Origin of the sequence: Cellulomonas sp. URHD0024 (genome assembly GCF_000426185.1) — a bacterium.
Taxonomy (GTDB): Bacteria; Actinomycetota; Actinomycetes; order Actinomycetales; family Cellulomonadaceae; genus Cellulomonas.
This window is the reverse complement of sequence record NZ_AUEW01000001.1, coordinates 1,029,200-1,115,686: the sequence shown is the minus strand read 5'-3', so window position 1 is coordinate 1,115,686 and position 86,487 is coordinate 1,029,200. Positions and strand designations below refer to the sequence as shown.

68 protein-coding genes (1 of these 68 running past the window's edge) are annotated in these 86,487 nt (G+C 70.5%); 33 read left to right on the top strand and 35 right to left on the bottom strand.

From position 1 onward, the window contains the following. On the top strand, positions 1 to 271 hold a 271-nt coding region (locus tag I847_RS22025), incomplete at its 5' end, for a hypothetical protein (RefSeq protein WP_034608860.1). 174 nt (positions 272 to 445) lie between these two features. Here the strand turns inward: I847_RS22025 and I847_RS22020 are convergent. The 19 genes from I847_RS22020 to I847_RS0105010 all read right to left on the bottom strand — a co-directional run bounded on the left by I847_RS22020 (position 446) and on the right by I847_RS0105010 (position 21,040). Beyond that, the gene (locus I847_RS22020) at positions 446 to 868 is read right to left on the bottom strand and encodes a hypothetical protein (RefSeq protein WP_196804471.1); all 423 of its coding nucleotides are present in this window, start codon (positions 866 to 868) and stop codon (positions 446 to 448) included. Between the two features lie 75 nt (positions 869 to 943). After that, a complete protein-coding gene (locus I847_RS22015) occupies positions 944 to 1,360 on the bottom strand; it encodes a hypothetical protein (protein WP_155856000.1) in 417 nt (138 codons plus the stop codon). A 176-nt stretch (positions 1,361 to 1,536) separates the two neighbouring features. Continuing rightward, the gene (locus I847_RS0105090; RefSeq protein ID WP_196804470.1) at positions 1,537 to 4,215 is read right to left on the bottom strand and encodes a LysM peptidoglycan-binding domain-containing protein; all 2,679 of its coding nucleotides are present in this window, start codon (positions 4,213 to 4,215) and stop codon (positions 1,537 to 1,539) included. A gap of 248 nt (positions 4,216 to 4,463) precedes the next feature. Beyond that, positions 4,464 to 4,913 carry a pilus assembly protein TadG-related protein gene (locus tag I847_RS0105085; RefSeq protein ID WP_028048829.1) on the bottom strand — a complete coding sequence of 150 codons (450 nt, stop codon included), beginning with the start codon at positions 4,911 to 4,913 and terminating at the stop codon, positions 4,464 to 4,466. After that, positions 4,910 to 5,341 carry a TadE/TadG family type IV pilus assembly protein gene (locus tag I847_RS0105080; RefSeq protein ID WP_028048828.1) on the bottom strand — a complete coding sequence of 144 codons (432 nt, stop codon included), beginning with the start codon at positions 5,339 to 5,341 and terminating at the stop codon, positions 4,910 to 4,912. The genes I847_RS0105085 and I847_RS0105080 overlap by 4 nt, the downstream gene beginning before the upstream one ends. A gap of 3 nt (positions 5,342 to 5,344) precedes the next feature. Continuing rightward, complete coding sequence (locus tag I847_RS0105075; protein WP_028048827.1) at positions 5,345 to 5,752, bottom strand: TadE/TadG family type IV pilus assembly protein; 408 nt, start codon at positions 5,750 to 5,752, stop codon at positions 5,345 to 5,347. A 1-nt stretch (position 5,753) separates the two neighbouring features. Beyond that, on the bottom strand, positions 5,754 to 5,954 hold the full coding sequence (locus tag I847_RS0105070) for a hypothetical protein (protein WP_028048826.1): 201 nt from the start codon (positions 5,952 to 5,954) through the stop codon (positions 5,754 to 5,756). A 29-nt stretch (positions 5,955 to 5,983) separates the two neighbouring features. Then, positions 5,984 to 6,874 carry a type II secretion system F family protein gene (locus I847_RS0105065; protein ID WP_028048825.1) on the bottom strand — a complete coding sequence of 297 codons (891 nt, stop codon included), beginning with the start codon at positions 6,872 to 6,874 and terminating at the stop codon, positions 5,984 to 5,986. After that, positions 6,871 to 7,731: a type II secretion system F family protein gene (locus tag I847_RS0105060; protein ID WP_028048824.1), complete on the bottom strand. Its 861-nt coding sequence runs from the start codon at positions 7,729 to 7,731 to the stop codon at positions 6,871 to 6,873. The genes I847_RS0105065 and I847_RS0105060 overlap by 4 nt, the downstream gene beginning before the upstream one ends. Next, positions 7,728 to 9,161 carry a CpaF family protein gene (locus I847_RS22010; protein WP_081680432.1) on the bottom strand — a complete coding sequence of 478 codons (1,434 nt, stop codon included), beginning with the start codon at positions 9,159 to 9,161 and terminating at the stop codon, positions 7,728 to 7,730. The genes I847_RS0105060 and I847_RS22010 overlap by 4 nt, the downstream gene beginning before the upstream one ends. After that, on the bottom strand, positions 9,158 to 9,922 hold the full coding sequence (locus I847_RS0105050) for a hypothetical protein (protein WP_028048823.1): 765 nt from the start codon (positions 9,920 to 9,922) through the stop codon (positions 9,158 to 9,160). The genes I847_RS22010 and I847_RS0105050 overlap by 4 nt, the downstream gene beginning before the upstream one ends. Beyond that, positions 9,919 to 10,599 (bottom strand): SAF domain-containing protein, encoded by a 681-nt coding sequence (locus tag I847_RS22005; protein WP_081680430.1) that lies wholly within the window; start codon positions 10,597 to 10,599, stop codon positions 9,919 to 9,921. The genes I847_RS0105050 and I847_RS22005 overlap by 4 nt, the downstream gene beginning before the upstream one ends. 36 nt (positions 10,600 to 10,635) lie before the next feature. Further along, entirely contained in the window at positions 10,636 to 11,538 is a 903-nt protein-coding gene (locus I847_RS26605) for a hypothetical protein (RefSeq protein WP_155855999.1), read from the bottom strand. After that, a complete protein-coding gene (locus I847_RS26600) occupies positions 11,532 to 12,113 on the bottom strand; it encodes a hypothetical protein (protein WP_155855998.1) in 582 nt (193 codons plus the stop codon). Before I847_RS26600 ends, I847_RS26605 begins: the two co-directional genes overlap by 7 nt. A 195-nt stretch (positions 12,114 to 12,308) precedes the next feature. Then, positions 12,309 to 13,100, bottom strand: a complete 792-nt coding sequence (locus tag I847_RS0105030; RefSeq protein WP_155855997.1) for a hypothetical protein — start codon at positions 13,098 to 13,100, stop codon at positions 12,309 to 12,311. Positions 13,101 to 14,216: 1,116 nt separating this feature from the next. Further along, positions 14,217 to 15,467 (bottom strand): DUF3322 and DUF2220 domain-containing protein, encoded by a 1,251-nt coding sequence (locus I847_RS0105025; RefSeq protein WP_028048820.1) that lies wholly within the window; start codon positions 15,465 to 15,467, stop codon positions 14,217 to 14,219. Beyond that, positions 15,464 to 18,841, bottom strand: coding sequence for an ATP-binding protein (locus I847_RS0105020; RefSeq protein ID WP_028048819.1), 3,378 nt, complete (start codon positions 18,839 to 18,841; stop codon positions 15,464 to 15,466). The genes I847_RS0105025 and I847_RS0105020 overlap by 4 nt, the downstream gene beginning before the upstream one ends. Then, complete coding sequence (locus I847_RS21995; RefSeq protein ID WP_196804469.1) at positions 18,838 to 19,575, bottom strand: DUF4194 domain-containing protein; 738 nt, start codon at positions 19,573 to 19,575, stop codon at positions 18,838 to 18,840. Before I847_RS21995 ends, I847_RS0105020 begins: the two co-directional genes overlap by 4 nt. Further along, positions 19,568 to 21,040 carry a DUF3375 domain-containing protein gene (locus tag I847_RS0105010; protein ID WP_028048818.1) on the bottom strand — a complete coding sequence of 491 codons (1,473 nt, stop codon included), beginning with the start codon at positions 21,038 to 21,040 and terminating at the stop codon, positions 19,568 to 19,570. The genes I847_RS21995 and I847_RS0105010 overlap by 8 nt, the downstream gene beginning before the upstream one ends. A 331-nt stretch (positions 21,041 to 21,371) precedes the next feature. Between I847_RS0105010 and I847_RS0105005 the strand changes: the two genes are divergently transcribed. From I847_RS0105005 to I847_RS25375, 5 genes are all read left to right on the top strand, one after another. After that, positions 21,372 to 22,319, top strand: coding sequence for a serine protease (locus tag I847_RS0105005; RefSeq protein WP_028048817.1), 948 nt, complete (start codon positions 21,372 to 21,374; stop codon positions 22,317 to 22,319). Positions 22,320 to 22,452: 133 nt separating this feature from the next. Further along, the gene (locus tag I847_RS26595) at positions 22,453 to 22,620 is read left to right on the top strand and encodes a hypothetical protein (protein ID WP_155855996.1); all 168 of its coding nucleotides are present in this window, start codon (positions 22,453 to 22,455) and stop codon (positions 22,618 to 22,620) included. Positions 22,621 to 22,840: 220 nt separating this feature from the next. Continuing rightward, positions 22,841 to 27,397 (top strand): helix-turn-helix domain-containing protein, encoded by a 4,557-nt coding sequence (locus I847_RS0104995; protein WP_028048816.1) that lies wholly within the window; start codon positions 22,841 to 22,843, stop codon positions 27,395 to 27,397. A 172-nt stretch (positions 27,398 to 27,569) separates the two neighbouring features. Beyond that, positions 27,570 to 27,959: a hypothetical protein gene (locus I847_RS26590; RefSeq protein ID WP_155855995.1), complete on the top strand. Its 390-nt coding sequence runs from the start codon at positions 27,570 to 27,572 to the stop codon at positions 27,957 to 27,959. A 163-nt stretch (positions 27,960 to 28,122) separates the two neighbouring features. After that, positions 28,123 to 28,542 carry a tyrosine-type recombinase/integrase gene (locus I847_RS25375; protein ID WP_051274444.1) on the top strand — a complete coding sequence of 140 codons (420 nt, stop codon included), beginning with the start codon at positions 28,123 to 28,125 and terminating at the stop codon, positions 28,540 to 28,542. 113 nt (positions 28,543 to 28,655) lie between these two features. On the opposite strand, the gene I847_RS0104985 is transcribed toward I847_RS25375, so the two are convergent. Then, positions 28,656 to 29,660 (bottom strand): Abi family protein, encoded by a 1,005-nt coding sequence (locus I847_RS0104985; RefSeq protein ID WP_028048815.1) that lies wholly within the window; start codon positions 29,658 to 29,660, stop codon positions 28,656 to 28,658. Between the two features lie 399 nt (positions 29,661 to 30,059). Between I847_RS0104985 and I847_RS0104980 the strand changes: the two genes are divergently transcribed. Both I847_RS0104980 and I847_RS26585 read left to right on the top strand, forming a co-directional pair. Next, positions 30,060 to 31,055: an HNH endonuclease gene (locus I847_RS0104980; protein WP_034608850.1), complete on the top strand. Its 996-nt coding sequence runs from the start codon at positions 30,060 to 30,062 to the stop codon at positions 31,053 to 31,055. A 1,167-nt stretch (positions 31,056 to 32,222) separates the two neighbouring features. Further along, entirely contained in the window at positions 32,223 to 32,396 is a 174-nt protein-coding gene (locus I847_RS26585; protein ID WP_155855994.1) for a hypothetical protein, read from the top strand. A 442-nt stretch (positions 32,397 to 32,838) separates the two neighbouring features. Here the strand turns inward: I847_RS26585 and I847_RS21980 are convergent, their stop codons facing one another. The 3 genes from I847_RS21980 to I847_RS26580 form a co-directional block, all read right to left on the bottom strand. Beyond that, complete coding sequence (locus I847_RS21980; RefSeq protein WP_231384076.1) at positions 32,839 to 33,549, bottom strand: response regulator transcription factor; 711 nt, start codon at positions 33,547 to 33,549, stop codon at positions 32,839 to 32,841. Then, entirely contained in the window at positions 33,546 to 35,306 is a 1,761-nt protein-coding gene (locus I847_RS25370) for a sensor histidine kinase (protein WP_051274443.1), read from the bottom strand. Before I847_RS25370 ends, I847_RS21980 begins: the two co-directional genes overlap by 4 nt. Before the next feature lie 184 nt (positions 35,307 to 35,490). Beyond that, complete coding sequence (locus I847_RS26580) at positions 35,491 to 35,745, bottom strand: hypothetical protein (protein ID WP_155855993.1); 255 nt, start codon at positions 35,743 to 35,745, stop codon at positions 35,491 to 35,493. Between the two features lie 281 nt (positions 35,746 to 36,026). Here I847_RS26580 and I847_RS26575 point away from each other — a divergent pair, with 281 nt between their 5' ends. Beyond that, complete coding sequence (locus tag I847_RS26575) at positions 36,027 to 36,179, top strand: hypothetical protein (protein ID WP_155855992.1); 153 nt, start codon at positions 36,027 to 36,029, stop codon at positions 36,177 to 36,179. A 29-nt stretch (positions 36,180 to 36,208) separates the two neighbouring features. Here the strand turns inward: I847_RS26575 and I847_RS21970 are convergent, their stop codons facing one another. Together I847_RS21970 and I847_RS0104940 are read right to left on the bottom strand one after the other, a co-directional pair. Further along, positions 36,209 to 37,630: a glycoside hydrolase family 30 beta sandwich domain-containing protein gene (locus tag I847_RS21970; RefSeq protein WP_155855991.1), complete on the bottom strand. Its 1,422-nt coding sequence runs from the start codon at positions 37,628 to 37,630 to the stop codon at positions 36,209 to 36,211. A gap of 52 nt (positions 37,631 to 37,682) precedes the next feature. Continuing rightward, positions 37,683 to 38,582 carry a hypothetical protein gene (locus I847_RS0104940; RefSeq protein WP_034608848.1) on the bottom strand — a complete coding sequence of 300 codons (900 nt, stop codon included), beginning with the start codon at positions 38,580 to 38,582 and terminating at the stop codon, positions 37,683 to 37,685. Between the two features lie 330 nt (positions 38,583 to 38,912). Here I847_RS0104940 and I847_RS0104935 point away from each other — a divergent pair, with 330 nt between their 5' ends. Genes I847_RS0104935 through I847_RS21965 form a run of 6 tightly spaced genes read left to right on the top strand, consistent with a single transcriptional unit; the run spans position 38,913 to position 55,937 of the window. Then, complete coding sequence (locus tag I847_RS0104935) at positions 38,913 to 41,249, top strand: hypothetical protein (RefSeq protein ID WP_028048811.1); 2,337 nt, start codon at positions 38,913 to 38,915, stop codon at positions 41,247 to 41,249. Beyond that, entirely contained in the window at positions 41,246 to 44,674 is a 3,429-nt protein-coding gene (locus I847_RS0104930) for a DUF6603 domain-containing protein (protein WP_028048810.1), read from the top strand. Before I847_RS0104935 ends, I847_RS0104930 begins: the two co-directional genes overlap by 4 nt. Continuing rightward, positions 44,671 to 47,313 (top strand): hypothetical protein, encoded by a 2,643-nt coding sequence (locus I847_RS0104925; RefSeq protein WP_028048809.1) that lies wholly within the window; start codon positions 44,671 to 44,673, stop codon positions 47,311 to 47,313. Before I847_RS0104930 ends, I847_RS0104925 begins: the two co-directional genes overlap by 4 nt. Next, entirely contained in the window at positions 47,310 to 52,964 is a 5,655-nt protein-coding gene (locus tag I847_RS26570) for a hypothetical protein (RefSeq protein WP_028048808.1), read from the top strand. The genes I847_RS0104925 and I847_RS26570 overlap by 4 nt, the downstream gene beginning before the upstream one ends. Positions 52,965 to 52,983: 19 nt before the next feature. Then, positions 52,984 to 54,630 carry a hypothetical protein gene (locus I847_RS0104915; RefSeq protein WP_231384075.1) on the top strand — a complete coding sequence of 549 codons (1,647 nt, stop codon included), beginning with the start codon at positions 52,984 to 52,986 and terminating at the stop codon, positions 54,628 to 54,630. After that, complete coding sequence (locus I847_RS21965) at positions 54,627 to 55,937, top strand: endo-1,4-beta-xylanase (protein ID WP_051274442.1); 1,311 nt, start codon at positions 54,627 to 54,629, stop codon at positions 55,935 to 55,937. The genes I847_RS0104915 and I847_RS21965 overlap by 4 nt, the downstream gene beginning before the upstream one ends. Before the next feature lie 37 nt (positions 55,938 to 55,974). Here I847_RS21965 and I847_RS0104905 read toward each other — a convergent pair whose 3' ends face one another. Continuing rightward, positions 55,975 to 56,949, bottom strand: coding sequence for a LacI family DNA-binding transcriptional regulator (locus I847_RS0104905; protein ID WP_196804485.1), 975 nt, complete (start codon positions 56,947 to 56,949; stop codon positions 55,975 to 55,977). 158 nt (positions 56,950 to 57,107) lie between these two features. Between I847_RS0104905 and I847_RS0104900 the strand changes: the two genes are divergently transcribed. From I847_RS0104900 to I847_RS0104870, 7 genes are all read left to right on the top strand, one after another. Further along, entirely contained in the window at positions 57,108 to 58,421 is a 1,314-nt protein-coding gene (locus I847_RS0104900; protein ID WP_231384074.1) for an ABC transporter substrate-binding protein, read from the top strand. A gap of 10 nt (positions 58,422 to 58,431) precedes the next feature. After that, a complete protein-coding gene (locus tag I847_RS0104895) occupies positions 58,432 to 59,451 on the top strand; it encodes a carbohydrate ABC transporter permease (RefSeq protein ID WP_155855989.1) in 1,020 nt (339 codons plus the stop codon). Beyond that, positions 59,448 to 60,335: a carbohydrate ABC transporter permease gene (locus I847_RS0104890; protein WP_028048803.1), complete on the top strand. Its 888-nt coding sequence runs from the start codon at positions 59,448 to 59,450 to the stop codon at positions 60,333 to 60,335. Before I847_RS0104895 ends, I847_RS0104890 begins: the two co-directional genes overlap by 4 nt. Before the next feature lie 12 nt (positions 60,336 to 60,347). Beyond that, positions 60,348 to 62,654, top strand: coding sequence for a glycoside hydrolase family 3 N-terminal domain-containing protein (locus I847_RS0104885; protein WP_028048802.1), 2,307 nt, complete (start codon positions 60,348 to 60,350; stop codon positions 62,652 to 62,654). 77 nt (positions 62,655 to 62,731) lie between these two features. Further along, entirely contained in the window at positions 62,732 to 64,240 is a 1,509-nt protein-coding gene (locus I847_RS0104880; protein WP_028048801.1) for an alpha-N-arabinofuranosidase, read from the top strand. Positions 64,241 to 64,256: 16 nt separating this feature from the next. Continuing rightward, a complete protein-coding gene (locus I847_RS0104875) occupies positions 64,257 to 65,240 on the top strand; it encodes an acetylxylan esterase (protein WP_028048800.1) in 984 nt (327 codons plus the stop codon). Then, a complete protein-coding gene (locus I847_RS0104870; protein WP_028048799.1) occupies positions 65,237 to 66,787 on the top strand; it encodes a xylan 1,4-beta-xylosidase in 1,551 nt (516 codons plus the stop codon). Before I847_RS0104875 ends, I847_RS0104870 begins: the two co-directional genes overlap by 4 nt. Positions 66,788 to 66,858: 71 nt before the next feature. Here I847_RS0104870 and I847_RS0104865 read toward each other — a convergent pair whose 3' ends face one another. Next, positions 66,859 to 68,187, bottom strand: coding sequence for a nitrate/nitrite transporter (locus I847_RS0104865; protein WP_051274441.1), 1,329 nt, complete (start codon positions 68,185 to 68,187; stop codon positions 66,859 to 66,861). Positions 68,188 to 68,479: 292 nt separating this feature from the next. On the opposite strand from I847_RS0104865, the gene I847_RS27015 reads away from it, so the two are divergent. Continuing rightward, on the top strand, positions 68,480 to 68,635 hold the full coding sequence (locus I847_RS27015) for a hypothetical protein (RefSeq protein ID WP_196804468.1): 156 nt from the start codon (positions 68,480 to 68,482) through the stop codon (positions 68,633 to 68,635). Positions 68,636 to 68,798: 163 nt separating this feature from the next. Next, the gene (locus I847_RS0104850; RefSeq protein ID WP_028048797.1) at positions 68,799 to 69,164 is read left to right on the top strand and encodes a hypothetical protein; all 366 of its coding nucleotides are present in this window, start codon (positions 68,799 to 68,801) and stop codon (positions 69,162 to 69,164) included. Between the two features lie 54 nt (positions 69,165 to 69,218). Here the strand turns inward: I847_RS0104850 and I847_RS21960 are convergent, their stop codons facing one another. The 3 genes from I847_RS21960 to I847_RS0104835 form a co-directional block, all read right to left on the bottom strand. Continuing rightward, the gene (locus I847_RS21960) at positions 69,219 to 69,653 is read right to left on the bottom strand and encodes a hypothetical protein (protein ID WP_051274440.1); all 435 of its coding nucleotides are present in this window, start codon (positions 69,651 to 69,653) and stop codon (positions 69,219 to 69,221) included. A gap of 109 nt (positions 69,654 to 69,762) precedes the next feature. Further along, on the bottom strand, positions 69,763 to 70,074 hold the full coding sequence (locus I847_RS0104840; protein ID WP_155855988.1) for a hypothetical protein: 312 nt from the start codon (positions 70,072 to 70,074) through the stop codon (positions 69,763 to 69,765). Positions 70,075 to 70,177: 103 nt separating this feature from the next. Next, a complete protein-coding gene (locus I847_RS0104835; protein ID WP_028048795.1) occupies positions 70,178 to 70,561 on the bottom strand; it encodes a helix-turn-helix domain-containing protein in 384 nt (127 codons plus the stop codon). An 85-nt stretch (positions 70,562 to 70,646) separates the two neighbouring features. On the opposite strand from I847_RS0104835, the gene I847_RS0104830 reads away from it, so the two are divergent. From I847_RS0104830 to I847_RS0104820, 3 genes are all read left to right on the top strand, one after another. Further along, complete coding sequence (locus I847_RS0104830) at positions 70,647 to 71,498, top strand: NAD-dependent epimerase/dehydratase family protein (RefSeq protein WP_028048794.1); 852 nt, start codon at positions 70,647 to 70,649, stop codon at positions 71,496 to 71,498. A 75-nt stretch (positions 71,499 to 71,573) separates the two neighbouring features. After that, positions 71,574 to 74,240, top strand: a complete 2,667-nt coding sequence (locus I847_RS0104825; RefSeq protein WP_028048793.1) for a phosphoenolpyruvate carboxylase — start codon at positions 71,574 to 71,576, stop codon at positions 74,238 to 74,240. 65 nt (positions 74,241 to 74,305) lie between these two features. Beyond that, positions 74,306 to 74,902: a DUF664 domain-containing protein gene (locus I847_RS0104820; RefSeq protein ID WP_028048792.1), complete on the top strand. Its 597-nt coding sequence runs from the start codon at positions 74,306 to 74,308 to the stop codon at positions 74,900 to 74,902. On the opposite strand, the gene I847_RS0104815 is transcribed toward I847_RS0104820, so the two are convergent. The 3 genes from I847_RS0104815 to I847_RS0104805 all read right to left on the bottom strand — a co-directional run bounded on the left by I847_RS0104815 (position 74,903) and on the right by I847_RS0104805 (position 77,807). Beyond that, positions 74,903 to 75,664 (bottom strand): ferredoxin reductase, encoded by a 762-nt coding sequence (locus tag I847_RS0104815; RefSeq protein ID WP_028048791.1) that lies wholly within the window; start codon positions 75,662 to 75,664, stop codon positions 74,903 to 74,905. It lies immediately after the preceding gene. Continuing rightward, entirely contained in the window at positions 75,657 to 76,259 is a 603-nt protein-coding gene (locus tag I847_RS0104810) for a sulfite oxidase-like oxidoreductase (protein WP_028048790.1), read from the bottom strand. The genes I847_RS0104815 and I847_RS0104810 overlap by 8 nt, the downstream gene beginning before the upstream one ends. 99 nt (positions 76,260 to 76,358) lie before the next feature. Next, entirely contained in the window at positions 76,359 to 77,807 is a 1,449-nt protein-coding gene (locus tag I847_RS0104805; RefSeq protein ID WP_028048789.1) for a DEAD/DEAH box helicase, read from the bottom strand. 215 nt (positions 77,808 to 78,022) lie between these two features. Here I847_RS0104805 and I847_RS0104800 point away from each other — a divergent pair, with 215 nt between their 5' ends. The 4 genes from I847_RS0104800 to I847_RS0104785 are packed head-to-tail and all read left to right on the top strand — an operon-like array spanning position 78,023 to position 82,926. Then, positions 78,023 to 78,760 (top strand): ABC transporter ATP-binding protein, encoded by a 738-nt coding sequence (locus tag I847_RS0104800; RefSeq protein ID WP_028048788.1) that lies wholly within the window; start codon positions 78,023 to 78,025, stop codon positions 78,758 to 78,760. Beyond that, complete coding sequence (locus I847_RS0104795) at positions 78,760 to 81,306, top strand: ABC transporter permease (protein WP_028048787.1); 2,547 nt, start codon at positions 78,760 to 78,762, stop codon at positions 81,304 to 81,306. Before I847_RS0104800 ends, I847_RS0104795 begins: the two co-directional genes overlap by 1 nt. A 16-nt stretch (positions 81,307 to 81,322) precedes the next feature. Beyond that, on the top strand, positions 81,323 to 81,958 hold the full coding sequence (locus I847_RS0104790) for a hypothetical protein (RefSeq protein ID WP_028048786.1): 636 nt from the start codon (positions 81,323 to 81,325) through the stop codon (positions 81,956 to 81,958). Between the two features lie 29 nt (positions 81,959 to 81,987). After that, positions 81,988 to 82,926 (top strand): VOC family protein, encoded by a 939-nt coding sequence (locus I847_RS0104785; protein WP_081680490.1) that lies wholly within the window; start codon positions 81,988 to 81,990, stop codon positions 82,924 to 82,926. Positions 82,927 to 82,929: 3 nt separating this feature from the next. Here the strand turns inward: I847_RS0104785 and I847_RS21955 are convergent, their stop codons facing one another. Continuing rightward, positions 82,930 to 83,778, bottom strand: a complete 849-nt coding sequence (locus I847_RS21955) for a CHAD domain-containing protein (RefSeq protein ID WP_051274439.1) — start codon at positions 83,776 to 83,778, stop codon at positions 82,930 to 82,932. Between the two features lie 89 nt (positions 83,779 to 83,867). Then, the gene (locus I847_RS0104775; protein WP_028048784.1) at positions 83,868 to 84,236 is read right to left on the bottom strand and encodes a VOC family protein; all 369 of its coding nucleotides are present in this window, start codon (positions 84,234 to 84,236) and stop codon (positions 83,868 to 83,870) included. Between the two features lie 77 nt (positions 84,237 to 84,313). Here I847_RS0104775 and I847_RS0104770 point away from each other — a divergent pair, with 77 nt between their 5' ends. Continuing rightward, positions 84,314 to 85,090 (top strand): LLM class F420-dependent oxidoreductase, encoded by a 777-nt coding sequence (locus I847_RS0104770; protein WP_028048783.1) that lies wholly within the window; start codon positions 84,314 to 84,316, stop codon positions 85,088 to 85,090. 42 nt (positions 85,091 to 85,132) lie between these two features. Continuing rightward, positions 85,133 to 86,487, top strand: partial view of a metallophosphoesterase gene (locus tag I847_RS27335; RefSeq protein WP_028048782.1) — the 5' portion only. 379 nt of this gene lie beyond the right edge of the window; 1,355 of the gene's 1,734 nt are visible here — the first part of the coding sequence; it begins with the start codon at positions 85,133 to 85,135; its stop codon lies beyond the right edge, outside the window.

Below are 86,487 nucleotides of genomic sequence, written 5' to 3'. Positions count from 1 at the left end.
AATGTCATCCCCCGATAGTCACTCACGCAAGGATGAGCAGCTCAGCGCCAGGGAGTCGTTCCTCGCCATGTCGGAGTTCATCTGGCGTTTCGGGCATCGGGCCGGCGACGACTTGATTACACTCATCGGTGACACTGATCTGGAACGTGACGGTTGGCCGACGGATCCGGCGGCTTGGGAGGACTGGCTCGAATGCGTGGATTGGGTGCGATCCGGCGAGCCGCTACGTGGCGGACAGGAGCGTGACGCCCCTTTCGAGACCGAACCGTGAGGCCGGCCTGAGGGCTACGGCTTCCGCGTTGGTGGAACGACCTCGCCGCCGCCTCTGACCCAGTAGGCGGAGCCGGCGAAAAACGGTTGCCCGCCAGCGTACTGGCACCCCTGCGTATCAAGTTGCGTCGCATTCACCGGCAGGCCTGCAACGACGCAACGGTATAGGCGAAAGTCAGGGCGCCCGGCGCTCCGGGTTCAGAATCTCTACGCTTCCGCTCTTGGTAGAGAACTGAATGCTTCCACGCCACCGAGGCAACTTGCGTTGAAGTTCTCGGAGCACCCGGATCGACTCCTCGTCGGACATCCCGGACGTGACCCGCCAATCGAGGCCAGAGCCGACGACGTCGCTCGCGAACACGATCTCGACCGCCAAGAGGACTTGCCGCCAGTCATTCGTCGTGAGCTTCTCGCCCGCTTCGATGCGTGTCCAAAGCGCCCAGGCCTCGCGGGGGAGGGTCTCAGCGTTGCTGAATCCCATCGCGGCGGCCAGCTCGTCCGTGGGGCTAGCCGGGCCGCTCCAGTCCAAGAGCGCGGCTCGGAGGAACCGCCTCTGCGGCTCATCAATTTCGACCGGCGTAGCCGACGTCTCATCCATGACGACGAGGATGCCAGCACCGGCGTCCCTGCTCCCCACCGAATCAGCGAACAGGCCCTTTGATGGCGGGTGTAGTCATCGTCTCTCGCCTCGGCCGCGCCCACTCGGGGTGGGTGTCGAGACGTACCGGGCCCAGGTGCCACCGGCGGCCTGCTGGTGGTTGAACGCGGTGACGTGGCTGTAGCCGAGCGCATCGGCGACAACGGGCGGCGGGATCTCGTTCACGAGGTCGTCGAGGGCTCGGTTGCGTCCGCCCCGCAGGTCGACTCCGAGGTTGCGAAGGCGGACCATGACGGTGTTCGGGTGCAGGTGACGGCCGGCGCGTGGGCTGGGGAACAGCCAGGCGCTGCTGTGGTTGCCGGTGTTGAGGTTGGGGCGGGCGTCCAGGTGTGCACGCAGGAGCGCGGCAAACGGTTCGGGTAGCGGAGTGGGATGTTTGCCGAGAATGAGCGCCATGTCACCGGAGGAGTCGTGGACCGCGTCGACGCGCAAAGCGGAGACCTTCACGAGCGGCTGAGCAAGAAGCAGTAGGAGCATCCCGGCGGTCCGATAGGGGAGCGATTCGCTGTCACCCGTGAGCATTTCGCGGATCCAGGTCAGCCGTTGGTCCTGGGTGAGTGTCGGTCGGCTGCGGGCGAGCCGGTGGGGCCGCGGCCGTACGAGCGAACTCACAAGATCGCGTCGGGATCCAGCTCGGCCAGGCGGGCTGCGAATCGTTCCCGGAGCCGGCGTGATTCTTGCTCGCCACCGCGGGCGTTGGCAGCATCGAGAGCGTCGCACTGCAGGAGGTCCGAGAACGGTTCGATCATCAGGCCGTGTGTTGCCGCCTGCAGTGCCTCGGCGAACCGCCCCTCTTCGAAGTGGATTCGGGCGAGCAGGTGGGCTGCATCAGCGATGGCGCTGATCATGCGTTGGATGTCGGCTTCTGCCCAGGCGTAGCGCGCATCGTCGATGCCCAGGAAGGGGCGGTCACGGACGAGCGCCAGCGCCGCGGTCAGGTCCTCCGTGCGACTTACCTCGTTCTCGATGGCGCGCGTCATGAGGCGGTGGAACTCCGCCCAGTCCGTTGAGATCTGTTCGGTGACACGCAAGGGCGCGCCGCGGGTGCTCGGGGGGAGTGCGTCGTCTCCGACGTACCGGCGGGTTCGGTAGACGAAGGTGTTCCTGGTTCCTGAGTCGACGCGCTTGCCGGGCCAGAAGACTTCGTCGATCTCGTGGCCGGTGGCTTGTCTGTGCAGGGCCAGGTAGACGAGCAGTTCGGTAATGCGCTCGGGCGGGGGCGAGTCCGGCCTGGGCAGCCCGTCGATCTGGATCGGGCCCAGGACGTTGACGCGGATCCTCGCGGTGTCGCCGCTGTCGGCCGTCGCCGGCCGCTCCAGCATGGCTTTCTTGATCGCTTCGAGGTCGTCGTGGATGCCGACCTCGGCGCTGCTTCGTGCCGCTGTGATGGTGCTGGAGTACGGCGGTTGCGCAGTTTGGAGAAGCGAACGCACCTGAGCGAGGTCGTGGGCGGATAGTCGCTGGGCGCGGACCGCGATGCCGAGAGGCTCGATCGTCGCCTCGCCATCCTGGGCGACGGTGAGCGACCACCCTTCGGTCTGGGTGCGGGTCAGGAGGATTGATCCGCTCCACGGTTCGCTCACCTGCGGGCCCTGTGGTTGGCGCTCGACGAAGACGACCGGCAGCCACGTGTCGTCGAGGACCCGGTCAGAGCGTGCCTCGAGGGTGTCGTCCAGGCCGCTGTCTTTGAGCGCTCTCGCGATCGCGGACGTGCGTGAAGCTCGGCTTGTGGAATTCGCGGGTGTGGTCTGGAAGCGCGCAGGCTCGAAGGCCTCGGCGAAGTCCTGGAGCCAGGGTTCGGCAACCAGTCCGATCCGCCCGGTGAGGTCACTCGTGACCAGCTCGACCGCAAGCGCTCGAAGGACCTCGTCAGCGGCGTCGTCGTCGCCGACGATGCTCAGCGTTCCGGCCGCCTCGAGATTGAGAAGGATGGTTCCGGCGTCGTTGTGGCCGAGGGTCACGAGAGCGGGGTACGGCTCCGAGCGCTCGCCATCGTCGTCGAGGACCTCATTGGCAATCTGTTCGGTGGACGCCGTCCAGGTCCGGGCGTCCTGTGCTGCGAACGGCGGGACGGGGTCCTGGTCGTCGGATTCGAGGTGCAAGGTCAGGGTGTGTTCGTCGAGGGTGAGTGCGGCGAGCCGCGGCAGGTCCCGTTCTGCTGTGTAGCAGCGGGAGTCGAGGTTCAGCAGGGTCGTCTTGAGCTGTTGCAGGCTCACCGGTGTGGGTGCCGAGCGGAGGGTGAGTTCGACGGTTGCCGCGGGGGTGTGCTCGTCGGGCATGGGGATGGATTCGCCGACCTTGCGCGCCCGGTGCTGCAGGTGGCGCCGACGGCCGACCTCTCCGATAACGCCGGCCGCCGCCAGTGCGGTCAGTCCGATGTAGAACGGCACCTCGGTGCTGCTGACCGCGTCGGAGTTCGCCGACGGGGCGTCTTGGTCGGGAGCGAGGTGCGCCGGCGCCCGCTGCTCCCTCGTCGTCGGTTCGGTCGGTGCCGGTTCGCTGTAATGGCCGACGGACTCCGGGCCCGATGGCTGGGGAGCCGGCGTCGCGACATGAGCCTCAGCGGGCGAGAACGCAACCGGCGCGTTGGCGGTCGGGAGGGTGAGTGTCCAGCCTGGGCGGATCAGGTTGGGATCGCTCAGGGTGTGTCCGTCGGGCTGGGGCAGGCCGGCGTTCAGGTCGAAGATCTCGCTGTAGGCCGTGGCATGGCCGAGGTGGGCTTCGGCGATGCTTTCGAGGGTGTCGCCCGGCTGAACCACAATGCTGTTGGTGCCGGCTGGCGGGGTTGAGCTCGTTGGGGGAGGCGGCGTCGAGAGTCCGGTGGCATCCGGTGGGAGGAGCAGGGTCCAGCCCGGGTAGACCCAGTGAGCGTCGGTCAGGGATTGTCCGTCGCTCTGCGGGCGGCCGAGGTTGAGGTCGCGGATCTCGGTGAAGCGAGTCCCGTCTCCGAGGTGCCGCTCGGCCAGGTCCCACAGCGTGTCGCCGCGGACCACGGTGATCGTCGGGAGTTGCGCGACCGCCGTGGTCGGCGGTGCCTGCGGTTCGCTTGCCGATTCCTCGGGTGCCGGGACGTCGGGTGCGGAGGCGTGCGGCGGGTCGATCAGGTGGTTTGCGGCGGCAGCCGGGACAGCTGCTGATGGGCTCGCCGAGGCGGCGATGCTCGTAGTCACGGCGAAAAGCACCGCGGTGGTCGCGACGAGGCGAGCGGCGACGAGCTGGACAGAGCCGAGCATCGGCAGGGACGGGGTGGGGATCCGTCGGGCGCCTGCGACCACCTCGACGAGCACGCTGAGCGCGAAGGTTGCCCACGCGGTCCATGCGACGAGCGCGAGGGCAGCGAACAACAGTGAGCCGTCGTCGGGGGCTGTCAACGCGTGCAGGGCGTCAGCCAGCGAGTGAATGTCCGCCGGCAGGTAGACGGGTGCGAGAGCGATCAGCGCTGCCGGTGCGCCGAGGATGAAGAGGATGAGGGTGAGCACTGCCCCGAGACCCTGCCCGATCTCCGAGCTCCTCGGTGTGCGGTGTGAGGTCGTGGTCATGTGCCACCTCCAGTGATTCCCTGGACGAGTGCGACCCGTGCATGGCCCGTCACGCTCGTCGATGAGATTCCGATGAGGTTCAGGAAGACGGTCGGTTGGGTGATCGTCACGGCCACGACGAGGTGGGTGCGGTCGTCACTGACGGTCACCGTGCCGTCGTAGCCCGCTCGGCGCAGGAACGCGCTGGCGGCATTGAGTGCGGCCGTTCGATCGACTTGGGTCCCGTTACCGCTGACCGCTGCGGGCACGTCCAGTGCCTGCCCGCCGGCGCGCGCTGCCTCGGCGGCTACGCCGTCGGCGTGTTGGGTCGCGCGCAGCTTGGCGCCGCCGTCGGCCACGAGGCCGATGAGCAGGAGAAGGCCGAGCATGCTGATCGCGAAGAAGACGGTGACGGATCCGGTGTCGTCGCCGACGTGTCTCCGGTCGTGGTCGTCGTGGGTGCTCATCGGCTTCGATATCTGTCGAGCGGTGAGGATGCGTGGGCGGTGAGGGTGCGGGCTCCGGGAAGTCCGGGGATGGCGAGGTCGTCCATGCTGACCGTGCAGGCGACCGACGTGGTGACTGTGCCGTCCTGGCCGGTGGGCGCTGCGAACCCGGTTGTGTTGACTTGCACGACGATGGAGAGGCAGGCCGTCTGGGCCAGTTCGCGCTGGGCGGCTTGGGTGGCAACGGCTCGGGCCGAGTTGGCGTCGCGCGCGAGTGAGGCGTCGCGGGCGGCTGCGCGTGCTGCTTGGTCGATCGCGCTGGATGTGGTTTGCACGCGCCCGGCCAGGACCAGCGCTCCGAGGAGAAGGATCAAAGCAGGGGCCAGCACCGCGAGCTCGATCGTGTACGACCCATTGTCGCCGTGGAGTTGGGTGCGAGTGAGTCGCATGGTTCAGCCGTTTCTCGTGAAGCGCTCGACAGGCCCGGCCGCAGTTTGAGTCACCGCTATACCGGGTACTCCGGGCATGACCGACAGCGACCGGCCGGTGACGGTGACCTGCACGAACAGCGGGTCGGGTGTGCTCGCCGTGGCCGCGGCTTCGGTAAGGGTGTCGGCTCCGTGGTCCCGGATGAACACCAAGGCCGTGTCTTGTCCGGCAGCCGGGGTCGAGCCGTAGGACCGGCCAACTGCGACGCCCTCTTGAGCTGCGGCCAGGGCTAGGGAGCGGGCGTGGAACCACAGCCCGTACTGGATGAGTGCGGTCACGAACAGCAGCAGGGCTGGGAACAGGATGATCAGCTCGAGGCTGGCCGACCCCTGGTCCCGGGCATGCGTTGTGCGTGCCGCGGGCGTGGCCATGTCAGGTGATCTGGTTGGTGCGGCGCTGGATCGCGGCGGTGAGCGCCAACCCGAAGGCTGTGGCGACGGCGATCAGGACGAGGGTGATGATGACCGTCTCGAGGGTCGTCATCCCGGAGTCGTCCTCAGCGCGTTCGCGCCAGGCGCGGCGGGTCGCCGCCAGGTAGCCGTTGAACAAGGTCAGCAGGACGAGGGTGTTCATGGAGGTGTCTCCGTCCGTGTGCTGGTGGGTTAGCCGAACAGGATCCGCATGAAAGCGGGGTAGCCGAGCAGGGCCATGAAGCACAGGCCGAGCAGGGAAACAGGGACGACCATGTGTTCGGAGGCGGCATTTGCCTTCGCGGTCGAGGTCGCCAGCAGTTGCGTGCGCAAAGACGCTGCCCGTGCGCGCAGCGTCGAGTAGATGGCCCCGCCGTCCTGGCCCGCGATCCGCATGATGTCGGCGGCGTCGGCGAGCTCGGTCACCCCGGTCGCGGCCGCCAGGTCGGAGAGCCCGGACCACGACGGCTGCCCAGCGAGCTCGGCATGAAGCAGTGCGTCGCGGATCCTCGCGAACTCGCGGGAGCCGCCGATCGAGGCCGCGCGATCGAGGGCCTCGCTGGGGCCGGCGTCGGCGAGCCGTTCCATCGCGACCAGCTCGAGGTAGACGCACGTCGCGTGCCGCATCGAGGCCCGGGCCGTCGCCGCCTCGGTGCGCAGGGTCAGATCCGGCAGCAGGAAGAAGACCGCACCGAGGGCGAGGCCGGCCGCCGTGGGTACGGCGAACGGCAGCGGGATGCCCAGGGCCAGCAGGAGTACCGACAGCAACGTCGGGAACACCAGACCGAGTGCCGCGTAGCCGAGCTTTCGTCCCGCCAGTTCTTCGGCGCTCTGGTCGACCATTCCCAGGTCCGCCGCATATCGGCTCAGGCCGAAGGTGTGCACGGCGCGAGGCAGCACGACGTCGCGGATCCCGTCGAATCGCCGCGCCGGTCGAGACTCGATCGGGACACCGTCGGCCTCGGGTAGGAAACGCTCGATAGTCAACGCCAGGTCAGGGCGGGCCGGTGACAGGCCGGCCACGGCGACGACCACACCAGCGCCGACGAGGCCGCCGCCGAGCAACACGATCCACGGACTCACCGCAGGTCACCGCCTTCGCGAGCGATCAGGAACCGCGGTTCAGGCTGCGTCAAGGTCAGAGCCCGCACCCACAGGAGGCAGCCGGCGAACGCGGCGGCGATCGCGGCCAGGACGAGCTGTCCGAGAGCATCGCCGTAGGGGGCCAGGTATTCGCCGTTGATCATCAGGACGCCCGCCGCACCGAGCGTGATGAGTGTGACCATGCGTGCGGTTGAGCGAGGTTTGGCGCGTTCGGCCTCGACCTTGCGACGCATCGCGACCTCGTCGCCGACCGATCCAGCGACCGCGGTCAGGACCCCGGACAGTCCGGGCCCGCGACGCCGGGACGCGAGTAGCAGTGAGGCGACGACGAAGTCGCCCGACGCATCGTCGACCTCCTCGGCGAATGCACGCAGCGCCTGGTCGGTCGGCCACCGGGCCGCGATCCGGGCGACGAGCCCGGTGACCTCACGGGTCAACGCCGGAGGGCAGGTCTTGGCTGAGGCAAGGAGGGCCTGCTCGAGCCCGACCCCCGTAGCCAGGACGTCTGCGAGGCGCCGAGTCCACTCCTCGATCGCCTCGACCCGGTCGATCTCGCGCGCCGCGACCGTGGCCGACCCCATCAGGTACGGCAGCCCGATGACGGCGGCGATCACGATCAGCCCAGTGACCGGCCACCCGGTGATCGCCCACCCGAGTGCCCCGGTGGCACCGGCAACCAGCCACCGTGCACGTCGCCACCCTCCCTGCTTGGCGCGGCGGCTTCGTGCGCGTCGCGGCTTGGCCGGTCGCGGTTCGGTGCGTCGGGCGCCCGCCGCCGCGACGAGCAAGCCCAGAATGACCAAGGCTCCCGCCGCTCCCGCCAGCAGCGCGTTCACCGTGCCCCACCGATCAGCGGCCCGTCCCACATCCCGGCTCGGTGATCGAGCAGGCTGGCGTCGAATCCCGCGCGGATCAGGTCCGGCAGGCATTGTGGCCGGTGCAGGGGAATCGCGCGCCCGTCATGGCCGGGACCGAACACCGAGGTCGTCGCGGGGCGGTTCGACTCGCCCAGCCCCGCGATCTCGATGATCTGGGAGACGTACCGGTGGCGCCGTCCGCCGCGGGTGGTGTCGTCGAATATCTCGACGTGCACGAGCAGGTCGACCGATCCGGCGAGCAGCCGGTAGGCGAACGCATCGGTCATGGGCGCGCCCGTTGACATGCACAGCGTGACGATCCGGTCGACCGCGTGCTGGGCCGAGCGTGCGTGCAGGGTGCACAACGACCCGTCGCCCGTGGACATCGCCTCGAGCATCGGCAAGACCTCCGGACCGAGGACCTCCCCGACGATGATCCGGCGAAGGTTGAGCCGCAACGCGGACTGCAGCAGATCTGTCAGGGTGACCTCACCCGCTCGCCGACCGGTTGCGTCCAGCTCGGCCGAGCCCTCGCGAGCCTCCATCGCGACGACACGGGGATGGCGCGCGGGCAGCTCGTGCAGATGGAGCTCGTACGCCTTCTCGATCGTCGCGAACCGCTCCATGGGATCGAACTCGTTGGCCAGTGCCCGCACGAGCGTGGTCTTGCCAGCGTTCTGCAACCCGGTCACGACGACGTTCTTGCCGGCGCGGATCGCCGAGCGCAGGAACGCGGCCAGGACCGTGTCGATCGTGCCGAGGCGGACCAGGTCGTCCAGATCCACGTCACGGACTCGGTGCCGTCGGATCACCACGTGCGGCTTTGGCGTCGTCCAGGCGACTGCGGAAAGCCGGGAACCGTCCTCGAGGCGCACGTGCAGAGCAGGGTGTGCTGAGGAGAACGTGCGCTCCGAAGTGCCCGTCCGGGCCGCGAGCAGCTGGAGGATCTCGATCAGCTCGGCATCGGAGTCCGCCACCGGCGCGTGCCGTTCGTCGCGACCATCTGCGTAGGAGACCCACACGTTCTCGTGCCCGTCGACCTCGACGTTCTCCACCGCAGGGTCATCGATCAACGGTTGCAGACGACCCATCCCGAACAGGGCCGCCATCACCGCCCGCGAGGTCACCATCTCCAGCTCGACCGACCACGGGTCCTGGCCGCGACGGACGCGCTCGCGCCCCCGTTCGGCCAGTTCGGCCGAGACCAGGGATCGGGCGAGCTCGCGGCGGGCATCGAGCCGCTCGACCGGTTGGGCTTGTAGGCGTTGCGCGAGCCGATCGGCAACGATCCGCCGGACCTCCCGCACGATCGCGATGTCCGGCGCCGGCAGTACCGGACCGACGGGGTGCGGCAAGTTCAGCGCCGTAGGGCTGTACCCGTTGGACGTGACCTCCTCGAGGCTTGTCATGACGACACCGCCATGCTCAGCTTCGGCACGAGCGCGGAGAGGTCGCGCACCAGGCTCTGGGCCGCGCGCAGCAATGGCGCGCGCTCCAGGTGAGGACCCTCGACGCCGTCGAGTAACGCCTGCGCCGACCGCTCATCTCGTGGCAAGCGATGCGCAGCCGCCACGCCCACCGCCGTCTCGATCTCGCTCGACGAGTAGCCATCACCAACCAGCAGAGCCACAGGCACGGTTCGGTGGGGGCGTAGGCGCTGAAGCGAACGCACGGCGGCCGCGGCCGGGACCGAAGAGGCCAGATCCGCTCTCATGACGAGCGCGACGACGTCCGCCTCGGCCAGCAACGGTGTCGGTTCAAAACGGTGCCCGAGCCGACCCACATCCACGAGCACATCCACACCGAGCCGACCTAGCTCGACCGACGCCGATGCCAGAGCGGACCACGTCGGAGCCAGTGTCCGTGCCTGTACGGGGTCCGCCACCCCGGGCAAGACCATGCCCGACGAGCTTGCATCCAGGGCCATCGCACAGTCCACGGCGTCCTCAGCGCCAAACGGTGGCCGTCGCGCCGCCAGCGCCAAGACACCCGACGCCCGCGGAAGGCCAGTCCGGAAGATGCCGCCGAGCAGACCCGACCCGGCCGCATCGGCATCCACGAGCAGCGCGCGTCGCCCGTGTTCCGTGCGTGACCATGTCCGGGTCAGCGCCATCGCGGCCGTCGTAACTCCCGGCGCACCGTGCGCCGAGCACACCACGATCACGCTCACTTCGACGCCCCCATCGGCAAGACGACGAGCGCGAAGCGAGCGGTGGCCGCTCGAGTCGCCAGGGCCGGACCCTCTTTCGACTTGGTTGCGACATCGACGACGACCAGACCGTTGATGTCTGGAGCGCCCACACGCACAACCCGGGCGGCGAACGTGCGCGGTGCAACCGCGACCGGGTCGGCGCCAGCAGCCGGGGTGTCAACGATCAATAGCTGCTCGCCAGCACTGAGGCCGCCGGCCGGAACCCGCTCGGGTGGCAGCGGCATCGGGACGCTGACTTCGTCGACCGCCACCACCCCAGTTGAGGTCACCTCACCGCGCGTGAGAAGCGATCCGCGCCTGAGGTTCGTTGTCGCGACCTGACCCACTAGCGTGGCGGCCGACGACGCTGGGACGGTCGCGACCGTCCTGTCCACGGAGACCGCCGTCGTCGTCAGGTCGGCGGAGGACAGGGCGGACCCATATGGCACGTCCTTGGCCATCACCACGACATCGACTCGATGCCCGACGCTGGAGACCAGCCACACCGTGGCCAACGCCCCGATCACCACCATCGCGACACCGGCCACCACGAACGCCGGGCGACGGCGACCCGGTGGTACGACCCTCGTCGGTGCACGAAGCTCCTCGGTCGAGCGCGATCCATTCAGCTTGGCCTTCTCACTCGTCGCCGTCATGGCGACCTCCCCCCGCGGGCCGGACCCGCACCCGATCTACTGAGTCACCAGAACCTGCATTTCACCGATGCGCACGGTCGCCGACGACTGACGTTGCACTGTCAGCGCCCCCGACGCGCCGCCACCCGTCCACGTCACGTCCCACGTCGTCGTCGCAGTGACCGGGAACGCCTCACTGGGCTGCCCGGCCGAAGACTGCTCGTAGATGTGCTGGCACGTCGGCGACGTCACGCCGCCGACGAAGTACGGGGTACCCGGGTTCTTGCACGTCTCCGAACGCCCGTCGCCCATATCCCAGACGATCTGACGAGCCTGAGCTGTGGCCGTGACAGACAACCCGGGCACCGCCGCAGTCGCTGAGTTCGGACCCCATGTCGTCGGACCCACCTCGGTCCACAGCCACACCGGGATTCCGACCAGGCCCATCTCGCTGCCCTGGATCGTCATTCGGATAGCCGGGCCTGCCAGGGCCAAGCGAGCGAGCGCCTGCTGCGCCAGCTGAGCCGGCGTCACCCCCGTCCCGCCGTACCCCGGAGGGGCAGCAGCTGACCAGACCCAGCCGTCTGCCCCGTCCGGATTCGTGCCGCACGCCACCGAGTAGATCGCTCCTGTCGGATAGTGGCCGGCCCAGATCGCGTCCGTCGCAGGCGGCTGTGGGTCCGTCTTTCGCCAGTAGCAGTCGTCAGAATCGTTGAACCAACCGAGCGGACCCTCACACGGGACTTCCTGACCCGTGCTGGACACGATGCACTTCCGACGGATGGCATCGCCTCCGCTGTCGCTTTCCCCGCCTGGGCCGCCTACCTCAACGGGCGTCGGCGGCCGCTCAACCTCGATCACGCAGAACGTGGTGTTGGGCGCGCATGTCACTGTTGGTGGGACGGCAATGGGCAGGAAGGGAACCGCTGCCGAGACCGCGATGGCCAGGGCCGTCAGCACGGCTCGTTCCGATCAACATTCGACGTCCTAATCGTCCAGTGGTCGACGTAGAAGTAGGCCGTTGACGTGGTGACCAGTCGCGGTTCTTGACCCGGGGCGGCTGCCGATTTGCCGGTCGCCGTGTAGATGGGCTGCCAGTTCGTCCCGTCCACACAGTCGACGATCTTCGCTGACCCTTCGCTGCCCGTCACGATCTCGGCGACCGACGGATGCAGGATCGGTTCGCCGGTGACCTGGATGCCTGAACCCCGGAACGTGAAGACGCTCGACGCGACGTCCGCGAACGCCTTGTCGACGGCGAAGGTCTCGAGTTCGGGTCCGGGATCCTTCGTGGGATCGCTGAAAGCGGCGACCTTGGCGTCCCAATACCCCTGGTAAGCCCGCAGGATCGCCGCCTGCGCAGCGGCGATCGTCGGATCAAGCGATGGCGTCGGCGTGCTCGCTCGTGACGGTGAGACCGCGGTCGTCGTCGAAACGTCAGGATCCGGACCCGGTGCCGAGCACGCGCCAACGAGAGCCGCGACGAGAATCGCTGTAGCGGTTGCGGCCCCTGTGGTGATCTGTCGATTTCTCATCGGCGAACACCCGCCCCTTGGTGGCCCCCGCCCCCGCGACGACCACCCGACGACAGCGTCAGACGACTCATTGCATACCCAACTCCGGCGGTCGCGCGACTCGAAGACGGCGCGCACTGAAGAGTCCTCATGCAAGCAGGTGTGCCACAGACGGCGTAAGACGCGTGCCATCGCTGCTCAATCTGTGGATAAGTGCTAGCTGGCACGGCGCTGTGGATGCACGCGGCCAACGGCACCCTCGGCGCGCTGCGCCGCAAGCATGGGCGAGCGATCCGACCGTCGGCGAGTAGTGAGCAGCGCGGTACGCATCGCAGGTGTTTCGACGGCCGACTCGCCCTCGGCAGCGATGCGAGCCAGGAGACCCGGCCAGTCGTCCGTGCCGCGCAGTGCGACCGTGAGTCGACGCGCCTGCCACGGGGGGATCTGCAGGTCGCTCGCCATGGTGCGCCAACCGGGAAACTGGGTTCTAGCGTCGCCGTCAGAAGGCGGGGCGGTGAGCACCGCGTCGACAATCCGCCGCGCGTCGCAGTCGCTCCAGCCGATCGCAACGAGGGCACGTCGAGCCGTCAGGACGACCTTCGAATCTGCGGAGTCCACCGTCATCCACTCGTCGTCCTCCGGCTCCCATCCGGCTTCGAGCAAGGAGTCGAGACTGACCGCTGGTGAGATGAGTCCGTTGCGAGCGTCGGCGTTCAGCTTCCACGCGCGCCATTCGTTCGTGCCAAAGCGAGTGGCGACGATTTCTCCCAACAGTTGCCGGCGGGCGACTTGCCTGATGACGCCCCATGGCGAGGTGACGTGCCGGATCGATGGTCGCGAGAGTTCGACCCACACCCCCTGCCACGCCGTAGCTTCCGCCTGCGACGCCGCTGCACCCCGAAGGCCGACGCTGATCGCCAGCGGCCGAACGACGCGTTCTCGAAGGTAGGTAAGTAGTCGCGTCCCGGTCGGTCCGTCCCACCCTTCACCCTCGATCGCGTCGAGCATCCGCAGAAGGGTCTGCCGGTCGCGGACGAGCTCCGAGTCGTCGGGGCCACTGTGGCCGCCCTGGTTCGTTTTCCCGACCATGTTCGCCTCCGGAGTCGTTTCGGACCCGGAACACGCTTCTCGAAGCCTCTAGACGGGACAGTCACATGTTGGGCATCACGGCGATGTGACCGTTGTGTCTATGAGTGAGTGCGGCAGGTTGCCCGCTGGGGCGATCGATCACATCAACGTTTGCCTGGAGAACCGGCACCCGGCGCCGACGCAGGGCCTGATCGGACTGCCGCCGAGGCGTGACCGACGGCGCTGGAGCGGGCGGGGCGTCGGGCTTCGACGCACGGATGGGCTGCACGTCGCAATTCCGACGTGACCGCTACTCGGAGCGGCAGTCGAGGCCGCCCGGCCGCTGTGGGTCGACGTAGACGCGGCCCTCGCCGCGCACGGCGGGGCGGTTCGTTCTCGAGCCGCCGCACGCCGGGACCGCCGAGATCGACCGAGTATCGTTCGAACGTGCGTTCTATCCATGGCACCGAGCGAGTGCCGACACACGAACAACCGATTGATGCGCCGGCCGAGGCTCGCGCGGGCGATCGGATGGTGCAGCCCGAGACACCATTGGCGGTCTTTGTGTGGGTGACAAGCGGGCGCGGCAAGTCATTCGCCGCCGACGGGTACGCGGTCGCCTGGACTAGCTCGCAGGTACGGGTTCGCTACGTCGACCCAGGCGGCCGCGAGGGGTTCGCTTGGGTGTGGGCATCTGCCGTCGCCCACCGATAGTGGCCGACGGGTGCGCAAGCGCGGGCCAGATCTCTGGAACTCGTTGCGCGCCGGGCACGCCACCACCGCCGCAGCCGCCGGCCTCCCCTGGACCGCATCGCCGCCCAGACCCGCCACCGCCACCTCAAGACCCTCATCGAGCACTACCTCCGTCCCATGGAGACCCTCACCATCACCACCAGCCGCGACCTGGGGCTGTAGCCATCCGCATCAGTTAGTCATCCCGAACTTGCCGTTCGCCCGTCAGTGAACCAACGGCGAACGGTGCGCGCCTGCGACCGCGATGAGCCAGAAGGCAGCGGCTCGCTTACACGACGCCGATATGTACGAGCCGTCAGGTGTTCATCGCTTCGCGCTGGTCGGTGGGACCTGGCCCGCGGCGCCGGTCCTTGCGACGAGCTGCACCAACGCGTCGACGGCGTCTCTAAACGGAATCCGCTCCTGCTCGATACGTCGAATGGGCGCCGGACCAGCGGTCGCGACAGCGTGATAGGCGTCGCGTTCGTCAGCTGTGAGGTGCGTCAGATGGGATCTCGCCGGACCGAGCTGCCGTCCGTCCGCGCCGCGGTTCACGCCTAGGTGGGCGTAACGGGCTAGCGCATTGCGACCCATGAGAATCGACTCCACAGGCCGCACCTCGGGGGCGCGGAGAAGTGTCGATCTCAAGTGACTCAGGATCGAGAAGCCGTCCGCGTCGATGTCTCCCCAGTAGGCGACTGTCGTGGCTCGTCCAAGCCAGTCGATGTCACCGATGAGAGAGGCGACGGCGCGCCCGCCTCCTTCGACCACGACTGTCCCGTCGGAGTTTGGGAACCACAGCCTGCAGTCGCGGTTCTCGACGATCAGGACGGTGCTTGGCTGGTAGGCCAACTGGTGAGTGTCGCCCGCGGTCCACGCGTCGTGCCGGCGCCCTCCGGAAGTGAGATAGGCCGGGTCGACGTAGGTCAGGTGGACGACGGCGAGCCGGGCCCGCACCTGTCCACGCACGTCCCGGCCAGCAAGGTCGCGCAGCAGCGCGCCGTGGGCCGCAAGCCACTTGGAGTGCATCCCCGGCACCGGGAGCTGACGCGCGGTCCACGCGCTCAAGTCGGTGTTGTCGGCGAGCCACGTTAGGGCTTCGACGACGGTGTCGACGTCGTGGTCGGGAAGCCCGTGGACAGCTGCCAGTGAAGCGGGGGTGAGCCTCCCGCCAGCCACGAACACGCGGCGACCGATCGACCGTGCACGCTCAAGGTCGACGGTGGTCAGCTGGTGACCGACGACGCGAAGGAACGCCACGGCGGCGTCGAGACCGGTGATACCGAGCGTCGCGGGAACATCTCGCGGCACTCGCTCGACCGAGATGCGCCGCCGAGCAAGTTGAACACCGCCCGCGCGCGGCGTGGCCTCCCACGCCTGCGTCCAGTCGTGCACCGTCGCGAAGCCAAGGCGAGCGAGTTGCGCCCCGCTCGTCACCCCAGGGCTGAGCGGCACGCTCGTGTGCCACGGTTCGCCGCTGTCGAGTTCTGCACACACCGCCGCGGACCAACTCTCTGCCACCCGCCTCGCGACGACCTGGGCTGCGTCCGCGGGGCTGACGAGGCGGGCGGTCACGGCGCGTCGGGGACGCCGACCACAGGCTTCGTGTGTGAGCGTCCTACGGCGTCCTTAAGCACCACGTACTTGAGGTCGACGTGTGGCTCGAGTGCGCCGTACTTGTCGTTGGGGGCGCCGATGACGAGCTGGAAGCCGAGTCCACGCCATGCTCCGACCGCTCGACCGGTGAACCGTGCGTCTGCCTTGATGAGCGCCTCGTCGAGAAAGACCGGTGCGTACCGGGGACGCACAGCTCCGGCGTCGCCGAGCTGGTAGCGCAGCGCGGCGCCGACGATGAACGCGACGAGCTCTTGCGACTCGCCACCCGACTTCTCGCCGATGTGGTCGTAGAGCGCGACGTGGTTGCCGTCCAGGTCGACCTTCTCGGCGCTCAATCGAACGTGCCGGCGAACGTCGATCAGGTCCGCGAAGTCGGGCGCGGTGCGTCGGATCCTGTCGATCACGCGCGACATGCGCGCATAGCGGCGCTCGCGCTCGATATCAGTGGCGTCCGTCGTGAGTAGTTCGCGCAGGTCGCGCAACTCCTTGTGGAACCGGGCGACGACCGTCGACTGCGTATCGCGTGCGTCGATCCGGAGCCGGTGTTCGTCGTCCGCGAAGGGCAGCCCCGCGAGGATGTCGTTGACGGGCCGGATGCGCTCCTTGATCTCGCGCACGGAGCGGCTCAAGGCATGATGCAGGTCGGTCAGGTCATTACCGGACAGACGCAGAAGGCTGCGTCTCCACTCCGCCTCAAGCTCGTGCAGTCCGTTCGTCTCGAGCTCGGCCAGGATGCGGTGGAAGTCCCCGTAGGAGGCATCGGGGTCGGTGCCGAGATTCGGGTCGGGCCACCGCTCGACGAACGTCTCGAAGGTGCGTCGCAGCGCGTCGCGGCCGGCGCCGAGCGCCTCCTGGGCTCGCTGACGGTGCCCGCGGAGGACCTCGCCCGCGCGGGCAAGGACTGCGTCGAAGGCCCCGAGGGCCTCCAGCGGCTCGCTGAGCGCCACCTGTTCGCGGTCAGCGAGCGACGCGCCGAGCAGATCGTCCAGGAAGATGCGCTGCTCGGGCACCACGAGGTCGGTGCCTTCACGTGCTTCGAGTGCACTGTCCAGTGCGGTTGCCGCGACGTCGACCTCGTCGGTCGTGTCGGACCAGTGCGCCGCCAGCTTCTGAGTCTCGCCCTTGGCTCGGCCGAGAGCCTCGGTCAGCTCTTGAACGGTCTTCTCCAGCTCGGCGGCACGCGACTGCAGCTGCGTCACCTGCGGGTTGCCCGACGTCACATCGTCGACGACCCTCTCCCACCTGGCTCGCTCCGCTTCGACGCCCATGACGTCGACCTGCTCCCACGTGATGTCGGCGATCGAGGCGAACGCGCGCTGTTCTGCCTCGTGCCGGTCGAGCAGCCCATCCGCCTCGATGACGCGCTCCTCGGCAAGCCCAAGCCTGATCTCGGCTCGCCCGATCCGGCCGTCGAGGTCTGAAAGAAGGCGTGTGTTGGTGAAGCCAAGCACGTTGGAGCCACCCTGGCCGCCATGCGCACCGCGCGAGCCCTCGGATACCTGACCCGACCTGGTCACTGCTTTCGCGTGCTGCGCGAGCTCACCGGGCGTGTCGACGCAGACGAACGAGAACCGACGTGCAAGCTCCGCACGCAGCCACCCAGTGAAAGGCCCGGTGCGGAAGTCCAGCCGTCCCGGCAGAGTCCTCGGGTCGAGCGCAACGTCGTCACTCAGGCCGGTCGCCACGCCCTGGAAGCGCAGTCGCCGTGCGACTGGCACCACGTCGATCGCCCTGCGGAAAGCCTGCAGGTGGGCCGAGTCGATGAGCATCAACGTCGCGAAGCCACCGAGCGCCAAGTTGAACGCGTCGCGCCACGGTTCATGCTCGGTGCGGACCTCGACCAGCTCGGCGACGAAGGGCAGGTCGTCGGTGGAGAGGCCCGCTGCGGCGGCAAGCACGGTCCGAGCGCGGTGCAGGTCGCGGGGAACGTTGTCTCGGCGTCGCTCGACGTCGCCGCGTTCGTTGCGCAGGTCCGCCAGGGCCGCCGCGGCCTCCTTGCGCTCGGCCATCGCCTCACCCAGCACCGCGCGGTTGTCGCGCGTGCCGCGAGCATCGCCGAGTGCACCGCGCGCCCGCGCGATCAGCGCAGCAAGATCGGTCTCGCAGGTCACCGGCGCGGCGCCAGCCCCCGCGACGAGTGTGTCGAGGCGCGTTCGGGATCGCCGGACGTCACCCAGCCGGGCGTCAGCCGCGCGCAACTCTCGGTTTGCCGTCGCGAGCCGGTCGCCGCCCGAGGCCCACAGGGTCTCCTTGACGCCCTCGAGCTCCGACCGCGCGGCCGTGATCCGGGCGGTGGTCTCAGCTGTCAGCTGCAGCGCGTCGCGGTGGCGGCGCCGCAGATCCTGCTCGAGCGCGCGCAGCAGATCCAGTCGCCGTTCGTTGCGCCACAGCGCAGCGGGTGAACCACCCTCGTCGAACGACCCGATCGCATCGATCACCAGCATGCGACTCGCCGCGGTCTCGACCGCAGTCCGGTGCTGCCGGATCGGTTCGAGGGCCTTTACCTGACGTTGTGCCGTGAGCATCTGCTCGTGAGTGCCGGTGAGCTTGTCAAACTGCTCCACCACGGCGTCGGCGGTCGCGAACGTGCCGGGCTCCTCGAGCACCATCGACTTGTAGAGCGCGTCAACGGTCGTGATCTGCTGGCCGGCTTGGATGCGTCCCAGCAGCGCGACGGCCTTGGCCCCGTCGCCTGACGCCCCGATCCCAAGCGTCGAGTGCAGGCGCGCCGTGAAGTCGCGGTCGGTGTCGTAGCAGGTCAAACCCTTCGCGGAGACCGCGGCGCGCGCAAGGCGCCCTGCTGCAGCTGACTCCAGGTCTGCGAGGTCGAATTCGCCGTTGCGCGTCGCCCGCACGGCGATGACGTCCTCGAGTGTGCGCGCCGTCGACGGGACGTACCACGCCCGCACAGCGGTGAGCGCAGCGCCGGAGTGGTCGCCCCAGGTCATCGCGATCGCCGACCAGGTGTCGCGGCCGTCGCCACGAAGCACGCGTTCACGTGTTCCGTCCTCGGTGCGCGACTCGTCGAGCTTGCCGCGTGCGTAGGACACGACGTTGCGCTGATCCTTGCCGCGCGGCCGACCGACGACGCCGCCGTTCGAGGCCCCGTTGAACGGTGTCGTGTGCGGCATGAGCAAAGCGATGTAGGCGTCCATCAATGTCGACTTGCCCGAGCCCGACGCTCCCGAGAGCAAGGTCGCGCTAGGCGCGAGCCGCAGACGGTGGTGCCCGTCGTAGCCGCCCCAGTTGACGAGCTGCATCTCGCGCGCGATCCACTGCTGTCCTGTGGAAGCCGCAGGGATCAGCCCGAAGAGGGTGTCGATCATCGTCATCGAGCGTCGCGTCCCTCGTCGTCGGCGGGTCGTTCATCGTCCGTGACTTCCACGTCGATGTCGCCGGGCGTTGCCTCGCCGCGCGTGCGCAGCCAGTCTCGGAGCTCGACGAGCTGCTCGTTGCTGAGGACGATCTCGACCAGAGGCGTGACGCGGTAGCGCCCTTCGGACTCCTCCTCGATCAGGCCTTCCTTCGCGAGTCGCGCCACGGCTGCGCGGATCTCACGCTGATGTCCCGCGACGTTGGTGTCCTGGGCGTCGAAGTACGTCATGGCAGTCTGCTCGAGCTCCTCGACGTCGACACGGACCGACGTCTCGCCGGAACCGCGCTCGCGTTGAAAGACGGTGCGCAGGTGGACGAGCACGAGGGTCTCGGCGCGCGAGTACGCCTCGTCGCGCAGCAGGACCGGCACGTCCATCTCGGCCGAACGGACCTGGCGCTTGTAGGCCAGGCCACGGTCGTGGTCGACGACGAGATGCACGAATAGGTCATGCATCCGGGACTCGATCACCGGCTGGTTCTCCAGCAGCGTGGTCCACAGCCCAGGTGTCCGCTCCGCAAGCAGGAACCGGCGCTGAAGGAGCCGCACGAGTACCCGCCGCACGTCGGCGCCGAGGGTGCCGCGGTCACCTGCGAACAGCTCGGCAGGGTCGTCCTCCATCGCCACAGGCGCGATGAATCCGTCCTCCGACTCATGCAACGCGTCGCGGGTTAGCTCGGCCATGTCAGTCATCCGTGTCCTTCATCGTGATTTTCACGCCGCCGAGTGCGAACCGTCGGCGGGTGCCGTCGGGCCGCACGGTGTCGACGAAAGCGAGCTCATCGGTCTCGGTCATGCCGCGCGCGAACGCGAGTTCGAGAATGCCGAGCAGGTCCACCGGCCGCCGCAGCGCGTCGGGTGCTGCGTTGAACGCGTCCGCGACATCCACAGGGCCGGGACCGTCCGCTGCAGCGGCTAGCCGGGCGTCGAGCAACAGGTACTGGGGGCCGCCCCAGGCACGTGCGTCGTCGGTCGAGACGTCCGAGCCGTCGTCGTCCCAAGCCTCAAGCGCGGCCGGCGGTTGCGACGGCCGCAGCTCTCCCGGTGTCTGCCGCAGGTGCTCGACCTCAACCACAGGCAGCCGGCGCAGCGGATCCACTGCTTGCCCACGACGCGCATCCGGCATCCACGCCTGCAACCCGGTCATCACGTCGCGCAGCAGCTCATCGACCTGCCGGTCACGCAACGGATCGTGGTTGCGCACCTGCGCAGTGATGACGAGCGAAGCCTCGCGCTGGGCCGCGAACACCTGGTCAAGCCCATGCTCGATGCGGCGCGCAAGCTCGCGCAGCTCAATCATCTGCTGAGTGGGCAGACGCTTCGCGAAGGGCTGACGCAGCACGACATCGAGCTGTCCGGCCAGCTCATCGAGGCGCTGCGGGTCCCCGATGAGGCGCAGCGCGCCCGCGAACGCACGGCCTTCGGGCGTGGCATCCATGACGTGCTCGCCACGCTCGAGGTACTCGCGCAGAACCTCCCCGGTCGGGCGCTCGTCCTGACGCAGCGCGTGCACCACGTCACGCTGCATAGCCCGGATTGACTCGGCCACGCGGGCAAAGTCGGCGGGCAGTTCGCGCACCATGTGTACGACGTTCTCCGCTTCCTCGAGGAGCTGCTCGTCGTCGACTCTGTCGACCTCGCCGGTCTGATCGATGCGTGCGAGCTCCTCGCGCAGCCTGCCGATCTCCGCGTCAAGGCGCGCGATGCGCACCAGTACGTCCGGGTCCGCGTCCTGCGCCAGATGCTCGACCGCTTCGAGGAGCGTGCGCACGCGCGACTGCGACACCCGCGCCCGCGCTCCGCCTGCGCGCCCCGCGACCTCGAGAGCGCCGACAGCGTGCGCCGACAGACGGTAAACCTCAACGTCGTCGTCGAGAACCTGGCGCACGAGCCACCCGGCATCGGCCCATCCGCGGCAAATGTCGCGCGCCGAACCGACGGGAAGGTCGTCGCCGTAGCCCGCGGCGCGCAGCTGGTCGAGGGCGTCGCCCACCTCGGTGTGCGCGTCGGCAACGGGGATTTGCCGTCTGTCCGACGTGAAAAGGAGCGACAGGAGCGAGACGACCAGCGGCGCGTACCGCTTGTGGAGAAGGTCGAGCATCGGATTCTGGAACGCCCGGACGGCTCCCAGGTAGGCGCCCTCAGCTCTCGTGATCATCGGGGCACAGCGTAGGTGGCTGCACTGACATCCGTGACGATATTGCCCGCCCGCCACACGTCCTGACCAGCAGAAACGGGGTCCTTGCTCGCATATAGGGCGGCGGGGTCGGCGCACGCGCCGAGAGTCTTCGGACCGAACGAACCTTGCAAGCTACTGTCGATCTGCGTCCACTATTGCAAAATGATCCGACTGGTTCCGTTCCAGTGGTTCACCCACGAGAGACGTCCGGTCGGAGCACCGGCGCCGAAAGACTCTTCGCATCGAACGCCGTCGCGCTCGTGAGTCGGCGACACGACGGGCATCGGTGCGCGACCACCCCGGAGGGCACATGACGGACGCCAACGAGACCTCGGCAAGTCAGGAGGCGCCGCTCACGTTCAACGTGCGCCACACCACCTTCACCATCGCCGGCCTATCCGCCGATCCCCAACATGCCGATGACACATCGCTTGACGGTGCCATCCTGATCGTCGGCTTAGTCCGCTCGGAGGGCGGCCTTCCTGAACTGCTCGGCTCTGCTGTCTTCATCGCACCCGGCCTGGCCGTCACCGCGACACACGTCTTCGGCGATCGCGTCCGTGAGCTTCTCGACGGCACGTTGAAGGTTCAGTGCTTCACCACTGGCACCGCCACCACAGGCGTGCTCGTGTGGACCTGCTACCACATCAGCCACGGAGAGAACGAGGACTTGGCCCTCCTATCCTTGAGATGCGAGTCGCCGTTGCCCCCAGAATTCGTCCACACGATGCTGCCCACAACGACCCGCATGCCGGTAGACGCTGAACCTGTCACCGTGTTGGGCTACCGGGTCCAAGGGGTGTCCGCGACCGCGAATCCACAAACCGGTGAAGTCGTCGGAGAGATTGCTGGAAATCTGCTGATCGCCCGAGGATCGGTGACCCAGGTGCACATGCCTAGGCGCGACCCTCACCTGCTCCCGTTCCCAGCCTTCACAATCTCCTGCGGGACTCGGGGGGGCATGAGCGGGGGCGCCGTCGTCGATGCCTGGGGAATGCTCATCGGAGTCGTATCCACTGGTCTTCAGACGAGCGACGAAGAGGACCTCACGAACGCTGCATGGATGCTGAACGCGTGGCGTCACAGCATGTCCCTTACCTATCCGGTGGGCATGTACCCGCCCGGAAATCTGAACATCCTCGACCTCTCGCCCGAGCTATGCCGAATCGAAGGTCGTAGTGCATTCACAATTACGGGTGTCGATGAAGTGCTGTATGTGCCGTGGACCGACGGTGACAATCCACCTGCACCTGCATGATGACACCAGCCATCCCGGGGCCGACGCCGCGACGCACACGACACCGGACCAGCACAGTGGGACGAGCGCTTGTCGGTCCGCGCCTCCGCGGCCGACGGGGCCTCCTCTCGCTTTTCCAGGGGACCGCATCGGCGTGACCACGGCTCTGGCGCTCAAGGTGTCCGACGCCGCGCACCTCGAGGAGGTCACCGGGAAGCACTTGGACGCAGAGGCCGTCTCCTGGGGCATCGGCACCGCCCGGGCACGCGCACGCCGCATGCAGGTCCTAGACGCCCTGGGCGCACCTCGACCCGATCCTTGACGAGCTCGCCGCGGAGGCAGGCCACCACCCGATTCTGGACGAGGTCCGGCGCTCCACCCGCGAGCGGATCCGGCAGCTGACGTGAGTGCAGGCGTGAGCGGGGCTCATCCGACTCGTTCTCGTCGTCGCCTGGTATGTGTTTGGCGCTACGGGCTAGAACATGCCATGTTCATGCGTTTGGGATCTTGCACACAGCGTGCGCGCCTGCCAGACTCCTCGCATGGCGTACACCGCGATCGAGGTCGACCTGCTCCGGATGCTGCGACGGTCGGCCGATCCGCTCAGTGGCCGGCAGATCGCCGACATCATCGGAGTTGCGCCAAACACTGCCAACCGACTGCTCAAGGGGCTGATGAAGCAAGGGCTTCTCAGCTCGACGACGGAAGGGCGGGCGACGCGCTGGACCACCACAGCTGACGTTGCCGAACTCAGTGAGCTGCGCGGCTCGCCGACCGAAGGGGTGGTGCTGATTGTCACCGCGGTCGAACTTGAGCACACCGAGGTACGCAACCGCTTGGTGAACACCAAGCGAGTGCGTGTCGGGGGTATCTCGATGCTGAGCGGCGACGTCCCTGGCGCGGGGATCAACTGGACGGTGTACCTCGGCCGTGCAGGCATGGGAAATGCGACCTCGGCGGCACTCGTCGGGCTCGCTGCCGGCGAACTGCATGCCGACCTCGTGGCGTTCGTCGGGACCGCTGCAGGGCTCAAACCGTCCGATCACCGCCACGGCGATGTCGTCATTGCCAACCGCATTCATAATCCGTACGCAGGCAAGCAGGTGAGTACCGGGACGGGCTCCAAGCTCCTGGGCAGGGACAAGACGTACTCGGTGCCTGCTCCCTTGTTATCGCTCGTCGGCGCCTGCATCGAAGACAGTTCGTGGACGTCCTCCATGCGCAGCCACCACTACAGTGCCACCCACCCGCATGCCTTCGTCGCCCCGATCGTCTCCGTGGAGGCCGTTCAGACCGATACGAACGGCCCCGTCATGGCCGAGATCAGCTCCCGGTTCCAGGACGCGGCGGCACTCGACATGGAGTCGTTCGGACTCGCAGCGGGATCTGATATCCACGCACTGCCAGTCCTAGTGGTTCGCGGTCTGTCCGACTTCGTCGACGACAAGACAGCGTCCACGGACGAGGACCGACAACCGCGGGCGGCGGCGAACGCTGCTGGCATGCTTCGCGACATCCTCGTCTTTGCCGGGCCGGACGACTTCAAGCTCGTTGGAGGCCCCCCCTCGGTGCAAGGTGGGCCGCCCAACAGCGAGCTCGACACCACTGACATCCAGCTGCCGGGCGGCCTTCAAGTCTGGATTGAGCGCCTCAAGGCGCGATCGGTTTCCCGGGCAGCTTCAGCCATGGCCGCAGTGACCGAGATGCGGCGGGGGAACGTGAGCGCTGCGACGTGGCTGAGCCGAGCCTTGCATCGGCCGCCTGCCTGGTTGCGTGAGGACGACACTGGCGACGGGTGGGCACTTGTCTCGTCCCTGGCCTCGCTGGCCGGATCGACCATCGCCTGGCGCGGCTTCGAGCATGCCGCTAAGGCCGCCGCCCTCACGGGTAGTGGCGAAACGCAGGCATACTTCACACTCGCTGCGCGCGTCGACCGCTTGGGTGATGTCTTGGACGCACTGGACGGCGATGAGGAGTCGGCAACCCATGTGTTCGACGACCTGTCCGAGGACGTTCTAACCCGGTTTGGGAGCGTCGTCCGCTTCTATCAAGCCCGCGCCCGCGCTGACGTAGCCGAGGCAAAGGCCGGAGCGGAGGCCGCGCTCGCAGCGCTCGGGCTGCAAGACACTAACGGCGTACTCCGGGTTCCTGAAGGACCTTCGACGACCGCGCTGCTCGACGCGGAGCTGCGAGACATGCTCGGCGCCAGCATTCTGTGCGTCCTCGCCTTGATGATGCTTGCGCCCGGTGCGGCCGACCAGCTGGGGGTCCAGTCGGGGATGGCGGCCCGGGGGGTTCGCGGGAACCCACTAACCGGCGACCTCGCCGACGACGGTCTGCAACTCGCAGAGTGGGCGTTGACCCTTCGGCCTAAGTCAGAGGGAGTCCGGCTAGTACACGCGCAGGCCCTGCTCGTGATGTTGGTCGCGTTGTCTGGTCGCGAAGCTGACCCGAACGGAAACGTCTCCAAGCGCGCGAAGACCGTCGAGTCCGAGGCCCTGCGATCCCGTGAGGTCTACCGCGACTGGGGCAGCGCGCAGGCTGGCACCGCGTTGGCGATCGCCGCTCACGCACGCGCACTTCAAGGCGACGCCGTCGGTGCACTGCGTCTGCTTCTGCCCGCCCCAGACGGTGTCGCCACGCAGCCGGAGGCGCGACACGCGGACGTAGTGCGGCTCAGCGCACAGATTGCCCGCCTCGCCGGCAAGAACGAGCTCGCGCTCGAACTCGCTGCCAAGAGTCCCGATCCCATCGATCGTCAACTACTGCGCGCTGCCGTTCTCAGCGGCCGACCACAAATGGCGCAAGAGGCCAAAGCGGCGCTTCTCGCCGCCCTTGACCTGTCCACTGGTAGCAGCGAACACCGCAGCACCCAACCGCTTCTCGCCCTCACCCGACTCTTCAATTCGCTCGGCCCGACCGAACAGGAAACGGTCACGGCACGCATCGACGCCCTCGAGGCACGTGACTCCGACTTGGCGGAGGTGCTTCGCGCACGAATAAACTTGAGCCAGGGCGACACGCAGACCGCGATGACTCGCGTCCGAGCGCTCACGCAATCTGAGCTCGCCCTCGAGACCCACGCGGACGCGCTCGTCGCGGCCGGTCGCGTAATGGACGCGGCAACTCTCGTCTTCAACGAAGGCGTCCGCCGAGGCGACACACCTCTTGTTACTGAGGCGCTCGAGATTGCGATGAAGGGTGGCCAGCTGGCGTACGCGCGCGAGATCGCGCTCCACCTACTCGCAGACGACCAGGGCAGACCGGTGCATCTCACCGCCGTGCGAGCATTGCAGCAGATCGCTTACGAGCAGCACCAGTGGCAAGAGGTCGCCGTCCGAACCGAGCAGGCCATGCGCGCCATGGCCGACAGCGAGCTTCCGGTGCCAGAGATCGAGTATTGGCGTCTTGCCGAGGCACTGTACTTCCAGGAACAGTTTGACCGAGCTGCGACAGTCCTCGTCAACGCGCCGGATGTGAGGTTCGACCGCCGCGAGAAGGCGCAACTCTTCTTGTCGATACTGCGCCGTGACATCGACGACCAGCGTTCGCCGCGTCGGGGACTTACCAAGACATCGCTCACGCTGGCCAACCCGACCGTCTACACCCTGTTCGCGCGTGCGGCATCAGACTGGGCAGCAGACGAGCAGATCGCCGCCACAGCCCTGTCGGTCGTCCTGATGGCGCCAGGCGCACCGCTGGACGACCTTCAGATCGCAGAATTCCGCAAGTACGCGGAGGACTACTTCGCACGCCACGGCGAGAACGCATCGATCAAGCAGGTGAAGGTCGAGGAAGACAACCTGGAGCCGCTCATCGAGGTGCTCCGACGCGGAAGCGACCACCGACACGCTGTCGAAGACGCAGCGTTGGAAGTCCAAGCCGGCCGGTACCCACTCACCGTCCTTGCTGAGATCGCCGGCCGCACCTGTACTGAGATGCTCATTCGCCGCGATGTCGGTTACGTGCTCGCCGTCGAGGACGATGCGGGGCAGGGTGTTCGGGCAGCAAAGCTTGCCCTGAACGGGCGCGCCGTCGTGGACACCACCGCGGTCGTCGTTGCACCGTGGACCGGGATCGCATTCAAACGTCTGGCCGCTCACTTCGACGCGGTGGTCATCCCGGCTCCCGTCCGCGAGGACATCGCCCGCGCGCGCGGGTCACTCGCCATGAAATCGACGGGAACGATGGGGTGGAACGCGCGCGAGCAGCGACCCACATTGTTCGAGATCACGGAGGAGCAAGCCGAAGAGTTGGCAGTGGATGCCGAAGCAGTGTGGGCCGATATTCAGGGCCTCCAGGTCGCGCCGGTCACGGGAGCGACTCGTGTCGATGAATGGCTCAGCGCGATCACAGTCGCGAAGGAGCTCGGCATCCCATTGTGGGCGGACGACACCGCCATGCGCCGTCTCGCACGCTCGATGGACGTCGAGGCGTTCGGCTCGCTCGATCTCATTGAAGCGACCGCTGACGCGGCCACCGTCGCGACGGCTACAGCGGCCCTGCGCGAGAACAAGGTCGTCGATCTGCCGCTTGATGCACCGTGGGACCTGATGGCAGCTCGCTCCGACTGGGACCTCGGCAGTGCCTTCGCCCTCGCGCTGTCAAGGCCCGTTGTCTGGGCCGACCTGCCGAGCGCGTGGAGCCAGTTCCGGCTGCTCTTTCGCCGCCGGCCGGCCGACATGGAAGCGGCGCGTGTCGCCCAGTGGGCGTACCTCGCTGCCAACGGCCTGGCTCTTGCCACCGCGCCAGCTGTTCGCCCGAAGGTCATTTCGGCGCTGCTGACGTGGGTTGTCTTCAACGCTGACCCGGTGTTCGCCGACGTCTACTCCGGTAGTGGAGAGCCGGGAACTCCGACCTTGGCTGAGCATTCGGGCCGGGTCACCGAACTTGTCATCGACGCCGCCCAGCAGCTCGGTGAGCGTTACTATCCGGCCGCGGACTCGCTCATTGCGTTCGTGGACGTGCTATGTGAGTCGCTGATCAGCACGGTAGGTCCTGCGGCGACGAGCCGTGTCATCGCGACTCTCGTCAGTCGGCTGGACGCCGCGGTCGGCCGCCGAGTCTTCGCGGCCTTCATGCAGTCGGCGGGCGACTGACAGGCGAAGACCTGCGACGCAGCGTTACTGAGCCATCCGGGTTCAGGTCGGTGCCGACCTCATCTGCGCCACCGCGGCCGAAGATCGTCACCACGCGGGAGGCGAACACGCCTCGCGCGGTGGACATCAATTGGGATCTTTCCCGCGCTGCCACGAGCGCGGGTACTGGGCCATGCCCACGCATCCCGCCTCCGCGTCCCTGCCCGCCGGCCTGACCGAGACCGACGTCGCCCGCATCACGGCGGCCCTGCAGGCCGGGCGTGCCCCGGCCTCCCGCGCCATGTACGCCAGCGCCTGGCGGGGCTGGGCCCGGTGGTGCGCGGGCCGCGACGTGCCGCCGCTGCCGGCGTCCTCGCACCTGGTCAGCGCCTACCTCACCGTACGCGCCGAGACCGGGGCCAGCATGTCCACGCTCGAGCTGGCCGTGCCGCGGTCGGCGCGCACCACCGTGACCTGGACCTGCCCGACCCGATCCGGGACGACACCGTGCGGCTGGTCCGCCGCGGTCTGCGCCGCACGATCGGCACCGCCGCCCGACACCCCGCGCACGCCCTGGACCTGACCGAGATCACCACGATCGTCACCGCCATCGACGGCACGACGCGGGCCGGTGCCCGGGACGGCGCCCTGATCCTGCTCGGCTTCGCCTCCGCGCTGCGTCCCGGCGAGCTTGCCGCCCTGAGGCTGGCCGATCTCGAGCCGCACCCGGGCGGGCTGCTGCTGCATTGCGCCGGTCCAAGACCGACCAGGAAGCCCGCGGCCAGGTCGTCGCCGTCGCTCCCGGACGCCACGCCCCGACCTGCCCCCTGGCCGCCCTGGACACCTGGCTGAACCTGCGCGGAACCGCACCCGGCCCGCTGTTCACGGCCCAACGAAACCACCACGCCCCGACCGGCGACCCGATCTCCGCCACCGCCGCCTCCAGAATCGTCACCCGGCGCGCCCGCGCCGCCGGGCTCCCCGCACCGCACATCACCGGCCACTCGCTCCGCGCCGGGCACGCCACCACCGCCGCAGCCGCCGGCGTCCCCCTGGACCGCATCGCCGCACAGACGCGCCACCGCCACCTCAAGACCCTCATCGAGCACTACATCCGCCCCATGGAAGCCCTCACCATCACCACCAGCCGCGACCTCGGCCTGTAGCTCTCTGCATACGCGCCCCCACCGCGCCAGGCTGGGAGCCTGACCCGCCTACCACTCGCGCCTAGCGCGCCGAGGAAGCGCGTCCTGGATCGCGACTCGTGGTGCGCGGCGTCTCAGGTGAGGTGGCGGCTCCAGAACCCGTCGTCAGCCCAGCCCTCGGGGACGCCCATGCCGCTCAGGTTCATCGGCGGACGGTCGTTGAGGAGTGCATGGAGCCGGCTCGCCCAGCTGCTGCGCGAAGACACCGAGTCGAGTATGGATTGCAGCGAGACAAGGACCGGGTAGATGCGCCTCCTTGAGCGGTCCGGAAGGGCATCGGTTCCCTGCAACCACGAGATCGTCGTTGTGGACGGGATCGCCGGGTAAACGCCGAGCCCGAGGTTCCACAGCCGCCCGTGGTGGGCGCAGACATTTCGCACGCGCACGTAGGTCTGGAACCAGGACTCCAGCACCGGCGCGCTAAGGCCGATCGCCCCGGCGACTGCGGTCCGGTCTGACCGTCTGCTCAGATTGCGATACGTGGTGGTCAACTGACCGATCGTAAGTGTCTCGACCATCAGCCAGGAGGGCGGCAACTCGGGCGAGCCGTACGCCGTCAGGTAGTGCTCAAGGGCCGATCGGTGGACCAGCAGGTCCTGCCCGGCATCCGACGACCCCGCCAGCCGCTCGTTGCACGTGTTGCGCACGATCCGCAGGAGCCCGTCGTGCGTGTTGGGTCTGCGGAAGTGCGTCGCGGAGACGTACCAGTGCGGGTCCCCGTAGGTCGTCGACATGTGGTCGGTCAGGGCTGCGCGCATCGCGACCTCGACGCGCTCCAGCGCGTCCATGACCAAGAGCCGCAGGCCTCGATCGAAGACGTACAGATCGAGTACGTCGTCGAACGACGTCCCATCGCGAAAGACGTGATCAGGTCCGCCCTGTTGGAACGGGATCGTGTAGGGCGACAGCCGGTAGTAGCCGATGTGCCGCAGGTAGCGACGTGCCCGTTCGGAGTCGGGAATCTCCAGACCGCGTTCACTGAGGCGGCCGACGAGCGCGTCGAGGCTCAGCGGCGGCTTGTCGTAGGTGAGAGTGCCGCGCGGCCGCGCAGCGCGTGGCGCGCGCGAGGGTCCAGGCACCGGGCTCCTCCGCCCACTACAGAGAAAATCCCCCAAGTGCGCATCGTGGAGAGGCGTGGGGGATGTGGTTCACCGAGGCTAGCACGGCTTCGGCCTGCGGTCATCGAACACGTGGAGCCGCGAACCGGCGCGTTTGCTGGACGGTCGCTCTTGGCTCGAGCCTCGCCTGGAAAAGCCGCAGAGCACCGTGCGGGCAAAGTTGTCGGCGACGGACGAAAAGTAGGCCAGAGCGACGGTTGAAAAGTGGGCCACCCTGAGCACGCACAAGCGCCGGACTTGCTGGCCGAAGGTGCCATTAGCTCCGGCCGATCGCGCGTAGCCTGTCGGCACCAGCCGGGATGCGAGGGCCTCGCTCTCAACATCCGTTGTCAACATGAAGCGCCAAAGGACCCGTCGCAGATGCCCGCAGCACTCCTCATCGTCCTGCTCATCGTCGCAGTCATCGCCGTCCCGGCGGCCTCGAGCAGCTTTTGGCTCACCGTGCTGGCGCTTGCAGCGATCATTATCGCCAACCCCATTGTTCGTGCAGTTCGCAAAAATCGCTACTTTGCCTCGCAGCAATTCCAGACGCTAAAGGCTGAGGTCGCCGCCGTCGTAGTCGAACACAACGACGTTGTCGACTACGTCCAGGAGATTCGCGCAAAGGGCTCGTTCGAGCTCGGCGCATCGTCGTCCGGTCAGTACGCACACCTCGCCTCATTCGACAATAACTCGGCGTGGAACTATCGCCGCGACCGAAACGTCGCCGACTACGCCCCGCACGTGCATAACGCCTCACTGCAGGTCGTGCGCAGCGCCAGCGCCGAACCGATCAAATACCTAATGAAGTACTTCTCTATCGCGGCCGATCAGGAAACACTTGCCGACGTCCAGCGAGTCGCCGACGACATTGCCAGGCTGGAAGACGCCGTTGTCAACGTCAAGCGGCGCGAGGCGGACATCACCGCACTGATCAATCCACCGAAATTCATCCTCAAACACTACCGCTCGGAGTTCTGGGATCAGATCGGTGTTCACCTGTCGCCGATCGAGGTGCCTTACCCCCGGTACAAGTTCCAGTACACCTCTGCCGGCGGCAACAGTGCTCAGGAGACGAGCGTCGAACTCAACACTTCGACGCTTGAGGCCCTCTCTTCGACCTTGGTCGACAAAATCAGGTGGGCCAAGTCCGCTGCTGGGCAGCGCGCGCTAATGACGACCCGACTTCGTGGCGAGATCAAGGAGCGCGATAACTACGCCTGCGTGACGTGCGGGGTCTCGCTGTCCGCTGAGCCGCACTTGCTGCTCGAGGTCGACCACATCACCCCGGTGTCCAAAGGCGGTTTGAGCGTGCCGGAGAACCTCCAGACGCTGTGCTGGAAGTGCAACCGCTCGAAGGGCGCAAAGGTCGCTTAGGCGAAATCCACGATCGGCGAAGGAGTTCGACCGCGAATCGAGGGCCGACTGAAGCGGCTCGTCGATCAGGTTGGCTCCATCTGGGTTCGCACGCGTTCGCGTCGTGAGCAATTGGGCCTCGCTCGACTCGCGGGTCGCGGGCAATGGGCCGCGTGGATTCTTGGTGTTCTCCAGATTCAACCTGGCTGCAGCTGCGACGTTACGCGGCAGTCGGGCCAGACATAATGTGGTCATGACTGTGACTTGGACCCGCGTTGAGGCCGGACCGGGATCGACCGGAGCGCGATACGTCTAGCGAGGCCGAGATCGTCACCCGACGCGCCCGCGCTTCGGGGCTACCCCACCCGAACATCACCGGCCATTGGTTGCGCGCCGGATACACCACCACTGGAGCGGCCGCGTGCCCCGGACCGCACGCCGCCCAGACCGACCAACGCCACCTCGAGGCCCTCGTCGAGCACCGCATCCGACCCGTGGAAGCGGTCGCCGTCACCACCAGCCGCGTCCGCGGCCTGTGGTGGCCCGCGTCGCCCGGCTTCGCCGATCGCCATGAGCAGGTCGCACGGACGACGGATCCCGGTCGCCTCTGTCGGACTTGGCGTGCCGCCTCACATCAGCTCGGTGCCCGGCGCTTGCACCTCTCGCCTCCGGCGACAGAGGATGTCGCGCCTACTTCAATCAAACTCTCGAGCTCCTCGGAATGTACGCGATGGACAAGAATTGGACACTTTGCGGTGCCGAACGGGCTCGAAAAGCGCCGAAGAGTTCCCATAGGATGGGCTCGCAACGCACGCCGATCCCGGCGTCGGGCCAGGTCAGAGGGCTAACCGCCGAAGAACGCCGAGATTGCGCAATGGGCGGAGTGCCGCGCGGTGATTCAGGGGGTCAGGGGTTCGAATCCCCTCAGCTCCACCACAAGTGCTGGTCAGAGGCCACGCCGGGATCCTGAACACAGGAGCCGGACGTGGCCATCGGCCGTTTTCGGATCGTCGCTCGCGATCACCGCCATGCACGAGTGCTGCGCCCACGAGCGTGTAGGGGCGCTCCGGCTACGGTCCACACGCCCGTTGTCCGCTTGCCCCGGGGGCGCGTCGCCGGGGTTTACCCTGGCGGTTTCCAGGGCCGGCCCCGATGTGAGCGTACGTCCGACAGGCGCACCGTCGGTCCATGCCTACCAACCGTCGGACATCCGAGAGGCCCACCCCGGCGCTGGTGTCGGGCGGGACCGCGATGCTCCTCACCGTCGTGCTCCTTGTCAGCCAGGGTGGCGCCGCACACGGCCTCGACGTCCCGGCGCCGTCGCCCGGGCCCAGCGTCGATCGCTCGCTGGTCGAGCCATGAGCTCGCGCCGTGCGCGGCCGCACCTCGGCACGGTCGTCGAGTTCGAGCTGTACCCGCAGCCCGCACCCACGAAACCGCCCTCGGCACCGCGCTCTCAGGTCCGGCTTGCCGTTGCCGGCGGGCTGGTTGCGGCCGCGGTCGCCGTCGGCGTGGGGGTGCTCGGCCCAGCAGGTCCGACCGGGGACCTCAGCGTCCCGCCGGTGTACGTGGTTGGACCGCCGGCCGACACCTGCGCTCTGACCCCGAGTGACGGGATCGCCTGCCGCGAACCGCTGGCATGCGCGACGCCTGGCCGGTCATCGGTGACGGTTGCCGTCCCGATTCCGGCGTGGCGTGCCGTTTCTGCGTCGTTCCCGACCCCACACCGGCCGAGCGGAGGATGACTGGCGCCGAACGGCGGCGAGAGCTGCACCGCGCTCGGCCGCCTGGTCGTGAGCAGCGTTCACTCTCGCCGAGGATCTGGTCCGAGGAACGCGCGGGCGAGCCGGGGGTCCGACTGCGCGCCGAGGTACACCAGCGCGGCCTTGACCCGACGGTTGTCGGTGCTCGACTCCTGCAGGCCGAGGGTGCGGAACACGGCCGCGACGTGGGTCTCGACGGTCTTCACCGACACGAACAGAGTCTGCGCGATCCCGGAGTTCGAAAGGCCCTGCGCCATCGCGGCCAGCACCGCGCGCTCGCGCTCGGTGAGCTGCTCGAGTGGTTCGGTGTGCCGACGTGTCGCGACGAGCGAGGCGACAACCTCTGCGTCGAGGGCCACGCCTCCGCGGGCGACGCGCTCGAGGGCGGCCAGCAGGCCCGCCACGTCGTCGACGCGGTCCTTGAGCAGGTAGCCCACGCTGTCGGGCACGGCGTCGAGGAGGGCGAGCGCCCAGGCAGCATCGACGTACGTCGACAGGACGAGGACGCCGACCTGCGGGAAGGAACGGCGCAGGCTCACGGCCGCCCGGATGCCTTCGTCCGTGTGTGTCGGCGGCATCCGGACGTCGACCACGGCGACGTCGGGGAGCTGCTCGGCCACGGCGGCATGCAGGGCGGCGACGTCCGAGACGGAGGCCGCGACGTCGACCCCTGCACGCTCGAGCAGGAGCTGCAGTCCGTCGCGGAAGATCCCTGAGTCGTCGCACAGGACGACGCGCAACGATGCGCTCATGCGGTCGCTCCCACGGGCAGGACCGCCTGGACCTGCGTGCCGGCCGCGGCGCTGTGCACGTCCAACGTGCCTCCGAGGGCCCGCACACGGTCGCGCAGTCCGGAGAGCCCGCCGCCGGGGGACATGGCGGCGCCACCAGCGCCGTCGTCGGTCACGACCACACGCAGGCCGGCGACGTCGAGTCCCACGTCCACGGCGACCGTGCAGCTACCGGCGTGCTTGACCGCGTTCGTCACCGACTCGGCGATCACGTAGTACGCCGTCGATTCCACCGCCGCGGGCAGGTTCGTCGTCGCGAGGTCGTCGTCCACGTGCAGGGCGAGCCCGGGGATCCCGGCGGCCAACGACGCCAGCCCGCCCGTCAGCCCGCCTTGGCTCAGCGCTGCCGGATGGATGCCCCGCGCGAGCCGACGCAGTTCGTCCAGGGCTGTCGACAGCTGCCCGCGCGCGTCGCCGACCACCGCGCGCATCTCGTCGGGGTCCTCGCTGAGCGACGCCCGCGACAGGGTCGCCGCCACAGCGAGCAGGCTCTGCTGGGCACCGTCGTGCAGGTCGCGTTCGAGCTCGCGGCGTCTCGCGACTCCCGCTTCCACGATCCGTGCCCGGGAGGCTTGCACCTCCTCGACGTGGGCCGCGCGTTCGAGGGTGAGGCGGGTGTTCTGGACGGCGATCGACGCAGCGGCCAGGGTCACCCGCAAGCCGGCAGGGTCGGCGAGCACCTGGTCGTCGGCATCGATCCGCGCGACGGTCACACCGCCGTCCTCGACGATCTCTCGCTCCATCCGGCCTGCGCCGGGCGGGACGCGGGACAGCTCGCCGTCGACGCCGACCCAGGTTCCCGAGACGCGGAACGACAGCAGGAGGGTCGGGTCGACGAGCTCCTCGCGCAGCACACCTTGCAACGCGACCGGGTCACCGCTCGCGAGCAGCAGCCGTTCGACGACGACCCCGCGATGCGCCACCGCGCGTAGTCCGACGGTGAGGAGAGCAGCCCCGGCGAGCAGACCTATCACGTTCTGCACGTTGCCCAGGACCGCGTAGACCACGGGAGGCATGAGCCCGGCCCAGTAGGCGAGCAGAGTGAGCATGCGCAGGGTGATCGTGACGGCGAGCGCGGCGCCGCCCGCCGCCATGATCCGGATCGGGATCCGCGCGACGCCGTGCGCGCGTCGCCAGCGCCCGACCTGCACGATGACGAACCAGATCGCCAGCCCCGCGGCCCACCACGCCCTCACGTCCAGAATCGCGAGGGAGACGTCGTTCATCTCGACGACCGTGAACCAGGGCCGGGTGTCGTCGTAGCCCGCGGCGACGTCGTTCCACACCAGCGCGCTGACCGTCCCGGGGACGGTGGCCCACACCCACAGCATGCCGATGAGCACGCGTCCGGAGCGCGTGGCGACCTTCGCGGCGGGGTAGGCCAGGAGCACGGTCGCGAGCAGGGGCACGGGCATCCACTCCAGCACCCCTCCGATCTCGTTCCAGTAGCCCTGCTGACCGAACGCCGGGTCGCTGAGCAGACCGAGTCCCAGGAGCGCCGACGCGATGAGCAGGCGCAACCCGTGGCCGCGCGACTCCGGGTTCACGCAGAGCAACGCACCGGCGAGGACCACCATCAGCTGCCACAGGAGAGCTCCGAGCATCGCCGTGACATAGCCGTCCGCGTGGGTGAGGACGACGACGGTCGGGATCACACCGATCACCGCCGCGGCGGCCGCGACGGGAAGTGCGAACGGGTGGGACGACCTGCGGTCCACACCTCGATTGTGCCCGACGCAGGCAATGGCGAACCGGGGGTTTCCCCTGACGAATGTGCCGGGAAGACCCGGATGCGGCGCCTACGCTCCCGCAGACCCAGCACCGGGCAGGACCCCACCGGCGCGTTCGTGCTATCGGTCCGCGCGACTCTGCAGGGCGACCTGTGGCAGTCGGTGGACGAGCTCAGCCGCTGAAGACGACGTGGCGGAGGTGATGGCCCAGGATGTCGAGCTCCACGTCGACCGTGGAGGTGCCCGTGGTCGTCGGCGTCGGCGTCGGGCTGAGCCTCTTGGCCACTGCGGTCGTCTGGGTCAGGCTCGTCGCCGCTTGTGCGGGACCTGCAACGACGATCGCTGCGCCCACGATTGACAGAACAGCCACCGTCGCGCACAGCCGGCGGATCATCCGCTCGCGCTCGCCCGGCCCAGCACCCCGCATGGCGTCTCCCGCGCTCGCGCCACGCGTCTGCGGGCCCTCGGAACGTATCAGAGTCCAAACCGGTGACAAAGGGCGCTGACCTGCGACGATCGTTCGCCGGCTGCGCGGACCCGGCGATGCTCAGGCACGCCGGCGCCGACCGAGGGAGCTCGGCGCAGCGGCTGCCCGCCGGACCGCGACGCCGTCCGTCGTCGTCCCGACCGGAAGAATCGGGCGGCCGAGCGTACGGTCGTCGTGACGCCCTCTCCCAGGAGCGCGCAGGCGAAGGAGGCACTCCCGACATGAGCGAACAGACCGCGACGAACGACGACGACGCGATGCGGGCACACGCCCAAGAGCCCGCCGAGGGCGACGCACCGGGGGAGGCCGAGGACACGGGCGGCCGTCATCACCCGAGCGAGCCCGCCGAGGGCGAGGACCTTCCGGACCTCTGAGGGCCCGGTCGCGCCGAGAGCGCGCGACGTCAGTGTTCCGTTCGCGCGCTGAGCCCTGGCCGAAGGACCAGGGTGGCGAACGAGTCGGCGGGGAGGGTCGGCGCGACCACGTGGTCCCCGACCGCCATCCGAACCGTGAGCGGCTCGGACAGGTCGTTCTGGACCACGATGACGACGCTGCCGTCCGGGTTGGCGAACGCGAGCTGGTTCTCGAAGCCGGAGAGGCTGAACGACTCGAGAAGACGGGCGCCCGCCTGCAGGTGGTGGGCGACGTGCTTCAGCACGAGGTAGTCGTAGGTGTACCGGGCGGTTCTGGCCTCCGGATCGACGACCACCAGCGAGTTCTGCGTCCAGCCCCACCGGCTGCGCCCGCCCTCGGTGAGGGCGAGGTTCCAGTACGAGTAGACCTGCGTGCCGTTGCCGAGGAAGTGCTTCATCAGGTTCCAGGTGTGCCGAGCGAAGCGCCAGTCGTTCTTCCCGTCGCCACACTCCTGCTCGGTCTGGTAGAGCGCGAGCTCGGGTCGGGTGTGCCGGAGTGCCGCGATCGCGCCCTTGCCGGCCCACTGCAGGCCGGCGCCCCGCACCCACGGCCCGGCCGCGGCGTCCTCGAGGACCGCCTCGACGAGGCCGGCGTCCGGCCGCTCCAGAGTTCCGAGGAACACCGACACGTCGAGGTCGGCCATGCGCGGGCCCAGATGGGCGATGAACCGTGACAGGCCCTGGGGGGTCCAGGTGCAGCTCGGAAAGACCTGCGCGGAGTTGAACTCGTTCTGCGGCATCACCGTCTCGATGCGGATGCCCTCGGCGCGGTACGCCGCGACGTACCTGGCGAAGTACTCGGCGTACGCGGCAAGGTGCGCGTCGTCGACACGGAACATGTCGGTGCCCTCGACGCCCACCTGGTCAGGACGAAGGCCGTTCTCGACTCCGCTGCCCGGCCATGGCATCGACGCGGCGAAGTGGCCGTTGGTCTTCATCCAGGTCGGTGGGCTCCACGGGGAGGCCCAGAGGCGCAGACCGGGCCGATGAGCCTGCGCGGCCCGGATGAACGGGATCAGCGTCTCGTGGTCCTGGGCGATGCTGAAGTTCCTCAGCTCCAGATCGTCCGGGGTCTCGTCGTAGGAGTACCAGTCGCGGGAGAAGTCGTTCGCGCCGACCGGCGTACGGCAGATGCTGAGGTTGAGTCCCGCGGGAGTGAAGAGGTCTCGCAGGATCGACTCGCGATCGCGTTCGTCCAGCAGCTGCAGGGCGGTCCAGCCGAGCTCGTTGAAGCAGCCGCCGAATCCCGCGATCGTCTGCCGCTTCGCCTCCGGCAGGACCATCACGTCGAACTGTCCGGCGAACCGCGTCGCGGCACGTGGCTCCTGCGTCCGCCACGGCTGCTCTTGCGTGGTCACCACCCATTCAGCGACGTCGTGGGCGCCGGCTGGTGAGACCTCGTCGTACGGCACGTGGCGCCTCTCCTTGGGTGCATGCGGTGTCCGTCGGTGGTCGGTCGACGCTCTAGCGCACGACCGCGTTCACGATCCCCACGGTCGCCGTCAGCAGTGCCGCGAAGAGCGCTACCGAGGTGGCGATCGCCACCTGGTAGTCGAGCCTCCGTTGGGTGTCGAGATGCTGGATCGTGGCCTCGGCGTAGTCGAGCGACGGGTTCTTCGTCGGCGACGACGCGGCGTGCAGCAGAGCACGCAGACTCGCGAGCGGCGCGACCGCGTACAGGTCGTCGACGGCACGGGAGGCATATTCGGCACTGCGTTCTGCGCCGAGCTTGGCGTTCCACACGGCCGCCACGAGCTCGTTCGTCTCCGCCCGCGAGCCGACGCGGGTGAGCAGACCCTTGAGCCAGGGCTCCGCGTGGCGGCCGGAGAGGAGCTTCGCCAGCGTCCGGATCTCGCGGGCCTCTCGTCGCTGCTGGTCCTTCAGGTAGTTGAGGTACTGGAAGAGGGCCAGCTCGGGGGTGAGCTCGCGGAAGAGCTGCTCTCGAGCGTTGTCCGCGTCCGAGAACTGGGTGGCGTCGTAGTAGAAGGTCCGACGACGTTCCGGATACTCGGCCGCGTCGCCCAGCTCCACCTTCGGTCGCCGTACAGCCGGGCTGCCGGTGGGCCGCGACCGTTCCGCTTCCGGCAGAGCGAGCAGCTGCAGCTCCACCGGAGCCGGCGAGCCCAGGCCGGGCTGAGCCGAGAACCCTCGCTTGCGCACGTGCTCCGCGAGGTGGGCTGCCACGATCGTGAACGCCTCGATCCCGCTGTCGCCCGGTTCGGCGTCCTCCGCCACGACGAACGCGACGGGAAGCAGGTCGTTGAAGCGGATGCTGACGAAGAACGATTCGCCGCGGATGAACCTGTAGTCGTCCTTGAGATAGGACCTCTGGGTCGATTCATGAACCCGGAGGCGAAACGACACGACCCCACCCCGGGGAAGGGATTCGGCGATGGGAACCGGTAGGCCGAGATAGTCGGGCGCCGGCTTCTTGGGAAGATCTACCCGAGGCCGATCCGCGCCCGGGACTGCTTCCACAGCCTCGTAGAACTGCTCGGGGGTGTGCACCGGCGCACCGGTTGCTTGGTCGAAGATCACGAGGCCGCCGGCCCCGAACACGTACGCAGACACCTGATCCGCCCTCCCCGAGGGGCGTGGCCCTACCCACGCTCGCCGCCGCATGCCATCCTGGCAGCAGCGACCGCGCAAAGGGGCAGGGGGGCAGGTCAGAATGCGCGAGCACAGCCCTCAGACATGAGCCTCTCGAGGCCCCTCGCCGACTGGCCGCTGCTGATCTGCGGCCCGATCCTGCGCCGAGTCACGCCGACATCGGTCAACGTCTTCCTGGTCACCTCGTCGCCCTGCACCGTGGAAGTCGTGCTGTCTTCCGACGGAGCGGTCGTCGCCACGGGGCCGGCCACGCCGACCCGGATGGTCGGCGCCCTGCTGAACGTGACGGTCGCGAGCGTCACGCCGCCCGCCGCGCTCACGCCAGACGTCGTGTACACCTACGACATCCGGATGACGCCGACGCTGCCGGCCGGGCCAACGGTCACGCTCGCGAGCCAGCCGGGGTTGCTGTCCGGGCCCGTGCCGCTGGGCTACACAGCCGGTGCGCTGCCCTCGTTCTCGCTCCCGAACGGCCTGCAGTACCTCAACGTCGTGCACACCTCGTGTCGCAAGCCGCACGGAGGTGGGCCGGACGCGACCGCCCTCGTCGACCGTCTGATCAACGCTGCCCACGGCAACTCGTTCATCACGGGCACGGCTGAGGACGCCCGGCGCAGGCCGCAGCAGCTGCTGCTGACCGGCGACCAGATCTACGCCGACGACGTGGCGGTCAGCCTGCTGCCGGTGCTCATGGAGGTCGGTGGCCTGCTGCTGGGCGAGACCACCAAGGAGCGGTTCCCGCCGGGCACGGTGATGACGGCCGCCGAGGTGAAGCCAGGTCCCAGCCGGCTCGCTTTCCTGCACGAGCACACGCAGCTCTCGAGCGACCACATGGAGAACCACCTGATGTACCTCGCGGAGTTCTGCGCGATGTACGTGATGGCATGGTCGGACGAGCTCTGGGCGCGGGACGCGGCTGGAAGGCCGGTCCTCGACGCCCTCGACGAGCTGCAGGTGTACCCGGAGTCGGGGAAGTCTCGTGCGCAGGCGCGGGCGGATCGGACCGAGGTCCTGTCGTACGCGAAGACTGTCCGGCGAGTGCGACGAGCACTGGCCAACGTCCCCACGATGATGATGTTCGACGACCACGAGGTCAGCGACGACTGGAACCTCGACTCGGCATGGGTGAGCTCCGCCCGGAACGACCCCGGAACCCACCGCGTGGTGCGCAACGCACTCGTCGCTCAGACCGTCTTCCAGGCCTGGGGCAACCGGCCCGACCTGTTTGCCACAGGCCTCGGCAAGGACCTGCTCGACCTGGTCACGATCGCTCCGGGTTCGCTCCGCACGCCGCTGGCGGTGACGCCCGCCGCCGCCGACACCCTGCTCGACATCGGCCCCGGGCCGTCTGCACCAGGCGCCCGCGTGAACTGGGACTGGCACCTGGACGGACCGGAGCACCGGGTGATCGCTCTGGACTCGCGGACCCACCGGGACTACGCGGTGAGCGGCCGCAACCGTCCCGGGCTGCTGACGGCGACCGAGCTGGACCGGCAGCTCACCAGCAGGCGGCCCGCAGACCCGACCGTCCTCGTCCTCGTCATCGCACCCGCGCCGGTGATGGGGCACCCGATCGTCGAGGAGGGAGCCCAGCCGATGCTCGCGAGCTCGGAGGGCGACCGCGCGGCGGATTTCGAGACGTGGGCGTCGAACCGGCCCGGCTACGAGGCGCTGCTGCGCCGGCTCGCCGCCTTTCGCCGGGTGGTCCTGCTCTCGGGCGACGTGCACTACGGCTTCACCAACCACACCGCCTACTTCGGCGCGAACCAGCAGCCGCCGGCGCGGATCGTGCAGCTCTGCTCGAGCTCGGCGAAGAACTCCGACACTGCCACGCGCGCCGTCCAGGCCATCGGGTACCTGAACGTCGGCAAGCGCGGATGGTTCGGGTTCAGCACACCGATCTCCGACGACGACGGCGCCGCACTGCGGACGGCCATGCGCATGGGAGCCGAGGCGAGCCCGACGGACAAGGCGCTGCGCGGCCTGTACTTCGACCTCATCGTCACCGACCGGCTCAGCACGCCGCCCGTCATTCCCGCCGGGCCGTGGATCAGCGACCAGGCCGCGAACCTGGTGGGTGGTCTCGTGGCCCTGGGCCGGCCGGACGACTGGTGCTACCAGGTCAACATGCTCGTGGACGGCCGTACCCCGGCTCGGCGCCTCGTGGACGCAGGCGTGACCGCCGGAGCGCTGCCGCCGGCCGTGCAGCACCTCGTCGAAACGCTCGGGACCTCGGTCGTAGGCGAGGCCAACATCGGCCAGATCCGGCTGCAGATGATCCAGGGCCGGCTCGACGTGATCCACCGACTGCACTGGCTGCCTCCGGGGATCGAGCCAGAGAACGCGCCCACCGCGTGGACCGAGCACGTCGCGCCGCTCACCGTCCCCGGGGCGACAGAGAAGCCGCAGGTCTTCCGGTGAGCGAGAGCAACGCGCTCGAGGCGCTGGTCGACACGCTGCTCGACATCGTCAAGCCGCTGACGGACGCGACCGCGGACGAGCGCACGCTCCTGCGCTACCTCGCCGGGACCGGGTGGACCGTCCAGGCGATCGACCTGGACGACGTCGCGACCGCCGTGAGCGCGCTCGTGGGGGCACTGGAGGACCTGGCCACCGACCTCTCGTTCGACTCGCTGCCCAAGCTGATCGAGAGCCTCGGCTCGTTGAGCGGCGCCGCCACGGCGATCTCCGACTTCGCGCAGTCCCTCGCCGCTGCGGTCGGCGATCCGCAGGCTGCCGCCGAGGTGGTCGGGGCCTTGGCCGCTGACGTGCTCCAGGACCTGGTCATCACCTGGATCGCGTCCACGTCGCCGACCGTGCACGCCGTGCTGTCGCTGCTCGGCATCATCGACGAGCGTGTGGCGACGCCGCTTGCCACTGCCGGGCCCCGACCACTGCTGGCGCGCGCGGCGCTGGCCCGGCCGCAGCTGGCGCCCGAGGCGTTCGCCGCGCTGCTCACCGACCCGGTCGCCCACCTGCAGTCCAGGCTGGGGGTCCAGACGCTGACGACGCCGGAGGCCGCCGAGGCGATGACGCTGTCCCTGCTCACCCCGCTGCTGGAGCTGGTCTCCGCGGCCGGGGGCAGCGGCACCGTCGGGGCCGACCCGGCTGCAGCGGCCTCGGGCGAGGCAGCGCGGCGGCAGGGCACGCTGGTCCTGCCGCTCCCGGTGGGCGAGACCGAGGACCCGGTGCGGTCGTGGGTCACGCTCGTCACCGAGTTCGTCCCCGTCGGTGAGACGAGCGTCGCCGGGGACGCCGGACCTGGCATCTCACTGCGCCCGGGCGGCGGGCTGACGCTGCACGTCGACGTTCCCGGCGGGACGCTCGACGTGGCGCTCACCGCCGGGTTCGGCTCGGTCTTCCTGCCCTCCGGCGGCACGCCGGTGCTCGAGGTGCTGACGCCCGAGGGGGTCCACGTCGTCCTCGGGTTCGCCCGTGGTTCGTCGGACGACGCGACCCCGTCGATCGTCCTCGGGTCGGACACCATCGGGCTGACCATCAAGGGCCTTCGCGCCGACGTCGACGCACGGTTCGGCCGCTCCGACGACAGCCGCCTCGATCTCGACGTCTCGGCTGGGGTGCAGGCAGCCAGCTTCCGGCTGGCGCCCGGAGAGGGAGACGGCTTCCTCGGCAAGGTGCTTCCGCCCGACGGCCTCCACCTCGACTTCGACCTGACGATCGGCTGGGCGACCGCCCGCGGTCTGTACTTCCGCGGGTCTGCCGGCCTCGAGGTCGAGATCCCGGTGCACAAGAGCCTGCTCGGAGTCCTCACGATCGACATCGTCTACCTCGAGCTCAAGGCCTCCGAGCAGGGCTTCGGACTTGCGGTGGCGCTCACGGCGCGGCTCAAGCTGGGGCCGATCGCGGCGACGATCGAGCGGATGGGCCTGCGCGCCCAGGCGGAGGTCGTGCCCGGTGGCGGGAATGTCGGGCCCTTCGACGTGAGCCCGGCGTTCGTGCCGCCGAAGGGCGCGGGCCTGGTGATCAACGCGTCGATCGTCACCGGCGGCGGCTACGTGCTCAACGACCCCGAGCAAGGCCGGTACGCGGGCATCCTGCAGCTCAAGATCGGCGACGTCGTCACGGTGACGGCGATCGGCCTCGTCAGCACCAAGCTGCCGGACGGGTCGCGTGGCTTCAGCCTGCTCGTGATCATCACCGCGACGTTCCCGCCGATCCAGCTGGGTTTCGGCTTCAACCTCTCCGGGCTCGGGGGGCTGCTCGGGCTGAACCGGACGATGAACGTCCAGGCGCTGCGCGACGGCGCCCGCACCGGGGTGCTCGACTCGATCCTCTTCCCGGTCGACCCGGTGGCGCGGGCGACCAAGGTGATCAGCGACGTCGAGGCCGTGTTCCCGATCGCCCCGGGCCGGTTCGTGATCGGCCTGATGGCGCGGATCGGCTGGGGCAGCCCGCGTCTGGTCACCGTCGACCTCGGGATCGTCATCGAGGTGCCGCTGCCGGTACGGATCGCCCTGCTCGGCCGGGTCGCAGTGGTCCTGCCGGCCGACGACACCGCCGTGGTGGAGCTGCACCTCGACGTGGTGGGCATACTCGACCTCGGTCGCGGCGAGCTGTCGATCGACGCCTCGCTGCACGACTCCCGGCTGGCCGTGTTCGACATCGCCGGCGACATGGCGCTCCGGGTCGGGTGGGGTGCCACGCCCGTGTTCGTCGTGTCGGTCGGCGGCCTGAACCCGAGGTTCGAGCGACCCCCTGGACTGCCGGACGTGCGACGGTTGAGCATCGCCCTGGCCTCGGGCGAGAACCCGAGCGTGCGGCTGGAGACCTACCTGGCGCTGACCTCGAACACCATCCAGGTCGGCGCCCGGCTGAGCGCCCACGCGGAGCTCGACGCGGGCGTCTTCGGGCTGTTCACGGGCGATGCCTGGTTGGGTTTCGACGCGCTGATCACCATCGTGCCGTTCGAGTTCGTCGTCGACATCAGCGGCGGCATCACCATCAAGAGGAACGGCTCCCCGTTCATCGGCGCCGAGGTGCTGCTGACGCTGTACGGCCCGCAGCCGATGCGCGCGGTCGGCTACGCCGAGGTGCACTTCCTGGGCACCCACCGGCTGCCGTTCGACGTCACCGTGGGCCCCGACGCGGTGCAGGCGGTCCTCGTGGCCGTGGACCCGATCGGCGCGCTCCTGCAGGAGCTGGCCAGGATCGAGGCATGGAGCGCGCAGCCGCCGCTCGAGGCACCGGGGGTGTCGCTGCGCGACCAGACGACCGACGCGCTCGTCGCGCACCCCGCCGGTGAGCTGTCGGTGCGGCAGCGGGTGGTGCCGCTCGGGGTGCGGATCGAACGCTTCGGTGGCGCGTCCCTGCCCGGTGGTCCGCGCAGCTATGCGCTCACGTACCGGATCGGCGGCACGAGTGCCATCGGCGGGACGGTGCTCCGGGACGCCTGGGCGCCGGGTGACCTGTTCGCCTTGGCCGACGACCAGAAGCTGTCCCGGCCGTCTTTCGAACAGCTGCCGAGCGGCGCGACCGGGATCGCCGCCCCCGGGCTGTCCCACGGCGCCGGCCGGCCCGGCGCCGAGGACGACTACGAGACACGCGTGCTCGACGCCGACGACCTTCCCCGCCCGGCCGCGGGCTACGAGGTGCCCGGCGACGTGCAACCGCTGCTGATCGAGCTGCACACCGCGCGGGCGACGACCGGATATGGCGGGGCCGCCTTCGGAGTACGCGCGGCGCCGCCTCGCTACCAACTCGTCGACACGAGCGGCCTGGCGGCTGCCGGGACGCCGAAGGCGTCGTGGCTCGAGGCCGAGGAGACACGTGAGGGTCGTGCCCACGGAGACCTCCAGGTCGTCGGCGCGCACGAGGTGCGGGGATGAGCCGGTTCACGTACCTGCCCTGGATCCGGACCGGCCTGGTCGCGACGGTGACGAACCCCGACCCTCTCAGCGGTCCGCTCCCAGCCCGCGCGGCGTTCACTGCGACCGCGGTCGCCGACGGGCAGGAGGCATCCGTCGAGGTCCGCGTGCTCGGACCGGGCGACGTCACGGCGCTGGAGGCCGGCCTGGTCGCCCGGACCCAGCCGGCGCCGGGGTCCGTCGAGGTGGAGCCGAACTACTTCTGCACAGCCGAGCTGCGGATCAGCGACCTGCCCTGGATGTTCACCCCGGCTGCGCCCGCGCAGGACCGGCTGCGGCCCTGGCTGGTGCTCGTCGTGGTGCCGACTGACACCTGCCCGTACGACGAGGGAGGGGAGGGGCGGCTCCCGGTGCTGCACGTCGACGACGTGTCGACCCAGCTGCCGGATCTGGCGCAGTCGCACGCCTGGGCGCACGCGCAGGTCGACGCGCTTCCCCCAGCGGACGCCCGGCGTCCGCCCGGCCTCGCCCGGCTGATGTGCGCCCGGCTGCTCCGCGCCCGCACGAGCTACCGGGCCGCGATCGTGCCCGCCTTCGAGCCCGGCCGGCTCGGCGGGCTCGGGCTGCCGGTGCCCGAGACGACGACGGTCGCGCCCGCGTGGGACGTCGCTACGGCCGGCCCGCGCGACCTGCCCGTGTACTACTCCTGGACCTTCACCACGGGCGCCGACGGCGACTTCGAGGCGCTGGTCTCACGGCTGCAGCGGGTGAGCCTGGGCGACGTCACCGCCGCAGGGCGCCCGGCGTCCGTGCACGCGCAGGCCGGCCTGCCCGAGCTGCCGGGCTGGCGGTTCCCAGGGGCGCTCGGTGAGTGCCCGGACCCCGCGCCGGGCGCTGCCTTCGTGGCGGCGCTGGAGGCGCTCGTCGACGGCACGGCGAGCAGCGCGGACCTCGCGATGCCGCCGCCGCTGTACGGCGGACGTCCTGCCGCGGAAGGGTCGATCGCCGCGTCGACGCGCCCGTGGCTGCGCCGGCTCAACCTCGACCCGCGGTACCGCGCTGCGGCGGCCCTCGGCGCCCGGCTGGTGCAGGAGCACCAGGAGGAGCTGATGGGCGCCGCCTGGGCTCAGGTCGGTGAGGTGGAGGCGGCGAACGCCTTGCTGCGGCAGGCGCAGCTGGCGCGCTCGGCGGGCACGGCGTTGCACGGGCGGCTCACGGGTCTGGACGCGGCGGCGTTGGTGCTGCTGGCCGGGCCGCTGCTGAACCGCGTGCTCGACCCGGTCACCGGCACCACTCAGGCGGCCCGGGTGGTCGGCAGCCGGGTGCCATCCGAGATGGTGTCGGCCGCCTTTCGCCGCGCGGTCCGTCCGCGCGGCCCGCTGGCCCGTCGCACCGGGCGGACAGCCGCCGACCTGCTGGCCGCTGTCGACGGCGGAGTACCGGTGGTGCCGGAGCGACCGAGGCCCGACGGCATGGTGTCGATCGACGCCCAGGCGCCGAAGGACGCACCGCAGTGGTGCCGGCTCACGCCGGAGCGGCTGCTGGAGCTGGCGGGCGCGCCGCCATCGCGGCGCTCGGCGCAGCAGTGGCGCGCGACGGCGACCGCGCTGGCCGAGGAGCACCGGGTCAAACCGCCGTGCGTCGCGCCGCCGCCTCGGGGCGGGCCGCTCGAGCTGGAGCGGACTCGAGTCGCGGTCCTCGCCGCCGCGGACCCGGCGACGACTGTGCCGGCCCGGATCGGCGGCCGGGTGACCGGTCCGCCCGGCTGGGCTCCGGTGGACCCGCTCACGCCGATCATGGCCACGCCCCGCCTCGACGCACCACTGAGCCGCGACCTGATCGCGCTCTCCCCGGACCTGCTCCTACCCGGCATCTCCGCACTGCCTGCGGAGGCGGTCGGTGCCGTCCCGGCGAACAGCCGGTTCGTCGAGGCGCTCATGGTGGGCGCCAACCACGAGATGCTGCGCGAGCTCATCTGGCGCGGGTACCCGACCGACCAGCGCGGCACCAGCCTGCGCCGGTTCTGGGAACGCAGCGGCTCCACCGCCGGCGCGACCGACGACATCCCGGCCGTCGACGACGCGTGGTCGGGCGAGCTCGGAACGCACCTGCTCGGCTCCCTCGAGCAGGTGGTGCTGATCGTTCGTGGGGAGGTGCTGCGTCGTTACCCGGGCACGCTGGTCTACGCGGCGAGGGCGCAGTGGGTGAACGGGCGACGCCGCCCGGTCGCCGTCCCCGCGGGGATGCCGCTGACCGACCCGGCGCACCCCGAGCGGTACCCGGCCTTCAGCGGCACGATCGACCCGGACGTGACGTTTCTCGGCTTCGACCTGCCGGACGACGTCCTGGGCGACTCCGACCCGGCGGCCGGGCGGCCCGGCTGGTTCTTCGTGTTCCAGCAGCCACGCGTGCAGCTTCGTTTCGGCCTCGACGCCACCAGGGCGGAGACGGTGCCCGGACAGGGACCGTCCGACCTCTCCTGGCCGGCCGTGACCGTCGGCCCATCGGGCCACGTCGACCTCACGGGCCCGCTGTCCGACCTGGTGCTGCCGGGCTGGGGCCCGCAGGCGACGTCAGCCGACCTCGCGCAGTGGTGCGAGCAGCGGCCGTTCCGTGTCTGCATCCACGCGTCCGATCTCTTGCAGGAGCCGCAGGCATGACGACCTACGCCGACCTGACGACGCTCTGGGCGGGGCTGCGCACGGCCAGCCGTCTGCTGCGCCGGGCGGAGGTGGCTCTCGAGAAGGTCGAGGCGGCAGTTCCGGTGGACCGTCGAGCGCTGGGCGTCGCTCGCCGCCGGTTGCAGCAGGCCAGGCTGGCCGAGCGCGCCGCCCGCGACACGCTCGACGCCACGCTCGAGGCGCTCCCGGCCGCGCTGGACCGCGAGGTGCCGATCGCCCTCCTCCCGGTCCGGCTCGAGACCCGCTACGACCTGACAGGCCCCGGAGTCCGGCTGCGCATCCGCGTCTACCCCGACGACATCCACACGGACGCGCACGAGCCCGGTCTGACCGCCGCCGAGGCGGCCGCAGGCCGCGAGTACTGGTCACGCTGCTGGGTGGCTCCGGGTGAGGACGGTGCCGCGGACCGGCGGCGCGCGTGGTTGCACCTGGTGACCGCGACCGGACCGGAACGGGCGACGTGGATCGCCCGTGAGCTGCGGCCGGTCAACCTCCCGGCCGGCGGCGGGCCCGTGGTCGCCGAACCGCAGTTCCCTGTGCCGGACGAACGGGCAAGCCGCTGGACCCGCGCGGCGCAGGCTCGGCTGCTGCCCGACTGCTGGCAGGCCCGCGCTTTCCGGGGCGGCACCCTGATCGCCTCGGCGACCGGCGGCGTCATCCGCAGGCCGCTCGCCGTCGGCCCCGACCCGGCAGACGCGGGGACGGACCTCGTGGACGCCGGGATCCGGTGGATGACCGACTTCGGTGACGCGCTGGATGCCGGGATGGCCCTGGTCCTGGACCTGCCGGACCAGGACCGCGTCGACGTGCTCGTCGTCACCGGCGTCCGAGCCACGCAGTCGGCGACGGACGGCGCGGACGAGCTGTCCGGCCTGCTCGACGCGCACCGGTTCGGCCTCGGCGACGGCCTCGAGATCGTCGTGCCGGGCGCACCGACGAACTCGACGGACGCGGAGCGGGCCGCGCACGGCGCCCCCGACCCGACCGGTGGCGGGAGCTGGGCCGATCCGTTCGCCGCTGAGCCGTCCCACGCCCGCACCGGTCTGGACGTCGACCGGTTGGCCGAGGCCCTCGGCGTCCCCATGGCCCACCTCGCCGGGTTGCCCGGCGCGCAGAGCCGCGCGGTGTCCACCGAGGCGGACCTGGCGACCGTGCTGTGGCCGGCCACGTGGGGCTACTACCTGACGCAGCTCCTGCGCACGGACGAGTGGGACACGGACGGGCCGCGGTGGCGGCGCTGGATCCTCGACACCGTGCGCGGCGGCGGTCCGCTGCCGGTGCTCCGTGCCGGTCGGCAGCCGTACGGCGTGCTACCCAGCACGTCGCTCGAGCGCTGGCGACCAGACCGCGCGGCGGGGCTGGTCGCCGCGGAGCTCCTGGACACGCCGGGTGGGCGACGAACGCGGCTGCTCGTGTTCGGTGGACTCGACCCCTCCGGTACCTGGACCTTCCATCCCGAGCTCGAGCTCGAGCTTCCGACCCCGGCCGACGCCGACGCGCTCACGCTTGCTACCGGTGACGTGGCGGGTGACGGGCGGCACCGGGTCGTGCTCGCGCACGCGGTGGCAGGTGACCCGGCGACCGGTGGGGTGCAGGGCGTCACGGCGGCCCTGGATCCCGATGGCCCGGTCGTCACGGGCACGTTCCGGCTCGGCCCGCCGGCGGGCGGTGCACGGTTCCCGCCCCGCTTCCCGCTCGGCTTCCCGCCCGGCTTCCCGCCCGACCTACCGCCCGGCTTCCCGCCCGACCGGCCGCCCGGCTTCCGCCCGCGTCGCCCCCCGGAGCACGGGTCGTTCCCTGCCGGCCGCCCGACCGGGATCGCCCTCGCGCTGGGGCCGGTGGCTGCGCCCGAGAACCTCGACCTCGTCGCAGTGCTGCAGTACGAGTCACCCACGCCGGGCCGTCCGAACAGGACGTACGTCCTCGTCGGCCGTCGCTTCGACGGCACCGCGGCGGCGTCCTGGTCAGTGCTCTCGGACGTCAGCAACGAGTTCGTGGGACTGCGCGTCACCGGGGCCGCACTGCTGCCCGGTGCGGTGGGCACCGACCTGGTCGTGGTGACGCAGGACCCCACCGCGGCGCCGGGCACGTCACCGACGCGCTGGCACGTCGGCGTGGGCCTCGATGCCGACGGCCGGGCGACCTGGTCCGGTCCCACCGAGGTCGGGCCCACCGCCGAGGCCGGGATCGGGGCCGCGGGGGCCTCCGTCGCGTTCACCGACGCCGACGGGGACGGGGTGCCTGAGGCCCGGCTCGCGACGTGGTCGACGCTTCCGGACGGCACGGTTTCGAGTTCCTACGTCACCGGGTTCACCCCGACCGGCGGTCGGTTCACCTGGCCGCAGGGATGGTTCGCGAACCTCGGCGTGTCGCCCACCGGGCCGGGCACCAGCCTGCTCGGCGGTGCGCTCGCCTGGCTGCCGTGGACGCCGTACGCGGACCCGGTCGCCGGCCTGCAGACCGCGGGGCGGCGGCTCAACATGCTGCGCCGGATGCGAGACCGCTGGTCGGGCGCCGCGGACCAGGTCGCCCACGTGCACGCCGGCGACCGCGACCCAGATCGCACGCTGCTCGACCTGCTCTCCACCGATGCCGTCTCGGAGGTGTTCGAGCAGCGGCCGTTCGTCGGCGGGCAGGTCCTGGCCAACACGTGGCTCGTCCTCGGCATGCCCGGCGCAGCGGCGGGCTCTGCGGCTCCGGGAGTCGAGGCGCTGCTGGCCGACCTCGGCGTCTTCCCGTCCCGTCCCGTGCGGCTGGGCTCCGGCGGCTACACCGACCAGACTCTGCCTGTTCAGGACGTCATCAGCGCACCCGGTGAGCCGCTCGCCTACCTGCGGGAGATGGCCCAGGCCACCCCGGCCGAGCTGCACGACGGGTGGATCGAGGCCGGCACACCGCTGCTGGCCCGGCTGGTCCGGCACAGCCTGCTCCAGGCGTACGCCGACGCCGCGTTCGCCCTGGTCCCCGTCCTGGGAGACCCGCCCCCGCTGCCCGAGCCCGAGCTGGTGGACACCGCGGACCTGACGGCCTTCGACCCGGTCACCCCGACGACGCTGACCTCCTGGCGGCACCTCGCCAGCGCACAGTTCCAGGGCGGGCGGGTCGCGGACTTCCTCGTGCACGCCGCGCGGGATCCCCACCCGCCGGCCGGGACCGAGCCGCTCGCCGAGGTTCTGGCGGCTCTCGACCGGCTGCAAGGCCTTCCCGCGGGCGAGCTCGAGCGCGGCGCGGCCTCGGTGCTCGACCTGGCGACGCACCGGTTGGACGCCTGGATCACCGCCCTCGCGACGGACCGGCTCGAGCGGCTCCGCTCCGCTCGGCCGGACGGGATCCAGACCGGTGGCTACGGCTTCGTCACGGATTTGGAGCCCGCCACCGGCGGGCCCTCGACCGGCTACGTGCACGCACCGTCCGTAGCGCACGCGGCAACCGCGGCCGTGCTGCGGTCGGGCCATCTCACGCACCCCGGCGAGCAGCTCGCGGTCGACCTCTCCTCGGTGCGGGTGCGCGCGGCCCTGGAGGTGCTCGGCGCCGTCGCGGAGGGGCAGTCGCTCGGCGGGGCTCTCGGCTACCGGTTCGAGCGCGCGCTCACCGACGCGGGCGGCGTGGCGCAACACCTGCCAGCCCTACGCCAGCTCGCCCCGCTCGACGCCGGCCTGCTGACGCCCGTCCCGTCGACGAGCGACGTCGCCACGGTCGCGGCCATGGTGACGACCGACGGGCTCGCCCTGCTGAAGCGCGCGGAGGCCGGGCTGCCGTGGGGCAGCGCGCCGCCGGGACACTCGCGGCCGCTTCCGCCGGCCGGCAGCGCGGACCAGGCGTCGATCGAGGCCGCCCTGGCCACGCTCCGCGACGTCGCGGACGCCGTCGCCGACATCGGCACCGCCGAGAGCGTGCACCAGGCGCTGCAGCGCAACCCGATCCGGGCGGCAGGCACGCTGGACGCGCTGAGCCGGGGTGAGGTTCCGGCCTCGTCCGACCCGGACGTCCTGCGGACGCCGCGGCAGGGCACCGGCGTCACGCATCGGGTCCTGCTGGTCGCCCCGGAGCCGAGCGATCCCGAGGCGAGCTCGGCCCTGGCCCGCTGGACGGCGACTGCCGAGCAGCGTGCCGCGCACGCCCGGGCGGCCGCGGATCCTGGTGTGAACGCGTGGTCGGCGATGGTGCTCGGTGACCCGAGCCGGGTGCGGTTCCGCGTGCGGCGTACCGATCCGCTGACCGGGCAAGAGGTGGTGCCTGCGTACGAGCACACGCTGGCCGAGGTCGGGCTGTGCCCCGCCGACGTCCTCTCAGCCGCGGGCCCTGGCGTCGCGAGCTTCGACGAGACGAACCTCGGCCGGCGGCTGCTGCGGTACGCCGAGTCGGCGTCGGGGCGGACGCCGGGCGACTCCGTGCTCACCCTCGAGCCCGCCCGGGACGCCAGCTGGTCGTCCGACGTGCTCGACCTGACCGAGCTGCTCACGTTGGCCGACAGCGCCAGCTCGCTGCTCATGGCCGGGCGGGCAGCGAACGCCTCAGACCTGCGTGCCGGGTCCTCGGCTGAGCCCGGCGTGGTCGTGGCGGAGCTGGAGGCGCGTCTGACCGCTGCGCGCGACGGCCTGACCACGGCCGCAGCGGAGCTGGCGGCGTGGTTCTCGATCGAGACCGACGTCCAGCGGTCGGCGCTCACGCAGCTGTTCCCGAGCCTGGACACGGCGACACTGACGACGCTGCTCGACCTGCCTCTCTACTGCGACGTCGGCGTGGCAGCGGGTGCCGTGGGGCTGCCGGACCTCGCGTCGTTCCCCGGCCTGGCCGGGACTCTCGACGGGCTCGCCGGTTTCGGCGTCACGGACGCCGCTGCCCGGCCGCGAACGGCTGACTCGGAAGCCGACCGCGCGGCCGTCGCGGTTCAGGCCAGAGCCGCGCTGGCGCAGGCCCGAGCCCGGCTCGCCACGGCGGCGACGGCGGAGCCGACGGCAGCGCTCGAGGCGCTGTTCGGCGACCGGTTCCGTGCGCTGCCCCGGTTCGAGCACGGCCTCGCGTCCGGGGACGCGGTCCCGGGCGGTGCCGGCCCGGCTGCCGTCGAGGAGTGGTTCGAGGGTGTCGCAACGGTGCGCGACGGCATCGCCCGGCTGCAGGAGCTGCGGCTCGGCAGCGAGGTGACCGGCGGGGCGCCCGGTGGGTGGGACGTCGTCCAGCTCCCGGCCGGTGCCAGCCCGCGTTGGGTTGCCCTCCCGGTCGATCCCGGCCCTCCACCGACGCGGATCCCGGCCGGGTGCGTGTCCCTCGTCGCCGCCGCGCCGACCGGCTGGCGGACGCGGCCCACGGCCGCGGCCCTGCTCGTCGACGCGTGGGTGGAGTCGACACCCTCCGCCACCGAGAACACGGCAGTCACCTTCCACCTGGACGCACCGGACGCGTGCGCGCCGCAGGCCGTCCTGCTCGCCGTGCCCCCGGATCCGTTGCTTCCGTGGAGCACCGACGCCCTGGTGGACATCGTCTGCGAGACCGCTGAGCTGGCCCGGGTGCGGGCCGTCGACCCGGACCTGGTGCCGACGTACGGGCACCTGCTTCCCGCCCTCCTGCTGGCGCACAGCTCCGGCGGTGACCCCGGCGGGGACACCGTCTCGACCCGGATCGACAAGTGAGCAGGGAGGGGGTCGGTCGATGCCGTCCGTAACCACGTGGCGCCGGCTGGAGCCACGTACCAGGAGCGCCACGTTGCCGGCGTTGGCCGCCCGCGTCGCCGATCCGCTGTGGATGCTCGCCCGGCAGTGGCAGGCCGGCGAGCTCACCGGCTCCGACACCGGATCGCCCACCGAGGTCCGGCTCACGGTCGACCACTCGGCGATCACCCGCTGGACGGCGGGCGCGCCCGCAGCCACGGCCGACGGCCTGCCCTACCCACCCGGTCGGCCCGTGGAGAGCCTGGTTGACGCCGTCCCGACGGCGGCCGGGCACGCCGACCGCGCCCACGGTGGGCAGATGTTCCTGCGTCTGCTCGGGCCTGAGCTCGCAGCCGCCTACGCCCCGGGCTACCGGGAGCACTTCGCACTGCCTGCACTTGCTGCGCACGCGCGCGATGCCAGCGACGATCGAGGCCTCCGCTGGGCGAGGCTGCTGGCGGGTCGTGCTCTCGACGGCGCCGCCCTGCGGGCGGCGTTCGGGAACCCCGACGCGCCGACGATGCCGACGGACCCGGCCGTCTCGCCGGGTGACGAGACCGCGGTCCGCACCGCGGCAGCGGGGTTCGCCCACTGGTGGGACGAGCGATTCGCCTCGTCGGCAGGCGGCTGGCGGGCCGACCGGCTGGCCGCGCCCTTCCGGCTGGCGGCCGCCACGAGCGCCGGGCCGCTGACCCTGTCCGCGCCCGAGCACCGCGGAGGCCGGATCGACTGGTACACGTTCGACCCCGGCCCGAGCACGGCGATGGCGGGGACCGATCCGCCGTCCGCCCCGGTCACCGTCACGGGACTGCCGGCCCGCATGTCCTTCCCCGGAATGCCTCGGCCGCGGTGGTGGGAGTTCGAGGACGCCGCCGTCGACCTGGGCCGTCTGGATACGGCGCCGGACGACCTGGGCCGCCTCCTGCTCGCCGAGTTCGCTCTCGTCTACGGGAACGACTTCTTCGTCGTGCCGGTCGAGATGGCCGTCGGCTCCGTCGCCCGCGTGGTCTCGCTGGAGGTGGACACCTGCTTCGGCGAGACCGTCCTCGTCCCGTCCACCGCCGACCACGACCCGGCACCCGGCCAACGTGCCTGGCGGATGTTCCACTGCGGACCCGCCGACGGGCCGTCGCCCGGCTTGATCGTGGCCCCGACCGCCGTCGACATGCTGCAGGGCGCCGCGCGCGAGGAGGTGCTGCTGGCTCGCGACGAGATGGCGAACGTGGCGTGGGCGATCGAGCTGCGAGTGACCGGACCGCTCGGGACCGTGGTCGAGCGACGCGAGGTGGAGCGCGCGCAGGCGGCTCGGGCCGCCGCGTCCGAGCCGGAGACCGGCGAGGAGCTGCACTACCGGCTCGCCACCACCGTGCCCGAGTCGTGGCTCCGGCTCACACCAGGACCGGGGGACCGGCTGTCCCTCGCGCCGGCGCACATCCCCGTCGGCACCCTCCTGTCCCCGGGGTTCGAGCTCGACGCCATCGAGCTCCCGCGCATCGGCCGCCGCGCTCGGCTCCGACCGCGCCGTTCACGGGGGACCGACGGCAGCATCGCCACCTGGTCCGGGTGGGAAGTCACCCCCGGCCGCGGCGAGAGCTCGAGCGGCCTTCGGCACGACGAGCTGACGCACGAGCGGCCGGGCTCGTCGTGACGACCGCCGAAGGCAGCCCGCGCGGCGTCGCCCGCGTCGACGTCGACGGCCGTCTCGAGCACCGCGTCGTCCGCGCGACCCTGACGCTGCGCGGCCCGGACGGCGCCCCGCTCGCGGGTCAGCCGGTCACGGTTCGCCAGACCAGGCACGCATTCGCGTTCGGCAACATCGGCTTCGACTTCGTGCCGCTGGCCAACGACGAGACGGACGATGCCCCGCGCGCCGCGTTCGGCGGTGCGTCTCCGGCGACGGCCCGCACCATCGCCGAGCTGTGGTTCGACGTGTTCAACACGGTGACCCTGCCGTTCTACTGGGCGGGGTTCGAGCCGGAGCGGGGCCGTCCCGACACCCGCCGGCTGCATCGCACGGCGCAGTGGTTCGTGGACCGGGGCGTCGCCGTCAAGGGCCACCCGCTGGTCTGGCACACGCTGGCGCCACCGTGGCTGCTGGACCTGGACGAGGGGGACGTCGAGGAGGTGGTCCGCGCGCGGATCACCCGGGAGGTCGGCGACTTCGGGGACGTCATCCGCACGTGGGACGCGATCAACGAGGTCGTCATCATGCCGGTCTTCGAGAAGGAGGAGAACGCGATCACCGAGCTTGCCCGGCGGCTCGGCCGCGTCCAGACCGTCCGGCTCGCGTTCGAGACGGCGCGTGCGGCCGACCCCGGGCTCACCCTGCTGCTCAACGACTTCAACATGTCGGCGGCCTACGAACGACTCGTCGAGGAGTGCCTGGATGCCGGCATCCGGATCGATGCGCTCGGTCTGCAGAGCCACATGCACCAGGGCTACTGGGGGGAGGAGCGCACGCTCGAGGTGCTGGACCGCTTCTCCCGGTTCGGTCTGCCGCTGCACCTGACCGAGACGACGCTCGTGTCCGGGGAGCTCATGCCGCCGGAGATCGTCGATCTCAACGACTACCAGGTGCCGTCGTGGCCGACGACGCCCGAGGGGGAGGAGCGGCAGGCTGACGAGCTGGAACGGCACTACCGGACCTTGCTGGGCCACCCCGCCGTCCAGGCGGCGACCTACTGGGGTCTCACGGACGACGGGTCATGGCTCGGCGCGCCCTCCGGTCTCCTGCGTGCCGACGGCACCCCGAAGCCCGGCTACGAGGCCGTGCGCCGGCTGGTCCGGGAGGAGTGGTGGCTGTCTCCCCGCGAGGTCGTCACGGACGGCCACGGGCGGATGGTCGTCGAAGGGTTCGCCGGGGAGTACGAGGTCGACGTGGACGGGACGACCGTGCCGGTGCAGCTCGACCTGACCGACGGGCGTACCCAGGAGGTGGCCCTGCTCGTCGGCTGAGCGACGACGGCCGGCGCGGACGCCGCCCGGGGCCACCTCAGAGCGCGCGTGAGCTCGCCCGCTCGACCAGCTCGGTCGGGAGCCGCACGTGCACGCTCCGCTCGACGCCGTCGATGAGGTCCACGAGCAGCTTCAGCGCTTCGGCACCGAGGCGCTGGATCGGCTGGTTGATCGTGGTCAGCGGGGGAGAGGTGAGAGCCGACTCGGGCACGTTGTCGAAGCCGATGACGGAGACGTCGTCCGGCACCCGGAGGTCCAGGCTGCGCGCGACCTCCAGCACCGCGATGGCCGAGAGGTCGTTGGAGGCGAAGACCGCCGTCGGACGCGGGTCCTGGGTCAGGAGCTGGCGGGCCGGTTCCCTCGCCGTCTCGGTCTTGTACCCGCCGACGCGCACGGAGGAGTCGTCCACGCTGACCCCTGCGTCGGCCATCGCCTGCCGGAACCCGGCCTCGCGCAGCCGGGCCGACTCGAGGTCGCCGCGGCCGCCGAGGAACCCGATCCGGCGGTGCCCGAGGGACAGCAGGTAGTTGGTGGCGAGCACGGCGCCGGCGAAGTTGTCGGAGTCGACGGTCGGCAGCTCTGACGGCCCGGTGTGCGGGTCGACCGCGACGACGGGGACCCCGTGGTTGGTCTCCACCACCGTCGGGGTGACGATGACCGCGCCGTCGATGAGGGTGCCGGAGAGGCGGGACAGGTAGCGGCGCTCCCAGCCGACGTCGGCGCCACGGCCGCCCCCGGAGTAGGCCAGCAGCTCGTACCCCGTCGAGGCGACCGCGGCGGATGCTCCCTTGAGCAGCTCCGTCGAGAAGGGCTCGAACTCCGCGACCAGGATGCCGAGCACGTTGGTGCGGTGGCTGCGCAGGCTCTGGGCGCCGAGACTTGCGGAGTATCCGAGCTGCTCGATGACCTCCTGGACGCGGTCGACGGTGCTCTGGGCCACCCCGTACCGCCCGTTCACCACCTTGGAGACGGTCGCGACGGAGACCCCCGCGGTGCGGGCGACGTCGGCCATCTTCACGCGCGGCAGGAACTCCACGGGCCGATCATAGACATACCCCCATCGTGTTGAAAACGTTATCGATAACGATTGACTAGGACGTACCGCCCGTCGCAGAATCTCCATCGCCAGGCTTCGACCCACCCGTCAACGACGACAGAGGAGTTCCCTTCATGGCAAGGAAGATGCGAGGTGCGGCCCTGGTCGCACTGGGTGCGGGCATCGCGCTCGCGGTCGGCGGATGTTCCAGCTCCGACAACGGCGGCAGTGACGACAGCACTCCGGACGCCTCCCACCCGGTGGAGATGACGCTCTGGACGAACGCCACCACCGGCCCCGGCGGGCAGTTCTTCAAGGACACGGTCAAGAGCTTCGAGACCGCGAACCCGGGCGTCACCATCAAGATCCAGACGGTCCAGAACGAGGACCTCGACGGCAAGCTGCAGACCGCGCTCAACGCGGGCGACGCGCCCGACATCTTCCTGCAGCGCGGCGGCGGCAAGATGGCCGCCATGGTCGACGCGGACCAGCTCATGGACATCACGGACTCGATCTCGGACGAGACGAAGGCCGGTGTCGGCGAGGGTGCGTTCAAGGCCGAGTCGATCGACGACAAGACCTACGCCATGCCCGTCGCGACCCTTCCCGGTGGCTTCTTCTACAGCCAGGACCTGTACAAGGCCGCCGGCATCACCACGCCGCCGAAGACGCTCGACGACCTCGTCGCAGCGAACAAGGCCCTCAAGGCGAGCGGCGTCTCGCCGATCGCGCTCGGTGGCAAGGACGCGTGGCCGGCCGCGCACTGGTACTACTGGTTCGCGCTGCGCGAGTGCAGCGAGGACGTGCTGAACGAGACCGCCAAGTCGCTGCAGTTCGACGACGAGTGCTGGACCAAGGCCGGCAACGACCTGGAGACGTTCGCCAAGGGCGGCAACTTCAACGAGGGCTTCCTCTCGACCTCCGCGCAGCAGGGTGCCGGCTCCTCAGCAGGCCTGATCGCCAACCACAAGGCGGGTGCCGAGCTGATGGGCGCCTGGGACCCGGGTGTGATCGGCTCGCTCACGCCGGACGCCAAGCCGCTTCCCGACCTGGGCTTCTACCCGTTCGTCTCGGTGCCGGGCGGCAAGGGTGACCCCAAGGCGATCATGGGTGGCGTCGACGGCTACTCGTGCTCGAAGGGCGCTCCCAAGAAGGCGTGCACGGACTTCCTGAACTATCTGACGACGAAGGACGTCCAGGAGGCCTACTACAAGGCGTTCAACGCCCCGCCGGTCAACAAGGACGCTCAGGCGGTCGTCACGGAGACGTACCTGAAGGACGTCATCTCGGCGTTCAACGACGCGCCCTACGCCTCGCAGTGGCTCGACACCCTGTACGGCCAGAACGTCGGCAACGCGCTGAACGGCGCGGTGGTGAACCTCCTCGCCGGCAAGGGTTCCGTCGAGGACATCATCAAGGCCGTCAACACCTCGTCGGCCAAGGGATAGCCAGGACGCCATGAGCGATTCACCGGTCAACCCGTTGGCCGTGAAGAACTCGCAGATCGACCGCTCGGCGGTCGGGGCCGGCAGTGCGCCGGCGCCGACCGCCGTCCGCCCACGCCGACGTGGCGTGGGTTGGCGCCAGCGCTTCGAGATCGCGGTTCTTTCCGGACCAGCCGTCATCGTGTTCGTCGGCTTCGTCATCCTGCCGGTCTTCCTCGCCGCGTACTACGGCTTCTTCCGGTGGAAGGGCTACGGCAAGCCGACCGACTTCGTCGGGCTGAACAACTACAAGATCATCCTCACGGACCCCGAGTTCCACGCCGCGTTGTCGCACAACCTGTTCATCGTGGTCGCGTCTCTCGTGATCCAGGGTCCGATCGCCATCGGGCTGGCGCTGCTGCTCAACCGGCCGATGCGCGGGCGCTCGCTGATCCGCGTGCTGATCTTCGTGCCGTACGTGGTCTCCGAGGTCATCGTCGGGACCGGCTGGAGCCTCATGCTCCAGAGCAACGGCGCAGCGAACGGCCTGCTCAACAAGCTCGGTCTCGGTGCGCTCGCCAGCGAGTGGCTGTCGAACCCGGACATCGCGATCTGGACCTTGATGGTCATCATCTCGTGGAAGTACATCGGGTTCGCCGTGATCCTGTTCATGGCCGCGCTGCAGAACATCCCGCAGGAGCTCTTCGAGGCCGCCGCGATCGACGGTGCCAGCTACTGGCAGATCCAGCGGAGCATCACGCTCCCGCTGCTCGGCCCGACCCTGCGGATATGGGCGTTCCTGTCGATCATCGGGTCGCTGCAGCTCTTCGACCTCGTCTACATCATCTGGGGCCAGTACGTCGCCGGTACCGCCGGCGTCTCGACGATGGCGACCTACATGGTGCAGTACGGCCGCACGGCCGGGAACTTCGGCTACGGCAGCGCCGTCGCCGTGGTCCTGTTCGTCATCTCCCTGATCATCGCGCTCGTCTACCAGCGCTTCGTGCTGCGCCGCGACACGGCGGGCGCCCTCACGGACAAGGCCACCCGATGACTGCCTCGACCCTCCAGCTGCCGGCATCGAAGCCGCCCGCCAGGCGGCCCGGCGTGAACTCGCGGAGCCGTGGCGGCGCGGGCCCCGCGACGTACTTCATCGCGCTGCTCCTCGTCGCCATCATGCTGACGCCCATCCTCTACATCATCCTGGGCGGCTTCCGGACGAACTCGCAGATCACGACGGATCCCGCAGGCTTCCCGTCACCGTGGAAGCTCAGCAACTACGTCGACGTCCTGACCAACTCGACGTTCTGGCGCGAGGCGGCCAACTCGACGGTCGTCGCTCTCTTCACCGCCACGGCAGTCGTCGCGCTCGGGCTCATGGCGAGCTACGTCCTGGCGCGCTACAGCTTCCGCGGCCGGGGAGCCCTCTACGCGCTGTTCGCCGCAGGGCTGATGTTCCCGATCACGGTCGCGATCACGCCGCTGTACATCCTGGTTCGCGACATCGGGCTCACCAACCACCTCGGCGGCGTCATCCTGCCGCAGATCGGGTTCGGCCTGCCGACGACGATCATCATCCTCGTCCCGTTCCTGCGGGCCATCCCCGACGAGATCGAGGAGGCCGCGGCGATCGACGGCGCGAGCAAGCTCGGCTTCTTCTTCCGGATGGTTCTCCCGCTGTCCTTGCCCGGCGTCATCACCACGGGGATCCTCGCGTTCGTCGCCAGCTGGAACGCCTACCTGCTGCCGCTGTTCATCCTCAACGACCAAGGAGCCTTCACGTTGCCCCTCGGCGTCCAGCAGTTCTCGTCGCAGTACTCCCAGGACACCGCCAAGGTGCTGGCGTTCACGTCGCTGTCCATGATTCCGGCCCTCGTGTTCTTCTCGCTCTTCGAGCGGCGGATCGTCGGCGGACTTCAGGGCGCGGTCAAGGGCTGAGGGGAACCCCACATGACGGAGATCGGTACGTTCGCGCCCACAGAGCCTTCCTCCGGTACGCCGCGAGAGGTCGACGAGGTGCGCCTGCTCGACCTGCTCGGGCGGATGACGCTCGAGGAGAAGCTCGGCCAGGTGGTGGGCTTCTGGGAGAAGGCCGACGGCGAGTCCGTGGCGCCGCTGCAGGGTGAGTTCGCCGCGCCGGCCGTGCTCGAGGAGTTCGCGCGCCACGGGCTCGGCCATCTGACCCGCCCCTACGGCACGCGTCCGGTGGAGGCTGCCGAGCGTGCGGCGTGGCTGTGGGACTTCCAGCGCGGACTCGTCACCGGCACGCGGCTCGGCATCCCGGCGATCGTGCACGAGGAGGTGCTGACCGGCCTGTCGGCGTGGGGTGCCACGACCTACCCGACGCCGTTGGCGTGGGGCGCCGCGTTCGACCCTGAGCTGGTCGAGGAGATGGGCGCCGCCATCGGCGACTCGATGCGGCTCCTCGGCGTGCACCAGGGTCTCGCACCCGTGCTCGACGTCGTGCGGGACCCGCGATGGGGACGCGTCGAGGAGTGCATCGGCGAGGATCCCTACCTGGTCGGCACGCTCGGCACGTCCTACGTCCGGGGCATGCAGTCACGCGGCGTGCACGCGACGCTCAAGCACTTCGTCGGCTATTCCGGCTCCCAGTCGGGCCGCAACTTCGCCCCGGTGCACGCAGGTCCCCGGGAGGTTGCCGACGTGCTGCTCGTCCCGTTCGAGATGGCACTCCTCGACGGCAACGCGCGCTCGGTCATGCACGCGTACACGGAGATCGACGGCGTGCCCATCGCCTCCGACCCGACGATCCTCACGGGGATCCTGCGGGACCAGTGGGGGTTCGACGGCACGGTCGTGGCCGACTACTTCGGCATCGCGTTCCTGCACCTCCTGCACCACGTCGCCCGTGACCTCGGCGACGCCGCCGGGCAGGCACTCGAAGCGGGCGTCGACATCGAGCTGCCGACCGGTGACGCCTACGGACGGCCCCTGGCGGACCGGATCCGGTCGGGCGAGGTCGACGAGGGCCTGGTCGACCGAGCCGTGCTGCGCGTGCTGCGGCAGAAGGACCAGCTCGGACTGCTCGACGCCACGTTCGACGACGCCCCGCCGACGGACATCGACCTCGACCCCGCCGAGCACCGAGAGCTCGCACGGCGGCTCGCCGAGGAGTCGGTGGTGCTCGTCTCGAACGACGGCACGCTGCCCCTGCGCGGTGTCTCGCGGCTCGCGGTCATCGGCCCGAACGCGGACCGGACCGAGGCGCTGTACGGCTGCTACTCGTTCGTGAACCACGTTCTCGCTCAGCATCCCGGGTTCGAGGCCGAGCTCGACGCGCTGACCGTCCTCGAGGCGATCCGCGGCGACCTTCCCGGTGCTGCGGTCCGGTCCGTGGCCGGCTGTGCCGTGGACGACGACGACCGCACCGGGTTCGACGCCGCGGTCGACGCCGCCACGGAGGCCGAGCTGGCCGTCCTGGTCGTCGGCGACCACGCCGGCCTGTTCGGTCGCGGGACCTCCGGCGAGGGCTGCGACCGGGACGACCTGGAGCTGCCCGGTGTCCAGCGCCAGCTCGTCGAGGCGGTCCTGGCCACCGGGACGCCCGTGGTCCTGGTGCTCGTCACCGGCCGGCCGTACGCGATCGACTGGGCGATCCAACGGTGCGCGGCCGTGGTCCAGGCCTTCTTCCCCGGGGAGGAGGGGGCCGGGGCGATCGCTGGTGTGCTGTCCGGACGCGTCAACCCGTCGGGCAAGCTCCCGGTGAGCCTCCCGCGCTCCGCGGGCGCGCAGCCGTACTCCTACCTGCACCCGCCGCTGGGCGAGGGTGGTGAGGTCACCAACCTGCCGTCGACCCCCGCCGCGCCGTTCGGGCACGGCCTGTCGTACACGACGTTCGCGCACGAGGACCTCTCGGTCCCGACCGAGGTGGCGACCGACGGGTCGATCGTGGCCGAGGTCCGGGTGACGAACACGGGTGCCGTGCCGGGTGACGACGTCGTGCAGCTGTACGGGCGCGACCTCGTCGGATCGGTCACCCGCCCCGTCGCGCAGCTGCTGGGATACCGACGTGTCCGTCTCGAGCCGGGGGAGACCGCGACGGTGACGTTCACGGTCCCGACGACGCGGCTCGCGTTCGCCGACCGGACGATGCGCCGGATCGTCGAACCGGGCGACGTCGACCTGTGGGTCGGCACGAGCGAGAACCGCGACACCGTCGCCCGCACGACCCTCGTGGGGGACGTGCACCTGGTGTCCCCGGCGTCGGCCCGGTGGACCGTGTCCGAGATCGGCTAGCCGCCGGTCGGCGTCCGTCCTCTGCGGGGGCGGCGCCGACCACCGTGCTGCTGGTGCCCGAGCTGCAAAGGAAGCCCATGAGCAACGCCCACGTGGTGATCGACCCCCGGTTCCCGGTCGGCCCGGTCAACCGCCGGCTCTTCGGATCGTTCGTCGAGCATCTCGGACGCTGCGTCCACCAGGGCCTGTACGAGCCGACGCACCCGCTCGCCGACGCCGACGGGTTCCGCGCCGACGTGCTCGCGCTCGTCCAGGAGCTGGGCGTGACGACCGTGCGCTACCCCGGCGGAAACTTCGTCTCGGGCTACCGCTGGGAGGACGGAGTGGGCCCTCGCAGCGCGCGGCCGCGGCGGCTCGACCTCGCCTGGCACTCGGTCGAGACCAACGAGGTGGGGCTCGACGAGTTCGCGCGCTGGTGCCGGAGGGCGGGCGTCGAGCTCATGTACGCGGTCAACCTCGGTACCCGCGGCCTCGAGGAGGCCCTCGACGTCCTGGAGTACGCCAACATCACGTCCGGCACCACCCTCTCGGACCGTCGGGTCGCGAACGGGACACCCGAGCCGCACGGCATCCGCATGTGGTGCCTGGGCAACGAGATGGACTGCGACTGGCAGCTCGGCTACCGCAGCGCAGAGGACTACGGCGCCTTGGCGGGCCGCACCGCCAAGGGGATGCTCCAGCTCGACCCCGGCCTGGAGCTCGTCGTCTGCGGCTCGTCCGGCTCCGGGACGCCGACGTTCGGGTCCTGGGAGCGCACGGTCCTGCGGCACACGTACGACGACGTCTCGCACATCTCCTGCCACGCCTACTACCAGCTGCACGGCGACGACCTGGGCTCGTTCCTGGCGTCCGCGGTGGACATGGACTTCTTCATCGACTCGGTCGTCGCCACGGCGGACGCCGTCAAGGCCGAGCTGAAGCGCGACAAGACCATCCAGATCTCGTTCGACGAGTGGAACATCTGGTACCTGGAGGAGCACCAGGCCACGAAGGACCAGACCGAACGGTGGCAGGTCGCCCCCCGGCTGCTCGAGGACCGGTACACGGTGGCCGACGCGGTCGTGTTCGGCAGCCTGCTGATCTCCCTGCTGAAGCACGCCGACCGGGTCACTGCAGCGAGCGTGGCCCAGCTCGTCAACGTGATCGCACCGATCATGACCGAGCCGGGTGGTCCGTCGTGGCGTCAGACGACGTTCTTCCCGTTCGCGCTGACGTCGCGCCTCGCCCGAGGCGTCACGCTCGCCACCACCGTCGAGGTCGACACCTACCCGACGGCGCGGCACGGCAGCGCCCCGCTGGTCGACGCGACCGCCACCTACGACGAGGACACGGGGCGCACCTCGGTCTTCCTCGTCAACCGGGCACAGGACGCCCAGACGACCGTGACCATCGACATCGCGGGTTTCGGTGAGCTGACCGTCGGCGAGTGCCAGGGTGTCCACGACTCGGACGTCCGTGCCGTCAACGACCTCGAGAACCCGACCCGCGTCGGACCGACCGTGAACTCGACGGTGCGCGTCGACGGCGGGATCGTGACGCTCGAGCTGCCGCCCGTCAGCTGGACCGTGCTCACGCTCGAGCGCTGACCCGGAGGGACCGCCGATGTACGTAGACCTGCCGTTGGACGAGCTCCGTACCCATGTCTCGCGCCTGGACGAGCCCGCTGACTGGGACCGGTTCTGGGCGGACACGCTCGAGGAGACCCGGCGTCACGACGTGGACGTCGTCTGGAGGCGTGTCGAGACCGTGTACGAGGGTGTCGAGACGTACGACGTCACGTTCCGGGGCTTCGGGGGAGACCCGATCCGCGCGTGGCTGAGACTGCCCGCGGGGCGGCTGGAGCCGTTGCCCGTGGTGGTGCAGTTCCACGGCTACCAGGGCGGTCGAGGACACCTCCTCGAGCCCGTCTCGTGGACGCTCGCCGGCTTCGCGCACCTGTCCGTCGACAACCGCGGGCAGGGTGCGACCTGGCAGGTCGGCGCCACGCCCGATCCCCACCCCGGCACCGGGCCCGAGCATCCGGGCCTGATGACCCGCGGCGTGCTGGACCCGTCGACGTACTACTACCGACGACTCTTCACCGACGCGGCGCGTGCGATCGACGCGGCTCGTGCCGTCCCGCGGATCGACCCGGCACGGGTGCTCGTCGCCGGCGGCAGCCAGGGCGGGGCGATCGCGCTGGCTGCGGCAGCCCTGGTGCCGGACCTGGCCGGGGCGATGATCGACGTCCCGTTCCTCTGCGACATCGCCCGCGCCCTGACGATCACCGACGAGGACCCGTACGCGGAGGTCGTGCGGTACCTGCGTGTCCGACGCGCCGACGCCGACGCCGTGCTGCGGACCTTGTCGTACGTCGACGGCGTCACGATGGCACGTCGGGCGACTGCTCCCGCGCTCTTCTCCGTCGCGTTGATGGACCCGGTGTGCCCGCCGTCGACCGTCTACGCGGCGTTCAACGCCTATGCCGGCCGTGCGAAGGCGATCGTCGAGTACCCGTGGAACGAGCACGAGGGTGGCCAGCTCGACCACGAGGAACGCAAGCTCACCTGGGCGCTCGACCGCGTCGGAAACCGGAGCGCCGCATGACGGACCCCGTCGTCGTCCCCGCCGCTCCGCTAGGCCCCATGCCCGACGCCTGGCGTCGGTGCATCGGCACCGGACGGCTGAACCTCGCTCTTCGAGCCGACTACCAGGCCTCGCTCGCACGGGTGCAACGGGAGATCGGGTTCACCCACATCCGCGGGCACGGGCTGCTCAGCGACGACATGGGGCTCCTGCGGACGGACGACGTCGGCGGTCGAACCCACCGCCGCTATTCGTTCACCTACGTCGACCAGGTCCACGACTTCCTCCTGTCGCTCGGGATCAGGCCGTTCCTCGAGCTCGGGTTCATGCCCTCCGCTCTCGCCTCGGGGCCTCAGACCGTGTTCTGGTGGAAGGGCAACATCACACCGCCGGCCGACGTGGACGCCTGGGTCGCCGTGGTGCAGGCCCTGCTCCGGCACGTGATCGACCGCTACGGCATCGACGAGGTCCGGAACTGGCCCATCGAGGTGTGGAACGAGCCCAACCTCGACGTCTTCTGGAAGGACGCCGACCAGGACGCCTACTTCCGGCTGTACGCGGCGACTGCTCGCGCGGTCAAGGAGGTCGACGCGTCGCTGCAGGTGGGCGGCCCGGCCCTCGCTCCGGGCTGTGACGCGTGGTGGCCGCCGTTCGCCGACTTCGTGGAACGCCACGACGTGCCGGTCGACTTCGTGAGCAGGCACGCCTACTCCTCGTACGAGCCCGCCGAGATCCCCTTCGGCACCTACCAGAGGCTCATGCCACCCTCGGCCCTGCTGGACCAGTTCGCCGAGCCGCGTGCGCACCTCGCCGGAACCCGCCTCGCCGACCTGCCCGTGCACATCACCGAGTTCAACACCTCCTACCGGCCCGACAACCCGATCCACGACACCGCGTACAACGCGGCCTACCTGGCTCCCGTCCTCGCCGCCGGAGGGGATCTCGTCGACTCCTTCTCCTACTGGACGTTCAGTGACGTGTTCGAGGAGCTGAACATCCCGACCTCGTTCTTCCACGGCGGCTTCGGCCTGCTCACGCACCGTCAGGTGGCCAAACCCACCTTCCACCTCTACGCCTTCATGGCTCGTCTCGGCTCCGAGGTGCTCGCCCGCGGCGTGGACCACCTGGTGTGCACCGATCCGGACGGTCGCGTGACGGTCCTGGCCTGGCACCCCGTCGAGTCCGGCGACAGCCGCCACGAGCTGGCCCTGTCGATCCCGTGCAGCGCCTCCGGCTCCCCGCAGCCCGACGGGTCCGGCATGTTCGTCCGGCGCGAGAGGGTCGACGAGACCGCCGGGAACGCGTTCACCGCCTGGCGCGAGCTCGGCCGACCGGCGTCACCCACCCTCCGGCAGCTCGACGACCTGCAGGCCTGCGCGAACCCCGCCCTGGAGCACTCACGACTGACCGTGGACCACGGACGCGTCACCCTGCGCCTGTCGCTGTCGCAGCACGAGGTCACCTTCGTCGAGCTCACCCCGGTGGTGGACACGGTCTACGACGGCCTGGACGATCGGCGACTGCTCGGCGGTGTCGACGACCGGTTCCTGGTCGCGCACGAGCGCTGAGACCCAGGACGCGGCGGGCCCACCTGCGGGGGCCGGACGAGAGGCCGGTCACCCCGAGGCGCGATGGCCGTTCACGCCTGGTCGTCGTCGGACGTCGTGTGCTTGCGCCGCAGCACCTCCTGGATCGGTGGCACGACGACGCCGGCGGCACGCATGTCCGCGCGGGTGAGGTGACGGCTGCGCAGCACACCGGCGATCCCGATGGCCCACGGGACCGCCAGCACGGTGAACGCCAGGCGGTACGCGTCGAGCGTGTAGGTCGTCGCGCCGGGTGGGGACACGACCTGCAGCACCACCCCGACGGCGAGCACCGAGCCGATCGTCGAGATGAACCCACCGGTGTTGACGAAGCCGCTGGCGGTGCCGAGCGTCGACGCGGGGGACCAGGTGCGTGCGAAGTCCATCCCGACCAGCGAGACGGGTCCGCCGGCGCCGATCACGACCACGAAGACCAGCAGCTGCCACATCGGGCGTGGGGTCGACGGCAGCAGCAGGGCGACCCACGCCGCGGCCGTCAGAGCGCACGAGCCGAGCACGATCCACGAGCGTCGCAGCGGGTGGCGTGCCGTGAGGCGCCCGACGATCGGACCGGTCACCATCGCCGACAGCGTGAGGACCGTCAGCAGCAGGCTCGCCTGCGCCGGCGTGCAGCCCTGCGCCGAGAGGAAGAACGGCACGCCCCACAGCATCCCGACGACGTTCGCGCTGAACGGCGCCGCGAAGTGGCTCCAGAACCCGAGCCGTGTGCCGGCGGTCCGCACGGTGCGGCGGACGGCCGGGCCGAATCGTTGAACGCTCTGCGCGTCGCGGCGCGGCGCAGGGTCGCGGATCCCGACGAACGCGCCGGCGGACGCGAGCAGGCCCGCGGCCGCGAGGGTCCCGAAGGTCGCGGTCCAGCCGCGCGTGTGCAGGAGGAAGGCGACGGGGATCGCCGACGCGAGCTGGCCCGACTGCCCGATCACCCCCGTGATCTGCACCATGACCGGGACACGCCGCGGCGGGAACCAGTCCGCCACCACGCGCAGGGCGCTGATGAAGATGCCCGCGTCGCCGGCGCCGATGAGCACCCGCGCGATCAGGGCCGTCGGCACGTCGTGCGCCAGCGCGAGGACCAGCTGCCCCGAGGCCATGAGGAGCGACCCCGTGGCGATCAGCGCACGCGGCCCGAAACGATCGAGCAGCCGGCCGGCGGGGATCTGCATCGCGGCGTACACCGCCAGCTGCACCACCGAGAACGCGGCGAGACCGGTCGCGCTGAGCCCGAACCGGCGGGTCGCCTCGATGCCCGCGACGCCGAGCGCCGTGCGATGGGTGACGGCGACGAAGTACGCGACGGCGGCCGCCGTGTACACGATCCAGGGTGTGCGCCACCCGCGGCCGGCGGCCGGGGCGTAGACCATGAGCTCACCTCGAGCCCCGCGTCAGGCTCGGGCACGCGCGTCGTGCGGGCGGTGCGGGGAACCAGTCGAGGGTACGTGGCTGCGCGGGATCCCTCTCGTCCACGCTCGGTGCCCGACCGGACGTGACCGCCGTGCGCGCCGACGACGACAGCCACGCCCCCGACGGGAGAGTGGCGGCCGTGCCCCGACGTGCGGGCGGCGAGGAGTTGGGCCACGATCCGAGAGAAGGGTCGAGAACGCGCCCCCCATGGGTGACGGTGCCCGCACCGTCACGGCGTGAAGGGAAAGAACGATGGCCCTCTGGCTGGTGCTCATCGTGATCGGGATCGTGATGATCGTCCTAGGCGTCGCTGTCACCGCGGCCAAGATCCTGCTCTGGATCGGGATCGCCCTGCTGGTGATCAGCCTCATCGGGTGGCTCGTCGGCCGGGGACGCGTCCGGGCGTAGCAGCTGCCCGCAGCGACGACCGCGGAGCGCCGAGGTGCTCCGCGACCGCTCGCCGCGCGTCGAAGTCGACGACGAGCCCGCTCGGTCCGAGGCGGGCGACCTCGAGTCGACGGCGGCGGACCGCTGCTCGACAGCCCGGCACACCCGCTGAGAGGAGATCGACGTGGCCGTGACCGCATTCGGTGACCTTCCCCTGACGGACCGCGACCGGGCGTGGGACGGCGACGCCGCGGAGAAGCGCGTGCGCGCCTGGGCGAAAGCCGACGACGGGCCGAACGAGAAGTACCGCGACGCGCACGTCTGGTACGACGCTGACGCCAAGGAGAACTTCACGGCCTACAAGCTGCTGATCGCCGACGTGGTCGACGGCCGACTCAGGGCCGTCCCGCGGGCCGTCTTTGCAGCCGCCGCCGTGATGCAGGGCTCTCGCGGCGGCGTCGACGTCCCCGCCAAAGATCGTGACCGGATCAAGAGCCACCTGGCGAAGTACTACGCCAAGCTCGACGAGACCCCACCCTGGGAGAGCTGAAGTCGGGGCCCGCCGGTCGTTCCGACCGAACGGACCCCGACTCCTTGTTCGCGGTCAGACTCGTGGTTCGCGACGCGCCCCGTCGTCGACCGCACGTGCCTGGTCGTCGACGACACGCGGCTCGCCGTCGACCACGTCGGGGTCGATCCGGTCGGCCGTGCTCAGTCGCTCATCCAGGTCTGAGCGCGCACCGGCTGCGTCCTGGGCGTGCGCCCGTGCCTCGTTCTGGAGCGCTGCGGCGTCCGCCGCCCGGGCGTCCGCCTCGGCCTTCGCGAGCCGGGCCTGCGCGTCGAGCCGTGCCGCCTCCGCCTCGCGACGCTGCAGCTCGACCTGATCGGCCGCGGCCTTCTCGCGGATCTCCTGCGCCTTGGCGCGCTGCGCCTCCTCACGTCTGCGTCCGCGGCCGGTGAGCATCACGACGGCGATGACGATCAGGACGACGGCCACGACGGCGACGGCGACGATGATCCAGACAGTCTGGGAGCTCATCTTGGAGCCTCCTTCGGTAGGTCCCCCGTCCTGGTATTGGACTGCCGTCCGGATGGCCCCGCAACCGGGGCGGTCCCCGGATCGTGAGGGCCGCGCGGAACCAAGGCGGCTATCGAGCCGCGTCGATCGTGCCGTGGCGCAGGACGTGCCACACGGTCGGCAGCATCCTGCGCGCCGGGATGCCCTTCATGATCCGGGCGATCTGCCGGCCCACGACGAGCACGCCGGCGAGGCCGACGACGGTCTGGACGACGATCAGCCAGACGAGCACGTCGTGGCTGTCGAGCCCGAACACGTCGGCGAGGACGGGTGCGGCCAGCCAGACGGGGATCCACCAGAGGAAGACCAGGAAGATCCCGATGCGCAGCCTCGTCGGCGAGACGGACACCGCCTGGTCGGCGCCGGTGCCGTCGTCACGCATGGTCACTCCAGGGTTGCCGGGTCGACACCGCTTCGACCGTGAGCGCGAGCGTATGCCAGGTGGTCGACCGGGCAGCCCGGACGCGGTCGAGGATCGGGCTGTTTCAGACGAGGGCCCGGGCGTCCGCGCGCGCCCGCGCCTCCACGATCTGCGCCGCGTTCGCCTCGGACCACGAGCGCAGCGTCTGCACCGCGTCGAGCAGCGAGGTGCCGAGCGGGGTCAGGCGGTACTCGACGCGTGGCGGCACCTCGGCGAACACCTGCCGGGCGACGAGACCGTCGCGTTCGAGCGCGCGCAGCGTCTCCGTGAGCACCTTGGGGGTGATGTCGGTCAGGAGGCCGCGCAGCTCGGTGAACCGCAGGACGGAGCGGTCGAGCGACAGCAGGATGCGTACGGTCCACTTCTCGCCGACGCGCGCGAGCACCATCCGGCTCGGGCATGCGACGTCGAGCACGTCGTAGGGGACGCAGTCAGGGACGGTATCCACGGGGTGACCGACTTCCGTTGAAGTGCCTGGTTTCCAATTCATACTATCGGCGACGTCAGAGGTCAGACCATCCATGGGAGTCCACATGTTCGTCCTTCTCACCGGCGCCACCGGCTACATCGGCTCGAACGTCCTCGCCGCACTGCTCGCCGCCGGCCACGAGGTGCTCGCCGTCACCCGCAGCGAGACCGCCGCGGCCCAGGTCCGGGAGGCCGGTGCCAAGGCGGTCGTCCACGACCTGACGGACACCGCGTGGCTCGTCGAGGAGCTCGGGACCGTCGACGCCGCGATCCACACCGCGGCGACGGGGGACTCTCAGAACCCGGCGTTCGACGACGCGGTGATCGACGCGGTCGTCGCGGCGTTCTCCGGGACCGAGAAGCGGTACCTGCACACCAGCGGCATCTGGATCTGGGGCGCGGGCGACGTGACCGAGGACGCCCCGCTCGACCCGCCGGCGATCGTCGCCTGGCGGCCCGAGCGCGAGGAGCGGCTGCTGGCAGCGGACGTCCGGGCGACGATCGTCGCGCCGGCCATCGTGCACGGGCAGGACCGCGGAGTCGTCGCCGCCGTCTTCGGCGCCGGTTCGCGGACGCAGGACGGCGCGATGCGGCTGGTCGGGTCGGGAGCGCAGCACTGGTCGACCGTGCACGTCGAGGACCTGGCGGACCTCTACGTCGCGGCGCTCTCCGGTGGTCCGCACGGCCGGGTCGCCGCGGCGTCCGGGCACAGCCCGACGGTCCGCGAGATCGCGCAGGCGGTCGTCGGAGCCGGCGGCACGGTGGTGCCGGAGTCCGACGACGACTCGCGCGCCCGGTTCGGGGACCCGTTCGCCGACGCGCTCCTGGTGGACCAGCGTGCGGACGGTGCGCTCGCGCGCGCGACGTGGGGCTGGGTGCCCCGCCGTCCGACCTTGCTCGACGAGCTCTCGGCGTGAGGCGAGATGTGTCTCACATGTAACGGCCTTGGACGCCCGGGACGCAGATCGCGCAACGTGCCTTAGTTTTGGCCCGTGACTGCACCGAGCGACGCCCCGCAGGGCCTGGCCAACCATGAGGTCCCCGAACCACTGCGCAACGACGTCCGTGTGCTGGGCGAGTTCCTCGGTCGGGTCCTGCGGGAGGCGGGCGGAGACGACCTGCTCGCCGACGTGGAGCGACTGCGCGAGCTGGCGATCCGCGCCCACAACGGGCCGGATGCCGAGGCGCTCGCGCAGGCCGAGGAGCTGGTGTCCGGCTTCACCATGACCCGCGCCGAGCAGGTCGCGCGCGCGTTCACGTGCTACTTCCACCTGGCCAACACGGCCGAGGAGTACCACCGCGTCCGCGTCCTGCGGGAACGCGAGGCGAGCCTCCTGCCGCACCACCTGGCTCCCGACGACTCCTTGCCGGCCGCCGTCGCGCAGCTCGCGCAGGAGGTCGGCCAGGACGTCGCGCGCCAGCGGCTGGCCGAGATGGAGTTCCGTCCGGTCCTCACCGCGCACCCGACCGAGGCCCGCCGGCGCGCAGTCTCCGCCTCGATCCGGCGGCTCGCCGAGCTCGTCGCCGAGCGCGACTCGCGCAGCGTCGGCGGCATGTCGCTCGCGGAGAACGACCGCAAGCTGCTCGGCGAGATCGACACGCTGTGGCGCACGGCCCCGCTGCGGGAGGCCAAGCCCACGGTTCTCGACGAGGTCCGCACCGTGCTCAGCGTCTTCGAGTCGACGCTCGCCGACACCCTGCCGGACGTGTACCGACGACTGGACGACTGGCTGCTCGCCGACGCTGCCGGGACGACCGCGCCCGCCGTCCGGGCGTTCGCTCGACTCGGCTCGTGGATCGGCGGTGACCGCGACGGGAACCCCAACGTGACCGCCCAGATCACGCTGCAGGCCGCGCAGCTGTCGTCGGACAAGGTGCTCAGCGAGCTCGAGTCGTCCGCCCGCCGGACGGCCGGTGGCCTGACCCTCTCGGGCGACGACACGCCCGCGTCGAGCGAGCTGGTCGAGCTCTGGACGAGCCAGGTCGCGCTGTCGGGGTCGCTCGCCGAACGCATCGCGGTCGACGCACCGAACGAACCGCACCGCCGGGTCGTCTACTTCCTCGCGGAGCGCATCGCCGCGACGCGCAGGCAGGATGCGGTCCTGGCGTACGGGGACGCGTCGGAGCTGGAGTCGGACCTGACGGTCGTCCAGCGCTCGCTGTCCCAGGCGGGCGCGACGCGGTCCGCGTACGGCGAGCTGCAGCGGCTGATCTGGCAGGTGCAGACGTTCGGGTTCCACCTCGCCGAGCTCGAGGTGCGGCAGCACTCGCAGGTTCATGAGGCGGCGCTCGCGGACATCGCCAAGAACGGTGTCGACGGCGAGCTCGAGCCCCGGACGGTCGAGGTCCTGGCCACGTTCCGCGCTCTCGGCGACGTGCAGCGGCGGTTCGGGCTGTCGGCCGCTCGTCGGTACATCGTCTCGTTCACCCAGTCCGCCGAGCACCTCGCCGCCGTCTACGAGCTGGCCGAGATCGCGTTCGCGGGTTCGGACTTCACGCCGATCATCGACGCGATCCCGTTGTTCGAGACCTTCGCGGACCTCGAGGCCAGCGTGGACATCCTCGAGGACGCCCTCGCGTTCCCGCAGGTCCAGCGTCGGCTCGCGGAGAACGGTCGGCGGGTCGAGATCATGCTCGGCTACTCGGACTCGTCCAAGGACGTCGGACCGGTCTCGGCCACCCTCACCCTCGACACCGCGCAGCGCCGGATCACCGACTGGGCGCGTCGGCACGACATCGTCCTCACACTGTTCCACGGCCGCGGCGGTGCCCTCGGTCGCGGTGGCGGCCCGGCCAACCGAGCCCTGCTCGCACAGCCCCCGGGCTCGGTGGACGGCCGGTTCAAGCTGACCGAGCAGGGCGAGGTCATCTTCGCCCGGTACGGCGACCCTGTGATCGCCGCCCGGCACATCGAGCAGGTGGCCGCGGCGACGCTCCTCGCCGGTGCGCCGTCCGTCGAGAAGCGCAACGCGGCGGCGACCGAGCGGTTCACCGAGCTGGCTGCCCGGCTGGACGAGTCCTCTCGCGTGCGCTTCCACGAGCTGGTCCGGTCCCCGGGCTTCCCGCAGTGGTTCGCCGAGGTCACGCCGCTGGAGGAGCTGGGCCTGCTGCCGATCGGCTCTCGGCCGGCCCGTCGCGGCCTCTCGGTCGAGTCGCTCGACGACCTGCGTGCGATCCCGTGGGTGTTCTCCTGGTCGCAGGCGCGCATCAACCTGGCCGGTTGGTACGGCCTGGGCACCGCGCTGGAGGCCGTCGCAGACCTCGACGAGCTGCGGGCTGCGTACGCGCAGTGGCCCCTGTTCACGACGATGATCGACAACGTCGAGATGTCGCTGGCCAAGACCGACGAGCGGATCGCCGAGCGCTACCTCGCCCTGGGCGACCGTGCCGACCTGGCTGGGCAGGTGCTCGAGGAGATGTCGCTGACCCGCAAGTGGGTCCTGCTCATCACCGACAGCGACGCGATCCTGTCGCGCCGGCGCATCCTCGGCCGCGCCGTCCAGCTGCGCAGCCCGTACGTCGACGCTCTCTCGCTCCTGCAGCTGCGTGCCCTGCGCGCGCTCCGCACCGGGGCGGCGCCCGACGAGGTGGACGACCTGCGACGGCTGCTCCTGCTGTCCGTCAACGGCGTCTCCGCCGGCCTGCAGAACACCGGCTGACGCATCTGCGACGCGAGGCCCGGTTCCGGACGCGAAACGTCCGGAACCGGGCCTACGGTCGTTTCATGACGAAGATCGCACCCTGGGAACCACCTCTTGCGAGCAGCGAGCTCGACCACCTCGTCGGCGCCCTGGACCGGCTGCGCACGACGTTCCGCTGGAAGGCCGACGGACTCGACAGCGCCGGCCTGGACCAGCACATCGGCGACTCGGCGCTCACCCTCGGCGGGTTGCTCAAGCACCTGGCCGCCGTCGAGGACACGACCTTCCGGTGGAAGCTCGCCGGTCAGCATCCGGGCGAGGGGATCTGGCAGCCCGAGACCTGGGGCGAGAACGACCAGGAGCTCCTCTCAGCGGTGCACGACACCCCCGAGCAGCTCTACGCGGCGTGGGACGGAGCAGTGTCTCGCTCGCGCGACCGCCTCGAGGCGGCGCTCGCAGCCGGAGGACTGGACGGTCAGGTGCACGACGGGGACGGTGCCGGCAACCACGCCAACCTGCGCCGACTGCTGTTCGACCTGGTCGAGGAGTACGGCCGGCACACCGGGCACGCGGACCTGCTGCGCGAGGTGGTCGACGGGCGCGTCGGGGAGGACCCTCCGCTCGACTGGCGGCCGCAGTCCGGCTCGCCGCTGAGCTGGATCAGGGACTGGCCGGAGTAGTCAGGGCCCGGTCGGCCCGAAGCGTTCGGTGCGGATCCGGTCCGGGTCGTGGCCGAGGTCGACGAGCGTGTCGGCGACGAGCTCGACGAACGGCGTCGGGCCGCAGACGAACACGTGCGCGTTCAGGTCGGGTGGGAAGCACGCGCCACCCAGCACCGCAGCGTTCACGCGGCCGAGGGGTCCGAGGAAGCCCGGCGGTCCACTTCGTGTCCACACGCGGGTGATCGCGACGTCCGGCTCCAGCGTCGCGAGCTCGTCGGCGTAGAGGGCGTCGGCCGGTGTGCGCACCGAGGCCAGCAGCCGAAAAGGGGAGACCGACCCCGCGGACCGACGGGTACGCAGCATCGACATGAGCGGAACCAGTCCCGAACCGCCGGCGACGAGCTGCACGGGGTGCGGGTCGGTCGCGTGCCAGACGAACCAGTTCCCGATCGGGCCGCGCAGCTCGACCTCGTCGCCGATCTGCAGGTCCTGCGTCAGGTACGGGGAGACCTCGCCGTCGTCGACCACCTGCACGGTCAGGGCGATCCGCTCGCTCCCCACCGGCCCGCCGGGCAGCCCGATCGTGCCGGGGGAGGCCAGAGAGTAGGAACGTTGCGTGGAGTAGCCGTCCTCGGCGGTCAGCCGGATGTCGACGTGCTGACCGGCCATGGCACCGCGCCAGCCCGGCACGTCGAGCTCGAGGGTCGCGGCGGTGGGGGTCTCGAGGCGGCGGGCCACGAGTCTTCCGACGAGCCAGCTCAGTGTGTACGGCTCAGTCACCCCAGTACCGCTGTTCCTTCCAGGGGTCGCCGTACTCGTGGTAGCCGAGCCGCTCCCAGAAGCCCCAGGTGTTCTCCGTCATGAGCTCCAGGCTGCGCACCCACTTGGCCGACTTCCAGAAGTAGAGGTGGGGAACCAGCAGCCGAGCGGGACCACCGTGCTCGGGCGGCAGGGGCGCTCCGTCGTACTGGTAGGCGATCCACGCCTTGCCGCCCTGCAGGTCGGCGAGCGGGACGTTCGTCGTGTAGCCGCCGTCGCAGTGCGCCATCACGTACGCATGGCCGGGGTCGATCTCGACCGAGGCGAGCAGGCTGTCCAGCGAGATGCCGCGCCAGACCGAGTCCAGCTTCGACCACTTCGTGACGCAGTGGATGTCCTTGACGACGTCCTCGTGCGGCAGGTGCGTGAGCTCGGACCACGTCCACGTCCTGAGCGCGTCGCCGCCGGCCGTGATCGAGAACGTCCACGTGGACAGGTCGGCGCGGGGGGTCGGTCCGGCGGACAGCACCGGGAATCCACGTTCGAGGTACTGGCCGGGCGGGATTCGGGGGTCGGTCTCGCGCTTGCCGCGAAATCCGCGGGAGATGATCGCCATGCGGGGGCTCCCAGTGCGTCGGAGAGTCCCATCATGCGGGCCCACCTGCGGATACGCCAGAGGCCGGCCCGACAAGGGCCGGCCTCTGGCGGCGCGGGATCAGCCGCGCGAGTACACGACGCGGGGGCCGCCGGACGACGACGCACCCGAACCGCCGCCCGATCCGCCGCGACCGGAGCCGCCACGACGACGGCGCTGACCCGACGGGGCACCGGCAGCGGCGCCGGCGGAGGACTGACGTCGCTGACCGCCGGTCGAAGCGGCGGCGCCGCCGGCCGCAGCCGACGCCTGACGGCTCGACCCGTTGCCGCGACCGGAACCGCGACGGGCACCGCCGCCACCGGACGACTGCTGCGTGACCGGGGGCGCGACGTAGCGCACCGGTTCCGCCTGCTCGCCGACGAGCTTGGTCAGCGTGGCGTCGCCGGCGTTCACCGGCCTGGGCGTGGCCGTGATCTTCGCGGCACGCGTGAGCTGACGGACGTCGCCGCGCTGCTCGGGCAGGATCACCGTGACGACGTCGCCACCCGAACCGGCACGCGCCGTGCGGCCCGAGCGGTGCAGGTAGGCCTTGTGCTCGGCCGGCGGGTCGACGTGCACGACGAGCTCGATGTCGTCGACGTGGATGCCGCGGGCGGCGATGTCGGTGGCGACGAGCACGCGGACGCTCCCGGAGGAGAACGCCTCGAGGTTCCGCTCGCGAGCGGCCTGCGCCAGGTTGCCGTGCAGGTCCACGGCGGGGATGCCGTCCATGGTGAGCTGCTTGGCCAGCTTCTTGGCCTGGTGCTTGGTGCGCATGAACAGCACGCGGCGACCGGTGCCCGAGGCGAGGTGGTGCACGACGGCCTTCTTGGCGTCGGCGTCGCGGACCTCGAACAGGTGGTGGGTCATCGCGGCGACCGGCGACTCGGCGCTGTCGACCGAGTGCTCGACCGGGTTGGACAGGTAGCGCTTGACCAGCTGGTCGACACCCTTGTCCAGGGTCGCCGAGAACAGCAGGCGCTGCCCGCGCGGCGGGGTCTTGTCGAGGATCCGCTTCACGACGGGCAGGAAGCCCAGGTCGGCCATGTGGTCGGCCTCGTCGAGAACGGTGATCTGCACGTCCTCCAGCGAGATCAGCTTCTGGTTGAGCAGGTCCTCCAGGCGGCCCGGGCAGGCGACGACGATGTCGACGCCTCCGTTGAGCGCGGAGACCTGACGGCCCTGGGACACGCCGCCGAAGATCACGGTGGTGTTCAGACCGAGGACCTTGGCGAGCGGAGCGATGGTGGCGTCGATCTGCGTGGCGAGCTCGCGGGTCGGGGCCAGCACCAGCGCGCGGGGGCGTCGGGCTACCTTGCCCTTGCCACCGGCGGCGGTACGGGCGACGAGGGGGAGTGCGAACGCCAGGGTCTTGCCGGAGCCCGTGCGGCCACGGCCGAGGACGTCGCGACCCGCCAGCGAGTCGGGCAGCGTGGCCGTCTGGATGGGGAAGGGGGCGGTGATGCCCTGGTCCGTGAGCGCGGACGACAGGGCAGAGGGCACGCCAAGTTCGACGAAGGAAGTCATAGATATCGGCCTCTCGGGCAGCGCTCTTCATGAGCACAGTTGGTCGGGGTCCGCCGCCAGAGCAACCAGAGCGGGTGCTCGGGGGACCTCCACGACGCGGGGCGCGCAGTTGCGCAGCCCGTGGTGGAACCAGTCTCTCATACGGGTGTCGTGGAACGGGTTCGCGGTGTCGAGCATCACAAGGCACGATCGTTGCGACGAGGGGAAGAGCACGCATGACCAGCACGGTGATCGCCGCGGCTCGGGACCTGCGCAAGGTCTACGGCTCCGGCTCGACGGCCGTCCGGGCACTGGACGGCGTCGACGTCGACCTGGTGCGCGGTGAGCTCACGGCCATCATGGGACCGTCCGGCTCGGGGAAGTCCACGCTCATGCACTGCCTGGCGGGGTTGGACAAGCCGACGTCGGGCACGGTCGTGGTCGACGGCGAGACCGTGAGCTCGATGTCGGAGCGCAGGCTGACGGCCCTGAGGCGCACCCGGGTCGGGTTCATCTTCCAGGCGTACAACCTCGTGCCCACGCTCACGGCGCTCGAGAACATCACGCTCCCGCTCGACATCGCCCGCAAGCCCGTGGACCGCACCCACCTGGACCTCGTCGTCGCGACGCTCGGTCTGGGCGACCGGCTGAACCACAAGCCGAGCGAGCTGTCCGGCGGGCAGCAGCAACGTGTGGCGTGCGCGCGGGCCCTGGTGAGCCGGCCGGCTGTCGTGTTCGCCGACGAGCCGACGGGCAACCTCGACAGCACCGCGAGCGCCGAGGTGCTCGGTTTCCTGCGGCGCAGCGTCGACCAGCTCGGGCAGTCGGTGGTGATGGTGACCCACGACCCGACCTCGGCGGGGTACGCGCACCGAGTGCTCTTCCTCGCCGACGGACGACTGGTCGGCGAGCTGCGCGACCCCACCCCGGACGCGGTCCTGGCGCAGCTGGCCAGCATCCGCACGGCGAGCTAGTGGTCCGCGTCGCGCTGCGCGGGGTGCGGGCGCACCTGGTGCGGTTCTGCCTGTCCGTCCTGGCCGTGGCGTTGGGTGTGGCGTTCGTGGCCGGAACCTTCGCGCTGCGCTCGATGCTCGGCTCGACGTTCTCGGACATCGTCTCGACGACGACGCTCGGTGACGCGTACGTGCGCGGCGCCGACGTGGTCGGCGGCGACGACGACCAGAACGTGCTGGCGGGGGCGCCGCGCAACCCCGTGCCGCTCTCGCTCGTGCCCCAGATCGAGGACGTGCCCGGGGTCCACGCGGCGATCCCTGACCTGTCCGGGCCGGTGGTGCTGGTGGGCGCCGACGGGACCGCGGTGCAGAGCACCCAGGCACCGAGCCTGGGGTTCGCCTACGACGAGCGCGGCCGGGCGGCGCACCTGGTCGCGGGGCGCGCGCCGATGAACGCCGGGGAGGTCGGCGTCGAGACCTCGACGCTGGCGGCCTCCGGTCTGGCGCTGGGGGACTCGACGAGCATCGTGATCGCCGGGGAGGTCCGCCCGGTCACGATCGTCGGCGAGATGGCGCTCGGCTCCGCGCTGGCTGGGGCGACCGTCGTGTTCGTCGACGGGGAGACCGGACAGACCGCGTTCGCCCCCGACAGGACTGTGCCCTCGATCTCGGTGCTCGCCGACGACGGCGTCTCGGAGCAGGAGCTCGTCGACCGGCTGGCGCCCGTCGTCGAGAAGGACGACTCCCTCGCCGAGGTGATCACGGGCGACACGATGCGCGACGAGGCCATCGCGAACGTCCTGACGCTCCTCGGCTTCATCACCACGTTCCTGCTCGTCTTCGCGGGGATCTCGCTGTTCGTCGGCGCGTTCATCATCAGCAACACGTTCTCGATGTGGGTTCGGCAGCGGATGCGCGAGTTCGCCCTCCTGCGGGCGGTCGGCGCATCGCCGCTGCAGGTGTTCACCTCGATCGTGCTGCAGGCGGCGATCGTCGGGGTGCTCGGCAGCGTGCTGGGCGTGCTCGGTGGGCTGGGGCTCGTCGTGCTGCTCCGTGGGGTCCTCGGTCGGGTCGGCATGCAGCTGACCGGCCAGGTGCCGCTCGACGGGTTCACGATCGTCGTCTCGGTGCTCGTCGGGACGCTGGTGAGCGTGCTCGCGGCCGCCCTGCCCGCCCGGCGAGCGGCGCTCGTCCCGCCGGTCGAGGCCCTGCGCGACGAGATCACCGTGCCGGAGCGTTCGCTGCGCAGGCGGGCGATCGTCGGCGGTTCCCTGGTGGTCGCGGGGATCGTGACGCTCGTCGCCGCGCTCCTGGACCCCACCGGCGACCACGCCGGGGCGATGCTCGGGTACGGCGCGGGCGCCGTCGTGATCGGCGTGCTCGCGGCATCGCCGATCCTCGCGCGCGGCATCCTGCGGGTGCTCGCGGTCCCGTTCGACGGCTGGCGTCCGGTGGGTCGGCTGGCGCGCGGCAACGTCACGCGCAACCCTCGTCGGACCGCGAACACCGCGGGTGCGCTGATGATCGGGATGGCGTTGGTCGGGGCCGCTGCGGTGATCGCCGCGACGACGCAGGCCTCCACGAGCGCGATCGTCTCCCGGGAGGCCACCACCGACTACATCCTGCGCGGGGCGGCGCAGGGGCCGGTGCCGGCGCAGGCGGTCGAGGACGTGCGTGCGCTGCCCGAGGTGCAGGCGGCGGACGCGTTCGCGACGGCCTCGGTGCTCGTCGACAAGGACTCCTTCGCTATCACGGGCATCGACCCGGACGCGGTCGGCCGCAGCATCGACACCGAGGTGGTCGAGGGGGCGTTCCACGACGCGCTCGCCGCCGGGCAGGTCGCGGTGCAGCGAACGACCATGGACGACCAGGACTGGACGCTCGGCGACACCCTCACCGTGGTGGGTGGGGGCGGGACCGAGGACCTCGAGATCGGCGCCGTGATCGACTCGCCCGCGTTCGGGGTCCCGCTCGTCGTCGGCCAGCAGGTGCTCGACGAGCTCGTCCCGACGAACCAGCAGCTCCTCACGACCGTCTTCGTGACCGCCGCGGAGGGTGCCGACGTGGAGGCTCTGCGCGCCGAGCTGACCGCGACGGTGAAGCCGTACGTCGTCGTCTCCGTCATGGACAGCGAGCAGTTCGTCTCGCAGCTGGCCGACCAGGTCGACCGTGTCCTCGTGATCCTCTACGCCCTGCTCGGCCTCTCGGTCGTCATCGCGGTGCTCGGCATCATCAACACGCTGGCGCTGTCCGTCATCGAGCGCACCCGCGAGATCGGGCTGCTGCGTGCGGTGGGCCTGGGACGGCTGCAGCTGGGGTCGACCATCACGGTCGAGTCGGTGCTCACCGCCGTCTTCGGCACGCTCGTCGGGCTGGCCGTGGGCGTCGCGCTCGCGTCGACCCTGCCCACGGTCTTCTCCGACGTCGGGCTCCGCTCGCTCGCGATCCCGTGGGTGAGCCTCGGGCTCATGGTGGTGCTCGCGATCGTGGTCGGGGTCCTCGCGGCGGTCTGGCCGGCCGTCCGTGCGGCGCGTCTGCCCGTGCTCGAGGCCGTCTCCACCGAGTGATGACTACCCTCGGAGGGTGAGCGACACCGGGTACGGCGACTTCGAGTTCGAACGTCGGTTCTGGGTGCGTGACCTGCCCCGCGAGCTTCTCGACACCTCGCCGGCACTGATCGTGCAGAGCTACGTCCTGTCCGACGGCGGCTTCTCGATCCGGGTCCGGCTGCAGGCGACGGTCGAGGGTCTGGAGCTGACGCCGTCGCTCGACGAGCTCGCGCTGCTCGACGCGTACGGCGACCGGATGGACTTCAGCGCGATCACCGTGAAGGGCCCGATGAACGAGGGGACCCGCTACGAGGCGGAGCGGGAGCTCGACGTCTCGGTCGGGCTCGAGCTCGTGCGCCGCGGTGGCGCGCGTGTCGCCAAGACCCGGCACTCCGTCTGGCTGGGCGACGACGGCTGGGTGATCGACACGTTCGCGGGAGCCAACGCCCCGCTGATGGTGGCCGAGGTCGAGCGCGGGGGCCCCGTCACCGACCTGACGATCCCGTCGTTCTGCGTGACGGAGGTGACGTCGGACCGGCGCTTCGCGAACGACGCGCTCGCCGGTCGGCCGTACGGCGCCTGGGCCGCGGACTACGAGGCCGAGCTGGCCGCCGACGGACCGCGGTTCCTGACCAGCCTCGGGCACAACCACCGGTCCGACGAGGAATAAAGGTTGTAGCGTCAACCATTGAGGTGGCCATGACGACCGCACCCACGCCCGGCCAGGGCGCCGCCGTACCGTTCGCCCCGAGCCGCACGCACGACTCGATCGCGGCGGGCACCGGCATGGACGCCGTCACGCTCCTGGTCGGGGACCTGGACCGGCAGCTGCGGTTCTACCGCGACGCACTGGCGCTGGAGGTGCTGGACCGGCCGGGCGACCGGTTCGAGGCCGGCCCCGCGACCGTGACGCTCGGCCGCGCCGGCACCCCGCTCGTGGTCCTGCAGCACACTCCCGACCTGCCCCCGGCCCTCCGCGGCGCCGCCGGCCTCTTCCACACCGCGATCCTGTTCGACGACGAGGCCGGGCTCGCCGCGACGCTCGCCTCCGTCGCGCAGCGCGAGCCCACGTCCTACGTCGGCTCGGCGGACCACCTCGTGTCGCTGGCGTTCTACTTCACCGACCCGGAGGGCAACGGCGTCGAGCTCTACTGGGACCGCGCCCGCTCGCTGTGGAACCGGGACGCCGAGGGGCGTATCCAGATGGACTCGTTGCGGCTCGACCCCAACGCCTTCCTGGGCCGGAACCTGACCGACGAGCTCCTGGAGCAGCCAGGCGCGGGCGGCGCCGTGGTCGGCCACGTACACCTGTCCGTCGGCGACGTGCCCTTGGCCCGGGCCTTCTACGTCGACGCGCTCGGGTTCGACGTCACGGCCGAGTGGCACGGTGCGCTGTTCGTCTCCGCGGGCGGCTATCACCACCACCTCGCCATGAACACCTGGAACAGCGCCGGCGCCGGCCCACGCGCCTCTGCCCTCGGGCTCGGCGAGGTGCGGATCGCGGTGCCGACGACCGACGACCTCGGTGCGCTCGCGGACCGGGTCGCGTTCGCGGGCTTCCCGACGTCACACGACGGCGAGACCCTGCGGTTCGAGGACCCCTGGCGCAACGTGGTGCGGGTCAGCGCGGCCGCGTAGGCGTCAGCGGGTCCAGCTCCGGTGGCGACGCGACGTGGCGCGCTCGACGAGCGGACGCGCCTCGTGCTCCGCGGCGATCGCCGCCCGCTCCGCGAGCGCGTGCAGCCGACCGTAGGTGAAGGTGTCCTCGCCGTCTGCGGCGGCCTGCAGGCTCAGGCGCCGGAGCGTCTCGCGACGAACGACCGCGTCGTGCTGCTCGCCCAGGACCTCCTGCAGCGCGTGGGCGCGCTTGGCGCTCTTGTGAGCCGGTCGACCGAACGCACCGGACGCCACCTCGCTGGCGTAGCGGGCTCGGCGCGCCGCCTTGCGGACCTCGTGCAACGCCTCGTCCCGCTCGTCGTGTGCCGCTGCGTCGAGCGCGTCGACCGTGCGGTCCAGGCGCCGCCAGGCGCGCCGTGCGCCCCGGCGGAGATCGTCCACGGCCCACGAGGCCTCGGCGGCGTCGTGGAGCAGGTGAACGAGCTCTGCCCACCCGGAGGCGAGCCAGCCGCCCAGCTCGTCGAGGCCCGCCTGCTCGGTGGCGGTGAGGTCCTCCTCGATGCGCAGCGCGACCGGGCCGCGCACGAGGTCCGGCGGCTGGGCTCGCAGGACGCCGCGGAGGGCGTGCAGCTCGACGGCGGGGTCGCGCGCCGCTCCGAGCGCGTGACCGAGCTCCCGCAGGACCGTCCGGAGCCGGTCGTCGTCCGCCCCGTAGACCGCCAGGGCGGTGCGTAACCGCCGGCTCGCGGTCCGGGCGTCGTGCACGGCATCCCGGTCGCCCACCCGGAGCCCGGGCTCGACCTCGACGAGCCGAGCCGTGTGCTTGGCGACGTAGGCGCGCACGTCCTCGTCGGCGGTGGTGTCGTTTCCCATCAGGCCTCGCGGGATCGCGTCATGGGACGAGCGTGCCAGGAGCGCCCCTGGACGGCGATCGCGCACGTCGCGAGGCGTGTGTGACGCCCCTAGCGGGGCACCGCCTGCTGCACCGACCAACGGTTCCCGTCCGGGTCGGTGAAGTAGGTGAACCGACCCCAGGGCATCTCCTCGACAGGGGAGGCCTCCACGCCGTTCGCGAGGAGGTGGGTGCGCACAGCGTCGGCGTCGTCCACGACCACCTGCAGCCCCTGCACGGCACCGGGCGCCATCGGCGTGATGTTGAGGTCCAGCACGATCGAGCACGCCGACCCGGGCGGTGTCAGCTGCACGAACCGCAGGTCGTCGTTGACGGTGATGTCGTGGTCGTCGTGGAAGCCCACCTGGTCCACGTAGAACGCCTTGGCGCGGTCCAGGTCCGCGACGGGGATGGGCACCAGCTCGATCTTCATGTCCATGGTGTGCTCCTCTCGGGTCGTCCCTCGAGCATCGTCCGAGAAGAGGTCATCCGCCGTCCTGTACGTAGGCTCGACGCATGACGAACCCCATCCGCATCGGAGTCCAGCTCCAGCCGCAGCACGCCGAGTACGCCCAGATCCGCGACGCCGTGCGTCGCGCGGAGGACCTCGGCGTCGACGTGATCTTCAACTGGGACCACTTCTTCCCGCTCAACGGCGACCCGGACGGCAAGCACTTCGAGTGCTGGACCATGCTCGGCGCCTGGGCGGAGCAGACCAGCCGCGTGCAGATCGGCGCGCTCGTCACGTGCAACTCGTACCGCAACCCCGAGCTGCTCGCGGACATGGCCCGGACCGTCGACCACATCAGCGGGGGCCGCCTGATCCTCGGGATCGGCGCCGGATGGTTCGAGAAGGACTACGACCAGTTCGGGTACGAGTTCGGGACGGCGGGCAGCCGGATCGCGGACCTCGCGCAGGCGCTCCCGCGGATCAAGGCGCGCTGGGCCGCGTCGAACCCGGTCCCGACGCGGGACATCCCCGTGCTGATCGGCGGGGGCGGCGAGCGCAAGACGTTGCGGGTCGTCGCCGAGCACGCGGACGCGTGGCACTCGTTCGGCGACGTCAACACGCTGACGCGCAAGAGCGCGATCCTGGACGAGCACGGTGCGGCCGTCGGGCGGGACACCGCCAGCCTGGTCGAGCGGTCCGTCGGGGTCGGCGCACCCCCGAGCGCGGTCGCGGACGAGCTCCTCGCCGCCGGCGTCACGCTCTTCACCGTCGGCGCGAGCGGACCGGACTACGACCTCTCGCTCGTCGAGCAGTGGGTGACCTGGCGCGACGCACGTGGGTGACGCCTCGTCCGACGTCGGCCGGCGCGCCTAGGCTCGGAGGCGATGAGTCCAGCCAGCCGCACTGAGCCCAGGTGGGGTCGGCGTGTGCTGCTCACCCTCGGGGCTCTGCTCCTGGCGCTCGTGTACGGGGTCTCGACCGCGTCCGTGGAGAGCAGCCTCGGACCGCACGAGGCGCGGTACGACGTCACGACGGACGGCACCGTCACCATCGACCTCGGGCCGCTGGGCACCTTGCGGATCGCTTCACCGCTGCCGCTGACCCTCGGCGTGCGTGTCACCGTGCAGGAGATCCCGGCGTCGGTCACGCAGCTCGGCCAGGCCAAGACGCTCGAGGCGCTCAGCGGGGACCTGCAGTCCTACCTCCAGTTCTTCTCCGGGCCTCAGGCCACCGTCCAGGACGTCGCACGAGCGCTCGTGCTCGACGCCGCGGTGCGCACCCTGCTGGCGTTCGCGGGGCTCGTCGGAGCCTGGTGGCTCGTGCGGTTGCTCGTGGGACGGGTGCGGTGGCAGGAGCTGCACGACCGGGCTGAGCCGCATCTGCGCGCCTCCTTCGTGGCCACGGCCCTGGTCCTCGTCGGCGCACTGGTGCTCACCTCGAGCGAGGGCGGCGACAAGCCGATCGCCTCGCACACGGCGTCGGCGGTGTTCGACGGCACGCCGCTGGAGGGTGCGGAGGTGACGGGTCGGCTGGGCGGCGTCATCGACACGTACGGGAGCCAGGTGATCTCGCAGCTGCGCATGAACGAGGAGTTCTACGCCAAGGCCAACACCTCGCTCGAAGCCGCGTGGGACGTGCGGCAGGCGAAGATCGACCAGCGGGCGGAGGTCCGGCCCGCGCCGGCGGCCTCGTCGTCCGGACCGTCGTCCGGACCGTCGTCCGAGCCGTCGTCCGGACCGTCGCTCGGACCGTCGCCCGAGTCGTCGCTCGGACCGTCGCCCGCGCCCTCCGGCCAGGCGACCGAGGGTGCCGACCAGATCGACGAGGAGGACCTGCTGACCGTCGTCCTCATCTCCGACCTGCACTGCAACGTGGGGATGGCGCCCCTGATCAGCACTCTCGTCAAGCGGTCGGGCGCCGATCTCGTGCTCGACGCGGGGGACACCACGCTGAACGGCACGAGCGTCGAGCAGTACTGCGTGACCACGTTCGCGCGGGCCATCCCGAAGGACGTCGAGCTCGTCACGTCGCCGGGGAACCACGACTCGCGGGAGACCTCCAAGCGCTACGCCCGGGCCGGAGCCACGGTCCTGGACGGGTCGGTGGTGTCGGTCGACGGCCTCCGGGTCCTGGGGGACCGCGACCCGAACGAGACCCGTGTCGGGGCCGGCGGAACGGCTCTGGCCTCCAAGGAGTCCGCCGACCACGAGGCGGCCCGGCTCGCGCGGACCGCGTGCGG

What these genes read in the sequence shown, in the direction of transcription:
- I847_RS21960 (WP_051274440.1), bottom strand. Translation starts at nt 69,653, where the DNA reads ATGAGCTCCCAGACTGTCTGGATCATCGTCGCCGTCGCCGTCGTGGCC.
- I847_RS0104885 (WP_028048802.1), top strand. Translation starts at nt 60,348, where the DNA reads ATGACGGAGATCGGTACGTTCGCGCCCACAGAGCCTTCCTCCGGTACG.
- I847_RS22010 (WP_081680432.1), bottom strand. Translation starts at nt 9,161, where the DNA reads ATGACAAGCCTCGAGGAGGTCACGTCCAACGGGTACAGCCCTACGGCG.
- I847_RS22020 (WP_196804471.1), bottom strand. Translation starts at nt 868, where the DNA reads ATGGATGAGACGTCGGCTACGCCGGTCGAAATTGATGAGCCGCAGAGG.
- I847_RS26590 (WP_155855995.1), top strand. Translation starts at nt 27,570, where the DNA reads ATGCCCACGCATCCCGCCTCCGCGTCCCTGCCCGCCGGCCTGACCGAG.
- I847_RS0104785 (WP_081680490.1), top strand. Translation starts at nt 81,988, where the DNA reads ATGACGACCGCACCCACGCCCGGCCAGGGCGCCGCCGTACCGTTCGCC.
- I847_RS26600 (WP_155855998.1), bottom strand. Translation starts at nt 12,113, where the DNA reads ATGAGAAATCGACAGATCACCACAGGGGCCGCAACCGCTACAGCGATT.
- I847_RS0104980 (WP_034608850.1), top strand. Translation starts at nt 30,060, where the DNA reads ATGCCCGCAGCACTCCTCATCGTCCTGCTCATCGTCGCAGTCATCGCC.
- I847_RS21995 (WP_196804469.1), bottom strand. Translation starts at nt 19,575, where the DNA reads ATGACTGACATGGCCGAGCTAACCCGCGACGCGTTGCATGAGTCGGAG.
- I847_RS0104810 (WP_028048790.1), bottom strand. Translation starts at nt 76,259, where the DNA reads ATGGCGATCATCTCCCGCGGATTTCGCGGCAAGCGCGAGACCGACCCC.
- I847_RS0105075 (WP_028048827.1), bottom strand. Translation starts at nt 5,752, where the DNA reads ATGGCCACGCCCGCGGCACGCACAACGCATGCCCGGGACCAGGGGTCG.
- I847_RS0104915 (WP_231384075.1), top strand. Translation starts at nt 52,984, where the DNA reads ATGCCGTCCGTAACCACGTGGCGCCGGCTGGAGCCACGTACCAGGAGC.
- I847_RS0105080 (WP_028048828.1), bottom strand. Translation starts at nt 5,341, where the DNA reads ATGCGACTCACTCGCACCCAACTCCACGGCGACAATGGGTCGTACACG.
- I847_RS0105005 (WP_028048817.1), top strand. Translation starts at nt 21,372, where the DNA reads ATGACGGACGCCAACGAGACCTCGGCAAGTCAGGAGGCGCCGCTCACG.
- I847_RS26580 (WP_155855993.1), bottom strand. Translation starts at nt 35,745, where the DNA reads ATGCGGGGTGCTGGGCCGGGCGAGCGCGAGCGGATGATCCGCCGGCTG.
- I847_RS21980 (WP_231384076.1), bottom strand. Translation starts at nt 33,549, where the DNA reads ATGAGCGCATCGTTGCGCGTCGTCCTGTGCGACGACTCAGGGATCTTC.
- I847_RS0104830 (WP_028048794.1), top strand. Translation starts at nt 70,647, where the DNA reads ATGTTCGTCCTTCTCACCGGCGCCACCGGCTACATCGGCTCGAACGTC.
- I847_RS21955 (WP_051274439.1), bottom strand. Translation starts at nt 83,778, where the DNA reads ATGGGAAACGACACCACCGCCGACGAGGACGTGCGCGCCTACGTCGCC.
- I847_RS0104800 (WP_028048788.1), top strand. Translation starts at nt 78,023, where the DNA reads ATGACCAGCACGGTGATCGCCGCGGCTCGGGACCTGCGCAAGGTCTAC.
- I847_RS0105010 (WP_028048818.1), bottom strand. Translation starts at nt 21,040, where the DNA reads ATGATCACGAGAGCTGAGGGCGCCTACCTGGGAGCCGTCCGGGCGTTC.
- I847_RS26585 (WP_155855994.1), top strand. Translation starts at nt 32,223, where the DNA reads ATGCCTACCAACCGTCGGACATCCGAGAGGCCCACCCCGGCGCTGGTG.
- I847_RS0104775 (WP_028048784.1), bottom strand. Translation starts at nt 84,236, where the DNA reads ATGGACATGAAGATCGAGCTGGTGCCCATCCCCGTCGCGGACCTGGAC.
- I847_RS0104890 (WP_028048803.1), top strand. Translation starts at nt 59,448, where the DNA reads ATGACTGCCTCGACCCTCCAGCTGCCGGCATCGAAGCCGCCCGCCAGG.
- I847_RS0104880 (WP_028048801.1), top strand. Translation starts at nt 62,732, where the DNA reads ATGAGCAACGCCCACGTGGTGATCGACCCCCGGTTCCCGGTCGGCCCG.
- I847_RS0104935 (WP_028048811.1), top strand. Translation starts at nt 38,913, where the DNA reads ATGAGCCTCTCGAGGCCCCTCGCCGACTGGCCGCTGCTGATCTGCGGC.
- I847_RS0104925 (WP_028048809.1), top strand. Translation starts at nt 44,671, where the DNA reads ATGAGCCGGTTCACGTACCTGCCCTGGATCCGGACCGGCCTGGTCGCG.
- I847_RS27015 (WP_196804468.1), top strand. Translation starts at nt 68,480, where the DNA reads ATGGCCCTCTGGCTGGTGCTCATCGTGATCGGGATCGTGATGATCGTC.
- I847_RS0104770 (WP_028048783.1), top strand. Translation starts at nt 84,314, where the DNA reads ATGACGAACCCCATCCGCATCGGAGTCCAGCTCCAGCCGCAGCACGCC.
- I847_RS26575 (WP_155855992.1), top strand. Translation starts at nt 36,027, where the DNA reads ATGAGCGAACAGACCGCGACGAACGACGACGACGCGATGCGGGCACAC.
- I847_RS0104820 (WP_028048792.1), top strand. Translation starts at nt 74,306, where the DNA reads ATGACGAAGATCGCACCCTGGGAACCACCTCTTGCGAGCAGCGAGCTC.
- I847_RS22005 (WP_081680430.1), bottom strand. Translation starts at nt 10,599, where the DNA reads ATGACGGCGACGAGTGAGAAGGCCAAGCTGAATGGATCGCGCTCGACC.
- I847_RS0105020 (WP_028048819.1), bottom strand. Translation starts at nt 18,841, where the DNA reads ATGACGATGATCGACACCCTCTTCGGGCTGATCCCTGCGGCTTCCACA.
- I847_RS0105030 (WP_155855997.1), bottom strand. Translation starts at nt 13,100, where the DNA reads ATGCTCGACGCGATCGAGGGTGAAGGGTGGGACGGACCGACCGGGACG.
- I847_RS0104905 (WP_196804485.1), bottom strand. Translation starts at nt 56,949, where the DNA reads ATGGCCGACGTCGCCCGCACCGCGGGGGTCTCCGTCGCGACCGTCTCC.
- I847_RS0104895 (WP_155855989.1), top strand. Translation starts at nt 58,432, where the DNA reads ATGAGCGATTCACCGGTCAACCCGTTGGCCGTGAAGAACTCGCAGATC.
- I847_RS0104865 (WP_051274441.1), bottom strand. Translation starts at nt 68,187, where the DNA reads ATGGTCTACGCCCCGGCCGCCGGCCGCGGGTGGCGCACACCCTGGATC.
- I847_RS0104995 (WP_028048816.1), top strand. Translation starts at nt 22,841, where the DNA reads ATGGCGTACACCGCGATCGAGGTCGACCTGCTCCGGATGCTGCGACGG.
- I847_RS0105070 (WP_028048826.1), bottom strand. Translation starts at nt 5,954, where the DNA reads ATGAACACCCTCGTCCTGCTGACCTTGTTCAACGGCTACCTGGCGGCG.
- I847_RS0104875 (WP_028048800.1), top strand. Translation starts at nt 64,257, where the DNA reads ATGTACGTAGACCTGCCGTTGGACGAGCTCCGTACCCATGTCTCGCGC.
- I847_RS0104840 (WP_155855988.1), bottom strand. Translation starts at nt 70,074, where the DNA reads ATGCGTGACGACGGCACCGGCGCCGACCAGGCGGTGTCCGTCTCGCCG.
- I847_RS0104900 (WP_231384074.1), top strand. Translation starts at nt 57,108, where the DNA reads ATGGCAAGGAAGATGCGAGGTGCGGCCCTGGTCGCACTGGGTGCGGGC.
- I847_RS0105085 (WP_028048829.1), bottom strand. Translation starts at nt 4,913, where the DNA reads ATGAGCACCCACGACGACCACGACCGGAGACACGTCGGCGACGACACC.
- I847_RS26570 (WP_028048808.1), top strand. Translation starts at nt 47,310, where the DNA reads ATGACGACCTACGCCGACCTGACGACGCTCTGGGCGGGGCTGCGCACG.
- I847_RS0104870 (WP_028048799.1), top strand. Translation starts at nt 65,237, where the DNA reads ATGACGGACCCCGTCGTCGTCCCCGCCGCTCCGCTAGGCCCCATGCCC.
- I847_RS0104805 (WP_028048789.1), bottom strand. Translation starts at nt 77,807, where the DNA reads ATGACTTCCTTCGTCGAACTTGGCGTGCCCTCTGCCCTGTCGTCCGCG.